Source organism: Bradyrhizobium sp. LjRoot220, from assembly GCF_964252915.1.
Taxonomy (GTDB): domain Bacteria; phylum Pseudomonadota; class Alphaproteobacteria; order Rhizobiales; family Xanthobacteraceae; genus Bradyrhizobium.
The window spans coordinates 1-114,849 of the sequence record NZ_CAXUPS020000001.1 but is presented as its reverse complement, the minus strand read 5'-3'; the positions used below and the strand labels follow the sequence as shown (position 1 = coordinate 114,849).

102 protein-coding genes (1 of these 102 only partly in view) are annotated in these 114,849 nt (G+C 62.9%); 54 read left to right on the top strand and 48 right to left on the bottom strand.

Translation table 11 applies throughout. The features are described 5' to 3' along the window. From ACSQ84_RS00510 to ACSQ84_RS00500, 3 genes are all read left to right on the top strand, one after another. Window positions 1-1,401: the 3' portion of an ABC transporter substrate-binding protein gene (locus ACSQ84_RS00510; RefSeq protein ID WP_436209692.1), read on the top strand. 111 nt of this gene lie to the left of the window's left edge; 1,401 of the gene's 1,512 nt are visible here — the last part of the coding sequence; the start codon falls outside the window, past its left edge; the stop codon is at window positions 1,399-1,401. A gap of 148 nt (window positions 1,402-1,549) precedes the next feature. After that, complete coding sequence (locus ACSQ84_RS00505; RefSeq protein ID WP_436209691.1) at window positions 1,550-2,491, top strand: ABC transporter permease; 942 nt, start codon at window positions 1,550-1,552, stop codon at window positions 2,489-2,491. 3 nt (window positions 2,492-2,494) lie between these two features. Then, entirely contained in the window at window positions 2,495-3,382 is an 888-nt protein-coding gene (locus ACSQ84_RS00500) for an ABC transporter permease (RefSeq protein ID WP_436209690.1), read from the top strand. Between the two features lie 195 nt (window positions 3,383-3,577). Here ACSQ84_RS00500 and cnbZ read toward each other — a convergent pair whose 3' ends face one another. From cnbZ to ACSQ84_RS00480, 4 genes are all read right to left on the bottom strand, one after another. After that, on the bottom strand, window positions 3,578-4,321 hold the full coding sequence (gene cnbZ, locus ACSQ84_RS00495; protein WP_436209689.1) for a 2-amino-5-chloromuconate deaminase CnbZ: 744 nt from the start codon (window positions 4,319-4,321) through the stop codon (window positions 3,578-3,580). Between the two features lie 159 nt (window positions 4,322-4,480). Then, window positions 4,481-7,576, bottom strand: a complete 3,096-nt coding sequence (locus ACSQ84_RS00490) for an efflux RND transporter permease subunit (RefSeq protein WP_436209688.1) — start codon at window positions 7,574-7,576, stop codon at window positions 4,481-4,483. A gap of 97 nt (window positions 7,577-7,673) precedes the next feature. After that, a complete protein-coding gene (locus ACSQ84_RS00485) occupies window positions 7,674-8,867 on the bottom strand; it encodes an efflux RND transporter periplasmic adaptor subunit (protein ID WP_436209687.1) in 1,194 nt (397 codons plus the stop codon). 1 nt (window position 8,868) lies between these two features. Beyond that, window positions 8,869-9,570, bottom strand: a complete 702-nt coding sequence (locus ACSQ84_RS00480; protein ID WP_436209686.1) for a TetR/AcrR family transcriptional regulator — start codon at window positions 9,568-9,570, stop codon at window positions 8,869-8,871. 198 nt (window positions 9,571-9,768) lie between these two features. Between ACSQ84_RS00480 and ACSQ84_RS00475 the strand changes: the two genes are divergently transcribed. Continuing rightward, the gene (locus ACSQ84_RS00475) at window positions 9,769-11,007 is read left to right on the top strand and encodes a cytochrome P450 (protein ID WP_436209685.1); all 1,239 of its coding nucleotides are present in this window, start codon (window positions 9,769-9,771) and stop codon (window positions 11,005-11,007) included. Between the two features lie 12 nt (window positions 11,008-11,019). Here ACSQ84_RS00475 and ACSQ84_RS00470 read toward each other — a convergent pair whose 3' ends face one another. Further along, a complete protein-coding gene (locus ACSQ84_RS00470; protein ID WP_436209684.1) occupies window positions 11,020-11,211 on the bottom strand; it encodes a hypothetical protein in 192 nt (63 codons plus the stop codon). Window positions 11,212-11,404: 193 nt separating this feature from the next. On the opposite strand from ACSQ84_RS00470, the gene ACSQ84_RS00465 reads away from it, so the two are divergent. Continuing rightward, window positions 11,405-11,542: a hypothetical protein gene (locus tag ACSQ84_RS00465; protein WP_436209683.1), complete on the top strand. Its 138-nt coding sequence runs from the start codon at window positions 11,405-11,407 to the stop codon at window positions 11,540-11,542. 302 nt (window positions 11,543-11,844) lie between these two features. Beyond that, complete coding sequence (locus ACSQ84_RS00460; RefSeq protein WP_436209682.1) at window positions 11,845-12,261, top strand: hypothetical protein; 417 nt, start codon at window positions 11,845-11,847, stop codon at window positions 12,259-12,261. A gap of 159 nt (window positions 12,262-12,420) precedes the next feature. Here ACSQ84_RS00460 and ACSQ84_RS00455 read toward each other — a convergent pair whose 3' ends face one another. From ACSQ84_RS00455 to ACSQ84_RS00390, 14 genes are all read right to left on the bottom strand, one after another. Then, the gene (locus tag ACSQ84_RS00455) at window positions 12,421-13,284 is read right to left on the bottom strand and encodes a sugar phosphate isomerase/epimerase family protein (protein ID WP_436209681.1); all 864 of its coding nucleotides are present in this window, start codon (window positions 13,282-13,284) and stop codon (window positions 12,421-12,423) included. Next, window positions 13,284-14,477: a dihydrodipicolinate synthase family protein gene (locus tag ACSQ84_RS00450; RefSeq protein ID WP_436209680.1), complete on the bottom strand. Its 1,194-nt coding sequence runs from the start codon at window positions 14,475-14,477 to the stop codon at window positions 13,284-13,286. The genes ACSQ84_RS00455 and ACSQ84_RS00450 overlap by 1 nt, the downstream gene beginning before the upstream one ends. A 9-nt stretch (window positions 14,478-14,486) precedes the next feature. Continuing rightward, complete coding sequence (locus ACSQ84_RS00445; RefSeq protein WP_436209679.1) at window positions 14,487-15,638, bottom strand: Gfo/Idh/MocA family protein; 1,152 nt, start codon at window positions 15,636-15,638, stop codon at window positions 14,487-14,489. Beyond that, window positions 15,635-17,038: a hypothetical protein gene (locus ACSQ84_RS00440; RefSeq protein WP_436209678.1), complete on the bottom strand. Its 1,404-nt coding sequence runs from the start codon at window positions 17,036-17,038 to the stop codon at window positions 15,635-15,637. The genes ACSQ84_RS00445 and ACSQ84_RS00440 overlap by 4 nt, the downstream gene beginning before the upstream one ends. Window positions 17,039-17,046: 8 nt before the next feature. Further along, a complete protein-coding gene (locus tag ACSQ84_RS00435; protein WP_436209677.1) occupies window positions 17,047-17,895 on the bottom strand; it encodes an ABC transporter ATP-binding protein in 849 nt (282 codons plus the stop codon). A 380-nt stretch (window positions 17,896-18,275) separates the two neighbouring features. Beyond that, complete coding sequence (locus ACSQ84_RS00430; RefSeq protein WP_436209676.1) at window positions 18,276-19,271, bottom strand: ABC transporter substrate-binding protein; 996 nt, start codon at window positions 19,269-19,271, stop codon at window positions 18,276-18,278. Between the two features lie 64 nt (window positions 19,272-19,335). After that, a complete protein-coding gene (locus ACSQ84_RS00425; protein WP_212268505.1) occupies window positions 19,336-20,145 on the bottom strand; it encodes an ABC transporter permease in 810 nt (269 codons plus the stop codon). Window positions 20,146-20,571: 426 nt separating this feature from the next. Next, window positions 20,572-20,733 carry a hypothetical protein gene (locus ACSQ84_RS00420; RefSeq protein ID WP_436209675.1) on the bottom strand — a complete coding sequence of 54 codons (162 nt, stop codon included), beginning with the start codon at window positions 20,731-20,733 and terminating at the stop codon, window positions 20,572-20,574. A 344-nt stretch (window positions 20,734-21,077) separates the two neighbouring features. Further along, on the bottom strand, window positions 21,078-21,419 hold the full coding sequence (locus ACSQ84_RS00415) for a type ISP restriction/modification enzyme (protein WP_436209674.1): 342 nt from the start codon (window positions 21,417-21,419) through the stop codon (window positions 21,078-21,080). 104 nt (window positions 21,420-21,523) lie between these two features. Next, a complete protein-coding gene (locus ACSQ84_RS00410; RefSeq protein ID WP_436209673.1) occupies window positions 21,524-21,802 on the bottom strand; it encodes a type ISP restriction/modification enzyme in 279 nt (92 codons plus the stop codon). A 402-nt stretch (window positions 21,803-22,204) separates the two neighbouring features. After that, window positions 22,205-22,648 carry a hypothetical protein gene (locus tag ACSQ84_RS00405; protein ID WP_436209672.1) on the bottom strand — a complete coding sequence of 148 codons (444 nt, stop codon included), beginning with the start codon at window positions 22,646-22,648 and terminating at the stop codon, window positions 22,205-22,207. Window positions 22,649-23,788: 1,140 nt separating this feature from the next. After that, window positions 23,789-24,118 carry a hypothetical protein gene (locus tag ACSQ84_RS00400; protein WP_436209671.1) on the bottom strand — a complete coding sequence of 110 codons (330 nt, stop codon included), beginning with the start codon at window positions 24,116-24,118 and terminating at the stop codon, window positions 23,789-23,791. Between the two features lie 924 nt (window positions 24,119-25,042). Further along, window positions 25,043-25,750, bottom strand: a complete 708-nt coding sequence (locus ACSQ84_RS00395) for a TetR family transcriptional regulator (RefSeq protein ID WP_436209670.1) — start codon at window positions 25,748-25,750, stop codon at window positions 25,043-25,045. Between the two features lie 159 nt (window positions 25,751-25,909). Next, window positions 25,910-26,764 (bottom strand): VOC family protein, encoded by an 855-nt coding sequence (locus ACSQ84_RS00390; RefSeq protein WP_436209669.1) that lies wholly within the window; start codon window positions 26,762-26,764, stop codon window positions 25,910-25,912. Between the two features lie 243 nt (window positions 26,765-27,007). Here ACSQ84_RS00390 and ACSQ84_RS00385 point away from each other — a divergent pair, with 243 nt between their 5' ends. Both ACSQ84_RS00385 and ACSQ84_RS00380 read left to right on the top strand, forming a co-directional pair. Beyond that, window positions 27,008-27,901 (top strand): sugar kinase, encoded by an 894-nt coding sequence (locus tag ACSQ84_RS00385; protein ID WP_436209668.1) that lies wholly within the window; start codon window positions 27,008-27,010, stop codon window positions 27,899-27,901. A 21-nt stretch (window positions 27,902-27,922) separates the two neighbouring features. After that, complete coding sequence (locus ACSQ84_RS00380; protein WP_436209667.1) at window positions 27,923-28,831, top strand: ribokinase; 909 nt, start codon at window positions 27,923-27,925, stop codon at window positions 28,829-28,831. 35 nt (window positions 28,832-28,866) lie between these two features. Here ACSQ84_RS00380 and ACSQ84_RS00375 read toward each other — a convergent pair whose 3' ends face one another. Together ACSQ84_RS00375 and ACSQ84_RS00370 are read right to left on the bottom strand one after the other, a co-directional pair. Then, window positions 28,867-29,853, bottom strand: a complete 987-nt coding sequence (locus ACSQ84_RS00375) for a sialic acid TRAP transporter substrate-binding protein SiaP (RefSeq protein WP_436209666.1) — start codon at window positions 29,851-29,853, stop codon at window positions 28,867-28,869. Between the two features lie 100 nt (window positions 29,854-29,953). Then, window positions 29,954-31,189, bottom strand: a complete 1,236-nt coding sequence (locus ACSQ84_RS00370) for an NAD(P)/FAD-dependent oxidoreductase (protein ID WP_436209665.1) — start codon at window positions 31,187-31,189, stop codon at window positions 29,954-29,956. Window positions 31,190-31,429: 240 nt separating this feature from the next. Between ACSQ84_RS00370 and ACSQ84_RS00365 the strand changes: the two genes are divergently transcribed. Beyond that, window positions 31,430-32,233 (top strand): enoyl-CoA hydratase/isomerase family protein, encoded by an 804-nt coding sequence (locus ACSQ84_RS00365; protein WP_436209664.1) that lies wholly within the window; start codon window positions 31,430-31,432, stop codon window positions 32,231-32,233. Between the two features lie 139 nt (window positions 32,234-32,372). On the opposite strand, the gene ACSQ84_RS00360 is transcribed toward ACSQ84_RS00365, so the two are convergent. Continuing rightward, entirely contained in the window at window positions 32,373-34,082 is a 1,710-nt protein-coding gene (locus ACSQ84_RS00360) for an IlvD/Edd family dehydratase (protein WP_436209663.1), read from the bottom strand. Between the two features lie 171 nt (window positions 34,083-34,253). Between ACSQ84_RS00360 and ACSQ84_RS00355 the strand changes: the two genes are divergently transcribed. Together ACSQ84_RS00355 and ACSQ84_RS00350 are read left to right on the top strand one after the other, a co-directional pair. Next, the gene (locus ACSQ84_RS00355) at window positions 34,254-35,261 is read left to right on the top strand and encodes a Gfo/Idh/MocA family protein (RefSeq protein WP_436209662.1); all 1,008 of its coding nucleotides are present in this window, start codon (window positions 34,254-34,256) and stop codon (window positions 35,259-35,261) included. Beyond that, window positions 35,258-35,950 carry a GntR family transcriptional regulator gene (locus ACSQ84_RS00350; RefSeq protein ID WP_436209661.1) on the top strand — a complete coding sequence of 231 codons (693 nt, stop codon included), beginning with the start codon at window positions 35,258-35,260 and terminating at the stop codon, window positions 35,948-35,950. The genes ACSQ84_RS00355 and ACSQ84_RS00350 overlap by 4 nt, the downstream gene beginning before the upstream one ends. 139 nt (window positions 35,951-36,089) lie before the next feature. On the opposite strand, the gene ACSQ84_RS00345 is transcribed toward ACSQ84_RS00350, so the two are convergent. Further along, window positions 36,090-36,908, bottom strand: coding sequence for an NAD-dependent epimerase/dehydratase family protein (locus ACSQ84_RS00345; RefSeq protein WP_436209660.1), 819 nt, complete (start codon window positions 36,906-36,908; stop codon window positions 36,090-36,092). A 96-nt stretch (window positions 36,909-37,004) separates the two neighbouring features. Between ACSQ84_RS00345 and ACSQ84_RS00340 the strand changes: the two genes are divergently transcribed. Then, window positions 37,005-37,970, top strand: coding sequence for an SMP-30/gluconolactonase/LRE family protein (locus ACSQ84_RS00340; protein ID WP_436209659.1), 966 nt, complete (start codon window positions 37,005-37,007; stop codon window positions 37,968-37,970). Between the two features lie 23 nt (window positions 37,971-37,993). On the opposite strand, the gene bla is transcribed toward ACSQ84_RS00340, so the two are convergent. The 3 genes from bla to ACSQ84_RS00325 all read right to left on the bottom strand — a co-directional run bounded on the left by bla (window position 37,994) and on the right by ACSQ84_RS00325 (window position 43,168). Further along, window positions 37,994-38,884, bottom strand: a complete 891-nt coding sequence (gene bla, locus ACSQ84_RS00335; protein WP_436209658.1) for a subclass B3 metallo-beta-lactamase — start codon at window positions 38,882-38,884, stop codon at window positions 37,994-37,996. A 151-nt stretch (window positions 38,885-39,035) separates the two neighbouring features. Continuing rightward, on the bottom strand, window positions 39,036-40,466 hold the full coding sequence (locus ACSQ84_RS00330; protein ID WP_436209657.1) for an aldehyde dehydrogenase family protein: 1,431 nt from the start codon (window positions 40,464-40,466) through the stop codon (window positions 39,036-39,038). Window positions 40,467-40,801: 335 nt separating this feature from the next. Beyond that, window positions 40,802-43,168 (bottom strand): transketolase, encoded by a 2,367-nt coding sequence (locus ACSQ84_RS00325; protein WP_436209656.1) that lies wholly within the window; start codon window positions 43,166-43,168, stop codon window positions 40,802-40,804. 141 nt (window positions 43,169-43,309) lie between these two features. On the opposite strand from ACSQ84_RS00325, the gene ACSQ84_RS00320 reads away from it, so the two are divergent. Beyond that, window positions 43,310-43,771 (top strand): Lrp/AsnC family transcriptional regulator, encoded by a 462-nt coding sequence (locus tag ACSQ84_RS00320; RefSeq protein ID WP_436209655.1) that lies wholly within the window; start codon window positions 43,310-43,312, stop codon window positions 43,769-43,771. Between the two features lie 953 nt (window positions 43,772-44,724). On the opposite strand, the gene ACSQ84_RS00315 is transcribed toward ACSQ84_RS00320, so the two are convergent. The 6 genes from ACSQ84_RS00315 to ACSQ84_RS00290 all read right to left on the bottom strand — a co-directional run bounded on the left by ACSQ84_RS00315 (window position 44,725) and on the right by ACSQ84_RS00290 (window position 50,151). Beyond that, window positions 44,725-45,513 carry an ABC transporter ATP-binding protein gene (locus tag ACSQ84_RS00315; RefSeq protein ID WP_436209654.1) on the bottom strand — a complete coding sequence of 263 codons (789 nt, stop codon included), beginning with the start codon at window positions 45,511-45,513 and terminating at the stop codon, window positions 44,725-44,727. Beyond that, window positions 45,501-46,556, bottom strand: coding sequence for a dihydrodipicolinate synthase family protein (locus ACSQ84_RS00310; protein WP_436209653.1), 1,056 nt, complete (start codon window positions 46,554-46,556; stop codon window positions 45,501-45,503). Before ACSQ84_RS00310 ends, ACSQ84_RS00315 begins: the two co-directional genes overlap by 13 nt. Before the next feature lie 8 nt (window positions 46,557-46,564). After that, window positions 46,565-47,389, bottom strand: coding sequence for a GNAT family N-acetyltransferase (locus ACSQ84_RS00305; protein ID WP_436209652.1), 825 nt, complete (start codon window positions 47,387-47,389; stop codon window positions 46,565-46,567). Beyond that, a complete protein-coding gene (locus ACSQ84_RS00300; RefSeq protein WP_436209651.1) occupies window positions 47,376-48,413 on the bottom strand; it encodes an NAD-dependent epimerase/dehydratase family protein in 1,038 nt (345 codons plus the stop codon). Before ACSQ84_RS00300 ends, ACSQ84_RS00305 begins: the two co-directional genes overlap by 14 nt. Window positions 48,414-48,432: 19 nt before the next feature. After that, window positions 48,433-49,203, bottom strand: coding sequence for an ABC transporter permease (locus ACSQ84_RS00295; RefSeq protein WP_436209650.1), 771 nt, complete (start codon window positions 49,201-49,203; stop codon window positions 48,433-48,435). Between the two features lie 300 nt (window positions 49,204-49,503). Continuing rightward, window positions 49,504-50,151 (bottom strand): TetR family transcriptional regulator, encoded by a 648-nt coding sequence (locus ACSQ84_RS00290; protein ID WP_436209649.1) that lies wholly within the window; start codon window positions 50,149-50,151, stop codon window positions 49,504-49,506. A gap of 132 nt (window positions 50,152-50,283) precedes the next feature. On the opposite strand from ACSQ84_RS00290, the gene ACSQ84_RS00285 reads away from it, so the two are divergent. Next, a complete protein-coding gene (locus ACSQ84_RS00285) occupies window positions 50,284-51,288 on the top strand; it encodes an ABC transporter substrate-binding protein (RefSeq protein ID WP_436209648.1) in 1,005 nt (334 codons plus the stop codon). Between the two features lie 136 nt (window positions 51,289-51,424). Here the strand turns inward: ACSQ84_RS00285 and ACSQ84_RS00280 are convergent, their stop codons facing one another. Next, the gene (locus tag ACSQ84_RS00280; RefSeq protein ID WP_436209647.1) at window positions 51,425-51,907 is read right to left on the bottom strand and encodes a MarR family winged helix-turn-helix transcriptional regulator; all 483 of its coding nucleotides are present in this window, start codon (window positions 51,905-51,907) and stop codon (window positions 51,425-51,427) included. Between the two features lie 53 nt (window positions 51,908-51,960). On the opposite strand from ACSQ84_RS00280, the gene ACSQ84_RS00275 reads away from it, so the two are divergent. From ACSQ84_RS00275 to ACSQ84_RS00265, 3 genes are all read left to right on the top strand, one after another. Next, a complete protein-coding gene (locus ACSQ84_RS00275; RefSeq protein ID WP_436209646.1) occupies window positions 51,961-52,389 on the top strand; it encodes a DUF1772 domain-containing protein in 429 nt (142 codons plus the stop codon). A 92-nt stretch (window positions 52,390-52,481) separates the two neighbouring features. After that, window positions 52,482-54,302: a flavin-containing monooxygenase gene (locus tag ACSQ84_RS00270; RefSeq protein WP_436209645.1), complete on the top strand. Its 1,821-nt coding sequence runs from the start codon at window positions 52,482-52,484 to the stop codon at window positions 54,300-54,302. A 55-nt stretch (window positions 54,303-54,357) separates the two neighbouring features. After that, a complete protein-coding gene (locus ACSQ84_RS00265) occupies window positions 54,358-56,304 on the top strand; it encodes an alkyl/aryl-sulfatase (RefSeq protein ID WP_436209644.1) in 1,947 nt (648 codons plus the stop codon). A gap of 97 nt (window positions 56,305-56,401) precedes the next feature. Here the strand turns inward: ACSQ84_RS00265 and ACSQ84_RS00260 are convergent, their stop codons facing one another. Both ACSQ84_RS00260 and glgA read right to left on the bottom strand, forming a co-directional pair. After that, complete coding sequence (locus ACSQ84_RS00260; protein ID WP_436209643.1) at window positions 56,402-56,680, bottom strand: hypothetical protein; 279 nt, start codon at window positions 56,678-56,680, stop codon at window positions 56,402-56,404. 243 nt (window positions 56,681-56,923) lie between these two features. Further along, window positions 56,924-58,351, bottom strand: a complete 1,428-nt coding sequence (glgA, locus tag ACSQ84_RS00255) for a glycogen synthase GlgA (RefSeq protein WP_436209642.1) — start codon at window positions 58,349-58,351, stop codon at window positions 56,924-56,926. A 211-nt stretch (window positions 58,352-58,562) separates the two neighbouring features. Between glgA and ACSQ84_RS00250 the strand changes: the two genes are divergently transcribed. The 8 genes from ACSQ84_RS00250 to ACSQ84_RS00215 all read left to right on the top strand — a co-directional run bounded on the left by ACSQ84_RS00250 (window position 58,563) and on the right by ACSQ84_RS00215 (window position 67,663). Next, the gene (locus tag ACSQ84_RS00250; protein WP_436209641.1) at window positions 58,563-59,768 is read left to right on the top strand and encodes a CaiB/BaiF CoA transferase family protein; all 1,206 of its coding nucleotides are present in this window, start codon (window positions 58,563-58,565) and stop codon (window positions 59,766-59,768) included. 134 nt (window positions 59,769-59,902) lie between these two features. Continuing rightward, window positions 59,903-61,447, top strand: coding sequence for an ABC transporter substrate-binding protein (locus ACSQ84_RS00245; RefSeq protein WP_436209640.1), 1,545 nt, complete (start codon window positions 59,903-59,905; stop codon window positions 61,445-61,447). A 6-nt stretch (window positions 61,448-61,453) separates the two neighbouring features. Then, entirely contained in the window at window positions 61,454-62,404 is a 951-nt protein-coding gene (locus tag ACSQ84_RS00240) for an ABC transporter permease (RefSeq protein ID WP_436209639.1), read from the top strand. Further along, on the top strand, window positions 62,391-63,263 hold the full coding sequence (locus ACSQ84_RS00235) for an ABC transporter permease (RefSeq protein ID WP_436209638.1): 873 nt from the start codon (window positions 62,391-62,393) through the stop codon (window positions 63,261-63,263). Before ACSQ84_RS00240 ends, ACSQ84_RS00235 begins: the two co-directional genes overlap by 14 nt. After that, window positions 63,260-64,255: an ABC transporter ATP-binding protein gene (locus tag ACSQ84_RS00230; RefSeq protein WP_436209637.1), complete on the top strand. Its 996-nt coding sequence runs from the start codon at window positions 63,260-63,262 to the stop codon at window positions 64,253-64,255. Before ACSQ84_RS00235 ends, ACSQ84_RS00230 begins: the two co-directional genes overlap by 4 nt. Next, complete coding sequence (locus tag ACSQ84_RS00225) at window positions 64,252-65,232, top strand: ABC transporter ATP-binding protein (RefSeq protein WP_436209636.1); 981 nt, start codon at window positions 64,252-64,254, stop codon at window positions 65,230-65,232. The genes ACSQ84_RS00230 and ACSQ84_RS00225 overlap by 4 nt, the downstream gene beginning before the upstream one ends. Before the next feature lie 154 nt (window positions 65,233-65,386). Next, entirely contained in the window at window positions 65,387-66,454 is a 1,068-nt protein-coding gene (locus ACSQ84_RS00220; RefSeq protein ID WP_436209635.1) for an alcohol dehydrogenase, read from the top strand. 126 nt (window positions 66,455-66,580) lie between these two features. Then, entirely contained in the window at window positions 66,581-67,663 is a 1,083-nt protein-coding gene (locus ACSQ84_RS00215) for an isocitrate/isopropylmalate dehydrogenase family protein (protein ID WP_436209634.1), read from the top strand. Window positions 67,664-67,840: 177 nt separating this feature from the next. Here ACSQ84_RS00215 and ACSQ84_RS00210 read toward each other — a convergent pair whose 3' ends face one another. Together ACSQ84_RS00210 and ACSQ84_RS00205 are read right to left on the bottom strand one after the other, a co-directional pair. Beyond that, the gene (locus tag ACSQ84_RS00210; RefSeq protein ID WP_436209633.1) at window positions 67,841-68,662 is read right to left on the bottom strand and encodes an enoyl-CoA hydratase; all 822 of its coding nucleotides are present in this window, start codon (window positions 68,660-68,662) and stop codon (window positions 67,841-67,843) included. Between the two features lie 605 nt (window positions 68,663-69,267). Beyond that, the gene (locus ACSQ84_RS00205) at window positions 69,268-69,663 is read right to left on the bottom strand and encodes a helix-turn-helix domain-containing protein (protein ID WP_192734827.1); all 396 of its coding nucleotides are present in this window, start codon (window positions 69,661-69,663) and stop codon (window positions 69,268-69,270) included. A gap of 644 nt (window positions 69,664-70,307) precedes the next feature. Between ACSQ84_RS00205 and ACSQ84_RS00200 the strand changes: the two genes are divergently transcribed. Beyond that, entirely contained in the window at window positions 70,308-70,574 is a 267-nt protein-coding gene (locus ACSQ84_RS00200; RefSeq protein WP_436209632.1) for a hypothetical protein, read from the top strand. Between the two features lie 201 nt (window positions 70,575-70,775). On the opposite strand, the gene ACSQ84_RS00195 is transcribed toward ACSQ84_RS00200, so the two are convergent. Further along, window positions 70,776-72,284 (bottom strand): sensor histidine kinase, encoded by a 1,509-nt coding sequence (locus ACSQ84_RS00195; protein WP_436209631.1) that lies wholly within the window; start codon window positions 72,282-72,284, stop codon window positions 70,776-70,778. A 276-nt stretch (window positions 72,285-72,560) separates the two neighbouring features. Here ACSQ84_RS00195 and ACSQ84_RS00190 point away from each other — a divergent pair, with 276 nt between their 5' ends. From ACSQ84_RS00190 to ACSQ84_RS00180, 3 genes are all read left to right on the top strand, one after another. Further along, the gene (locus ACSQ84_RS00190; RefSeq protein ID WP_436209630.1) at window positions 72,561-73,559 is read left to right on the top strand and encodes a TRAP transporter substrate-binding protein; all 999 of its coding nucleotides are present in this window, start codon (window positions 72,561-72,563) and stop codon (window positions 73,557-73,559) included. 79 nt (window positions 73,560-73,638) lie between these two features. Further along, window positions 73,639-74,154: a TRAP transporter small permease gene (locus tag ACSQ84_RS00185; RefSeq protein ID WP_436209629.1), complete on the top strand. Its 516-nt coding sequence runs from the start codon at window positions 73,639-73,641 to the stop codon at window positions 74,152-74,154. Continuing rightward, window positions 74,151-75,470, top strand: a complete 1,320-nt coding sequence (locus ACSQ84_RS00180) for a TRAP transporter large permease (RefSeq protein ID WP_436209628.1) — start codon at window positions 74,151-74,153, stop codon at window positions 75,468-75,470. Before ACSQ84_RS00185 ends, ACSQ84_RS00180 begins: the two co-directional genes overlap by 4 nt. Window positions 75,471-75,518: 48 nt before the next feature. Here ACSQ84_RS00180 and ACSQ84_RS00175 read toward each other — a convergent pair whose 3' ends face one another. Further along, window positions 75,519-76,793, bottom strand: coding sequence for a serine hydrolase domain-containing protein (locus ACSQ84_RS00175; protein WP_436209627.1), 1,275 nt, complete (start codon window positions 76,791-76,793; stop codon window positions 75,519-75,521). A 137-nt stretch (window positions 76,794-76,930) separates the two neighbouring features. Here ACSQ84_RS00175 and ACSQ84_RS00170 point away from each other — a divergent pair, with 137 nt between their 5' ends. From ACSQ84_RS00170 to ACSQ84_RS00135, 8 genes are all read left to right on the top strand, one after another. Continuing rightward, window positions 76,931-77,869 (top strand): dioxygenase, encoded by a 939-nt coding sequence (locus ACSQ84_RS00170; protein ID WP_436209626.1) that lies wholly within the window; start codon window positions 76,931-76,933, stop codon window positions 77,867-77,869. 321 nt (window positions 77,870-78,190) lie between these two features. Further along, window positions 78,191-79,507, top strand: a complete 1,317-nt coding sequence (locus ACSQ84_RS00165) for a CmpA/NrtA family ABC transporter substrate-binding protein (protein WP_436209625.1) — start codon at window positions 78,191-78,193, stop codon at window positions 79,505-79,507. A gap of 59 nt (window positions 79,508-79,566) precedes the next feature. Beyond that, the gene (gene ntrB, locus ACSQ84_RS00160; RefSeq protein ID WP_436209624.1) at window positions 79,567-80,475 is read left to right on the top strand and encodes a nitrate ABC transporter permease; all 909 of its coding nucleotides are present in this window, start codon (window positions 79,567-79,569) and stop codon (window positions 80,473-80,475) included. Window positions 80,476-80,487: 12 nt separating this feature from the next. Next, window positions 80,488-81,282 (top strand): ABC transporter ATP-binding protein, encoded by a 795-nt coding sequence (locus ACSQ84_RS00155; RefSeq protein WP_436209623.1) that lies wholly within the window; start codon window positions 80,488-80,490, stop codon window positions 81,280-81,282. Between the two features lie 100 nt (window positions 81,283-81,382). Further along, window positions 81,383-81,808 carry a globin family protein gene (locus ACSQ84_RS00150; RefSeq protein WP_436209622.1) on the top strand — a complete coding sequence of 142 codons (426 nt, stop codon included), beginning with the start codon at window positions 81,383-81,385 and terminating at the stop codon, window positions 81,806-81,808. Between the two features lie 21 nt (window positions 81,809-81,829). Next, window positions 81,830-83,047 carry an NAD(P)/FAD-dependent oxidoreductase gene (locus tag ACSQ84_RS00145; RefSeq protein ID WP_436209621.1) on the top strand — a complete coding sequence of 406 codons (1,218 nt, stop codon included), beginning with the start codon at window positions 81,830-81,832 and terminating at the stop codon, window positions 83,045-83,047. A 13-nt stretch (window positions 83,048-83,060) separates the two neighbouring features. Continuing rightward, window positions 83,061-85,763 carry a nitrate reductase gene (locus tag ACSQ84_RS00140; RefSeq protein WP_436209620.1) on the top strand — a complete coding sequence of 901 codons (2,703 nt, stop codon included), beginning with the start codon at window positions 83,061-83,063 and terminating at the stop codon, window positions 85,761-85,763. Between the two features lie 118 nt (window positions 85,764-85,881). Continuing rightward, complete coding sequence (locus ACSQ84_RS00135; protein ID WP_436209619.1) at window positions 85,882-86,760, top strand: hypothetical protein; 879 nt, start codon at window positions 85,882-85,884, stop codon at window positions 86,758-86,760. Between the two features lie 32 nt (window positions 86,761-86,792). Here the strand turns inward: ACSQ84_RS00135 and ACSQ84_RS00130 are convergent, their stop codons facing one another. The 3 genes from ACSQ84_RS00130 to ACSQ84_RS00120 all read right to left on the bottom strand — a co-directional run bounded on the left by ACSQ84_RS00130 (window position 86,793) and on the right by ACSQ84_RS00120 (window position 88,875). Next, window positions 86,793-87,488, bottom strand: a complete 696-nt coding sequence (locus tag ACSQ84_RS00130; protein WP_436209618.1) for an L-2-amino-thiazoline-4-carboxylic acid hydrolase — start codon at window positions 87,486-87,488, stop codon at window positions 86,793-86,795. A 132-nt stretch (window positions 87,489-87,620) separates the two neighbouring features. Continuing rightward, on the bottom strand, window positions 87,621-88,007 hold the full coding sequence (locus ACSQ84_RS00125) for a RidA family protein (RefSeq protein WP_436209617.1): 387 nt from the start codon (window positions 88,005-88,007) through the stop codon (window positions 87,621-87,623). 1 nt (window position 88,008) lies between these two features. Further along, complete coding sequence (locus ACSQ84_RS00120; RefSeq protein ID WP_436209616.1) at window positions 88,009-88,875, bottom strand: VOC family protein; 867 nt, start codon at window positions 88,873-88,875, stop codon at window positions 88,009-88,011. Window positions 88,876-89,005: 130 nt separating this feature from the next. Here ACSQ84_RS00120 and ACSQ84_RS00115 point away from each other — a divergent pair, with 130 nt between their 5' ends. From ACSQ84_RS00115 to ACSQ84_RS00085, 7 genes are all read left to right on the top strand, one after another. Beyond that, a complete protein-coding gene (locus ACSQ84_RS00115) occupies window positions 89,006-89,635 on the top strand; it encodes a LysR family transcriptional regulator (protein WP_436209615.1) in 630 nt (209 codons plus the stop codon). A gap of 7 nt (window positions 89,636-89,642) precedes the next feature. Further along, window positions 89,643-90,485, top strand: coding sequence for an aldo/keto reductase (locus ACSQ84_RS00110; RefSeq protein ID WP_436209614.1), 843 nt, complete (start codon window positions 89,643-89,645; stop codon window positions 90,483-90,485). Window positions 90,486-90,812: 327 nt separating this feature from the next. Then, a complete protein-coding gene (locus ACSQ84_RS00105) occupies window positions 90,813-91,757 on the top strand; it encodes a DMT family transporter (protein WP_436211132.1) in 945 nt (314 codons plus the stop codon). Window positions 91,758-91,957: 200 nt separating this feature from the next. Beyond that, window positions 91,958-95,857 carry an autotransporter outer membrane beta-barrel domain-containing protein gene (locus ACSQ84_RS00100; RefSeq protein ID WP_436209613.1) on the top strand — a complete coding sequence of 1,300 codons (3,900 nt, stop codon included), beginning with the start codon at window positions 91,958-91,960 and terminating at the stop codon, window positions 95,855-95,857. 94 nt (window positions 95,858-95,951) lie between these two features. Continuing rightward, window positions 95,952-97,034, top strand: coding sequence for a zinc-binding dehydrogenase (locus ACSQ84_RS00095; protein ID WP_436209612.1), 1,083 nt, complete (start codon window positions 95,952-95,954; stop codon window positions 97,032-97,034). Window positions 97,035-97,197: 163 nt separating this feature from the next. After that, a complete protein-coding gene (locus ACSQ84_RS00090) occupies window positions 97,198-98,709 on the top strand; it encodes a hypothetical protein (protein WP_436209611.1) in 1,512 nt (503 codons plus the stop codon). 59 nt (window positions 98,710-98,768) lie between these two features. Further along, window positions 98,769-99,941, top strand: a complete 1,173-nt coding sequence (locus tag ACSQ84_RS00085) for a fumarylacetoacetate hydrolase family protein (RefSeq protein ID WP_436209610.1) — start codon at window positions 98,769-98,771, stop codon at window positions 99,939-99,941. Between the two features lie 209 nt (window positions 99,942-100,150). On the opposite strand, the gene ACSQ84_RS00080 is transcribed toward ACSQ84_RS00085, so the two are convergent. Further along, entirely contained in the window at window positions 100,151-100,387 is a 237-nt protein-coding gene (locus ACSQ84_RS00080) for a hypothetical protein (protein ID WP_436209609.1), read from the bottom strand. A gap of 177 nt (window positions 100,388-100,564) precedes the next feature. Then, complete coding sequence (locus ACSQ84_RS00075) at window positions 100,565-102,628, bottom strand: ATP-dependent helicase (RefSeq protein WP_436209608.1); 2,064 nt, start codon at window positions 102,626-102,628, stop codon at window positions 100,565-100,567. A 206-nt stretch (window positions 102,629-102,834) separates the two neighbouring features. On the opposite strand from ACSQ84_RS00075, the gene ACSQ84_RS00070 reads away from it, so the two are divergent. The 4 genes from ACSQ84_RS00070 (at window position 102,835) to ACSQ84_RS00055 (ending at window position 106,965) form a co-directional block, all read left to right on the top strand. Continuing rightward, window positions 102,835-104,868 (top strand): VTT domain-containing protein, encoded by a 2,034-nt coding sequence (locus ACSQ84_RS00070; RefSeq protein WP_436209607.1) that lies wholly within the window; start codon window positions 102,835-102,837, stop codon window positions 104,866-104,868. Between the two features lie 17 nt (window positions 104,869-104,885). Next, entirely contained in the window at window positions 104,886-105,545 is a 660-nt protein-coding gene (locus ACSQ84_RS00065; protein ID WP_436209606.1) for an endonuclease/exonuclease/phosphatase family protein, read from the top strand. A 51-nt stretch (window positions 105,546-105,596) separates the two neighbouring features. Beyond that, window positions 105,597-106,502 carry a GNAT family N-acetyltransferase gene (locus tag ACSQ84_RS00060; protein ID WP_436209605.1) on the top strand — a complete coding sequence of 302 codons (906 nt, stop codon included), beginning with the start codon at window positions 105,597-105,599 and terminating at the stop codon, window positions 106,500-106,502. Window positions 106,503-106,572: 70 nt separating this feature from the next. Further along, the gene (locus tag ACSQ84_RS00055; RefSeq protein WP_436209604.1) at window positions 106,573-106,965 is read left to right on the top strand and encodes a VOC family protein; all 393 of its coding nucleotides are present in this window, start codon (window positions 106,573-106,575) and stop codon (window positions 106,963-106,965) included. A 111-nt stretch (window positions 106,966-107,076) separates the two neighbouring features. Here ACSQ84_RS00055 and ACSQ84_RS00050 read toward each other — a convergent pair whose 3' ends face one another. Next, window positions 107,077-108,030, bottom strand: coding sequence for a cyclase family protein (locus ACSQ84_RS00050; RefSeq protein ID WP_436209603.1), 954 nt, complete (start codon window positions 108,028-108,030; stop codon window positions 107,077-107,079). Window positions 108,031-108,334: 304 nt separating this feature from the next. Between ACSQ84_RS00050 and ACSQ84_RS00045 the strand changes: the two genes are divergently transcribed. The 4 genes from ACSQ84_RS00045 to ACSQ84_RS00030 all read left to right on the top strand — a co-directional run bounded on the left by ACSQ84_RS00045 (window position 108,335) and on the right by ACSQ84_RS00030 (window position 110,042). Then, on the top strand, window positions 108,335-108,580 hold the full coding sequence (locus tag ACSQ84_RS00045; RefSeq protein WP_436209602.1) for a hypothetical protein: 246 nt from the start codon (window positions 108,335-108,337) through the stop codon (window positions 108,578-108,580). A gap of 39 nt (window positions 108,581-108,619) precedes the next feature. Beyond that, a complete protein-coding gene (locus tag ACSQ84_RS00040; protein WP_436209601.1) occupies window positions 108,620-108,961 on the top strand; it encodes a hypothetical protein in 342 nt (113 codons plus the stop codon). A gap of 124 nt (window positions 108,962-109,085) precedes the next feature. After that, complete coding sequence (locus tag ACSQ84_RS00035) at window positions 109,086-109,340, top strand: hypothetical protein (RefSeq protein WP_436209600.1); 255 nt, start codon at window positions 109,086-109,088, stop codon at window positions 109,338-109,340. Window positions 109,341-109,511: 171 nt separating this feature from the next. Next, window positions 109,512-110,042 (top strand): hypothetical protein, encoded by a 531-nt coding sequence (locus tag ACSQ84_RS00030; RefSeq protein WP_436209599.1) that lies wholly within the window; start codon window positions 109,512-109,514, stop codon window positions 110,040-110,042. A gap of 41 nt (window positions 110,043-110,083) precedes the next feature. Here the strand turns inward: ACSQ84_RS00030 and ACSQ84_RS00025 are convergent, their stop codons facing one another. The 3 genes from ACSQ84_RS00025 to ACSQ84_RS00015 are packed head-to-tail and all read right to left on the bottom strand — an operon-like array spanning window position 110,084 to window position 111,895. Next, window positions 110,084-110,278: a hypothetical protein gene (locus tag ACSQ84_RS00025; RefSeq protein WP_436209598.1), complete on the bottom strand. Its 195-nt coding sequence runs from the start codon at window positions 110,276-110,278 to the stop codon at window positions 110,084-110,086. A 31-nt stretch (window positions 110,279-110,309) separates the two neighbouring features. After that, window positions 110,310-110,978 carry a DUF6064 family protein gene (locus ACSQ84_RS00020; protein ID WP_436209597.1) on the bottom strand — a complete coding sequence of 223 codons (669 nt, stop codon included), beginning with the start codon at window positions 110,976-110,978 and terminating at the stop codon, window positions 110,310-110,312. Continuing rightward, window positions 110,978-111,895 carry an aldo/keto reductase gene (locus ACSQ84_RS00015; protein WP_436209596.1) on the bottom strand — a complete coding sequence of 306 codons (918 nt, stop codon included), beginning with the start codon at window positions 111,893-111,895 and terminating at the stop codon, window positions 110,978-110,980. Before ACSQ84_RS00015 ends, ACSQ84_RS00020 begins: the two co-directional genes overlap by 1 nt. Before the next feature lie 296 nt (window positions 111,896-112,191). Here ACSQ84_RS00015 and msrA point away from each other — a divergent pair, with 296 nt between their 5' ends. Beyond that, window positions 112,192-112,731: a peptide-methionine (S)-S-oxide reductase MsrA gene (msrA, locus tag ACSQ84_RS00010; RefSeq protein WP_436209595.1), complete on the top strand. Its 540-nt coding sequence runs from the start codon at window positions 112,192-112,194 to the stop codon at window positions 112,729-112,731. Continuing rightward, window positions 112,728-114,368 carry an acetolactate synthase large subunit gene (locus ACSQ84_RS00005; protein WP_436209594.1) on the top strand — a complete coding sequence of 547 codons (1,641 nt, stop codon included), beginning with the start codon at window positions 112,728-112,730 and terminating at the stop codon, window positions 114,366-114,368. Before msrA ends, ACSQ84_RS00005 begins: the two co-directional genes overlap by 4 nt. Window positions 114,369-114,849 lie beyond the last annotated feature (481 nt).

The following is a 114,849-nucleotide window of genomic DNA, read 5'->3' as shown; positions in this document are numbered from 1 at the left end:
CTCGATCCGACGCTCGGGCGCACCTATGTCGGCCGCATCGTGTTCGCATCATTGTGCGACAAGCTGTTCGACATCGACGAGAAGATCAACATCGTGCCGCAGCTCGCGCTGTCGCACCAGACTTCGGCCGACGGCAAGGAAGTCATCATCAAGCTGCGGCCGGGCGTGAAATTCCACGACGGCGAACCGCTGGACGCCGAGGCCGCGAAATTCTCGCTGGATCGCCATCTGACGATGCCGACCTCGTTCCGCAAACCGGAACTGGCCCAGCTCGACCGTGTCGACATCGTCGATCCCCTCACCATCAAGCTGGTCTTGAAGACGCCGTTCTCGCCGCTGATAGCCCAGCTCACCGACCGCGCCGGCATGATGGTTTCGCCGAAAGCCGCAAAGGCCGAAGGCGACAAGTTCGGCTTGAAGCCGGTCTGCGCGGGTCCCTACAAATTCGTCGAGCGCGTGCAGCAGGACCGCATTGTGTTCGAGAAATTCGCCGACTACTGGAACAAGGACGCGGTCAAGATCGACCGCATCGTCTATCTGCCGCTGGTCGACGCCACCGTACGCCTCGCCAATTTGAAATCCGGCGGCCTCGATTTGATCGAACGCCTGCTGGCCACCGACATCAAGGCGGTGCAGAGCGACCCGAAACTGAAATTATCCAGCGCCATCGAGCTCGGCTATCAGGGCGTAACGCTGAACGTCGGCAAGGACAAGGCCAAGGGGCCGCTCAGCCAGTCGGCGAAAGTGCGCCAGGCGCTCGATCTTTCGCTCGATCGCGAGGCCATCAATCAGGTGGTGTTCAACGGCGAATTCAAGACCGGCAACCAATGGGTCAATCCCGATCATCCTTATTACCAAAAAGCTTTCCCGGTCCGCGGACGCGACGTCGCCAAGGCCAAGGCGCTGCTGAAGGAAGCCGGCGTCACCCCGCCGGTCAGCGTCGACTTCATGGTGCCGAAGGGCGCGGAAACCGAAGCCGTGGCGCAGGTGATCCAGTCGATGGCCTCGGAAGCGGGTTTCGACATGAAGATCCGCGTCACGGAATTTGCGACCTCGCTGAAGCTGGCCGAATCAGGTGAATATCAGGCCTTCATGCTGGCCTGGAGCGGACGGATCGATCCCGACGGCAATTCCTACGTGTTCCAGAAATCCAACGCGCCGCAGAACTACAGCGGCTGGTCCAATCCCGAAGCCGACAAGGCGCTCGACGACGGCCGTCTCGTCACCGATCAGGCGCAGCGCAAGGCGATCTATGAGAAGCTGGCGAAGATCGTGCTGGAAGAAGATCCGCTGCTCTACATCTATCACCGCAAGATCCTGATCGCACATTCCACCAGGCTGGAAGGCTACAAGCAGATGCCGGACGGGCTGGTGCGCGTGACCGGGCTGACGCTGAAGTGAGGGGCCGACCGATGCACTCGCGTCCCGGACGTGGTGCAGCGCGCTTGCGCTGCGCCGCAGAGCCGGGACCCACCCCGCGGCCAAACTGGGTCCCGGTTCAGCAGCGCAACATTGCATGTTGCGCAGCGCCCGGGACACGAGACGAACCATGCTGAACTTCCTCGGCCAGCGCATCCTGCAGCTGATCCCGACGCTGTTCTTCGTGTCGGTACTGATCTTCTCGCTGCAACATCTGTTGCCGGGCGATCCGGCGCTGGTCATGGCCGGCGAGGAGCGCGACCCCGAAGTGATCGCGCAAATCCGCGCGCAATACCGGCTCGATCAGCCGATCCCGATCCAGTACGTCTATTGGGTCAAGGGCGTGCTGTCGGGCGATTTCGGCGAGTCGCTGCGCATCAAGGTGCCGGTGCTCAGCCTGATCGCGCAGAAGCTGCCGGTGACGATCCAGCTCGGCTCGATGGCGATCGTGATCGCGTTCCTGATCGGCATTCCCGCCGGCATCGTTTCCGCTGTCAAGAAAGGCACGGCGTGGGACTACGGCGCCAATTTGTTTGCGCTATGGGGCATCTCGACGCCGAATTTCTGGCTCGGCATCATGCTAATCTTCCTGTTCTCGATCGAACTCGGCTGGCTTCCCGCGTCCGGCTATGTGCCATTGTCGGAAAACTGGCGCGCCAGCATCGCCTCTACCATCATGCCCGCTTTCGTGCTCGGCAATGCGATTGCCGCGATCCTGATGCGGCATACCCGCAGCGCCATGCTGCAGGTACTGGAAAGCGACTACGTCCGCACCGCGCGCGCCAAGGGCCTTTCCGAACGCTCGGTGATCCTCAAGCACGCGATGCGCAACGCACTGACGCCGGTGATCACGCTCGGCGCGCTCGAACTCGGCACGCTGCTGTCGGGCGCGGTGCTGACCGAGCAGATTTTTTCGATTCCGGGCTTTGGCAAGCTGATCGTCGACGCCGTGTTCAACCGCGATTATGCGGTCGTGCAAGGCGTCGTGCTGACGACCGCGACGATCTACATCACGCTCAATCTGGTCGCCGATATCGCCTATGTCCTCGTCAACCCGCGGCTGAGGGCCTGACGAATGACCGATGTAATCCTCGGCACGATTCCAAAAATCGTCTCCGATGAACTGGAGAGCCCGACCCGGCGCGCGCTGCGGCGGCTGTTCAAGCGCAAGGGCGCCGTGGCCGGCCTGATCATCATCGCGCTGTTCGTGCTGCTGTCGCTGTTCGCGCCGCTGATCATACCCTATGACCCGATCGCAACCAGCTGGTCGCTGGTGCGCAAGCCGCCGACGTGGCAGCACTGGTTCGGCACTGACGATCTCGGCCGCGATATCCTGGCCCGCGTCGTCTACGGCGCCCGGGCTTCCCTGATGGCCGGCGCGATCTCGGTCGGGATTGCGCTCGGCATCGGCGTGCCGCTCGGCCTCTTGTCGGGCTATCGCGGCGGCTTCATCGACGGCCTGATCAGCCGCATCACGGATGCGATGCTGGCCTGCCCATTCCTGATCCTCGCCATCGCGCTGGCAGCGTTTCTCGGACCGAGCCTCGGCAATGCCATGATCGCGATCGGCATCTCGGCGACGCCGATCTTCGTGCGGTTGACCCGCGGCCAGGTGATGGCCGTCAAGGTCGAGGATTATATCGAGGCCGCACGCGCGATGGGCAATCCGCGCTGGCGCATCGCGCTATTTCACATCCTGCCGAACATCATGCCGGCGCTGCTGGTGCAGGCGACGCTGTCGATTGCGGCCGCCATCATCGCCGAAGCCGCGCTGTCGTTCCTCGGCCTCGGCCAGCAGCCGCCCTCACCGTCCTGGGGCAGCATGCTCAACGCCGCGCAGCGTTTCCTCACCAACGCGCCCTGGATGGCGATCTGGCCGGGACTGGCGATCTTCCTCGTGGTGCTGTCGTTCAACCTGGTCGGCGACGGCCTGCGCGACGCGCTCGACCCAAGGGAGCGGTAGGCGCTTGCTTACCTTCCCCCGCTTGCGAGGAGAGGTCGGATCGCCTCGGCGATGCGAAGCATCGTCCGGCGCGATCCGGGTGAGGGGGTACCGGCCCACCCTCGAATTCAGTGCTGGCAGATAGAAGGCCCCTCACCCTACCCTCTCCCCGCAAGAGCGGGGCGAGGGAGGAAACACCCCTCTACGCGCCACGCCTCAAATCACCAACTCCCGCAAAACCCTTCTGCAATCCATTTCGTACTCGAGGTCGATCACCGGCGGCCGCGCGAAATGCCAGGTCAGGCCCGAGCGCGCGGCGCCACGGCGGACCAGCTGTTCGGCGAACACCGGATAGAAGTCGTGCACGGTGTAGGTCTGCGCCGCCGTCGCATCTTTCCAGCCGAAGCCGAACTCGCCCATGCGGCGCTCCATGGCGCCGACCACGTAGCTGACTTTCTCCTTGATTCCCTCCGGGCTGAGGTCGCGATAGCGCACGGTGCGCTCGGCATAGGTGGCACCGCCGTCGACCGATTCGCCGCTGCCGGATATCACGAAGCTCGGCGCCATGTTCCCGCTCGGGCGCGTGAACGAGAAGGCGTAGAACGACGGCTCGGTCGGCGGGTCGATCTCGGGACAGACATTGCTGCGCGCCACCGGGTTGGCAGTGCCGTCGTAGATCTCCCACTCGGCGAGCGTCTTGACGTAGTGCAGGTTGAATTTGCGAAAGCCTTCATCGGTGAACGCCGCTGGCGAGCGCAGCTCGCAGGCGCAGAAGGAGGTCAGTGGCCTGCCCGCGGCCTGAATATATTTGGCGATCTCGGCAAAACCTTCCGCCAGCGCCACCGGTTTGTCGAAGCGCACCCGCTCGATCTCGAAACCGGGGTTGGCCGCAGCCCCAGCCGAATACTGAAACACCGCCGGGATGAACCGGTAGTTGCCCGCCACGAAGTCGGTCGTCATGTCTCTTCTCCGTTTCTTGTTTTCCCGGCGCGCTTGCCACCGCTGAGTGGCGCCGCGCCTGTCCGGCGCGCCCGCGGGACAGGCTATCACGAGACACGAAAAAGGCGGCAACGGTGAGAACCGTTGCCGCCTGGTCTTTGCAGGAATGATCTCAGGCTATCACGTCGGCTTGAGTCCCGGCGTTGCCAAATCGAAATCCGCGATCTCCTTGGTCCGCCGCGAACCAGCCTTGGCCTGGTGGTCGGTGGCCATCCAGACATAGACCGCTGGCAGCACGAACAGCGTGAACAGCGTGCCGATCGACATGCCGGACACCACGACGAGACCGATCGAGAAGCGGCTCGCCGCACCGGCGCCCGTCGCGGTCAGCAGCGGGATCAGGCCGGTGACCATCGCCGCCGTCGTCATCAGGATCGGACGCAGTCGGATCCGGGCCGCCATTTCGATCGCCGAACGCTTGTCGAGACCTTCCTTGAGTTGCAATTCGTTGGCGAACTCCACCATCAGGATGCCGTGCTTGGTGATCAGGCCGACCAGCGTCAGCAATCCGACCTGCGTGTAGATGTTGATCGTCGCTACGCCGAAGAACAGCGGGATCAGCGCGCCGACGATCGCCATGGGAACGCTGATCATGATCACCAGGGGATCGCGCAGGCTTTCGAACTGCGCCGCCAGCACCAGGAAGATGATGATCAGCGCGAAGCCGAAAGTGATCGCGAGCTGGTTGCCTTCCTGCACATACTGCCGGGAATCGGCCAGATAGTCGTGACCAAAGCCGGCAGGCAGCTTCTTGGCTTCGCCTTCCAGGAAGTCCACCGCCTGCCCGACCGTCACGCCCGGCATCGGCACCGCCGAGAAGGTCGAGGAGTTGAGCTGGTTGTAATGCGTCAGCGCGTTCGGGTCGGTCGCGGTCTCGATCGACACGATGGTCGACAGCGGCACCAATTGCCCGGTGTTGGTCGGGACATAGTAACCGCCGAGCGATTCCGGCGACAGCCGCATGCCGCGAGGCACTTGCGGGATCACCTGATACGACCGTCCCTCAAGGTTGAAGCGGTTGACGTAATTGCCACCCAGCAGCGTCTGCAGCGTGGCGCCGACCTGCGCCATGTTGATGCCGAGGTCGCTTGCCTTGGAACGGTTGATGTCGATCCGCACCACCGGCTGATTGAAATCGAGATCGCTGTCGGAGACGATGAACAGGCCGCTCTTGCGCGCCGCGTCCTTGAGCTTGTTCATCTCCTCATAGACGGCCTGGAAGCCCGCGGTCGAATTGATCACCATCTGAATCGGCAACCCACCTGGCCCGCCCGGGAGCGGCGGCAGGTTGAACGCAAACGCCTGGACGCCTTCGATCTTGCTGATCTCCGCCTGCACCAGCGGCTTCAGCTTGATCGAGGAACGTTCGCGCTCGTCCCACGGCTTGAGCAGCATGCCGGCAATGCCGCCCTGCGGTCCATTGATGCCGTTGAGGACGAAGCGCAGATCGGTTTCGGAAAATTTGGCAAACGCCTTGTCGAGCTTTTCGCCGTAGAAATCGACATAGTCGATATTGGCGTATTTCGGCGCCTTGGTCACCGAGAACACGATGCCCTGGTCCTCTTCGGGCGCGAGTTCCTTGGCCGTGTTCATATACAGGAAGCCGACCAGGCCGAGGATCGTCAGCGCGAACACGCCGGTGATCGGGCGATAGTCGAGCGAGCGATCGAGTTGCCTGCCGTACCAGCGGGTCATCGCGCCGAACACCCGGTTGACGATCCTGGCGAAACGCCCCTCTTCGGCGCTCTTGAGCAGGACCGAGCACATCATCGGCGACAGCGTCAGCGCAATGACGCCGGACACGATCACCGAACCGGCGAGCGTGAAGGCAAACTCGCGGAACAGCGAGCCGGTCAAACCGCCGAGGAAGCCGATCGGCGCATACACGGCCGCCAGCGTGATCGTCATCGAGATCACGGGGCCGACAATTTCGCGCGCGCCCTGCAATGACGCCTGTACTGGCGTTTTCCCCTCTTCCAGATGGCGATGGATGTTCTCGACCACCACGATAGCGTCGTCGACCACAAGCCCGATGGCGAGCACCATCGCCAGCAGCGTCAGCAGGTTGAAGCTGAAGCCCAGCGCCAGCATCAGGCTGCAGACGCCGATCAGCGACAGGGGAATCGTGACGACGGGAATGATCACCGAGCGGAACGATGCCAGGAACAGGAAGATCACGACCACGACGATCAGCATCGCCTCGATCAGCGTGTTCTGCACCTCGTCGATCGACGACTGAATGAACTTGGTGGAGTCGTAGGCCACCTTCATCTTCATCGAAGGTGGCAAATTGCGTTCGAGCTCCGGGAACAGTGCGCGGACCCCCTTGACCAGCGTCAGCGGGTTGCCTTGCGGGGTCGCCTGCACGCCGATGAAGATGGCGCGTTCGCCGCTGAACGCCACACTCGCGTCGGTGCTTTGCGCCGCCAGTTCGACGGTCGCGATATCCTCGACCCGCACGAAGCCGCCGTCCCTGGATTTCACGATCATGCGTTTGAACTGGTCGAGGTTCCGCAAGTCGGTGTTGGTCGTAATGTTGGAGACGATGAGGTAGCCTTTGGCCTGGCCGGCGGCGGCCTGAAAGTTGTTGGCCTGGATCGCCGCCTGGACGTCGCTCGGCGATACGCCGCGCCCGGCCATCTTGACCGGATCAAGCCACAGCCGCATCGCGAATGTCTGTCCGCCCAGAATGTCGGCCGACGCCACACCGTCAACGGTCGACAGCACCGGCTGAACCACGCGCGTCAGATAGTCCGAGATCGCCGACCCGGACAACTCGTCGCTGGAGAAGCCGAGATACATCACGGCCGTGGTCTGACCGGTCGTCTTGGTCACGATCGGATCGTTGGATTCTCTCGGGATCAGATATTTGACCGAGTTCACCTTGGCGAGAACTTCAGTCAGCGCCTGGTTCGGGTCGAAATTCAACTTGATGTAGACCTGGATCGTGCTGGTGCCCTGCACGGACGACGAGGTGATGTAGTCGACACCTTCGGCCGAGGCGATCGCCTGCTCGATCGGCGTGGAGATGAAGCCTTGAATCAGATTCGCGGACGCGCCCGGATAGACCGTGGTGACGTTGATCACCGTGTTCGACAGCTTGGGATATTGCCGGATCGGCAAGACGCTGGCGGCCCTCAGGCCGATCAACAGAATCAGCAGGCTGACGACGACCGACAAAACCGGACGCTTGATGAAAATATCAGTTAAGGCCATCGCTGGTTATCCAGTTCAAATATTTGGGCACGGCCTCTCCACAAGACCGGCGCCTGAATCTTGATGATGCGAACGCGGCCCTACGGCCGCGGCGCGTTCAGTAGCGCGGCGGCTTTGCCGGAATCGGCGGTGCCGGATCGGCCGAGATCGTCACGGCCGCGCCCGATTGCAGCTTGAGCTGCCCTACCGAGACGACGCGGTCGCCCGCCTTCAGCCCCTTCAGGATCTCCGCGCGCCCGTGGATGCGGTTGCCGGTCTGCACGAAAGTGCGCGTCACCGTCAGGCTGGTCTTGCCGTCATCCTCTTTCTTCTCGGTGAGGAGATAGACGGAGTCGCCATACAGCGTGTAATCGACCGCGGTTTCGGGGATGGTGATGACCGGCGGCTTGTCCGGCAGCACCACCGTGGTGGTCGTGAACATGCCGGGCTTGAGGATGCGCTCCGGATTTTCGATCGTCGCCTGGACGCGAATGTTGCGCGTGTCGGTCGCGATCTGCGGCTCGATGGTCGTGATCTTGCCCTCGAAGGGGCGGCCTGGATAGGCGTCGACTGCAATACGAACGGTCTGCCCGACCTTGAGCGCGCCTGAGTCCTTCTCCGTCACGGTGAAGTTGGCGTAGAGCCGCGACAGGTCAGTCAACGAAACGATCTGCGTTCCCGCCGTGAGGTACTGACCGACCTCAACCCTGCGAACGCCGAGATCGCCGTCGAACGGCGCCCGCACCAGCTTCTGCGAGATAACCGCCTGGGTCCTGGCGATGCCGGCATTGGCCTGGTCGAACGCCGACTGGGCCTGATCGACGGTCGCCTGCGGCCCGAATTGACGGCTGGCCAGTGCCTTGGCGCGCTCGAGCGTGATCTGTGCCACGGTCGCCTGCGCCTTGAAGCTGTTGAGGTCGGCCTGCTCAGGACCATCGAACAATTGCACCAGTGGGGTGCCTTCCTTTACGGTGGCACCCGCGGTGAACATGATCTCGGTGATACGGCCGTTCACATCCGAGGTGACATTGACCTGATGCACGGCGGCGAGATCGCCGACCGCGGTCAGCAGGTTCGGAATGGTTTCGGACTTCGCCTCGGCAACGGTGACGCTGGCCGCCGGCGGTTTGTTGTTGGCGAAAAACTGCGCGATCATCTTGCCGCGGAAGTAGTTGAACCAGACCAGGCCGCCGACCAGCAAGCTCAGCAACAGCCCGACAACGATGAACCAGCGCACCATCCGCACCGGACGTTTGCGCGCCTTGTCGCCAATCGGCTGACCCTTAAGATGGCTTTCGGTTACGATATTCATTTCATGCACTTTCTGCAGCTACCGATTGTCCCGAATTCGGCGACAGCTCGTGGTCCAAATGCGTAGCAATTGCGGCTTCGTTAAGTCCGATACCGCGGAGGATGAATTGACAAAGCTGCCGTTCGAGATCGGTAGCGTTTCCGTAGGTGAGAACAGGCACCACCGGAAGCCGCGAGAGCGCGGCCATCAACACGGTGTGATGGGCAAACCAAAACAGGTTGAGCGGCTCGTTGCCGATCTTGGACGCGTCGCCGGCCGCTACCGCACTTTCGAGCGATGCGGTGAAGACGGTGCCGATCAAATCGCTGACCTTGGTATAAAGCAGCCGCGCGAATTCGCCGTCGTCGAGATGGCTCGTCGTCATCAGCCGCAGCCGCTGGGCCTCCTGCTCGTCGGGGCCGTCAGAGATCTGCACGAAGTGACCGACCATGCCCTTGATCAGTTCGACCAGCGTCGCGGTCGACGGCGCCTGGCCAAGCAGATGCACCAGATCCGGATCGGCCTCGCACTCCTCGGCCAGGATTTCGGCATAAAGCGCGGCCTTGGACGGAAAATGCTTGAACAGCAGCCCTTCCGAAATGGCCGCGGCCGCCGCCACGCTCTTGGTCGTGGTGCCGGCAAAGCCGTTGCGGGCGAAGCACCGCTTGGCGGCGCTCAAAATCAATTGACGCCGTAAATCACTGGTCATGCGAAGGCTGGACATGGATCGTGTGAGTAATCACTCACCTTGACCAAGTCAAGGATATATTGCAGCGCAACCGGCGTTTCGGCCTGAATTCGGTCCAGTTTGAATTGACCCGGGCCGGGGACGGCGTTTAATTTAGTTGCAATTGCGACTAATCCTCCCGTGCGACCTGCGTCGGTATTCGCACTTGCCCGCTTCGCAAAGAGTAAACGAGCCATGAATCTGGATGCGCGGAAGCTGTCGGCGGATTTCGACCTGGAGAAACTGACGCCGGAATTCTATGCCAACCCTTATCCGACCTATCGAGCATTGCGGGAGAACGAGCCAGTCAAGCGGCTGCCGAACGGGTCCTATTTCCTGACCCGCTATGACGATTTGGTCACCGCCTACAAGGCGACCAAGGTGTTCTCTTCCGACAAGAAAAAGGAGTTTGCGCCGAAATACGGCGACAGCCTGCTCTATGAGCACCACACCACCAGCCTTGTCTTCAACGATCCCCCCGCCCACACCAGGGTGCGGCGGCTGATCATGGGCGCGCTGTCACCGCGCGCGATTGCGGCCATGGAAACCGACCTGATCGAGCTGGTCGACGGGCTGCTCGATGGCCTCGCCACAAAGGAAAAGGTCGACCTGATCGACGACTTTGCCGCCGCCATCCCGATTGAAGTGATCGGCAATTTGCTCGACGTCCCCCATGAGGAGCGGGCGCCGCTGCGCGACTGGTCGCTCGCCATTCTGGGCGCGCTCGAGCCCGTAATCAGTCCGGAGGTGTTCGCGCGCGGCAACAAGGCGGTGAAGGATTTCCTCGGCTATCTCGAAATCCTGGTCGAGCGGCGTCGCGCAAAACCCGGCAACCCCGAGCGTGACGTGCTGACGCGCCTCATTCAGGGCGAGGAAAATGGCGAGCGGCTGACCTCGAAGGAACTGCTGCACAACTGCATTTTCCTGCTCAATGCCGGCCATGAGACCACCACCAATCTGATCGGCAACGGGCTGGTGGCGCTGTCGCGCTATCCGCACCAGAAGGCGCGGCTGATCGCAAATCCCGCGATGATCAAGACCGCAATCGAGGAGATGCTGCGGTTCGAAAGCTCCAACCAGCTCGGCAACCGGATGACGGTCGAGCCGGTCGAACTCGGCGGCGTCGCCATGCCGGCGGGTACGCCGGTGACGCTGTGCATCGGCGCCGCCAACCGCGATCCGCAGCAGTTCGCCGACCCTGAAAACCTCGATATCGGCCGCACGCCGAACCGGCATCTCGCCTTCGGCACCGGCGCGCATCAATGCGCCGGAATGGCGCTGGCGCGGCTCGAAGGCGCGATCGCGATCTCGCGATTCCTGGCGCGGTTTCCGGACTATGCGCTCAAGGGCGAGCCGGTGCGCGGCGGCCGGGTCCGGTTTCGCGGATTTTTGAGCGTGCCCTGCCAGGTCGGCGCAAGCACCGGGGCGTCGTAGGCGGCAACCTGCTTACGCCGTCGCCGGCTCGCCTGCGATGGCGCGATCGATCGCATCGATCAAGAGCTGCATCTCCACGAATTTGGTGCGCGCGCGCTCGGCCTTGTCGCGATCGAACGGCGCCGCCAGAACCTTGGCGTGCGCATCGCGCTCTTCGAGCATGCGACCTCTCGCCTTCTTCAGATTGTCCAGTCGTTCGCTCATGCGGACTCGCTTTGCTGTTGGCTATGTCGGGCTCTGCCGGGGAATCGCCGCGCGACCATAGGGCATGGCAAGGCCGATCGGCCGAAATTAAATCGGCTTTCGCCCGATCGCCCTGTATCTATCCTTCGCCAAGTTGCTACCTTTGCCCGGCACACGATGCTTTCGAAGCAATCAACTCCAGGGAGAGACCGTCATGGCCAAGGGTGAGCAACGCAGCAATCGGGAAACCAAGAAGCCCAAGAAGGAAAAGATCAAAACCATCGCCGCGGCACCGAGCCAGAAGGGCGTCGGCAACCTGCAGTCGGGTTTTGGCTCGGGCAAGAAGAAATAGTCAGCTAGACTGTCCGACAGGCCTTTGAGTTGAACCGATCCGCCTCGCCCGTACGGGCGCCGGCTTGGATGTGCGCCGTCGCGATCGGGCGCGATTCCGGCCTCTGCCGTCTCTCTGCTCTGGGTCGTTAATTAACCCGCGGTTTACCATGTTTGCGTACCTTTTTCGGGACCGGCGTTTCGAAAAGGGCCTCCCGTATGGCGTACCGCGCAAATCAGCAGCTTCGTGAGGATATCTGGGATTACCGCTACGCCTCTGCGCCCAGTACCCCGCCTGGTTCTCCGCTTGGTTCCTTTGGTTCCTTGCCCGACGAAGAAGAGAAAGTCGTCAGCTTTGCCCGGCAGCCCGCCAAGGCGCACGGCGCGACCGCGCTGAGCCTGATGCAGCAGGCCGCCGAAATGTTCGAGGGCATGGAAAGTCAGGCGCGCGAGACCGAAGCCCGCGCCCAGTCCCTGTGCAAGAGCGCGACCGAACGGCTGCGGCTGGCCGAAAAGCAGCGCGACGCTTCCGAGCGCGCCCGCCGCGACCTCATCAATGATTTCAACGCGCGACTCGAGGAAATGGCGAAAGCCATGCAGCGGGCCGAAAAACGCATCGTAGCTGCGGAAGATCACGCGCTCGCCGCCGAATTTCGCGCGCAGGCCGCCGAGGCCCAGCTGCACAAAGCCAATCGCGAACTCGCCGCGATCGAGGACATGATCCGCAAGCGGCTCATCTGAGCGATTGGGATTGTGTTGCTGTCGTCCCTGCGAACGCAGGACCCATAACCACAGGCTCCCGTGGTTAAACCAAGCTGGTGCTCCAGCTCTTTCAACAATCAATTACGGTGGTTATGGGTCCCGGCTCAAGGCCGGGACGACGTGGATAGAGGTCGCCTCTCAAACCACCAACCGGTGCCGTTCGATGCAGGTCCGCAAGACCTCGTCCATCGGCTTGGCCCACCAATCCTCCGAAAAAATCTCGATTTCGGAATACCCTTCGAAGCCCTGCGCTTCGACGGCCGCGCGCACCGATTTGATGTCGATGATGCCGTCGCCCATCATGCCGCGGTCGTTGAGGATATCGTTGGTAGGCACCAGCCAGTCGCAGACGTGAAACGCCAACAGGCGATCCTTTCCGGCGCGCGCGATCTGCGGCAGCAGTTCCGGGTCCCACCAGACGTGATAGACGTCGAGCGCGACCCCGAGCGCGCCTGATCGTTGCGGATCGAGTACATCGCAAAGGTCCAGCGCCTGTTTTGTCGTGTTGACGCAGGCGCGATCGCCGGCATAGGCCGGATGCAGCGGCTCGATCGCCAGCGGCATATTTGCGCCCTTGGCGTATTCCATTATCTCGGCGATGCCGTCGTGCACCTGGCTGCGGGCCTCCATGATGTCCTTTGAGGCCGCGCTGCCCGGCCGCGAATATTGCGGCAGTCCGCCCACGACAAGCACGATGCAGGGCGCGCCCAGCGCCTTGGCCTCGTCAATGGCGCGGCGGTTGTCGTCGCGCGCCTGGGTGCGATGCGCGGCGTCCGATGTGAACATGCCGCCACGGCAATACCCCGTGAGTTCCATCCCGGCATCACGCACCGCGCGCGCGGCGCGGTCGAGACCGACGGCGGCGACCTGATCGCGCCAGGGATCGATGGCACGGATGCCATGCCGCGCGCAGGCCTCGATGATCGCAATAAGGTCGCCCTGCTTGCGGACGGTCGCCGTGTTCAGCGACAGCCAGCGATGATCTTGCGAAAAATCCCGCATCAGGACTCAATGCCGCGTGTCGCCAGCACGGCCTTCATCCGCCGTGTCGCCAGTTCCGGATTGGCGAGCAGGCCCGCCTGGTCGGCCAGCCGGAACAGTTCGGCCAGGTGCAGCGTCGAGCGCGTGCTCTCCTGCCCGCCCACCATGGTGAAATGATCCTGGTGGCCGTTGAGATAGGCCATGAACACGATTCCGGTTTTGTAGAACCGCGTCGGCGCCTTGAAGATGTGGCGCGACAGCGGCACCGTCGGCCCCAGCACGTCGTGGAAGCCGGCCTCGTCGCCCGCTGCCAGCCGCGACAGCGCGTAGGACGCGGCCGGCGCAATCGCATCGAAGATGCCGAGCAGCGCGTGGGAAAAGCCCTGGTCGTCGCCGGCGATCAGTTCGGCATAGTTGAAATCGTCGCCGGTATACACTTTTACACGTTGATCGAGCCGGCGCCGCATGTCGATCTCGCGCTGCTTGTCGAGCAGCGAGACCTTGACGCCGTCGACCTTGGCGGCGTTGGCGTTGATGATGCCGACCGCGATGTCCATGGCTTCGTCGAGGCTGGACGTGCCCCAGTAATTCGCCAGCGCCGGATCGAACATGTCGCCGAGCCAGTGGATGATCACGGGCTCGCGGACCTGCGACAGCACGCGGTTGTAGACTTTTGCGTAATCGTCGGCGCTGCGGCCGATTTTTGCGAGTGCGCGCGACGCCATCAGGATGATGCGCCCGCCGGCCTTCTCGACCGCCGCGATCTGTTCCTCATAGGCCCGGATCACGTCGTCGATGTTTTTGGCATCCTCGACCGCGAGGTGATCGGTGCCGGCGCCGGAAAACACCAGCGCATCGCCTCTTGCTTTTGCAGCTTTCACCGAGCGCTGGATCAATTCCAGCGAAGTGGGCCAGTCCAGCCCCATGCCGCGCTGCGCGGTATCCATCGCTTCGGCGACGCCGAGGCCGAGGTCCCAGATATGTTCGCGAAAGGCGATGGTCTTGTCCCAATCGATCGCTGATGTCAGCCAAGGATCGTTGTCGGCAAGGGGATCGGCCACCACATGCGCCGCCGAGAACGCGACGCGGTTCAGCGTGCCTTCGAGCCGCGCCGGAAAAACCCGCGACGCCGCCAGCCGATAGGTTTCGATGGAACGGTTCGCAGTCGGCAGCTTCAGCGACAGCGAAGAGACAGGCAATACCGGCTTGTTCATGGCCTCACCTCACACCTTGATCGGGGCGACGTCGATCCAGCGCCGTTCGCGCCAGCTCTGCAAGGCGCATTCCGCGAGTTGCACGCCCTTGGCGCCTTCCAGCAGCGTATATTTATACGGCGCGTCCTCGCAGACATGGCGAATGAACATTGCCCACTGCTCCTTGAAGCCGTTGTCATACACGACGTTTTCGGGGAGCCTCTGCCAGTCGGCATAGAAATCATGGGTGCGCTTCTCGTCCGGATTCCACACCGGGCGCGGCGTCGCCTGCCGCGCCTGGATCACGCAATCGGTGAGCCCGGCCACCGCCGAGCCATGGGTACCATCGACCTGGAAGGTGACGAGGTCGTCGCGATAGACCCGCGTCACCCAGGACATATTGATGTGCGCGATCACGCCGCCCTTGAGACGAAAGGTGGCGTAGGCGGAGTCATCCGCGGTCGCCTTGTACTGCTTGCCCTTCTCGTCGAAACGTTCAGGAATATCCGTGGTGCCGAGGCAGCTCACGCTTTCGACTTCGCCGAAGAGATTGTCGAGCACGTAACGCCAGTGGCAGACCATGTCCAGGATGATGCCGCCGCCATCCTCGCTGCGGTAATTCCAGGACGGCCGCTGCGCCTCCTGCCAGGCGCCTTCGAACACCCAATAGCCGAACTCGCCGCGCACCGAGAGCATGCGGCCGAAGAAGCCGGAATCGCGCAGGAAGGCGAGCTTCTTCAGGCCCGGCAGGAACAACTTGTCCTGCACGGTGCCGTGCTTGACGCCTTTTGCAGCAGCGAGGCGCAGCACTGCCACCGCTTCCTCCAGATTGGTCGCGATCGGCTTCTCGCAATAGACATGCTTGCCGGCATTGATCGCCTTGGTCAGCAGCGAGGGCCGCGCCTGCGTGGTCGCGGCATCGAAGAAGATGCTGTCGTTCTTGTCCGCCAGTGCCTTGTCGAGGTCGGTCGACCAGCGCTCGATGTTGAAGCGTTTTGCAAGCCGCTCCACTTTATCCGCGTCGCGGCCGATCAGGATCGGGTCCGGCATCATGCGGTCGCCGTTCTCAAGCACCACGCCGCCCTGGTCGCGGATCGCGACGATGGAGCGGACCAGATGCTGGTTGAGCCCCATGCGGCCGGTCACACCGTTCATGATCAGGCCGAGGCGTTTGGTCGTCATCGTGTTTGCTCCGTTGGAATTCGTGGCTTTGGCCGCTGCAGCGGTGACATCGCGGACCACACAGGATGCACGGTTGTGGCAAAGCCCGCTGTCGTCAGCGATCCCGTCAGGAGATCGCCGTCATGAATCGCGAGGCGGACTTTCTTGCCGTCGCGCGTATAGAGATCGGGATGGGCGGTGAGAAACGCTTCCGCCTCGGCGGCCGGCGTGTCACCGAAACCATCGACGTAATGATGGCCATTGCGCTCGGCATGGGTGACGCCGATCAGCGCGCCGAGCGCCAGATCCTGCTGCACGGCAAGGCCGGCCTGACAGGTCAGATCCTCGCCGGCGATGAAGGCCCTGTCGCCTGCCGCGCTCCACTTGGCGGCGCGGGCGGCGTTGATCACCGACTTGTAGATGCCCTTGCAGGATTTCGAGGAGATGCCGCGATAGCCCAGCGCGCGCGCCGCGGGGAACGCGTCGTAGGAATCATCGGCCTCGTCGACGATAAAGTCGCGGCCGGCAAGCGCGCCGAGCGGCGATTGCCGCGTGATGTCGCGCGGCATCGGCTGCTCGATATAGAGCAGCTTTGTTGCAATCGGCTTCAGCGCACTATCGCGGTCGAGCTGCTCCACCAGCGCCCCCAGCGCGTTGAGGTCGGCATATTGCTCGTTGGCATCCAGCGTGACGCTGTAATCATGCGGCAGCGTGGCGAGCTCGCGGCCGATACGGATCAGGCGCTCCGCATCGTGGACGGGATCGCCATTGAGCTTGAGCTTGAAGTAGCGCGCGCCGGAGTTTTCGTGTGCGTCGGCAACACCGCCCTCGCCTTCTATCTTGTCGTCCATGCCAACCGTGTGGCGGATCGCGACGCGCGCCAGCCGCTGACGGCTGGAAAGGAAGCGCGCAACATCCTCATCGCCGAGATCGCGCGACAGCCGCGCGTCGATGCCGGCGATATTATCAGCCATACCGTCAAAGAAGTTGACGCCGGTCGCACGCAGCAGCGCGTCCAGGACTGCCTTGTCGATTTCGGCCGGACCATAGGCTGCGGCAAGCGGCGGGATGTCTTCTGTGGTGCAAGCTGCGATCTGCGCGCCGATACAGGCCGCATGCAGGCTGAACGCGGTTTCGTAGCCGGAAGTCGCCAGATAGAGTTCGCGCGCGATCAGGAGCGAACGCCGTAGCTCCTCCACCGTTTCGTGTGGCGCTAGATGCGGCCGCTTGTCGAACCATTTTGGGACCAGGAATTCGGCGCTGGCGCCCGTCGCCTTGCCCTTGCCTTCAACCTCGATCTCGACCCGCACGAACATCTGCGGCGTCGCGTTGATGACCACGGCGCCGAACCGGAACGGCCGGGCAAATTGCACGGGCCGTTCAAAGAAAGCGATATCTCGGACGGTCAGACGTGGCGGCATCAGCCGGCTCAATCCAGCGCGCTTTGGGTGAAGAAGTGTTTTCGGATCCGCTGCACCAGTTCGGTGAAGGCGGGATCGGCCATCGAATCCAGCGAACGCGGCCGCGGCAGCGGCACGTCATAGATCGCCGCGATCGCGCCGGGCCGCTCGGTCATAACAAGCACGCGGTCGGCCAAAAATACCGCTTCCGGTATCGAATGCGTGATCAGCAGCACCGTCTTTCCGGTCTCGCGCTGGATCCGCATCAGCTCGACATTCATCTTCTCGCGCGTCATGGCGTCGAGCGCGCCGAACGGTTCGTCCATCAGCATGATTTTTGGATCGTGCACCAGCGCCCGGCAGATCGAGGCGCGCTGCTGCATGCCGCCGGACAATTGCCAGGGCAGCTTCTTCTCGAACCCTTCGAGTCCGACCATCTTCAGCAGCGCCTTGGCGCGCACCAGATATTCCTCGCGCGGCAGCCGCTTCATGTCGATCGGCAACATCACATTGCCGAGGATGTTGCGCCAGGGCAGCAGCAGCGCGTTCTGGAACACAATGCCGACATTGCCGTGCGGTTTTGTCACCTGCTCGCCTTCGACCAGGATCTCTCCGGTCGAGGGCGCCAGCAGGCCCGAAATCATCTTCAGCAGCGTGGATTTGCCGCAGCCGGATGGGCCGACCACGACAAAGAACTCGCCCTCGTTGATATGAAAATCCAGCGGCTTCAGCGACGGCACGTCGCCGTCGCGCGAGCGATAGGTTTTCGACACGCCCGACAGTGTGATCCCCGGCGTGCCGGCGCCTGCGCGATCGGACACCAGGCGCAGATGCGCGCTCGGTTGATCGGGGTTGGTTGCTTTGGTCGCTGCGCTCATTCAGAGAATTCCTCTCCACCCGTCGTCCCTGCGAACGCAGGGACCCATACGCCGTGCCGTTTCGTTCGGGCACGGAGGTAGAGACCTTTTGCAACAACGCAGGCCGGTGGCTATGGGTCCCTGCGTTCGCAGGGACGACGATAGATATGACATCAGTAACTCACGACCCACCCTTCGCAGGGTGATTTTGTTTGCCGGACCCATTGGAGAACTTCCTCCAGCCGTCGTCCCTGCGAACGCAGGGATCCATACGCCGTGCCGTTTCGTTCGGGCACGGAGGTAGAGACCTTCTGCAACAACGCAGGCCGGTGGCTATGGGTCCCTGCTCCGTGCGCAACCGCGCACTCGGCAGGGACGACGATGGATGTGTCATCAATGGCTCAAGACCCGCCCTTCGGCAGATAGTCATTCGTATAAAACGCCTTTGGATTGTCCTTGGCCTTGGCTTCGAGGCCGCCGTACTCGACCATCAGGTTGACCGTGTCGGTCATGTTCTGGTCGGTCACCTCGAACGGCCGCTTGTTCTTGGTTTCGGCGGTGCGATAGAGCGGGATCGTCAGCTCAAAACCCTTCGTCAGCGTTTCGAGCTTGCCGCCCTTGGGGTTGGCGTCGAGGATCGCTTGCGCCGCGCCCTTGGGGTCCTTCTCGGCGGCTTCGACGGCCTTGGTCGTCGCCGACATGAAGCGCTTGACCAGGTCGGCATTGGCCTTGACGAACTCGGTGTTGGCGACGACGCCCGAGCAGACCATGTTGATGCCGTAGTCGGCGAACTTGATCGCGTTGACGTCCTTGCCGGTGGCGTCCTTGATCTTCATCGACTGGTCCATGACGTAGCCGAGCAGCAAGTCAGCCTGGCCGTTGATGACGGCGTTCAGCTTGGTCTGACCGTCGCCGGCCACCGTCTGGAAATCGCCTTCCTTCAGGCCGGTCTTTTTCAGGAACAGCGGCCAGATCTGGGTCATGGAATCGGCGGGCGTGATCGCCACCGTCTTGCCCTTGATGTGCTCGGGCTTCGTGATGTTCTTCTCGACGAAACCCATTGCCGACATCGGGCTGGTCTGCAGCAGCACGCCGGTGGCGACGATCGGCGCGCCCTTGACCGCTGCGCGCATCATCGTGGGCACGTCGACATAGCCGAAATTGGCGGTCTTGGCCGCAACCGCCTGCGTGGTCGCCGCCGAACCGCGGCCTTCCTGGATCTCGAGGTCGATGCCCTCGGCGGCATAGATGCCCTTGGCCTTGCCGTAATAGAACGGCGCGTGCTCGCCATAGACGTACCAGTTCAGCATCAGCACCACCTTGTCGGCGGCGGATGCGGGAACAGCCAGTGCAGCCCAGATCAGCGCGGCCGAAACCGCAGTCATCGCTCGTATCATTGTCGTCCTCCCGTTGGTGTTGGCTTGCGGTCCTTGGGTGGGCCGCTCTTTTTTGGGTTACAGTTTACGAAGCAAAGATGATGTCCTCGCGCTGGCTGACGTGCCAGGGAATGACGAGGCTTTCGATCCGGTCGACGATCCAGAACAGGATCACGCCGAGCAGCGCGAGAATCACCAGCGCGGCAAACATCGTCGGCAAATCGAAGGTGCCGATCGAGCGCTGCAGCACATAGCCGATCCCGGAATTGGAGCCGACGAATTCGCCGACCACGGCGCCGACAACGGCCAGCGTGATCGACACTTTCAGCCCCGAAAAGATCGCAGGCATCGCATGCGGCAGGTTGACGGCGCAGAACACACGGAAGCGGCTGCCCTGCATCGCGCGCGCCAGGTCGACCATATCAGGATCGACCGACTTGAATCCCTGCACCGCCGACACCACGACCGGGAAGAATCCCAATAGAAACGCCGAGATCACTTTCGGGATGATGCCGAAGCCGAACCAGACCACGAACAGCGGCGCGATCGCGATCTTCGGCACCGACTGGGAGAACACCAGCAGCGGATAGACATAGCTTTCCACGGTCTTCGATCCCGCGATCAGCATGGCGACGGGAATGCCGAACACGGCCGACAGCAGGAAGCCGCAGATGGTGGCGTAGGTGGTGGGCCAGGCCTGCCGCAGCAGTTCCGGCCAATCGGTCCACAGCACCGCGACGACGTCGCCGGGCGCCGGTATCTGATAGGCGGGAATCCGGAACACGCGGATGGTCAGGTCCCAGATCACGACGATGAAGATCAGGAACAAAAACGGCCGCACCCACGCCGCGTTAAGCGCCTTGGTCACGCCGCTGGGGCCCTTCGGTTCGGCCACGTCTCGCTCCCTGATCAGTTCTATCTGAGGAGAAATTAACCCGTTGGATAAATACTGTCCAGTGGCTTTCCTGTGACATTTTGAGCCGTCATTCCGGGGCGCGCGCAGCGCGAGCCCGGAATCCATCAGGCTGCATGCTCCGCGACTCGGTGGATTCCGGGCTCTCGCTTCGCGCGCCCTCAGATGCGCAATTGCGCATCGGGGAATGACGACGGAGGGAACTGCTCGGGGTGCGACAAATCGACCCGACGGGCAAATCACTTCTGGTTTACGGAATTCATGTCAAGCTCCGAAATAAAAAATATTTCGCTTTTACAGAATACAAAATCGGTCTATATCTTCGTCCATCCCGTCCCGCCAGAGGGAACCAGTTTGTCATCTGCGGAAAAATAGTCCGGTAAAGGAGGAGAACCGTCCTCGGCTCCTCTACGGCAGCTTCTGCGCAGCACGAGCTTCTGCGAGAATTTTGTAGAGTTCCGCGCGCACCGAGTCAGGATCGGCCCGATATTCCGGCGTAGGTGCATTCTCGCCGAACAGGCCGGATTGCTCGTCCTGCTGGAAAAGGTCACTTTGTCTGGAAGAAGCCATGTGTCACGCGATTGGATGCCGAATTCGCATGAATCATGCGCGATCTAGCCGAGCCGCGCGAGCTATTTGGCTGACTTTTCCCCGCACCCCACCGACAACCAATTAGCTCTTGCTTTGCTCTTAGGCTCGGCGAGGCCGCCTCCGGCATTGTGAACGCTCCTGGCCGCTCTGAGTTCGTCGGCGCCTGCAATGGTCCGGCACAGATGCGGTTAAGCAGGCTAACTTGCGCGGGTTCCAATGCGATCAGTCGGCCGAGAACATGCAAAAGATCGAGCAGATCGGTGGTGTACTCCGGCAACCAACCTTCGGGCTGGATCCTTTCAAGTGGTGAAGGCGGTCGCTTATCACCAATTACTGGCGTACAGGTCGCGGCGGCGGTAGCTGAACCACTGCGACAAAATCTGCTTCCCCGAGACTTCGTAGCGCCACATCTCTATTGTGACGTTCTCGACATACCCTTTACTGATTTTCAGCCGCTGTGTCGTCGGATCATAATCCATCGAATCAGGCAGCGGTTCAGGTGTGGACGGAATCATACCTCTAACAGAATGTGGGTGCGGTCTCTTTTGAAGGCGCGGCGCCTGTTTCGGCCGGTTTGCTGATGGGTCAGTAAAACGCTCACTATAACAATGCAGTGCCAAATCACTTCGCTGCCTATTGCAACGGCTTCGCAAACAACTTTGCATCAGCTGTGACGGAACGGCAACATCAGGGGTTGACGAGATCGACTGAATCGTGCAGTGAAAGCCGCGCCATTACAGCGGCAAAATAAGCCATCACGTCCTCGGCTTCACCGGCTGGCCGTGTTTTCGCCAAATTGAGTCGTAACAGAGGCTTGATGTTGGGTTGCGTCGCGGTTCGATCGCTCCAAAGCGGCCGCACTCGGCCAGCAACGACTTTTATAGTGATCGTGATTCGGGATATGTCCAGCGAAAGTGATCGCCGGCCCAGATGTTGGAGAATGCCGTTCAAGTCCGATTAGATAAACCTGCCGTGCTGAATAGCTGTTCCACAGTGTGGGATCTGGCCTATTGATGAGGCGCGGATCAGGCGATCCATTGACGATCAAAAGATCGGAAGCTGTAACGAGTCGGCGTGATTGCGGCTCTGCAGATCATTTACTGACCCAGCGCGATGCTCGTGGCCTACAAGACCCGTCGTTGATTTTTTCGAGACTGTCTTATCTCCGCCTTCATGCGGATGGAAAAGCACGTCCTTCTCTCCACATCCTTCTCGCCGATAAGTTTTGCTCCGGGGCGCGCTAGCGACCCTGCATCAGGCGCAATTACTCCAAGTTCGACCGGGCATAACACCCGAACCGTCGTAGGCAAAGAGGTCGCTAAGAGGAGGGAGTGCCGCCCAAATGCCGGTCGCTTCTGGCAAGAAAGGATCGCGCCATCCCGAAGGGCAATCGATCCATCCCGAATCATCAAGTGAAAAAGCATTCAGGGCTACAAACTTCTCACTCCGATTACCCTTCGGTAACTCCCGGAAAAGCACTTCCGGCCGCTCCTGCGTAGATTCTGGCCAGTTTGCGGGCAGCAAGCACGATGCAAATAGGTTGTTGCACCCCCTGGAAGATGCGTGTCGCAACTTCCGGCTGCGTCCTCTGGCGAGCAATCGACGATCCATATCTTGAGCAAGTCCGTCGAAGATCGTCACGCATCTTTTCAAAGCCAGGACCGTTCAAAAACCCTGCCACGGTGATGAAGCAGACAATTCTTCGTCTTTGTCCACCAAGCCGGTCGATGCAGCTAGCCCAGAACCGAAAAACTTTCCACGTCGCCCAACGCCAGAAATAGACGTATAAATTCTTCAGGTGTTTTGTGTGCGCCCACACCCCATTCGCGCGGCGGTCTCCAGCGATCGAGGGCGCTTCGCGCCCCTTCGTGCCGGTTTCAATCCAACCGCCCATACCGTCGGCCTTTTCCTTGTAGGGCGGATTTCCACGACGACCGTGATCGGCTGTGTTTTCTTAATTGTGTTTATGTCGCGGCGCGACTTTGCAATTGGCTCACAACCGGCGTCCGAGCGTTTCCTCACGAACGGATTGCCTAGAGTGTCGGTAATAAAGAGGCGGAGGTCGGGGAACAGATGGCGCAGACGCGCTCGGGAGCAGCGTTATCAGCGCCATTTCCGCGATAATGCGTAGCTGCGCGACTGCGAACGGCCCGAATTGAAGTTCAAAGCCACTACGCGTCGCCGCAGCTTCGATCGCGCCGCACAGCGCCTTGATCTTGGTCCGCCGATACCGCAGACGCGATGCGGCGAAGTACACCAAGCAGGAACGTGCCTGTTCCAACCGCCGGATCGGCTACGATCACGTCAGCAGCAGCAACTTGTGAGGCCGCTCAAAGAGCGGGCCGCGTAACGTCTGGTCAACAAGATTGACCATGGCGGAGACAACTTCTGGGGGCGTAGAAGAACCAGTCCGCTTGCGTAGCTTGTTGTCATAGACTCTCCGGCAGCACCTCGTAGAAGTAAAGCCAAGCTTCTGGCGTTATCCTTGCTGATGGTATGCCAGTTGATTCGTCCAGAACGCGTGAGCGTAGCGAGGGACGTCTTAAGAGCTTCCTGATTTGTCACGTCGTCGGTCAGCAACCTGAGCAGTCGCAATCAGCGAGTCGACTGGTTCCTGCGCAGCCTGCTCAATTCCACCCGATAAGGAGATATCCTGAGCGCGCCACCAACAGACCAAACGTTACTGCCTGCGCGTAACCATCGGCAAATTGCGCGTCGTCCGCTTGCGGAAACAGAAGCTTTCGCCAGTCCAGCAGTGGCGGTCAGTCCCGCATTACCCGCCACCATTTGCTCGACCACTTCATCACGCAGCAAGCGGCAGAGGCGAGCGCAGACCTCGGCTAGCTTTTTCGCGGTCTTTGGCGGAATCGATTCCATTGAAGAAATTCAAGATCGAGCGGAGCAAGGGTCGCAGGAAATCAGTTTGGCTCCTGATTCAACGTCTCCCTCTAGATGAACGACTTTCCGACTGCTCCACTATCTCGCCAAAGGCTGAAGGAGTTGCCATCGGTGTAAAGCAGGTTGGGAAGCGACTTCAATTTGTCCCATTGATCCTTGTCGTGCGGATCAGAAAATTTTCGTGGCCGGCGCCCTTGCCGGGCGCCTTTACTTCAATAAAGCCGACGAGGGCGTTATTGACGGTGACCGCGTAGTCCGGGCGCGTCTTGAGATGCGCAAGCGTTGTCTCGCCAACAAGGTTGATGGCCTTTGCCGGAAGTCCACCGATCTCGGCAAGGTCGTGCAGCAGAGCTTCAGAGGCCCGCGCAACGACTCCGGGCGCGCCGTTGATCGCGACGTTGCTCAGCTTTGCCTTGGCGCTTGCACCGAAGTTCGAAACTGAACCCGCGACTGTCTTCACCGCCAACTTGATCTCCGGCGCCAGTTCGTAAGGAGTGATTCCTTTTCCTTAGCAATCGCTACTCGAAAACCTGAGATAAAATCACTTCGTTCGCTTGAACGATCGCCCCCGATCTATAGTAATCGCCAAAGCTCACTCGACGGCGTTGCCCCACACTTCAATTCCAGTTGCGACAAATCAACCCGACGGGCAAATCACTTCTGGTTTACGGAATTCATGTCAAGCTCCCAAAATGAAAAATATTTCGCTTTTACAGAATCGCAAATCAGTTTATATCTTCGCCATCCCGTCCCGCCAGAGGGGCGTATCATGATCGTCACGATCGTTGGGACGGGTCGCGGTGGACGCTGGCAGCGCCGATAACGAACGGCACGAGAGCGTACGGCAAAGGCGTGTGGTCCTGACGTCGCGGTGCTGGCGTCAATGCACCTGGAGGCAATAGCTTCCAGGGCGCTACGGAGGCAAAAGAGCCGTTCTCCGGGGAGAGCACGTTATAAGCCGTAAAGCCATTGCGCAGGGAATGTCGGATGTTCTCCGCTGCCCTGTATGCTCGTGTGCACCTTTGTTTGTGCACATTGCACACGAGATCGCGGGTGCAGCGCGCATCCGGCATTCCCTGCGCCCTCTTATTGGAGGGGGCGTTGAAGTTTCCAGCAAAGCTCGGGCGTAATGCGCCGCGAGATCGCGAAACTGTATTCCCGTCATCCTGAGGTGCGAGCGCAGCGAGCCTCGAAGGATAGATCGGCCACAGACGGGCCGTCGTCCTTCGAGGCGCGCAAGAGCGCGCACCTCAGGATGACGGGATTGAGCTAACCGGGCGACCCAGTATTCCAGAGACGCCAATGATTGAACCGAGAAGCCGCGGCGTACTGGATCCCCCGCTTCCGCGGAGGATGACAGCGGCCATCGCAGGGACGACAGCGTCTCTCCTCACACCGGCTGATGTGCCGCCGACCGCAACCCGGCCGGCTTCGGCTTGCCGAAATCCGCGGTGGATTTTCCTGTCAAGGCCGCCAGCACCAGGGCGACCATGTGGGCGAGGCGCTCGTCCCTCGCCTCCTTTTTCAGGAGGTCGCGGCCGAAGATCACGCTCAGCGTCGCGCTGTTCGACAGATAGAAGAAGCACAGTGCCGCGATCGAGATATAGAGCTGGACCGGATCGACCGCGACGCGGAAGTCACCGCTCTCGACGCCGCGATTGACCACGGTGCGGATCATCTCGACGAACGGCGAATGCATCGATTTGACCTTGGTGGAGCGCTTGAGGTGACGCGCTTTCGCCAGGTTCTCGGTGTTGAGCAGCGCCAGAAATTCCGGATTGCGGATGAAGTAGTTCCAGGTGAAATCGATCAGGCGCTCGATCGCTTCCGGCGGGTCGAGATGTTCGAGGTCGAGGCCGCGCTCCTCGTTGCGGATCTGCTCATAGGCGCCTTCGAGCACCTCGAGATAGAGGTCCTCCTTGTTGCCGATGTGATAATACAGCATGCGCTTGTTGGCGCCGGCATTGGCCGCGATCCGGTCGACCCGTGCACCGGCAAGGCCGTGGGCGGCAAATTCCTGCTTGGCGGCCTCGAGAATGCGGATCCGCATCCCCTCGGGGTCGCGCTGCCATTTCAGAATGCGTTTTGCCTTGGCCAATTCAATTGCTCAATGATCCTACGGGATTCACCTGTAGCATGCGCGCCGCCGTTTGAGAATGTAGGGTGGGCAAAGCGCAAGCGTGCCCACCAACTTGCTTGCCGAAAGAATGGTGGGCACGGCGCAAGCGCGCCTTTGCCCATCCTGCGGCCGATCACCCTACGGCTTCACCGCCGGCTGCACCAGCAGCGTCGGCACGCCGCAGGTGCCGTTGCGCACGGTCATCACCCGCGTCCCCGGCTTGCGGCCGGTGCGGATTTCCGAGACGTCGACGCCGGCAGCCACGAGCCGCGCATGGGTGGCGTCGATGTCGGCGACGCGCCAGCATATGCCGCGCAGCCTGTCCTTGTCCCTGTCCTGCGCGCCCGTCGCCGGCTTGCCCGGCCGGTGCGTGACCTCGACGATGAGGTCGCCGCAGCGGAAGAACATCAGCCGGCCCCAGTCCGGATGCGAGCGGTCGAGCGCCATGTCGAGCCCGAGCCGCGCGCCATAGAGCGCGGCGGCGCGCTCGGGATCCGGCGTCGAGATCACGACATGGTCCATCGCGGTGATCGATGCCGGCCCGGTTCGCACCGACAGTGGGCGCTCCTTTGCCAGTTCGAGGAAGAACATGCGGATGCCACGCGTCGCATCGGTGGCGGCGCGGGTGCGCTTCCACGACAAAATAGCTTCCGTGACGGCGTCGCGGCTTTCGACCTCGGCGACCGGCTCCGGCTTCAGGGTCAGCCGGTCGAGCCTGCGCTGCATTTGCTCGATGTCGTTGGTGCGAAAACAAAGACTCGCCAGCCCCTCGCCTTGCGTCGCAAGCACGGTACGTATGCGGTCCGCGGCCGCGCCCTCACCGCTCGGCGCCATCAGCTCCAGCGTCATATTGTCCAGCGTGAACAACACGCGCTCGGCTCCGTCGCCGCCGCTGCGCCAGGCCGGCGTCCGCGCAAACAGCGACTGATATGCCGCCTCGCCCGCCGAAATATCGCCGGTGAGAACGACGACGTGATCGAGACCTGTAATCACGGGAAAGCCCTCCCCTTTTGTCGCACCGACCGGAACCCCGGAGCACGGTCAGCCGTTATGGCGGGCATGCTGGCAACGCCTCAAGGACGGTCCTAGTCCCCTCACATGCCCTTCTCAAGTCGCAAAGACGGCACGGTTGCGAATATTTTCAGCGAATGCATCCGATAAGCGGTGCTAATGTAACGCGCCGGGCCGGACCCACCCCTTCAGCCCAATACTCTGAAGTACAATGACGGAAAACGAATGCAGGCTCTCTTCATCGGACAGACCTATATCGACGTTACCTTCATCACCGACCACATGCCGAGCGGCGACGAAAAGCATGTGGCCTCGGCCTACGCGGTGTCGTTTGGCGGCAACGCCGTCACGGCGGCGTTCTGCTGCGCCAAGCTCGGTATCGTGCCGGACCTGATTTCGACCGTCGCCAACGACTGGCTCGGCCGCATGTTTCAGGACATGAGCGCGAAATACGGCATCTCGATCCATCCGCGCAAGGTCAACGCCTCGTCGCTGTCCTTCATCATGCCCAAGGACGGCAAGCGCGCCATCGTGCGCTGCCGCGACGACGAACACATCCATCCCTTTCCGATCCTCAACCTCAGAGGATGCCGCGCGCTGCATATCGACGGCCACCAGCCGGACGCCGCGATCCACTACGCAAAGCTGTGCCGCGAGGACGGCATTCTGACCTCGCTCGACGGCGGCGGCCTGCGCACCAATACCCATGAGCTATTGGAGTTCATCGACGTCGCCATCGTCGCCGAGCGGCTATGCGAGCAGATGGACAAGACGCCGGAAGCGATGCTGGACTATCTCAAGAGCCGCGGCTGCCGGGTCGGCGGCGTCACGCTCGGCGAAAAGGGCCTACTGTGGTACGACGAGACCGGCTCCGTTCGCAGCCTGCCGGCGCTCCCGATCCCCCGCGAGCGCGTGATCGACACCAACGGCGCCGGCGACGTTTTCCATGGTGCCTACGTCTATTCCTATCTAAGCAACCCCGGCAAAGGCTGGCATGAGCATTTCGAATTTGCGCGCGCCGCCTCGACCTTCAAGATCCAGCGGCTCGGCAACGAGGCCGGATTGCCGGCGCTTACCGACATCGAAGCGGTCAAGCAGGAGTTCGCGGTCGGGGCCTGACCGCGGCGTGTGGGGATAAAGATGGGACGCGTCTTCGTCGCCGGCAGCATCAACATGGATGTGGTGGCGACCGCCGACCGGCATCCGCAGATCGGCGAGACCGTCGCCGGCAAAGCGGTGCTGTATTTTCCCGGCGGCAAGGGCGCCAACCAGGCGGTGGCTGCGGCTAAACTCGGCGCGCCGACCACGCTGATCGGCCGGCTGGGCACCGACGCGTTCGGACAGCAATTGCGGGCGTTTCTCGCTGCGCAAGGCGTCGACCTCGCCTTCGTCAAGGACATTGCCGAGGCCCACACCGGTACGGCGCTCATCACCATCGCCAATGCCGACAACACCATCGTCGTCGTGCCCGGCGCCAACGCCCTGGTGAGTACCGAGGATATCGGCGCGCCCATTCTCGCCAAAGGCGACGTCGCAGTCAGCCAGTTCGAAATACCACAGCCGACGATCGGCGCTTTTTTCAAGCGCGCGCGGGCCGCCGGCGCGACCACCATTCTCAATCCCGCGCCCGCGGCCAAGTTCGGACGCGAGCTGCTCGATCTCGTCGACATCCTCGTTCTCAACGAGACTGAACTTGGGCTGCTCGCCGGCACTGAGCTTCGCGATACCGACGATGATACCCGCTTCATCGAAGCTGTCCGGTTGCTGCCGTCAAGTCGCGACCAGACCATCTGCGTAACGCTGGGCAGCCGCGGCGTGCTTGTCATGATCGACGGTCAGCCGTCGGTCATTCCGGGCCGCACGGTGAAAGCGGTGGACACCACCGGCGCCGGCGATTGCCTTGTCGGCGCGCTGGCGGCGCAGCTTGCCGGCGGAAAATCGATCCGCGACGCCCTCGCTTATGCCAATGCCGCGGCGTCGATCTGCGTGCAGCGGATGGGTGCAGCACCCTCGATGCCGACGGCGGCGGAAGTGGCGGCCATCATCTGACCCAGTCCCGCTACCTCCGCGTCAACGCCCAGCCGTCACTTCAGCGACTGCAATTCGTCGTACTGCGCCCGCGTCCATCCGGCGCCGGCGGCGGCGTCGTTGTGCAGCGGCACTGCGGCCTTCCGAAAAGCCTGACGATCCGGCTCGACCACGGTCATGCCGAGATTCCTGAGCTGTGTGGCCAAAACCCGCTCGGAAGCCTCGATCGCCTCTGTCGCTTTCGCGGCGGCCTCCTTCATCGTCTCCGCAAACAGCGTTCGCTGGTCCGGCGTGAGCTTGTTCCAGACATGACTGCCGACCACCGTGACCATCGATTCCGTGATGTGGCCGGTCAGCACGATGTGGCTCTGCACCTCGTAAAATTTCTTGGCCATGATCGTCGGCAGCGGATTCTCCTGACCGTCCACCAGGCCTTGCCGGAGCGCATAATAGACGTCGGAGAATGCGATCGGCGTTGCGTTGGCGCCGACCGATCTGGTGAACATCAGGACCAGCGGCGCCGGCGGCACACGCAGCTTCATGCCCTTCATGTCCTCGGGCTTGCCGATCGGCTTGTTGGCAGTGACATGACGCTGCCCGTAATAAGTCAGCGCGACGATCTTGTGCCGGGTCTTGTCTTCATAATCCTTCGAAAGATCGGCAAACAGCTTGCTGGCGCGATAGGCCTTCCAATGGTCGAAATCGCGCAGCATGAACGGCGCGCCGGTGATGCCGAGCGGCTTGTAGGTCGCCGCGACGAAGTTGATGCCGACATAGACGATATCGATGGTGCCGAGCCCAAGCCCCTCATTAAGCTGATTCTCGTTGCCGAGCCGGGACGCTGGAAACACCTCGATATCGAATTTGCCGTTGCTGCGTTTCCTGATCTCGCTCGCCGCCCACAGCGCTTCGGTGTGGTAGGGCTCGGTGATCTCATAGACATGCGCCCATCTCAGCTTGGTCTGGGCCGAAGCCGGGCCGGCCATGACCATCGCAAGGCCGACGGCGATGCTTAGCGTGAGACAGCGTATCCAGACGGACATGCCACCCTCCCCGAATGCCGGAAACCTCATTGACGGACCGCGCGGCGACAGCGTTGCTGAATCGGCGCGACGATGCAAGCGAACCGGCGGCGAACCCGACTTACGTCAGGGCACCCTTCAAATCGAAGCCAGGGTCGGCCGCCTGGGCTGGCGTAATCGAGCCGTTGGCCGCCAGCAGACGCCGCCCGAACATGTGATCCCCGGCGCGATTGACGGATTCGATGCCGACGAGATGGCCGGACTTGTAGCAGAAGGCGGAGAATGCCCCAGCCCCGCGATCGCCGCGCACCACCACCTGGTCATAGCCCGTCGTCAAACCCGCGATCTGAAGTTTGTGGGGACCCTGGTCGCTCCAGAACCACGGCAGCCCGTCATAGACTTTGGCATCGCCGGTCAGCCGCGCCGCGACGCAGCGCGCGTGATCGGTAGCGTTCTGCACGGATTCCAGCCGCAGCGATCCGCCAAAACGCGGGCTGGTATAGAGCGCGCAATCGCCGATTGCCGAGATATCAGGATCGGCCGTCAGCAGATGCTCGTCGACGATGATGCCGGCGGCTACCGGCAGGCCGGCTTCGGCCGCCAGTTCGACATTCGGCAAAACACCGACCCCGACCACCACGAGATCGGCAGGCAGATGCCGGCCATCGCTGAGGCTGACGCCGGTGACATTGCTGCCGTCGCTCTCGATGCTCGTGACTTGCACGCCGAGATGAATGCGAATGCCGGCCGCGGTGTGGCTGGTCTGAAAGAACTCGGAGATTTCCGCGGTCACCGCGCGCGCCATCACCCGGCTGGCGAGTTCGATCACGTCGACTTCGAGGCCCTTGCCCCGGGCGGTCGCCGCGAATTCAAGCCCGATGAAGCCGGCGCCGATCACGACGACGCGCTGACCGGCTCCGATCCGGTGCCGCAGCGCCTCGCTTTCGTCGAGAGTGCGCAGATAGCGCACGCCCTCCAGATTGGCATTGGGAATGTCGAGCAGGCGGTTGCGCGCCCCGGTCGCCAGCACCAGATGGCCGTAATCGAGTGAGGAACCAGAACCGAGCAACAGCTTATGTGCAGCGCGGTCGATCGACACCGCGCGGTCGGAGATCAAATCGATCTTCTGGTCGGAAAAGAATTTTTCCGGCCGGAACATCAGGCTGTCAGGCCCGCCGGTTCCCTTCAGATAGGCCTTGGACAATGGCGGCCGCTGATACGGCAGATGGCCTTCGTCGTTCAGAAGCGCGATGCGCTCGGCAAAGCCGTGCTGGCGCAGCGAGGCCGCGACCTGAAAGCCGGCGTGGCCGGCGCCGACGATTACAACAGGCCCTTGTACAACCGGTCCATGCGTCATCGGGACAACCCAATTGCTGGCGCATAGGAATTACCCATGTCGTCTCCTCTCACCGCCGATGTTGGCTTGCTCGCCTCGTGAGAGCGGCGCTCGTGTCCGCGTCCCGAACGATGGGCGGCCCCATTAGGCCTCAAGGTTTTGGATCGCGCAAGGGCATCCCTGCCCCTCCGGCCCGGGATTGTCACCTCCCGCCTTCTGCTATTTAAATGTCCTGCCCCGTCCCGAGCCGAGGATTTTCCGATGGCAACACAAGATCATACCGCTGCCCCATCCGATGAGCCGGCGCGGCTCACGATCGACGGTCCGATCGCGACCATCACGCTGAACCGCCCCGCGGCGTTCAACTCGATCGACCTGTCGATCGCCAGGAAGCTGGAACAGCTCGGCGCCGAGGTCGAGGCCAATGACGCGATAAGGGTGCTGGTGATCCAGGGCGAAGGCCGCGCCTTCAGCGCCGGCGGCGATTTGCAGACTATCGGCGCCGCGGCCGCGGCTGACACTATTGCGCCTGTGGTCGGCGAATTGCTGAAGCACTACCACGCCTTTATCGAAACTGTGCGGCGGATGCCGAAGATCGTGCTGTCGAGCGTGCACGGCTCGGCGGCCGGCGCCGGCATGGGACTCGCTTTCGTGACCGATCTCTGCATCGCCGCCGAGGATGCCCGCTTCACGCCGGCCTACGCCAAGATCGGGGTGTCGCCGGATGGCGGCAGCACCGTCGGCATGGTCGGCACCGTCGGCACCCGCCGTGCGCTGCAGCTATTTCTCGCCGAAGACAGTTTTTCGGCGCAGCAAGCCTACGATTGGGGGTTGGTCGCCCGGGTGGTTCCGGCCGCTGAGCTGAAGCTGGCGACGCAAAAGTTCGCCGAACGACTGGCACAGAATCCGCCAGCGGCGATCAGCGGCACCAAGTCACTGGTTTACCAGGCCGCGGTCACGCCGACCAAACAGCAGCTCGATGCCGAGGAGGAGAAGATTATCGCCGCGATGAACACCGACGAATTTCGGTTGGCGGTGAAGAAGTTCACCAGCAAGGGGAAATAGAGTGTCCTCGTTTGGCTGTCATCATCCGCGAAACCGGATGATCCAGTACGCCGCGGCCTCTCGGCTCAACCCACCGACGCCCGTTACTGGATGCCCCGCCTTCGCGGGCATGACGATCGAGGTGCGCTTCGATAGCCCCTCAGCCCTTGCCCTCGCCGCGCATGAAATCGAAGTCGCAGCCTTCGTCGGCCTGCAGGATGGTCTCGTTGAACAGATGCGCGTAACCGCGCTTGGCCCAATCGGGCGTCGTTGGCGGCGCCAGCGCAGCGCGGCGTTTTTCGAGTTCGGCATTGTCGACCATTAGATCGATGCTGCGTTTGGCGACGTCGAGCCGGATCATGTCGCCATTCCTCACCAGCGCCAGCGGGCCACCGACCGCGGATTCCGGCGTGATGTGCAGCACGATGGTACCGAACGCTGTCCCGCTCATGCGCGCGTCGGATATTCGCACCATGTCCTTGACACCGGCGCGGCCGAGCTTCTTCGGGATCGGCAGATAGCCCGCCTCCGGCATGCCCGGCGCGCCCTTCGGCCCGGCGTTGCGCAGCACCAGTATGTCATCGGCGTTAACGTCGAGCGCCGGATCGTCGACGCGCAGCGTCATGTCCTCGACCGATTCGAACACGACGGCGCGGCCGGTATGCTGCAACAGCCTGGGGCTCGCCGCCGAATGCTTGATCACGGCGCCGCGCGGCGCGAGGTTGCCGTGCAGCACCGCCATCGCGCCTTCCGGCTTGATCGGATTGCTGCGGGGACGGATCGCATCCTGCCCCGGCACTTCCTCCGCATTGGCCACGACATCGCGCAGCGTCGCACCGGTGATGGTTTTGGCATCGAGATCGATGAGATCGCCGAGCTGCGCCATCAGCTTCGGCAGGCCGCCGGCATGATGGAAGTGCTCCATATAATGTTCGCCCGACGGCTTCAGGTCGATCAGGACAGGCACTTCGCGCCCGAGCCTGTCAAAACCTTCGAGATCGATGCGGTGTTTGGTGCGGTTGGCGATCGCGGTCAGATGGATGAGCCCGTTGGTCGAGCCGCCGATCGCCTGCAGCACCACTTGCGCGTTCCGGAACGACGACGCGGTCAGAAACTCGCTCGGCCGCGGTCCCTTCGCCTTGGCCAACGCGGCGGCGACCTTGCCGCTCGCTTCGGCCGAACGGAAACGCTCGGCGTGCGGCGCCGGAATCGTCGCACTCATCGGCAGCGACAGGCCGAGCGCTTCGGTGATGCAGGCCATCGTGGAGGCCGTGCCCATCACCATGCAGGTGCCAACCGATGGCGCCAGCCGGCCGTTGACGGCTTCGATCTCGATATCATCGATTTCACCGGCGCGGTATTTCCCCCACAGCCGCCGGCAATCCGTGCAGGCGCCGAGCACCTCGCCCTTGTGATGCCCGACCACCATGGGTCCGACGGGAATCACGACGGTTGGCAGGTCCGCACTGACCGCGGCCATGATCTGCGCCGGCAAGGTCTTGTCGCAGCCGCCGATCACCACGATCGCGTCCATTGGCTGGGCGCGGATCATCTCCTCGGTATCCATCGCCATCAGATTGCGCAGATACATCGAGGTCGGATGCGAAAAGCTTTCGGCGATCGAGATGGTCGGAAACACCATCGGCATCGCACCGGTCAGCATCACGCCGCGCTTCACGGCCTCGATGATCTGCGGGACGTTGCCGTGGCAGGGGTTGTAATCGCTGTAGGTATTGGTGATGCCGACGATCGGGCGATTGAGCGCGTCGTCGGAATAGCCCATCGCCTTGATGAAGGCCTTACGCAGGAACAGCGAGAAGCCAGCATCGCCATAACTTGCCAGTCCCTTGCGAAGTCCATCATCAGCCATCTTGCCATTCCCTGTCGCTATGCGTTCGCACTTAAGGAGCCCGCTGGATTATTGTCAATATTGGGACATTCTGCGCTGAAACTGCGCCAGTCTCACCAATAATCATGCGATATTATTGACAATATGGCCACCGCGTGTTGATTTCCAGCGAATGACCGGAAGCGAGCATCCATGAACCAGCCGTTGCGCATTGGTCTTGTCGGCGCCGGCATGGTGAGCCGCCACCATCTGATCGCCTGGGCCAGTATAGCAGATCAGGCCCGCGTTGTTGCGGTCGCCGATCCCTCGGCCGACAATGCCGCGCGCCGTGCAACCGAATTCGAGATAACCAAGACCTACGCCAGCGCCGAAGCGATGCTGGCGGAGACCGAACTCGATGCCATCGATATCGCGGCGCCTCGCGAGATGCACGCGCCATTGGTCCGGTTCGCGGCAGCTAAGCGCCTGCCGGTGCTCTGCCAGAAGCCGCTGGCGCCGAACCTGCAGCAAGCGACCGACCTCGCCGCCGAGGTCCGCGACCTGACGCGGCTGATGGTGCACGAGAACTGGCGTTTTCGCGGATATTATCGCGACGCCGCGGCCTGGCTGCGCGAGGGCCGCATCGGCAACGTCAAGCAGGCGCAGCTCACGCTGCTGACGTCGGGTGTGCTGCCGGGAGCGGACGGTCTTTGTCCGGCGCTGGAGCGGCAGCCCTTCATGCGCCGCGAAAAACGCATGCTGGTCGCGGAGGTATTGATCCATCACCTCGATACGCTGCGCATGCTGCTCGGACCCCTGCGCGTGATGTCGGCTGCGCTTTCGCGCTCCAGCGATCAGCTCGTCGGCGAAGACGGCGCGGCGATCCAGCTCCAGACCGAGAACGGCGCCGGCGTCACGGTGTTTGCGAGTTTCGCGGCGCACGGGCATCCGGCCACCCAGATCGACCGGCTCGAAATCCTCGGCGACAAGGGCACCATCAAGCTGGATGGGCCGCAACTCAGCTGCGCGGGCGTTTCGCCGCAGGAGAGGGTTTACGATCTCGCCACCGAATATCAGGGGTCCTATAACCGGACGATTGCGCACTTCGTGCAATCGCTACGGGACAACACGCCGTTCGAGACTGCCCCGCAGGATAATCTTCAGACGTTGCGGCTGGTCGAGGATTGCTATCGGCTGTCGGGCTGGGAGGCTTTGCCATGAAGCCGCAGGCAGCATTGAGCGAGATTTCGGCGCTGACGCGCGAGGAAGAGCAGGCGGAAGTGATCCGCCGGCTCGAAGAGGACATCATCTTCGGCCGCTTCGCGCCGGGTTCACGGCTGGTCGAAGACACGCTGATGACGCGTTACCGCGCCAGCCGGCACTTCGTACGCCAGGGGCTGTTTCAGCTCGAACGCCAGGGCATCGTGCTGCGCGAGAAGAACATCGGCGCCACCGTGCGGTTCTATTCGGCCAAGGAAGTGCGGCAGATCTACGAGGTGCGGGAGATGCTGACGCGGCAGGCCGCGCTGATGATCACCCTGCCCGCACCCGCAAGCCTGATCGAGCAATTGAGCGAATTGCAACGGCAATACTGCGCCAAGGCCGACGCCCAGGATCTGCGCGGCATTCATGAGGCCAACGACGCCTTTCACGTCGCGCTGTTCTCCGCCTGCGGCAACCCCTATCTGGTGCGTTCGCTGCAGGACTACATGAACCTGACGCTGCCGATGCGCGCCAAGAATCTCGCCGACAGAGAGGGGCTCGCGCTGTCACGTCGCCAGCACGAATTCATGATCGAACTGCTGAGAGGCCGCGACAGCTGGGCGCTGGCGCAGCTCTGCGTGGATCACATGCAGTTCAGCAAGTCGGATTATCTCCGCCGCATCGCGGGGGATGGGGGCGCGGATTAACAGCTCATTCCGGGATGCGCCACTTGGCGCAGGCCTCAGATGCGCAATTGCGCATCGGGGAATCCAACAGGCCACCTGCTCTGTTGCACAATGCATTCCGGGTTCGCGCTCCGCACGCCCCGGAATGACGCCACTGGCCTCATTTCCAATCCACGATCCTGCTCTTGTCGCCATCAAACTCCAGGCCGCAGAACGTGCCGCCCTGGTAGTAGTCGCTGACCGGATCGGGCTTGAGCTTGGCCTGCTCGGCCATCGCATGCTCGCGATGATCTTCGCCGCGGCCGGTCGGGCGATAGCCGAGATCGTAGGCGCGGTGATTGTCCCACCAGGCGCGCTCGTTGTAGGAGGCGCCGTAGAAGATCTCGAAATGAATGTCGGGATGTTCGAGCCCGATCCGGCAGAGCTGCACCAGGTCTTCCGGCTTCAGCCAGATCGCGAGCCGGCGATGGTCGAGCGGCCTGTCGCCGAAATTGCCGATACGCAGGCACGTCACCCCGAGTCCGTGCTTATCGGCATAGAGCGCGCCGACCGCTTCGCCGAACACCTTGCTGACGCCATAGCGGCTGTCGGGGCGCGCGGTGACATCGGTGCCGATCCGGTGGTGGCGCGGGTAGAAGCCGACGGCGTGGTTGGATGAGGCAAACACCACGCGCTTGACGCCCTTCTTGCGCGCCGCCTCGAACAGATTGTAGCCACCGATGATGTTGGATTGCAGGATCTGGTCCCACGGGCCTTCGACCGAATAGCCGCCGAAGTGCAGGATGCCGTCGACGCCCTCGCAGATCGCCTCGACCTGCGCGGGATCGGCCAGATCAGCCGCCTTGAATTTTTCGCTCGCGCCGAGATCGGCAGGCGTCGCTAGATCGCTCAGCAGCAAATCCGGGTAGATCGGCGGCAACAGCTTGCGCAGGCTGGTGCCAATTCCTCCGGCGGCGCCGGTCATCAATATGCGTGGCATTTTCTTCCCTCTTTCTTACGACCCGATTTGCGGTCGCTGGCCGACAATGATAGCAAACCAATCTGCGAGGAAACGCAACAGCAACGAGAACAGCAAATGTCCGAGGCAACATCCCGCGCCGGCTGGCAGCCGGCGAGCTATTATCCCGATCCGGCGATCCATGCGCTCGATCCGCGTTTCGAGAAATATTGGCTGAAGCTCTCGGCGGTGGAACGGCTGACCACCGGCCTGCGCTGGGCCGAGGGCCCGGTATGGTTCGGCGACGGACGCTATTTGTTGTGCAGCGACATTCCCAATAACCGCATCGTCAAATGGGAAGAGGAGACCGGCGCCGTCAGCCACTACCGCAAGCCGTCGAATTTCGCCAACGGCCATACCCGCGACCGCCAGGGCCGGCTGATCACGTGCGAGCACGGCGGCCGCCGCGTCACCCGCACGGAATATGACGGATCGATAACGGTGCTGATCGACTCCTTCCACGGCAAGCGCCTCAACTCGCCGAACGATGTGGTCGTCAAGTCGGACGGTTCGATCTGGTTCACCGATCCGATTTTCGGCCTGCTCGGCAATTACGAGGGCTACAAGGCCGAGCCCGAACTCGACATGAATGTCTACCGCCTCGATGGTACGACCGGCAAGGCGACCATCGTTGCCGAAGGCATTTTGGGGCCGAACGGGCTTTGCTTCTCGCCGGATGAGAAGATTCTCTACGTCATCGAATCCCGGGGCGTGCCGACCCGCAAGATTCTTGCCTACGACGTCTCGCCCGGCGGCGACATGCTTTCCGACAAGCGTCTGTTCGTTGATGCCGGCCCCGGCACGCCCGACGGCATGCGATGCGACATCGACGGCAATCTGTGGTGCGGCTGGGGCATGGGCGATCCCGAACTCGACGGCGTGGTGGTGTTCGCGCCCGATGGCGTGATGATCGGCCGCATCGCGCTGCCCGAGCGCTGCGCCAATCTCTGTTTCGGCGGGCTGAAGCGCAACCGGCTGTTCATGGCCGCGAGCCAGTCGATCTACGCGCTGTATGTGAACACGCAAGGCGCGCTCGGGGGATAGTCGACGCCCTCGCCGTGCCCGCTTCAGCCCTTCTTTTCCTGCGCGGCGGCGGTTTGCTTGGCGAGGCCCTCTTCGAACGCCTTTTCCAGTGCCGCGGCATAGGCGTTGAACTCGCCGGGATTGACGAACGGATTGGGCGCGCCATCCGCGAGTTTGGCGCGCTTCTCTTGCATCTTGTACATCTCGGGATGTGGGGCGAGGAGTACATCCACCTTCATGTCCTTGGCCCGCGCGAATGTCTTGCGGTAATCGGCGACGATGCCGGGATAGGTCGGATTGGTGACGAGGCGATTCAGCGCCACGGTGCCGCTGCAGAAGATCAGGACTGAACGCGTGGCGTCGCCGTCCTTCACTGAAAATTCCCAGCTGGTGCAGCCCGGCGAATGGCCGGACGTTTCGCGTGCGATCAGCTTCACCTCGCCTGATGTAACCGTGTCGCCCTCGCGCACCGTGCGATCCACCTTGACCGGCGGAAACGCCAGCGCGGTGTCCTCGCGCGCGCCCGGATAGTAGCCGCCTTCGAGCAGCGGCTTGTCGGCCTCGCCCGCGACAAGTTGCGCACCGCTGGCCTGCTTCATTTCGGCAAGGCCGCCGGTGTGATCGATATGGGCATGGGTGTTGAGGAGGTACTTGATGTCGGTGATCTTGAAGCCGAGCTTCTCGATGTTGCCTTTGATCTGCGACGTCGCATCCGGCATGACCGTATCGACCAGGATGTGGCCCTGCGGCGACGTGATCAGATAGGATGCGAGGCCATTGGTTCCGACATAGTAGACGTTGCCGATCATCTTGAACGGCGGCGTCGGCTCGTTCCATTTCACCTTCAGCGCTGCGATCAGATCCTTCGGTGTCTGGGCCCGAGCTGCGCCGGTCAGCGGAATTAGCGCGACAAGCGCAATGACCAGTCTCCTCATGTCCGCTCTCCCTTTTATTTTTTTATCGTCGCGCCCCGCGGCGGTCGCTTGATGCGAGCTCAATTCGACGACGATGCACTCTAACGAAAATGCCGGCTGCTTTAGGGCAGCCGGCACTTTTTGGAATCGACGACGCTAGCGCCGGATCAGGTTACGCGGCGTTGTAGCCGGCGACCGCCTTCACTTCGAGGTATTCTTCCAGGCCGTACTTGCCCCACTCGCGGCCGTTGCCGGACTGCTTGTAGCCACCGAACGGCGCGGTGCGGTCGTTGGGCACGCCCTGCAGGTTGACGTTGCCGGCGCGGATCTGGCGGCCGACGCGGCGCGCGCTTTCCACGGTGTCACCGGTGACGTAACCGGCCAGACCATACGGCGTGTCGTTGGCGATCTTGACCGCTTCGGCTTCGTCCTTGGCACCGAGGATCGTGAGCACCGGCCCGAAGATTTCCTCGCGGGCGATGGTCATGTCGTTGGTGACGTCGGCGAAGATGGTCGGGCGCACGTAGAAGCCCTTGTTGACGCCCTCGGGGAGACCGGGACCGCCGGCGACCAGCGTTGCGCCCTCGTCGATGCCTTTCTTGATCAGCGCCTGGATCTTGTCCCACTGGATGCGGGACACCACAGGGCCAATGGTCGTGCCTTCGGCGCGCGGATCGCCCGCCTTGGTCTTGTCGGCAACGCTCTTCGCGATGGCGGCGACTTCCTTCATCTTCGACAGCGGCACGATCATCCGCGACGGCGCGTTGCACGATTGTCCGGAATTGTTGAACATGTGCATGACACCGCCGGTGACGGCCTTGGTGAGGTCGGCGCCTTCGAGGATCACGTTCGGCGACTTGCCGCCGAGTTCCTGGCTGACGCGCTTCACGGTCGGCGCGGCGCGCTTGGCGACATCGACGCCGGCGCGGGTCGAACCGGTGAACGAGATCATGTCGATGTCGGGATGTTCGCTCATCGCGGCCCCAACCTCGGGGCCGAGGCCGTTGACGAGGTTGAAGACGCCCTTCGGCACGCCGGCTTCATGGAGGATTTCCGCGAAGATCAATGCCGAGGTCGGGGTGAATTCCGACGGCTTCAGGATCATGGTGCAGCCGGCGGCGAGCGCCGGCGCGACCTTGCAGGCGATCTGGTTCAGCGGCCAGTTCCACGGCGTGATCATGCCGATGACGCCGACCGGCTCGCGCAGCACGGTGGCGGTGCCGACGTTTTCCTCGAAATGATAGTTTTTGAGAACTTCCAAAGTGGAAGCGATATGGCCGAGGCCGGCGCCGGCCTGCAGGCGCTCCGCCATCGGGAGCGGCGCACCCATTTCGTCGGATACGGCAGCACCAATGTCCTTCATGCGGGTCTTGTAGACTTCGATGATCTTCTCGAGTAGGACGACGCGCTCCTCGCGGCTGGTCTGCGAGAAGGTCACGAAGGCGCGCTTGGCGGCAGCGACGGCCTTGTCGAGGTCGGCCTTGGAGCCGAGCGCAACCTCATACATCGCCTCTTCGGTCGCCGGATTGACGACGGGCGTGGATTTCTTGACGGCGGGATCGACCCAGGCGCCGTCGATGTAGAATTGCAAGCGATTGACCATCGGAAACCTCGTTATTTCACAGGGCGGAAGGATAAAGGGAACGGGGGCGTTCGGCAGGCATCCTTGCACGAAAATCCCGGCAATTGAACCCGCCATATGCGGATTGCCGCGTTGCGGCGGGGCTGGATATAAGGTCAGTGGTGTAACGGATGCAAGGCGGTCGCTTCAGCATCTTCCCGTGTGGAGGGACCCCCACCCCGCCCTCCCCCGCAAGTGCGGGAGAGGGAGTGGACCGACGTTGTGGCGAACATCACTTAACCACATGCGCGCTGGGCTCCCTCTCCCGCACTTGCGGGGGAGGGTTGGGGTGGGGGTCGCGCGGCATCGGCGGTATCTCACACCGCCATTTTCCGATGCCGCACCGGCGCCCCGACCGTGAGGCTTTCCGCCGCATCGATGATGGAATTGGCGTCCATGCCATGGTGGCGGTAGAGGTCGGCGATCGTGCCGGTCTGGCCGAACTGCTCGACACCCAGCGCTTCCAGCCGGTGACCGCGCACGCTGCCGAGCCAGCCCAGCGCCGCCGGATGGCCGTCTATCACCGAGACGATGCCGCAGTCGCGCGGCAGCGGCGCCAGCAATTGCTCGATATGGCTGAGATGCGCCACACCGCGGCGGTCGCGCCGCAGTTTTCGCGCCGCGGTCCAGCCTGAATGCAGGCGGTCAGCCGATGTCACCGCCAATAGCCCGACATCCCGGTGGCTCTCGCCGATGAAGCCGACCGCCTCGATCGCCTCGGGCGCGACCGCGCCGGTATAAGCGATCACGACGTCGCAGTTCGCGCCGGGCTTGCGTAGCCAATAGGCGCCGTCAGTGATCTCGCGCTGCAGGTCCGGCGTCATGATCCGCTGCGGCTGGTCGACCGACCGCGTCGAAAGCCGCAGATACACCGACCCGCCCTCACCGGCTTCGCGCTGCATATGCCCAAAGCCCCAGCCCATGATCACGGAGAGTTCATCGACAAAGGCCGGCTCGAACGAGGCGAGGCCATCCTGTGCGATGCCGATCAGGGGCGTTGCGATCGACTGGTGCGCGCCGCCTTCCGGCGCCAGAGTGATGCCGGACGGCGTCGCCGCCACCATGAAGCGCGCGTCCTGGTAACAGGCATAGTTCATCGCATCGAGGCCGCGCTGGATGAAGGGGTCGTACAATGTACCGATCGGCAGCAGCCGCTCGCCGTTGATCTGGTGCGACAACCCAAGCGCCGAGAGCATGATGAACAGGTTCATCTCGGCAATGCCGAGTTCGAGATGCTGGCCCTTGGGCGAAAAATCCCAGTTGAAGGTCGAGGGGATTTTCTCCTGCCGGAACAGATCGTGGTTTTCGGCCTTGGCGAACAACCCGCGGCGGTTGACCCAGGCGCCGAGATTGGTCGACACCGTCACGTCGGGCGAGGTGGTGACGATGCGCGAGGCCAGTTCGGTATCGCCGCGCGCCAGTTCATTCAGCACGAGGCCAAAGCCCTGCTGCGTCGACATCTGCGCCGCCGGCTTGAAGGCGAGCCGCTCGGGCACCTCGATCACGGGCGCGGTCAGGCGACGGCGGCCCTCGGCGTTGAACGGTGCTTCCGCCAGGAACGCTTCCAGTTTCGCCGCATCCTGCGACAATCCCTCGAACTTCTCCCATTCATGACCGGGACGGATGTTCTGCGCCGCGCGCCATTTTTCCATCTGCGCCACCGTCATCAGGCCGGCATGGTTGTCCTTGTGGCCCTGCATCGGCAGCCCGACGCCCTTGATGGTGTAGGCGATGAAGCAGACCGGACGATCATGGTCGATCGCCTCGAACGCATCGATCATGCTCGACATGTCGTGGCCACCGAGATTGGACATCAGCGCCAGCAGTTCCTCGTCGCTGCGGCGGTCGATCAGTTGCGTGACCGGGCCCTGATCGCCGATATCGTCCCGCAGATGTTTGCGGAACGCGGCGCCGCCCTGGAAACACAACGCGGCATACATCTGGTTCGGGCAGGCGTCGATCCAGCGCCGCAGCGCCTCGCCGCCGGGTTCGGCGAACGCCGCCTGCATCAGCGTGCCGTACTTCACGATTCTGACGTCCCAGCCGAAATTGCGGAACATGGATTCGAATTTCTCCCAGAGCCCTTCGCGCACCACGGCGTCCAGGCTCTGGCGGTTGTAGTCGACGACCCACCAGGTGTTGCGCAGCCCGTGCTTCCAGCCCTCGAGCAGCGCCTCGAAGATATTGCCCTCGTCCATTTCGGCGTCGCCGACCAACGCGATCATCCGCCCTTCCGGCCGGTCCTTCATCCAGCCGTGCGACTTGACGTAATCCTGCACCAGCGAGGAGAACAGGGTTTGCGCGACGCCGAGGCCGACCGACCCCGTCGAGAAATCGACGTCATCGGCATCCTTGGTGCGTGACGGATAGGATTGCGCGCCCTTGAAGCCGCGGAAATTTTCCAGCTGCTCGCGGGTCTGGTGCCCGAACAGATACTGGATGGCATGGAATACCGGGCTCGCATGCGGCTTCACGGCGACGCGGTCCTGCGGCCGCAGCACCGAGAAATACAGCGCCGACATGATGTTGGCGAGCGAGGCCGAGGAAGCCTGGTGGCCGCCGACCTTCAAGCCGTCGGTGTTGGGCCGGATGTGATTGGCATGGTGGATGGTCCATGACGACAGCCAGAGCACCTTGGCGGCCAGCGCGGACAATAATTCCAGGCGTGCGGGCGCGATGGGCATGGGCGGTGCTCCGGACTTCAGGGCCAAGTCTGTCAAATTTTACCGGGCCTGAGGTTCCCAGAAATCTCAAATTTCCGCGACATACCGTCCCAGATTGGAATATCATCCCACTTCTGGCCCCATAATCCCGAGTTCGTTCCAATGCATGCCCTCGACGCCATCGACCGCAGGATTCTCAGCCTGCTGCAATCCGACAGCCGCATGACGATGCAGCAACTCGCCGACAAGGTCGGGCTCTCGGTCTCGCCCTGCCACCGCCGGGTGAAACTGCTGGAGGAACGCGGCGTCATCACCCGCTATATCGCCACCGTCGACCAGAAATCGCTCGGGCTTCATGTCAGCGTCTTCATCTCGATCAAGCTGGCGCGGCAGAAGGAGGAGGACCTCAACCGGTTTGCGAAAGCGATCTCGAAATGGGACGAGGTGCTGGAATGCTATCTGATGACGGGAAATCGCGATTACCTGCTGCGCGTCGTCGCCGCTGACCTGTCGTCCTATGAAACGTTCCTGAAAACCAAGCTGACCCGGCTCGACGGCATCGCCTCGATCGAGTCGAGTTTTGCACTGAGCCAGGTGAAATACTCGATCGCGCTGCCGGTGTGAGAATTCAGCTTCGTCATTGCGAGCGAAGCGACGCAATCCATCGCGCAACGAAAGGCAGCATGGATTGCTTCGTCGCAAGCGCTCCTCGCAATGACGGGTACGACGCCGCTCCAGAAATGCCGTCGTCCTCCGCGAAAGCGGGGGACCCAGTACGCCGCGGCTTCTCGGTTCGATCATTGACGTCTCTGGAATACTGGGTCACCCGCCTTCGCGGGTGATGACAACCGAATGTGCGCTCACGTTCTCGCGACGCGTTGCGCCCGAGGCTTGCTGGAGAAACTTCCCGCCCTCGAAAATAGAGGGCGCAGGGAAGACCGGGTGCGCGCTGCACCCGCGGTCCCGTGTGCGGTTTGTAGATAGAAAGCTGCACACGAGCATACAGGGCAGCGGAGAACACCCGGCCTTCCCTGCGCAATGGCTTTACGGCTTATAACGAGCTCTCCCCGGAGAACGGCTCTTTTGCCTCCGTAGCGCCCTGAAAACTATTGTCTCCAGGTGCGTTGACGCCAGCACCGCGACGTCAGGACCACACGTCTTCGCCGTACGCCTTTGCCGCGATCGTCCATCGCAACATCAGCGTCCACCGCAACCCGTCCAACGTCCGTGACGACGGCCGACGCCCTTCTGAGTAGGACGGGATGGCCAAGGATATACCCTGATTTGATCTTCTGTAAAAGAGAAATATTTTTTATTTCGGGACTTGACATGATTTACGGAAAACAGAACTGATTTGCCCGTCGCGCCAATTCGTCGCACTCGGCCGTCATCGGAGCGGCGGCGCGCGCATGCGGACCCAAGCCTGATGAGAAAGTAGCCAGTGACCCATCTACCGTCATTGCGAGCCAACGGGTCGCGCGAATGCGCGCCCGATGACAGGCTCCGCGAAGCAATCCTTAGTGCGGCACGCCGAGAAGTGGATTGCTTCGCTTCGCTCGCAATGACGCGGTTAGATTCTACCCACTCGGCCCCAGCCCGAGGCTCGCATAAATCCGCCGCGCATAGGCGCCGAATTCGTCGGTGGTCTTGATCGGCAGATCGCGCGGGAACGGCAGCTCGATCGGGAAGTACTCCGCCATTCGCGCCGGACCGGCGGTGAGCACCGCGCAATGCGAGGCGAGGAACACGGCTTCCTGGATGCTGTGGGTCACGAAGATGATGGTCTTGCCGCTTTCGCGCCAGATCCGCAGCATTTCCAGGTTCATCTGTTCGCGGGTCAGGGCGTCGAGCGCGCCGAACGGCTCGTCCATCAGGATCAGCTTGGGATCGTGGATGAAGGCGCGCGCGATCGCGGTGCGCTGCTGCATGCCGCCGGACAGTTGCTGCGGATATTTGTCCTCATAGCCGGCGAGGCCGACGAGATTGAGCAGATCGCGGGCGCGATCGCGTGCGGCCCTCATCGGCAGCCCGACGATTTCGGCGGGCAGCAGCACGTTGTCGAGGATGGTCCGCCATTTCAGCAGCAGCGCCTGCTGGAACACCATGCCGATGTCGCGCGCGGGGTCGAACGGCGTCTTGGCGCTGCCGATCTTGATGGTGCCGCCGTCGGCGTCATGCAGCCCGGCCAGGATCTTCAGCACCGTGGTCTTGCCGCAGCCGGACGGGCCGACCAGCGAGACCAGCTCGCCTTCGCTGACGTCCATGGTGACGTCGGAGACGGCGAGGAATTCCGTGCCTTTCGACCGGTAGACCTTGCGGACGTTGCGCAGGCTGATGAAGGGCTCCTCCGCCGTCATGCCAGCCATTTCTGCAAGTGCTCGGCGACGAAGGCGTCGTCGGAGAGATCGGCGTGCTCGCGGCAGACGCGGTCGATCTCCTGCATCTGGCCGGGGCTCAAGCCTTCGGCCGGATCGAGGCACCACAGGCCCTGCAGCAACCCCTGCCGCCGCAGGATTTCGTGGCAGCCGGCGATGCAGCCGTGGAAATTATTGGCGACGTCGAAGAACGCGCTGTTGCAATCGGTCACGCGGGCGTCGAGTGCCAAAAGGTCCGCCGGCACCGTGCCCTTGCCCCGCGCCGCCTTACACATCTCGAACTGTTTGATCGCAGCCGCCGTCCAAACCGACCAATGGCCAAGCAGGCCGCCCTTGAAGTAAGCGCGGGTGGTGACGCCGTTGTCGCGCAGGTCGAATGGCAACATGAGATCGAGCAGGATATGGTCATCATTGCCGGTATAGAGCGCGACGCGGTCGAGCGCGCCGGCCGCGGCCACGCCGCGCAGCACGTCAAGGGTGCGGTAGCGGTTGAACGGCGCGATCTTGATCGCGATGACGTTGTCGATGGTCGCAAACCGGCGCCAGAAGTCTGCATTCAGGATGACGCCGCCGACGGCGGGCTGCAGGTAGAAGCCGACCAGCGGGATCTCGCGCGCCACCGCCTCGCAATGCGCGATGATCTCGTCCTCGGAGGCCGACTTCATCGCAGCGAGGCTGAGCAGGCCGGCATGGTAGCCGATGCCGCGCGCGATCCGCGCCTCCGCAATCGCCTGCTGCGTCGGACCTGCGAGGCCGGCGACCATCGCGAGCGGCCGCCCGGTCCAGTCGGCCGCGGTCTGCGCTGCCAGTTCCAGCACCGGCTTGTAGAGCCCGGCGTCGCGGATCGCGAATTGCGTGGTGTGGACGCCGACCGCCAGCCCGCCGGCGCCGGCATCGATGTAGTAGCGCGACAGCGCGCGCTGGTGCCTGCTGTCGAGCTTGCGGCTTGCGTCCAGCGCCAGCGGATGCGCGGGGATCACCGTGCCGTCCGCGATCAGCTTTCGCACGTCGGACTTGATTTCGCTGTGGTGCATGAAAAATCCTATCCAAATTCCGGGCCGGCGACCGCGTACGGCAGTTCGGCCGCGAGCATGGTGGCGCGGCCGAAACGCATGCGCTGAAACGGCCGCTCGATGGTCCAGCCGGTATCGGTGAGCCCGCGCAGGAAATCTTCCTGCGAATGGACTGCATCGAGCAGCCAGGGGCCTTGCTCGGATCGCACGATGGCGTCGACCAGCGCAAGCGCGCGTTCGCTGGCGTCCGCAAACACCGGTCCGATATGGCGCGCGGTGCGGCCGTCGCGGACCAGCGCCAGGGCATTGCCGGATGATACCATGCGGGAACCGGCGCGCCCGCCGAACTCGGTCAGCAGCGGGCCGCGGTCGAATCCCATGGCGCTGACATCGCGCGCGATGAAATCGGCGACGCTGCAGGTCGCCAGCGATCGCGCGGCGCTCACGCCTTTCGGAGCTTCCAGCCGCAGCCGCCGCAGTTGCAGCGTCGGGGTGAAGCCGAGCGGGCCATAGACGTTGGCCCCATCAGGCGTCGCGTCGAGCCAGGTGGTGAGGCCAAGCTTTGTCGCTGACTTGAGGCAGGCGTCGACCAGTCTGGTTGCCACACCGCGGCGGCGCCAACTCGCGGTCACCAGCACCATGCTGATCCAGGCGTTGCCGGCGGAGTAGGGCAGCAGCGCCGCGGTCGCGACCAGTTGCGTACCGTCGCGCACCCCGAACACGATTCCCTTAGCCAGGAAAAACCGCCAGTCGGCCTCGTTCTGGTTCCAGTGCGCTTCGGCCGACAACAACAATCCAGCCGGCGCATCGGCGACGCCGAGTTCGATGAGTTCGAAGTGCTCAGTAGCGGCCATCGCGCACCTCATACTTGGTGGGCTTGCCGAGGCTCGGCATCGACCGCGCTACCCAGTCGGCGGTCCAGCGGATCAGTTGATCGGTATCGACAACAGGCAGGCCGAACAGTTTGACGGCTTGCGAGGTATCGGTCAGCCATGCCGTCGGCTCCTCCTTGCCGGTGATGACCGGGGCAATCCCAAACCGTTGGCCGAATTTCGCGGCGAGATCGCGCACCGCCAGAATTTCGTGGCCGCTGACATTGATCGGCGAGGTCGGCGTATCGCAATGCGCCAGGCAGCGCAGCGCCTGCGACGACGCATCGCCCTGCCAGATGAAATTGACATGGCCGAGGCTGACGTCGATCGGCTTGCCCTGCAACACCTTGCTGGCGATGTCGTGCAGCACGCCGTAGCGCATGTCGATCGCGTAGTTGAGCCGGAACAGCCGCCCCGGCGTTGAATGCTTGCGCGAGAAATATTCGAACATGCGTTCGCGCCCGACGCAGGATTGCGCGTATTCACCGGGCGGGTTCGGGGCAAGGTCCTCGTCGGCGCCTTTGCCGTTCACGGGCACGAAGGGATAGACGCAGCCGGTCGAGAACGCGACGATCCGCGAGGCGGCAAAGGCCTGCGCCACCAAAGCGGGGACGTGCGCATTCATCGCCCAGGTCAGCGACAAATCGCCTTCGGCGCCGAACTTGCGCCCGGCCATGAAGATGATGTTCGGAGCTTTAGGCAGCGCCTTGATCGCGGCCTCATCGAGCAGGTCGCAATTGATGCTCTCGACGCCGCGGGCCTGCAGCCAGTCCTTGACATCAGGCTCGCTGAAGCGGGCGACGCCGATAATCCGGCGGTCGGGCAGGGCGGCCTTGGCGAGGCCCGCCAGCGTCGGCCCCATCTTGCCGGCTACGCCCAAAACCATGATGTCGCCATCGACCTTGCGCAGGTCGTCGATCAGCGCCTGGCTCGGACGGCACAGCAGTTCGTCGAGCGCGGCGAGATCGGGAATCGTCTCCGGCAGTTGGTCGCGGGTCAGCAGCATGGTTGTTCTCTCGTTCGCTCTATTGCAGCCGGATGTCGCGAACCACGAACAGCCGTTCGAGGCCGAGCACCAGGCCGTACAGCGCCACGCCGAGCAGGGTCAGCAGAATGACGGCCATCACCATCGCCGGCGTGTCGAGCGAGGACTGCACCTGGATCATGAGATAGCCGAGCCCGCGCTCGGAAGCGATGAACTCGCCGACGATGGCGCCCGCCACCGCCAGGATGGCGCCGACCTTCATGCCTGAAAATACGTAAGGCAGCGCGCCCGGCAACTGGATTTTTCGGAACAGCGTCCAGCGCGAACCGCGCAGCGATTTGACGAGATCCAGCAGGTCAGGCTCGACCTCGCTCAGCCCCCGCGCCGTCGTGAGCAGGATCGGGAAGAAGCAGATCGAAAACGCGATCAGGATGTTCGGAAAGATGCCATAGGAGAACCAGACGATGAACAGCGGTCCCAGCGCCACCTTCGGGATCATGTTCAGCGTCACGAACAGCGGCAGCAGCAACAGGCTGATCAGAGGCGACCAGGTGAACATCACCGCCAGCATGACGCCGACCAGCGCGCCGAGGCAGAAGCCGCCGAGGATTTCCGCCCCCGTGACCCAGAGGTTGGAGAGCCAGGCGTATTTGGCCGATGTCAGCGTCGAGAGCGCGGCCAGCGGCGAGGGCAGGATGAATTTTGGAACCTGAAAGGCGTCGACCAGCACCTGCCACAGCACGATCACGGCCAAATGCACGATCAGGATGATCGCCACGGTTCTTGCCGATCGGCCTGCGTCGCCAGACACGGAATGCTCCTTCGGAAAGCGTCCGGTTCCCGGCCGCTGGGTGCAGTGTACTCCGGGGCGTTGTAGGTTTCAACCAGTTGGTTGATTAGGATCTCTCCACTGTCGTCCCGGCCTTGAGCTCAGATGCGCAATTGCGCATCGGGGGACCCATACGCCGCGGCCCATCGATTCAAAGCGCTGGCGTCAGACACCTTCTTCAACAACAACCGTCGCGGCGTATGCGTCCCGGCGTTCGCCGGGACGACGGTTGAGGCAGCATGCGTTCCTCACGACCCCGTCCTCGCAGCGGCCCCGGTGCCATCACGGCCGCAGCGACTGCATCACCAGGTCGACCACGTGCTTGCGGCGTGCCTTCCGCGCCGCCGGGCTCGACAGGTCCTTGCCGAAGATCGCCGACAGGGTCGGCGTGTTCGAGAAGTAGAAATAACTGAGCCCCGCAATCGAAATGTAGAGATGTACGGCGTTGATCCCCTTGCGGAACACGCCGGCGCGGACACCCTCGCTGAGGATGGCCGACACCATGCTGACCAGCGGCGAATGCATCGCCTCCAGCTTGCGGGAGCCGCGCACGTGGCGGGCGCCGCCGCGGTTTTCGTCGTTCAAGAGCACGATGAAGTCGGGGTGGGCGGCGAGATGGTCGAAGGAGGCTTCGATCAGCCGCTTGATGGCTTGCTGTGGCGGCAGGCCTTCGAGGTTGAGCTTGCGTTCCTGGGCGCGGATCTCCTCATAGACCCATTCCAGCACCGCCAGATACAGCGCGTCCTTGTCGCCGAAATAGTGATAGACTAACTGCTTGTTGACGCCGGCGCGCGCCGCGATCTCGTCGACCCGGGCGCCGGCGAGCCCACTATCGGCAAACTCACGGCGTGCCGCCGTCAGTAGCTTCTTGCGCGTCGCCGCCGGATCGCGCCGCTGCGGCTTTAAGTCATCAGTTCGTTTTTTGGGCATTTCCAACCAAACAGTTGACAATTCGTCTCGTCCCTTGTTGCATTGGTAGCGTCACAGGCGTGCAACGACAAGGCCGGCTTGGCCAACGAACAGCTGTTACATACCGCCAATTTGCAAACGAGGAGAGTTGCCATGAAGGGCTTGAAGGTTGCGGGACTGGTTTTCGCGCTGGCCGTTCAGGCGGCGCCCTCTTGTGCCGGCGAGGCCGTCAACCTGATCCTGAACTGGGCGCCGACCGCGGACCATTCGCCGTTCTACTACGCCAAGGCGCAGGGCTGGTACGAGAAAGCCGGCATCGATCTCACCATCGAGACCGGCAAGGGCTCCGGCGTCTCCTCGCTGAAGGTCGGCTCCGGCGGTTCACCGTTCGGCATTGCCGATCTCGCGACCATGCTGGTGGCGCGCAGCAAGGGCGCCGACGTCGTGGCACTGATGAGCATCTACGCCAATACCGGCCAGACGTTCTACTGGCTGAAGAGCTATGGCGTGAACGGCCCGAAGGATTTTCCGGGCCACAAGATCGGCAATCCGCCCGGCGACGCGTCGCGGGTGATGTGGCCGGCGTTCGCCAAGGCCGCCGGCATCGCGCCGGACGCGGTCAGCTTCGTCAATGTCGGACCGACCGCCAAGATCGCGGCGCTGAAGAGCCACACCGTCGATATCATCAGCGACTTCTACAACGAGCATGATCTCAAGGTGATCGAGTTCGGCGCCGACCTCGGCTATGTCAACTGGAAGGACATCGGGCTCAATCCCTACGGCAACTCGCTGATCGTCAACGGTGCCTATCTGGAAAAGAATCCGAAAATCGCCGACGCGTTCGTCAAGGTCAGCCAGAAGGCATTCGCCGCTTGCGTTGCCGACGTCGCCCCTTGCCTGAAGGCGCTGCTCGATGCGGCATCGGGGCTGGACAAGGAAAACCAGCAACGGCAATGGGAGCGCATCAAGTTCCTGATGACGGATGATTTCACCACCACCAGGGCGCTGGGCTGGATCGACGCCGAGCGGATGAAGAAGGACTATGAACTGGTGCAGACCTATCTCGGCATGGAAAAGCCGTTCGATGTCGGCACCGCGTTCTCGACCAAGATGCTCGATACCAGCATCAAGATGGATGCGAGCAAGGTGAAGAAGTGACGCGTTAGCGTCATCCCGGGGCGCGCGAAGCGCGAACCCGGGATCTCGAGATTCCCCGATGTGCAATTTGCACATCTGAGGTCTGGTGCTAACGCACCATCCCGGAATGACGGCGTTTGTTGTGGTGGCAGCCTTCTCAGCCACCCTCGTCAGCATCACCACTCAAGCCTAATTCCAGCCGCCCGCACAGTTCCGCAACCACCCTCTGTGTGGTCGCAAGGTCCTTCAAGCTGACGCCATCGGCGAGGTCATTGACCCACGGCACCTGAAGCCTCGTGGCAGCCTCGAACGCGTCCGTCCCCCGCTTGGTCAGCACGACCAGATGCGCGCGGCGGTGGTGCGGATTGGGCTGCAGCTCGAGCAGGCCCTCATCGCGCATTTCGTTGACGATGCGCTGAACCCCCTGGCGATTGAGTCCCATGTTGCGCGCCAGCCACGCCACGGGCTGCGGCCGCTCGGCCAGCGCAATGGCGCCCAGCACCTGCCAGCGCGCGCTGGTCAGATCGAGGCCGGCGACCAGCCGGTCGCCGGCCAGCAGCAGCCGTCCGTTGAGCCGGAATATCGCGAGGATCAGGCTGGTCAAGGCCTGTCCGGCTTGCGTATGCCGCTTGCTTCTCATTGGCAATGGATATACGAAATGACAATATGTTGTCAATATCGGAGTGCGTCATTATGCTGATCGGACAACTGGCCACCATCGTCGCCGCCGCCTTCACCGGCGCGGCGTTCTTCATCAACTTCGCCGAACAGCCGGCGCGTCTGCTTCTCGATGACCGGAGCCTGCTGACGCAATGGAAGCCCAGCTATGCCCGCGGCTTTGCGATGCAGGCGAGCTGCGCGGTGATTTCTGGCGTTTTGGGATTGATCGCCGCATGGCAGAGCGGCGATTGGCGCTGGACGATCGGCGCCGTTCTGATATTTGCCAACTGGCCCTACACGCTGTTCGGCATCATGCCGACCAACCGCAGGCTGAATGCCATCGCCCCCGCCGATGCGGGCCCGGAATCGCGCCGCCTGATCGTGCATTGGGGAGGGCTGCACGCCGTGCGAACCGTGCTCGGGTTCGCAGCGACCGCAGCCTATCTCTGGGCGCAGCACTGACGCCTTGATCGCCGGTTGATCTTTTCGCCGTGAGGACGCTTACTGCGTATCGGCTACGGGGTATATCTGCGGCAGATCAGAGGCAATTTCGGATGACGATCACGGAGGAACCGCAATACCTGCGCAGCCATGCGTTCGACAAGGAGAAGTTGCGCCAGAAGTATATGGAGGAGCGCAACAAGCGGCTCCGCGCCGACGGCAACGACCAGTACATCGAAGTCAAGGGACAGCTCGCGCATTACCTCGACGATCCTTATACGCCCATCACGCCGCGCGATCCCAAGACCGACCACGTCACCTTCGCCTTCATCGGCGGCGGCTTCGCGGGCTTGGCCACCGCGGCGCGGCTGACCGAAGCCGGGATCAACGATGTCCGCATCATCGAGAAGGGCGGGGATTTCGGCGGCACCTGGTACTGGAACCGCTATCCCGGCGCGCAATGCGATACGGCCTCGATGGTCTATATGCCCTTGCTCGAAGAGACCGGGCACATGCCGTCGGAGAAATACGCGCACGCGCCGGAAATCCTCGCGCATTGCCGGCGTATCGGCATGCAATATGGGCTCGACGACAACGCGCTGTTTCATACAGAGGTCACTGATCTGAAATGGGACGAGGCGCAGTCGCGCTGGATCATCACCACCAACCGCGACGACGTCTTCACCGCGCAGTTCATCGGCATGGGCACGGGACCGCTGCACGTGCCGAAACTGCCGGGCATTTCAGGTATCGAATCCTTCAAGGGACATTCGTTCCACACCAGCCGGTGGGATTACGAATACACCGGTGGTGACCCCTCGGGCACGCCGCTGGACAAGCTCGCCGACAAACGCATCGGCATCATCGGCACCGGGGCGACGTCCGTGCAGTGCGTACCGCATCTGGCGCGTGCCGCCAGGGAACTCTACGTTTTCCAACGCACGCCGTCTTCCGTCGATGTCCGCGCCAACGCGCCGATCGATCCCAAATGGTTTTCGGGGATTGCCACGCCTGGCTGGCAGCAGCGCTGGCTGGAGAACTTTACGGCGAACCAGGCCGGCGGCAACGCCGAGGAAGATCTGGTTCAGGACGGCTGGACCGACCTGTCGCGGCGGATCCGAGCCAGGATCGTGCAGCTGCCGCGCGAGGAGCGAATTCCGGCCAAGATGCTGGCCGCGTTTGAGGACTCCGACTTCGAAAAGATGGAGGAGATCCGATCGAGGATCGATGCGATCGTGGGCGACCGCGAGACCGCAGCAAAACTCAAGGCCTGGTATCGCCAACTCTGCAAGCGTCCATGCTTCCACGACGAGTATCTGCAGGCATTCAACACGCCAGGCACGCATCTGGTCGACACCGATGGCAAGGGCGTCGAGAAGATTACCGAGAAGGGCGTCGTCGTCGCGGGCAAGGAATATCAGCTCGACTGCATCATCTACGCGTCAGGTTTTGAGGTCGGCACCGAATATAAGCGGCGAGCCGGATTCGACATGACGGGCCGGGGCGGCGTCAAGCTGTCGGAGCATTGGGCCGAGGGGATGCGATCCAAACACGGCGTCCACGTCCACGGTTTTCCGAACGCCTTCTTCGTGCAGCCGACGCAGGGCGCCAACCTGATCTCCAACGTGCCGCATAATCTGACCGAGGCCGCAAGGACCATCGCGGTCATGGTCAAGCACGCGCAACACAACGGCTTCAGGCAGATCGAGGTGACAAAAGAGGCTGAGGACCAATGGGTCGAGTTGTTATTGACCGGCGCCGGACGAATGATCGGCGCGCCGGACTGCACCCCCGGCTATTACAACAATGAGGGACACGAGCCCGGTCCCGCGGCCAGGCTGAATGTCGGCCATCCCGCGGGCGCGCTGGCCTACTTCAAATATATCGACGCGTGGCGCAGCAATGGCGCATTCGAAGGGCTGCAGTTCCGCTGAAGCGAGGCGTCGGTCGCGACTTAAGCGCTTTTCAGACGTCAGGGAGTGAACGAGCATGACCCAAACAACAAGTGCGGAAGCACCGAAAGAATCTCCCAAGCAAGCTTCCGCGCCTGTCATTGCGCAACACGCAGCGACGTTGAAGGCGCTGCCGTTTTCGGACACGCGCGATTTCGACGACGCGGCGCGGGGTTTTCTCGGCACCATCGAAAACGCGAAGGTGACCTCGCCGCAGGGCCGGGTGGTCTGGAGCCTCGAGCCCTATGGCTTCCTCTCGGCCGAAGAAGCGCCGGCAACGGTCGACCCGAGCCTGTGGCGGCAGTCTCGCCTCAACATGCATCACGGCCTGTTCGAGGTGGTCCCCGGCGTCTATCAGGTGCGCGGGCTCGACATCGCCAACATGACGCTGATGGAGGGCGACAGCGGCGTGATCGTGGTGGATACACTGACCTCGATCGAGGGCGCCCGCGCCGCGATCGAATTGTACTTCCAGCATCGGGGCATACGGCCGGTCGTCGCCGTGATCTTCACCCACACCCACACCGACCATTGGGGCGGCGCGCGCGGCGTGCTCGACGACGAAACGCTGTCGAGCGGCCGGGTGCCGATCATCGCGCCGAATTTCTTCATGGAGCACGCGGTCTCCGAAAACATCATCGCCGGGCCGGCGATGTTGCGTCGGGCGCAATATCAGTTCGGGCCGCTGCTGGCCAAGGGCGTGCGCGGGCAGGTCGATTGCGGCCTCGGCAAGTCGATGGCGGCGGGCTCGGTCGCGCTGCTGCGGCCGACCGACCTGATCATGGCAACCGGCGACAAGCGCACCGTCGACGGCCTCGAGTTTGAATTCCAGATGGCGCCGAACTCGGAAGCGCCGGCGGAGATGCATTTCTTCATCCCGCGCTACAAGCTCTTGAATCTGGCTGAGAACTGCACGCATAATTTCCACAATCTGCTGCCGTTCCGCGGCGCCGACGTTCGTGATGCGCTCGCGTGGTCGAAATATCTTGGCGAGGCGCTGCAGATGTGGGGCGGCAAGGCGGACGCGATGTGCGGCCAGCACCATTGGCCGGTGTGGGGCCATGAGCGGATCGACACCATGATCCGCCAGCAGCGCGATCTCTATAAGTTCGCGCATGACCAGACCATCCGCTTGATGAACCACGGCCTTACCGCGACCGAAATCGCCGAAACAATCCGTCTGCCGGCGAGCCTCGAAGGCGCCTGGCACGGCCGCGGCTACTACGGCCACATCAGGCACAATGTGAAGGCGATCTACCAGAAATATCTCGGCTGGTACGACGCCAATCCCGTCAATCTCGATCCGCTGCCGCCGGTCGAATCCGGCAAAAAATATGTCGAGTATATGGGCGGCGCGGAGGCGATCCTCGCGCGGGCCGCAAAAGACTTCGCCAAGGGCGAATTCCGCTTCGTGGCGCAAGCTGTCAGCCATCTCGTGTTCGCCGATCCCGACAATCAGGCGGCACGCGCGTTGCTCGCCGATACGTTCGAGCAGCTCGGCTACGCCTCGGAAAGTGCGACCTGGCGCAACGCCTATCTGTTCGGCGCACAGGAGTTGCGGCTCGGCATGCCGAAAGTGCCGGCACGCGCGCCGATGCCGCGCGAAACATTGGCTGCGCTGCGCACCGAGCAGCTGTGGGACGTGCTCGGCGTGCGCCTCAACGGCCCCAAGGCCGAAGGCAAGCGCATCGTGCTGAACTGGAATTTCACCGACACTAACGAAACGTTTGTGCTCAATTTGGAAAATTCCGCGCTGACTTACGTAGCGGGCGCACAGGCGGCCGATGCCGATGCGACGTTCACGCTGACGCGCAGCGTGCTCGATGAAGTCATCGCCAGGCTGACGACGTTTCCTGAAGCGGTCGGCAGCGGCAAGATCGTAGCCAGCGGCAATCCGATGCGGCTCGGCGAACTGATGATGCTAATGGATGAATTCCCGCGGATGTTCGAGATCGTCGAACCGAAACGGACCGCGGTGAGCTGAGCTCAAAGGCCCGCCTTCGGGCGGCGTTGGCTCCGGCATGGACGCGCCGCCGGGTTACCCCGGCGGCGACTTACTCAACCTGGAAGGTCAGTGCAAATTATCGGCCACCGCCGCCACCACCACCGCCGCCGCCGCCACCACCGCCCGCATTGAGCATGGCATCTTCGCGGCTACCGTAGGTATGGTGACGCGGGGGAGTCGGCTGCCGCTTGTTGCGTCCCTCTTCCTGGTAGACCCAGGTACTGCCGCAACCCAGCTTCGATCCCGTTTCATCGCAAACCCGGAGCGAAAAAGCGCTGGCGCTGGTGGTTGCCAGGGCGCTCATCGCAACGAGGCCAGCCAGAGCAGCCAATGATAATTTCGACTTCATCGACATTTAAAACTCTCCATTTCTCGGTTCGGCGAAACCGGAATGGTTCGCACATGAGTTCGACGATGCCGGATGGAAAGCGGTTCGAGCGTGTCACAAAAAATCGGTTTGAACCGGTTGAGCACCCGGCGCGACATCGTCGCCGGGTCTGCTCCGGGAAACCGGCGTGGACAGGGTATAACGCCGGGGGCCATTATCGGTGGTCGGGCTGACCCGTATGGTCAAAGGCGCTGGCAGCAGCAATCGCGCTCACGCGCCGACTTGCGACCCCACCGTCTTGCGATAGAGCGCGTTATACAGCGACGCCGAAAGGCCCCAGCTGAAGGACCGAGCCATGGCGCTGCGGCGCATCAGGTCGAGGCGGTCTTTCGCGATGAAGGCATCGAACGCGCGGCGCACGCCGCCGAGGAAGGACTCCGCCGACGGCTGCGAGAACAGGAAGCCGGTCTCGCCGTCCTCGATGGTCTCCGCCAGCCCGCCGGTCTGGTGACCGATCGGCAGCGATCCGAACCGCTGCGCATACATCTGGCTCAGACCGCACGGTTCGAACCGCGAAGGCATCAGCGTGAAATCGCTGCCGGCGAAAATTCGCCGCGCCTGTCCGTCGTTGAAGCCGATGACGACGCCGATCGCGTCCGGCCTGCGCCGATGCGCATCGATCAGCGCCCGTTCGATATGCGGCTCGCCGCTGCCGGTGACGACAATTTGGCCGCCGGCCTCGACGATCTCGTCGGCGGCGGACAGCACGAGGTCGATGCCCTTCTGATGCACGAGGCGGGCGACCAGACCGAAGATCGGTCCACGCGATACGGCGAGGCCAAACTGCTTGCGGACGTAATCGGCGTTGGCCTGCTTGCCTTGCCAATCGCCGGCGCCAAAGGGCTGCGCCAGCTGCGCGCAGGCGCGCGGATCCCAGCTTTCGTCGATGCCGTTGAGGATGCCGGTCAGTTCCGAAGCGTCCGAGCGCTGCCGCAGCAGGCCCTCGAGCCCGCAGCCGAGTTCGGGTGTCGTAATCTCTTTGGCGTAGGTCGCGCTGACCGTGGTCAGATGCGAGGCGTAGACGATGCCGCCCTTCAGAAACGACATCTGATCGTAGAATTCGAGCCCGTCGATGTGGAAGGAAGCCTCCGGCGCGCCGATCCGGCGCATCGACTCCCGCGGAAACAAACCCTGATAGGCCAGGTTGTGAATGGTCAGGATCGAGGGGACCTTGACGCCCTTCCAGGCGAGGTAGGCCGGAGTCAATGCAGCCTGCCAGTCATTGGCGTGGACCAGGTCCGCTGCCCAATTCTTGTCCAGACTGCCTGCGGCAAGCTCGGCCGCAGCGGACGCAAATCGTGCGAAACGGACGTCGTTGTCGGGCCAGTCGCGCCCGGATTCATCGCCGTAGGGGTTACCCGGCCGGTCGTAGAGTTGTGGGCACAACAGCACATAGACCGGCAGGCCGTCTCGCGTCGACGCCCGGCCGAGCGAGCAGGCGGGCATCTCGGCCAAAGACGTGCATTGTCCAACGATTTCAATGTGGGTGAACTGTTCGATGATGTCCCGGTAGCCGGGCAGCATGATCCGGACGTCGCTCCACGGGCGCAGTGCCCGGGGCAGGGCGGCGGAAACGGCAGCAAGACCGCCCACCCGGACGAAGTCATCCATTTCCGTGGTTACGAACAAGACCTTCAAGGAATGCCCCTCGTACCAGCCCTGACTATGACTCCAGCCTTGACTATGACTTATGCAAGAAAAGGTCCAATTTTCACCTACGCAATGCGCGACGTGGCCCGTGGTTCCTAGGGAAACGCTTCCATGCAGCGCCCGCGCAATTTAGTGTCATGCCGCGCCAGGAAAACGAAAACGCGAACGAGAAGCCGCAAGGCCGAAGGAGCTCCACGGAATGACGATAGATACTAACGATGAGGGGAATTTGACAGGGAGCTTCGCCGGGCTGCGCGTCCTCGATTTCTCGACCACGATCGCCGGCCCTCACTGCACACGGATGCTCGCCGACATGGGCGCCGAGGTCATCAAGATCGAAACCGCCGAAGGCGAGACGATGCGGACCCGCCCGCCGCTGCGAAACCATTGCAGCACCGCGTTCGGGCAGCTCAATGTCGGCAAGAACAGCCTGGTGCTCGATCTGAAATCGCCCGAGGGGGTGGAGGCCGTGCGCCGGCTGGTCGCGGCCGCGGACGTGCTGGTCGAGAATTTCCGCCCCGGGGTGATGCGGCGCCTGAAGCTCGACTACGCTTCACTGCGCGCGCTCAATCCGAAACTGGTCTACTGCTCGATCTCCGGCTACGGCCAGACCGGCCCGTCGGCGGAGCTGCCGGCCTATGCGCCGGTGATCCATGCGGCCTCCGGCTATGAGATGGCGCATCTGGCCTATCAGCCCGGACGCACCCGGCCGGATTATTGCGGCATCTATCATGCCGACGTGCTTACCGGCGTCTATGCGTTTGGCGCCATCTCGGCGGCGCTGTATCAGCGCGCCCACAGCGGGAAGGGCCAGCACATCGACGTCTCGATGCTGGAATCGATGCTGAGCCTGACACTGAACGAATTGCAGTGGTCGCAATTCGAGGTGAAGGCGACGCAGCGGCCGATGTTCGGCCCGATCGAAACCCTGGATGGCTATGTCATGGTCGCGATCGCCAGCGAAAAGACCTTCCAGAGCCTGATGCAGGTGATCGGTCATCCCGAATGGGTCAGCGATCCCCGGTTTGCGAAATATTCCGACCGCCGTGAAAACTGGGGCAGCCTGATGGAGGGCGTCGAGGCGTGGTCGCGCTCGGTGACGACGCAACACTGTCTCGTCGCGCTTGGCGAGCACGGCGTGCCCTCATCGGCCTATCGCACGGTGAGCGAGGCGCTGAGGGACCCGCAGATTACCCATCGCGGCGCGCTGGCCGAGGTCCAGGATGACGGCGGCAGCTTCAAGGTGCTCAATCTGCCGTTCCGCATGTCGGGCGCCAAGGTCTCGGCGGCGAAGCGGATGTCGACGCTGGGCGAGCATACGCGGGCCTATCTGAAGGAGACCGGCCTGTCGGAAGGTGAAATCGCGGCCTTTGCCGGCAAATCGCCGAAGGCGGCGCACGGCTGAAGCAAGCCGCGCTTCGGTGGCTTTTCATCCCGCCTTGCGAACGGCCTTGCCCGCGACTGCGATTCCAGACAATCTTGCCGTCAGCCATCGACGATCCGGAACACCGGACGGACGACATTTTGGAGGGAGCATCCATGACAGCTGCGGTCCGTTCGGGCGCACTTGCGCGCGCATTTCTTGTGGCGGGATTTGCGCTCTCGCTGTGTGCCGTTCCCGCCAACGCCCAGAAGAAGGGCGGCAGCGTCACGATGGGTCTCGAACTCGACATTCCCGGTTTCGATCCGCTGAAGGTTGGCGTTTACGACACGGCGGCATTGACGGCGTCATCGGCCCTCTTCGATACGCTCACCTATCTCGACGCCAGCGGTAAGCCGCAGCCCAAGCTCGCATTATCCTGGTCTCATTCGGACGATTTCAAGACCTGGACCTTCAAGCTGAGACCGGGCGTCAAATTTCACGACGGCACGCCGTTCAATGCCGAAGCCTACAAGGCCAATTTCGACCGGCAGAAGGATCCTGCGAACAAGTGTCGTTGCGCCTTCTATATCTCCAACGTCAAAAACGTTCAGGCGCCCGACGAACTGACGTTGGTCTATAATCTCAACGACCCTTCGGTGAACTTCCCTTCGCTCATTGTTTCTTATGCGAACCAGAACGGCGCAGTTCATTCTCCCACGGCGTGGAAGACCAAGGGCGATGACTACAACCGCAATCCCGTCGGCACCGGACCTTTTGTCCTGAAGTCATGGACCGCAGGAGACCGGATGGTCCTGGAACGGAATCCGGATTATTGGGACAAGGACCGCATCTATCTCGATCGCATCACGCTGAAGCCGCTTCCGGATGCGCAGTCGCGCTTCGCCAGCCTGCAATCGGGCGAGGCCGATTTCATCTGGGACGACGAAGCCGACGCCGACAATATTCAGAAAGCCCAGAAGGATCCGAAGCTCACGGTACATACCTATGCCGGCTCCGGCGCCGCGGTCGCCGCGTTCAACACCAAGGTCCCGCCATTCGACGACGTCCGCGTGCGCCAGGCGCTGGTGATGGCGCTCGATCGCAAGAAGATGTCGCAGGCGCTCACCAACGGTCTCGCAAGGCCGGCGACCAATCCCTACGGCGACGGCTCCTGGGTGAAGTGCAAGGATGACGGCGCACTGCCCGAAGACCTCGAGAAGGCCAAGGCGCTGATCAAGGAATACGGCAAGCCGGTTGAGTTCAAGATGCTGGTCACGGCGACACCACGTGGGCGCGCCACCGGTCAGGTGCTGCAACAATTATGGAAGCGGGCCGGCGCCAACATGGAAATCGAGCAGGTCGACCAGGCCACGATTCCGCCGCGCGCCTTCATGCGGCAGTTCCAAGTGACGCCGTGGCGGATCGTCGACTTTGCCGATCCCGATACGCAGATGTACTCCAATTTCCGTTCGGGCAGCCCGGTCGCACTTGCCAATTATTCGAATCCGGAACTCGATCAACTGCTGGAGCGCGCGCGGGCCACCCCCGACCAGGAAAAGCGCAACGAGGATTACTGCGCCATCAGCCGGCTGATCAACAAGGAAGCGATCTGGTACTGGACCTTCCAGAACACCTATTACGCAATGTCGAGCGCCAAGGTGAAGGGATTGCCGAAGATGTACAGTGGCGTTATCGACCTGTCCCGCGTCTGGCTGGAATAATCCTGCATGCTGACCTTTGTCGCGCGAAGGCTGCTGTATCTCGTGCCGGTGCTGATCGCGGTCTCGCTGCTGACGTTCCTGATCGCGTCGCTGCTGCCGGGCGATCTCGCCTACACCATCCTCGGCGACCAGGCGACGCCGGAAAAGGTGGCGGCGCTAAGAGCCGACATGGGACTGGATCAGCCGATCTACATTCGTTACTTCGGCTGGCTCGGCAACGTCCTGCAGGGCGACTTCGGGCGCTCGTTCCGCACCGGGCAAACCGTGTTGCAGGCGGTGACCGAACGGCTGCCGATCTCGCTGGAACTGATGCTCCTGGCCCAGGTCATGGCGCTTGCGATCGGCGTTCCCCTGGCGATCATCTGCGCCGCGCGGAGCGGCGGTCCGTTCGACCGCTTCATGACCGGCACCGCCTTCGGCATGCTTTCGGTGCCCACCTTCCTGTCGGCGATCCTGCTGATCTATCTGTTCGCGGTGGAGCTGCGCTGGCTGCCGGCGACCGGTTACGTGCCGTTCGGCGAAGATCCGGCCAGGAACTTGCGGTTCATGGTGCTGCCCGCATTGACGCTGGCGCTGGCCGAATGGCCCGGGATCATGCGCGTGCTTCGCTCCGACATGATCGCGACCCTGCAGGAGGATTATATTGCGCTGGCCAAGGCCAAAGGCCTGAAGGCATCGCGCATCCTGTTCGTGCATGCACTCAAGCCTTCATCGCTCACGCTGGTTACGATCACCGGAATCAATATCGGGCGATTGATCGGCGGCGCCGTCATCGTCGAGACGGTGTTTGCGCTGCCGGGAATTGGCCGGCTCCTGGTCGGCGCGATCACCACGCGCGACCTCGTCATCCTGCAGGGCGTGGTGTTGCTGGTCGGCGCCGGCTTCGTGTTGATCAACTTCATCGTCGATATGCTCTACGCCATGCTCGACCCAAGGATCCGTCATGGCCACGCTTGACCTCGGCATCGAAGCAAGTGTTGCGGAAGCCCCGGCGCGGCGGGGCCGCCGGCTCGGATTGCTGTTCTGGATGGCGATCGTCTGGATGATCTTTGTGTTTGCGGTCGCGATCTTCGCCGACGTGCTGCCGCTGCCGAGCCCGACCGACATGGACATGCTGGAGAAGCGCGCGCCGTTTTCGGCGCAGCACTGGCTTGGCACCGACGGCCTCGGCCGCGATGAACTCGCCCGGGTGATCTACGGCGCGCGGATATCGCTGATTGTGGGGCTGTGCGCGCCGATCATCGGGCTCACCTTCGGCGGCGCGCTCGGCTTGCTGGCAGGCTATTTCCGCGGCCGGTTCGAGTCGGTGGTGGTCGGCAGCATGGATGTGCTGCTGGCGTTTCCGCCGCTGATCCTGGCGCTCGCGGTAACCGCCTATCTCGGGCAATCGATCCTGCATCTGACGCTTATTCTCGGCCTGCTCGGCGTTCCCGCCTTCATGCGGGTGGCGCGGGCGGCGACGCTGACCTTGGCGCGCCGTGAATTCGTGATCGCCGCGCAGGCGCTTGGCGCCACGCATGCGCGCATCCTGCTGCGCGAGCTGCTGCCCAACGTGATACTGCCGTTGTTTGCTTTCTTCCTGCTCGCCGTCGCCGTTACCATCGTGGCCGAAGGCTCCCTTTCGTTCCTTGGCCTCGGCGTGCCGCCGCCGATATCGAGCTGGGGCAGCATGATCGGGGAGGGGCGCGAGAGTCTGGAGATGGCGCCAAGACTTGCCTTTATTCCCGCAATCGCGATGTTCCTGACCGTGTTGTCCTTTAACCTGGTCGGCGACACGCTCCGGGCACTCACCGATCCCCGTCAGGGCGCGCTGTGACCGAAGATACGCTGCTTTTCGTTGAGGACGTCTCCGTCGATTTGCCGACGCCGCGCGGCAATCTGCGCGCGGTGGACCATGTCGACCTCACGGTCGGCGCCGGTCGGACGCTCGGCGTGGTCGGGGAATCCGGTTGCGGCAAGACCATGCTGTCGCGCGCGATCCTGCAATTGCTGCCGAAGAAGGCAAAGCTTTCCGGCCGCGTGATGTTCGACGGGCAGGACCTGCTGCAGCTGTCGCCGGAGAAATTGCGCAAGCTCCGCGGACGCTCGCTGGCGGTCGTGTTCCAGGACCCGATGACCTCGCTCAATCCGGTGTTGACCATCGGCACCCAGCTGATCGAGACGCTGCAAGAGCATCTCGAGCTCGACATGGCAGCGGCGACCAGACGCAGCATCGAGCTGCTCGCCGCGGTCGGCATTCCCGCACCGGAGCAGCGGTTGATGCAGTATCCGCATCAGCTGTCGGGCGGTATGCGGCAGCGCGTGGCGATCGCGATCGCGCTGTCGTGCGAACCAAAACTGCTGATTGCGGACGAGCCGACCACCGCGCTCGATGTGACGATCCAGGCGCAAATTCTTGACTTGCTGGCGCGCGAGCAGCGCCGCCGGCATATGGCGATGATCCTGATCACCCATGACCTCGGCGTCGTCGCCGGCCGCACCGACGAAGTCGCGGTGATGTATGCCGGCCGCGTGGTGGAGCGGGCGCCGACGCCGGCCTTGTTCAAGAAAATGCGGATGCCCTATACCGAGGCGCTGCTGGCCGCGCTTCCCAGGATCGACGCCGCGCCGCATACGCCGCTGCCGGCGATCTCGGGCCGGCCGCCCGATCCGACCCGGCCGCTGAAAGGCTGTTCGTTCTCGCCGCGCTGCCGTTATGCGGCCGGCCAGTGCCACACCGAAAAGCCTGGTCTTGCGGAGGCGGAATCCCCTGATCACCAATACGCCTGCTTCCATCCGATCGAAACCTGCGCCGGGGCCCGCGCATGATGCAGCAAGCTTCGCCCGCCGCTTCGACCGATCCGCTGCTCGACGTCGACAAACTCGTCGTTGAGTATCCGGTCGGCAACAAGATCGTGCATGCGGTGTCCGGCGTGTCCCTGCAGATCGCGCGCGGCGAAACGCTGGGGCTGGTGGGCGAATCCGGCTGCGGCAAGTCGACGCTCGGCCGCGCGGTGCTGCAGTTGCGCCGGCCGGTATCGGGCCGCGTGCTGTTCGACGGCCACGACCTCACGGCGATGCATGGCGATACGCTGCGCCTGATGCGCCAGCGCGTGCAATTGATCTTCCAGGATCCGATCGCGTCGCTCAACCCACGGCGGCGGATCGGCGATATCATCGCCGAGCCGCTGATCATTTCGGGCGTCAAGGATCCGGCCAAACGCCAGCAGTTGGTCGACGAAGCACTCAGCGCCGTCGGGCTTGATCCGGCGCTTGTCGCCGGACGGCTGCCGCACGAATTCTCCGGCGGGCAATGCCAGCGCATCTGCATTGCGCGCGCGCTGGTGCTCAATCCGGAATTTATCGTCTGCGACGAGCCGGTCTCCGCGCTCGACGTTTCGATCCGGGCGCAGATCCTCAATCTGCTGGAAGAGATGAAGGCGCGCTATGGCCTGACGCTGCTGTTCATCGCGCATGATCTCGCGGTGGTGAAGGCGGTGAGCGACCGCGTCGCGGTGATGTATCTCGGGCGGCTGTGCGAGGTCGGCCCTTCCGAGCAGTTGTTCGCCAAACCGGCGCATCCCTATACCGCGCTGCTGATCGAGGCTATCCCGGTGCCCGATCCGGACGTGCGCCCGGCCGAGACCGTGCCGGTTGGCGAGCCGCCGTCGCCGATTTCGCCACCTTCCGGCTGCCGTTTCCGGACCCGCTGTCCGCGCGCGGATCAGCGATGCAGCGACGAGGTGCCGGAACTTCGCGCTGTGGCGCCGGGGCAGTTCGTGGCTTGCCATCATCCGCTGATCTGAATATCGGATGGTATTTTTTTGACGCGTTTTCTTCACGCTAACCGGTATCCACTTCGCTTGAAAACGCTATCTCCGCGTTTGTCTCGACTGGACAGACGTGGCAATGTTGGCCCGAAAATGCCTGCTCAAGAACAAGAATGACGGGAGAGAACCGATGAAAAGTTTCCAGGTCGCCGAGTTCAACGCCCCCCTGAAAGAAGTCGATCATCCGACGCCGGAGCCCACGGGATCGCAGGTGTTGCTGAAGGTGAAGGCAGCCGGCGTCTGCCACAGTGATCTGCACATCTGGGAAGGCGGCTACGATCTCGGCCATGGCCGCAAGCCGCTGTCGCTCAGAGATCGCGGCGTCTCGCTGCCGCGCACGATGGGCCATGAGACTGTCGGCGAGATCGTAGCCTTCGGGCCCGATGCCAAGGCCGCGACCGGCGGGCTCAAGGTCGGCGACGTCACGCTGGTCTATCCCTGGCTCGGCTGCGGCAAATGCGAGACCTGTGTCGGCGGCGACGAGAACATGTGCATCGTCAAGCCGAACTCGCTCGGCGTCTATTGCGACGGCGGCTATGCCGATTACATGACGGTGCCGAATCCGAAGTACCTGCTGAACCTGAACGGGCTCGATCCCGTCACCGCGGCGCCCTATGCGTGCTCCGGGGTCACCACCTACAGCGCGCTCAAGAAGGTCGAGAACGTCCTGCATACGCCGATCGTGATCTTCGGCGCCGGCGGCCTCGGCCTGATGGCGCTGTCGCTGCTGAAGGCGATGGGCGGCAAGGGTGCCATCATGGTCGACATCGACGCGCGCAAACGCGAAGCGGCGGAAGCGGCCGGCGCGCTTGCGAGCGTCGACGGCAAGGCGGCGGATGCGCTGGAGCAGTTGCAGCAGAAGGCCGGCGGGCCGATCCGTGCGGTGATCGATCTGGTCGGCAACGCCCAGACCACGCAGCTCGGCTTCGACTGCCTGACCAAGGGCGGCAAGCTCGTGATCGTCGGCCTGTTCGGCGGCGGCGCCACCTTCGCGCTGCCGCTGATTCCGATCAAGGCGATCACGATCCAGGGCAGCTATGTCGGGAATCTGCGCGAAACCCAGGAATTGCTCGATCTGGTCCGGAGCAAGAAGATCGCGCCGATCCCGGTGACGACCATGCCGCTCGCGAAAGCCAACGAAGCGCTGACCGATTTGCAGAAGGGCAAGCTGGTTGGCCGCGCGGTGCTGACGCCGTAGAAGTCCTGCCTCCGTCATGCCCGGCCTTGTGCCGGGCATCCACGTCTTGCTTCTAGCAAGGGAAGTCGTGGATGGCCGGGACAAGCCCGGCCATGACGAAATATCAATCGTCGTGGAAGGAACCCCATGTCCGCCAATAACGCATTCCACATCGCCGTGCTCGGCGGCGATGGCATCGGGCCTGAAGTGATGGCGCCCGCGCTCGAGGTTCTGCGAAAGATCGAGAGCACGTCGGACCTGAAATTTCGCTTCACCGACGCGCCGGCCGGCGCCAACAATTATCTCGCCACGGGAAAATCGATGCCGGAAAGCACGGTGCGGCTGTGCGAGGAAGCGGACGCGATCCTGCTCGGCGCCTGTGGTCTGCCGTCGGTGCGCTATCCCGACAACACCGAGATCGCGCCGCAGATCGAACTGCGCATGCATTTCGATCTCTATGCCGGCGTGCGCCCGGCGCGGCTGATCCCGGGGGTACCGAGCCCGATCGTGGGCGCCGACCGGAAGGGCATCGATTTCGTCCTGATCCGGGAATCCACCGAGGGCCTGTTCGCGTCGATGGGCAAGGGGGTGGTGACCGACACCGAGGCGCGCGAGACGCTGGTCATCACGCGCAGGACTTCGGAGCGGCTGTTCGAGTTTTCGTTCCGCCTCGCCGAACGCCGCAAGGCGCGGGGACGGGCGAACGGCAGCCTGACCTGCGTCGACAAGGCAAATGTGTTCCGGGCGTTCGCGTTCTTCCGCGGCATGTTCGATGAGGCCGCCAGCCGTCACCCTGACGTCAAGACCGAACGGGTCTATGTCGATGCCTGCTCGCTGATGATGGTGAAGCGGCCCTGGGATTTCGACGTCATGGTGACGGAGAACATGTTCGGCGATATTCTTTCCGATCTCGCCGCCGGGCTGATCGGCGGCCTCGGCATGGCGCCGTCGGCCGATATCGGCGACCGCTATGCGGTGTTCCAGCCCTGCCACGGCACGGCGCCCGATATCATGGGGCAGGGCAAGGCCAACCCGACGGCCATGATGCTGTCGGCGGCGATGATGCTGGACTGGCTCGCCGACAAGCACGGGCTCGAGAACGCGGCCGAAGCCGCCGAGCGCATCGAGCGCGCGGTCGACACCGCCTATGCCGACGGCATCAAGCCGATGGAGTTCGGCGGCGGCAACGGTACGGCTGACATCACCAGGGCGGTGCTGGCGGCGATTTAGGGCCGGGTCGAAGGATCAATCTCATCGTCGTCCCTGCGAACGCAGGGACCCATAACCACCGGCGCCAGTTGTTGCGGAAGGTGACTACTCCATCGCTCAGTCGATGGGCCGCGGCGTATCGGTCCCTGCGTTCGCAGGGACGACGCGGAGTATGTGGAAGCTGCTTGCCAGCGCTATCTATCTACCCTTGAACTGCGGCTTGCGCTTTTCCATGAACGCGGTGCGGCCCTCGCGAAAATCCTCAGAGTCCATGCAGGCGGTGCCAACAGCCTTGATCGCAGCGATGTCGCGATGGCTTTCGTCTTTCAGCACCTCGGCGATGGTGATCTTGGCGGCCTTGATTGCCAGCGGCGCGTTGCCGGAAATCGTGCGCGCGATCTCCATGGTCGCGTCCCACAAATCAGGCCCGGGCAACACGCGGTCGACGAGTCCGATCCGCACCGCTTCGGCGGCATCGATCCGCATGCCCGTGTACATGATCAGCCGCGCCCAGGACGGTCCGACCAGCGACACCAGATGCTTGAGCCCGTCATAGCCATAGGCGATGCCGAGTTTGGCGGCGGGAATGCCGAACTGGCTGTTGTCGGCCGCGAGACGGATGTCCGCCAGCATCGCGACCTGCATGCCGCCGCCGAGGCAGAAGCCCCGGATGCAGGCAATCGTCGGCTTCGGATAATCCGCCAGCAGCGCCCGCTGCGCCGCGCTGCGTCTGGAATACGCTTCCGACGCTTGCGCGTTGTGGCGGGTCTTTTCGAACTGGCTGATGTCGGCGCCCGAGACGAACGCCTTGTCGCCGGCACCGGCCATGATGACGACGCGGATGTCGGGATTGTCGCGCAGCTCGATCAGCGCGCTGCCGAGCCCTTCCCACATCTCGAGCGACATGGCGTTGCGCTTCTCGGGATTGTTGAAGGTGATGACCCCGACGCCGTCGCTGATGCGCTGCAGGATCTTGCCGTCGGCGTAGGATTTTTCGGTGTTGTTGGGAACATCTAGCATCGATCGGGTTCCAGTCCGGGTTCAGAAATGGGCGCGCGCATAGGCTGGCCGCACCTGTAGTTTAATCCACCAATCGCGGCCGCGGGGATGTTTCTTCGCGGCCGCTTCGTCCGGCGCCAATCGCGTTTTCGCCGTGGTGCTATGCCGGCGAACGACAGTTCAAGAAAGCGACAGTGCACGAAATCCACCCGGCGCATTCCGCCAAACACGCTACCGCATAGCTCATCTCGCCTGCGTCGTCGTTCCCGATCGTCCGGGTCACGTCACCCGTAGGGTTCTCTTTAACCCGCCATCTCGCCATCGAGCGGCGGGTTAAAGAGAACCCGCCCTACGAAGCTACGAAGCTCTGTCGGCGGTGGAATGGAAGAGCGGAAGCCATAGGCGGATCGTTGATGTGGTGGCGTTTGCGCCCTCTGATTTCGAGGGCGAAAAGTAATCAGCAAAACTCGCGCGCAACGCGCCGCGGGATCGCGACGTCGCGTTCTCTGCTGTTTGAAAATTTCAATCGGAAAGGACCGTTCGGGTCTGATGCAATCAGAACCGGATTTGGCATATTTCTTCGCGCGAACCGGCCCCCGGTTCGCGCGAAAACACCGGGCAATCGATCAGTCTTCGTTCGCTGCGATCGATTCCATCAAGGACACCAGCTGGCGTTGTACCGTCTGGTCCTTGATCTTGCTGTAGGCTCGCAACAACCGCAGGCTGAAGGCGCTGTCGAGGAACAAGAGGCTCTCGACCTCACGCGCCTTGCCGTCGCCGTCATAGAAGAAGGTGACGGGCACATCGAGCGCGGTGGCGATCTGCTGAAGACGAGCTGCGCCGACACGGTTGACGCCCTTCTCATACTTCTGGACCTGCTGGAAGCTGACGCCAAGCTTATCGCCTAGCTCCGCTTGCGAGATCTTCTGCTCCACACGCCGCAAGCGAATCCGCTTGCCCAATTCAATGTCGGGTTTGCCGGCACTGCGCTGCTTCATCTTCTTTGCTGCTGATGTTTTCATTCTGGTTTTACCGTCCTTCCATCGGGAAACCCTGAGCGATTAGGTCAGGGATTCATCCGCATTTACCGCGTTAAGTTCGTCAGGATCGTGGATTCGTCGTTAGAACCACGGGATATCGAGCGATTGCGGGATGGTAGCCAAACGCATTTGCGCGTTGGAAGCACCCGGATACCGGCGCCGTCGGCTACCTTCAGCCATTGGCGCCCGGGATAATGTAGCAAAACCCCGTATCCCTACATTTGGCAAACTATTCGACAAACCACAACCACCGCGAGTTCACAGGCCACAGTTTTTGAGAGCATACTTACTATGTAACGCTTGTGTACCGGGTACTTCTACGGATGTTTGTGGCGGGTTGTGGGCCGTTAAAATACCCCTACAGGTCTACTTGAAGGCCTCCCGTGGCTTGTATCGTGGGCAGACCTCAACCGTGATATTTAGGAAAATACAGCAGCGTCGATACGATTTTCAAATCGATAGCGCGCTGGACAATCGAGCAAAAGTTCTGGATCATCATGGTCAGGCTCTCACACGATCGATTGCGTGACGGCGGCCGAATTATTTAATGCCTTTTCGTGGAGAGGCCTATGAAGCGACGATCCGGACCGCCTCTGATCTACCTTGCAAGCTCGGGAACTGACAAAATGCCGGTGGCTCATTCAGAAGAACGTCTGTTGTCGCTCCTCGCAACGCTGGAAGAGTGCCGGGCAGTTTTGACGGATAAGGGCAGCCCGGAGACGGCAAGATTGCTGTCGCTGGCGATTCTCGAGCTTCGAATGGAACTCCATCGGGTGACGGATTCCGAACTCAAGGCATTGTGCGACCTGATGGTGACGGATGATCAGTCCGCGCAAAGCGCCAAGCGTGATCAGGGCCGGCGGCTGCCGCCGTATCTGAAGCTCGTCAAATAGCGCTGCGTTCGGGCCGGCAAGTCCTGCGCAAAACCTCCTCGCGCGCCGAATGGCACTGCGCCCTGGCCGGTGCGACTCGTTGTCGCCCCGGTTGCCGGCGACCGATCCAGGCACTGGCCGGCGGCGAGATTCGGCAATTCCCCGGTTCGAGCCCGCGCCGCGCCTAGTCGCCGTCGACAAGTCGCCATCGAGTTGGCCCGCTCACGTCACGTGATCGAGCGCCGCGGTTACCGTGCAGACGACGCCGCGGGGCAGGAAGTCGACGGTGGCTTCGCCGCCGAGCTGGTCGCGTGCGCTGCGTTCGATCAGGCGCGAGCCGAAACCGCGCTGCACCGGCGCCGTGACCTGCGGCCCGCCGGTTTCGGTCCAGATCATCCGAAGCTTGCGGCCGTCGCTCTCCTCGAGGATCTCCCAATCCACCGTGACGGTGCCATTGTCGTTCGACAGCGCGCCGTATTTTGCGGCATTGGTCGCGATCTCGTGCACGATCATCGACAGCACCACGGCAAGCCGCGGCGATAGCGGCACCTTCGGTCCGAACATCCGCACCCGCTCCGGATTGTTGAGCAGATAGGGCTTGAGCACCCGTGCGATGACGTCCTGCAGCTCGGAGCCCTGCCACTTCTCCTGGCTGAGCAGATTATGCGCTTCGGCGAGTGCGCCGAGCCGGCCCTCGAATTTCTCGCGCTCGGCGCGGCTGGCGCTGCGAAAGGTCTGCGTGGCGATCGACTGCAGGATCGCGAGCGTGTTCTTGACGCGGTGGTTGAGCTCGTCGATCAGCAGATCGTGCAGCATCTCACCGCGGGCAATCGCCGTCGCCATCCGCACCGCAAAGGCTAGGCCGACCAGCAGCAGCACGCCTCCGATCAGGCTGGTGATCGCCAGACTGCGCCATAAAGGGGCAACCAGCGAGCTTTCCGCAATCCCGGCGGCGACCGTCCAGCCGGTGAGCGGGGAGCGTGCCACGCCGGTGATCAGCGGCACGCCCTCGAGCGACACGGTCGCAAACGTTCCCTCGGGCTTGCGGAACAGCTCGGCATAGAGCGACGGCGATGCACGCTGGCCGATCGTATTCTGCGGATTCGGCACGCGCGCGAAATTGGTGCCTTCGCCGTCGAAGATCGAAATCGTCCAGTCCTTGCCTGGACTTTGCTGTTCGATCATGGCCTGGAAGATCTCGAGCGGCGGGCTGAACGAGATGTCGTAGAGCACCTCGCCGTCGCGAATGACCGGCACTTCGACCGTCATGATCAGCTTCTTCTTGACCACGCCGGTGAACAGATTCGAGTAGTGCGGACGCTTGGTCGCGAAGATCTTCTCTACAAGGTCGAGGTTGTTGCGCAGCGGAAGGTTGCCGGTGTCGGTCGTGAGCGAGGAAAACAACTGGCGGCCTTCGCGGTCCGCCACCAGCACGACGCCGTCCCGGCCGTATTGTTCGAGAAAGCCGCTGGCGATGCGGCGGAAGCCTTCGAAGTCGCGGTCCGGCAGCGCGTTGGTGAGTGACAGCACCTGGAGCCCGCCCGTCATGCGCTGCATTTCGGCGTCGAGCACGAGGCGGATGCCGCGCACGGTTTCCAGCACGCGCTGCGTCGCGTTCTTACGGTCCTGCGCGTAATTATTGTAAACGATGCCGGCCGCGAAAATGATCAGCGGCAGCGTGGTTCCCGCCACCAGAAGGGCGAGACGCATCGGCAATGAGGGTTTTGGCAACGCTAATCCCGGATCGGTGCCCAACTGCCACGACCATAGGAGAAGCGGCCGATATCCGCCAAGGATTTTAGTCCGATATCGGACAGCGCCGGGCTTCGCGATGACTTGTTTGTGCGCCGCATCATGGCACGTGTCGTGGCCGAACCCTGCTCAATCCCTGCAGTTGAAATTAGCTTTCAAAGCAGCGCCCTTTTGCATACGCTTGGAATTCACAGCCGCATTTTCGGCACAGCCCACGACCCGGTACAGGGGCGGGGCACAGGGAGGGGAAAACCTATGCAGCGCAGAACAGTATTGGCCGGACTAGGTGCGACCGCGGCCGCGGGTGTCCTTGGAATGCCATCGATCCTGAAGGCGCAGGCGCCCGTCACGCTCAACGGCGCGGTGCAGTTCAACGATGATCACGCGTTCACCAAGGCACTGGTTCGGTTCGAGGAGCTGGTGAAGAAATATTACGGCAAGCCGGTCAATTTCACGCTGCACAAGAACTCGTCGCTCGGTCTCGAGAAGCAGTATTTCGAATACATGTCGCAAGGCAAGGCGGTCGATTACGGCATCGTTTCTCCGGCCCACATGTCGACCTTCGCCAAGGCAGCGCCGTTCATCGACGCCCCGTTTGTGTTCAAGGGCATCGACCACATGAACAAGGTGGTCCAAGCCAACATCCTGGCGCCGGTCGCCGACGAAGTCGCGGCCAAGGCCGAAGTGGTGCTGATCGGCTACGCCGGCGGCGGCATTCGCAACATCTTCGCCAACAAGCCGCTGAAGAACCTGGCCGACATCAAGGGTCTCAAGGTGCGGGTGCAGGGCGCGCCGATCTGGTCGAAGACGTTTGCCGCCGCCGGAATGTCGCCGACGGTGATCGCCTATAACGAGGTCTACAACGCCATCCAGAATGGCGTGATCTCCGCCGGCGAAAACGAGGCGGCCGGCGTCGAGGCGATGAAGTTCTACGAGGTCGCACCTCACCTCAACCTGACCCAGCACGCGGTCTCGATCCGCCCGATCTGCTTCTCGGTGAAAACGTTCAAGACCCTGCCAAAGGACTTGCAGGACGCCATCATGAAAGCAGGCAAGGAGGCCGGCGATTTCGGCCGGCAGCTCGAGTCGAGCGAGGAAGTCATCAAGCTTGATACCTTGGAGAAGGCCGGCAAGCTCAAGCGGGTCCCGTTCGAGGAACGCGATGCCATGAAGAAGCTCGCCGATCCCGTGATGGCGACCTATGCCAAGGAAATTGGCGCCGAAGCCATCTTTGAAAAGATCAACGCCACCTAAAGCCAGAAATGCTTGAGTAAAATTCCGGGGCAAGCCTCGCGGCTTGCCCCGCTCGATGACTGTGACTGCGCGGGGGCCAATGACCGAAGTACCGATGCCATCCAACACGTCGCTGTGGCGCCGCGTGACGGCCGCCTATGGCAAATTGCTGGAAATCCTGCTGGCGGCCTGCGTCGGCATCTTGGTCATTCCCGTCACGCTGCAGATCATCTCGCGCTACACGCCCTTTATCCCGTCCTACATCTGGACCGAGGAGATGGCGCGGTTCCTGTTCATCTGGACCATCATGATCGGGGCAATGGTCGGCGTCAGGGAGGCGCAGCATTTCGAAGTCGATGTGTGGCCCAATCTGTCGCGGCGATCGGAGGCCGCAGTGCGGATCATGGGACGGCTCGGGATATTGGCGCTGGCGCTGGTGTTCGTGCTGGCCGGCCTCGAGTTCACGCGGTTCGCCTGGAATCGGACCTCGGAGCTTGCCGACTTGCCGCTCTGGCTGATCCATGTCGCGTGGCCGGTGGCGGGCTTCACGTGGATCGTGTTTGCGGGCGAACAAATCGTCGATGAGGCGCGGATTTTGCTCGGGGTGGCGCGATGAGCGGCAGCGTTCTTTCCGCCGGGCAGGCCGCGATGGTCCTGTTCGGCGTTTTCGTCGGCCTGCTCATCCTGCGCGTGCCGGTCGCCTTCGCGCTCGGGCTCGCCTGTCTGCCGATCCTGCTGATCGAGCCGCGGCTGTCGATGATGATGCTCGCGCAGGAAACCTTCAACGCCTACAATTCCTTCATCCTGCTGTCGGTGCCGTTTTTCCTGCTGACGGCGAACCTGATGAGCATCGGCGGCATCACCGACCGGCTGGTGGCGCTGTCGCGCGCGATGGTCGGGCACTGGCCGGGGTCGCTGGCGCAGATCAACGTGGTGCTGTCGGTGTTCTTCGCCGGCATCTCCGGCTCCTCGACGGCGGATGCGGCGAGCCAGTCCAAGATCTTCATCGATGCCCAGACCAAGGAGGGCTACGACCTCTCGTTCTCGATCGCCATCACTGCGGTGTCGGCGGTGCTCGCGGTCATCATACCGCCGTCGATCCTGATGATCGTGTGGGGTGGGCTGATCTCGACGTCGATCGCCGCGATGTACCTGGCCGGCATCGTGCCGGGATTGCTGATCGCGGGCGCGCAGATGGCAACCGTGCATATCTATGCGGTCCGGCGCGGTTATCCGACCTATCCAAAATCGAGCTGGGTCGAGATGCGCTGCTCGCTGTGGCGCTCGATTCCGGCGCTGATCACGCCGTTCATCATCGTCGGCGGCATTCTGCTCGGCTGGTTCACGGCGACCGAGTCCGCCTGCGTCGCGGTGCTGTATTCGGCGGCGCTGTCGACGTTCTTTTACCGGGAGACCGGCTTGAAGCAGCTCTACAAGGCCTTGCTCGACACCGGGCGGCTGGCCGGGGTCGCGCTGTTCTGCATCGGCACCGCCAGCGCATTCGGCTGGCTCTTGGCCTATTACAAGATCCCGCAGGAACTGCTGGCCAACGTTTCGACCTGGGGCATGGGTCCGATCGCGGCGGGCTTCTTCATCTCGTTCTGTTTTCTGGTGGTCGGCTGCTTCCTCGACGCCATTCCGGCCATCGTGATCGTCGGCACCGTGCTGGAGCCGCTGGCGCGGGCGGTCGATCTGCATCCGGTGCAGTTCGCGATCATCTCGATCGTCTCGTTGGCGTTCGGGCTGGTGACGCCGCCCTACGGGCTATGTCTGATGATCGCGTGCTCGATCGCCGGGGTGCGGCTGCGCTATGCGCTCAAGGACACGGTGATCATGCTGATACCGATGCTGCTGGTATTGGCGGCGCTGATCATCTGGCCCAGCGTGTCGCTGTTCCTGCCGCGCCTGATCGTGCCGGAGATGCTGAAGTAGTCAGGAGCCTGCCGTCCCGCAGTGGCGCCGTGGGACCGGGCTGCGCCCTCAAAGATTGCTGTCGGTGATCGCCGAATACACCAGGGTGCGCAGCTCGCGCCGCAGCGGATAGGCGCTCGACGGCAGCACCTGAGTCATGAAGATCGTGATCAGCTCTTCGGCGGGATCGATGAAGAACGACGTCGTCGCCGCACCGCCCCAGTTGTATTCACCGGGGCTGCCGGGAATCAGCGTCTGCGCCGGATGCATCGTGACGGCAAAGCCGAGACCAAAGCCGATGCCGTTATAGGCGGCCTCACTGAACAGTGAGCGCGACATCGCCGGCAGATCGACACCGCCGGGCAGATGGTTCGAGGTCATCAACTTCAGCGTCTTTGGCCCGATCAGCCTGACGCCGCCAAGCTCGCCGCCACCCAGCAGCGCCCGGCAGAAGGTGAGATAGTCGGCCGCGGTCGAGCACAGTCCGCCGCCGCCGGAGATAAGCGAGGGGGGCGACAGGAACGAACTCGTCGCCGGATCGTCCTGCAGTGTCAGTTCGCCCTTGCGGTCGGCGGCGAGCGGGTTGAAGCCGCCTTGCGGATCGGCGGAATAGCACGCCGCGAAGCGATGCGCCTTGTCTGCCGGCACGAAGAAGTCGGTGTCGTTCATGCCGAGCGGATCGAAGATGCGATCTTTCAGGAACTGCTCGAACGGCATGCCGCTGATCTTGCCGACGAGATAGCCGACCACATCGGTGGCGACCGAATAGTTCCAGCCGTCGCCCGGCGAAAATTCCAGCGGGATCTTGGCGAGGTCCTCGATCATGCTTTGCAGTGTGCCGGCCTTGATGACCTCGCCGATCTTCTTCTCGCGATAGGCGGCATCGACATTGGAGCGCTGCTGGAAGCCGTAAGTGAGGCCGGAAGTGTGCCGCAACAGGTCCACGATCAGCATCGGCCGCGACGGCGGCCTGGTCAGGAACGCCGGGAAGGTGCCGGCTTGGAACACGCCAAGATTCTTCCATTCCGGAATGTATTTATGGACGGGCTCGTCGAGTGCGACGCGGCCCTCCTCGAGCAGCATCATGAAGGCCACGCTCGTGATCGGCTTGGTCATCGAATAGATGCGGAAGATGGTGTCGTCCTTGACCGGGACCTTGCGCTCGAGGTCGGCAAAGCCCTGCACGGCCGAATGGACCACCTTGCCGCGGCGGTAGATCAAAACCTGTGTTCCCGGGAAGCGGCCGGCGTCGATGTAGCGCTGCTTCAGATGGTTTTCGAGACGGTCGAGCGCCGACTTCGACATGCCGGCGGATTCGGGCGAGGCGGGGGTGGGGGCTAGCATCGGGCTGATCTCCGGCTGACGAGAGAGGGCCTTGATAGCCGAAAAGTGTGCTCCGTTCCAACCGCCCGCGCTTACCCCGGCCGGGACGCTGGTGTAGGCTTACGCCTGCCATCGCGCACTTCGCAGGACAGCCAAAAATGCCCCAATTCAACGAGACCGAACTCACCGCCGCCGTGATCCGCAGCTTTGAAGACACGCCGGATCCGCGGGCGAAATTCCTGCTGCAGGAGCTGGTGAAATCGCTGCACGATTTTGTCTCCAGGACCGATCTCACCTTCGAGGAATGGGAATACGCGATCGATTTCCTGACCCGGACCGGTCAGAAGTGCACCCCGATCCGCCAGGAATTCATCCTGCTCTCCGACGTGCTGGGCGTTTCGATGCTGGTCGATGCCGTCAATCACCGGGAACGCGAGGGCGCCACCGAGACCACCGTGCTCGGGCCGTTCTATGTCGGTGAGCACCGGGTGACGCCGCACGGCACCGATGTTTCGGCCAATTTGCCGGGCGAGCGGATGTTCGTGCAGAGCCGCGTCACCGACCTCAAGGGCAAGCCGCTGGCGAACGTTCCGGTCGATATCTGGCACGCCGACGATGAGGGCTATTACGATTCACAGAAGGCGTCTTACGCCACGGAGGGACCCTCGTCGCGGGCGCGCTTCGTCACCGACGCCGATGGCGGGTTCTTCTTCCGCACCATTTTGCCGTGCAGCTATCCGATCCCGACCGACGGTCCGGTCGGCGAAATGATCATCCAGACCCGGCGTCACGCGATGCGGCCGGCGCATGTGCACTTCCTGGTCGATGCGCCCGGCTATCAGCCGCTGATCACGCATGTGTTCATGGAGGGCGACAAATATCTGGATTCCGACGTCGTGTTCGGCGTCAAGGACGAACTGGTGGCGAAGATCGAAAAGCGCAGCGATCCGGTGATGCCGGATGGCAAGCCGGCGGCTGCGCCATGGCACCTGATGACCTACGAATTCAGGATGAAGCCGGGCGCTGGCGCTGCGCCAAAGCCGATGATGGCCAAGGCCTCTGACAAGACGACCGACAAGGCTTCCGAGGAAGCCTGAACACAGCGTTTTTGCGCCTGCTCAATTCTTGTGCGTCGCACAATTATTAAGCGAATCGCAAATTTCGAATGCGGCCGCCTGTCCTTGCGCGCCGTGGTTCCAGACCTGCAATTTATTGAAATAGCTATATTTTTTGCGCTGAGAAGGGCTTGGCACGAAGCTTGAATAGCTTGTGCCGACGCCATTGATGCCGTCCCTTGAGACCACTCATCCGAATTGTACCGCCACCATTCCGGGGCCTCCCCGGAACGCGCCTTTTTGCGCCTCGCGCGGCGGCACCAGTCGGACGGCCCATTCACACGCAAAGGAGCGCGATACCCCATGACGAAGCCCACCCATCCGACCTCACGCGGCCTCAGCCGCCGCCAGCTTCTGAAAGCGACCGCCGGCACGGCGGCACTGCTCGCGGCGGCCAAGCTGAATTTCCCGGCCGGCGCCTTCGCGCAAGGGGCCGGTCCGGAAGTGACCAAGGCAACGCTCGGGTTCATCGCGTTGAGCGACGCCGGGCCGTTGTTCGTCGCCAAGGACAAGGGCTTCTTCGCCAAATATGGCATGCCTGACGTCGAGGTCGCCAAGCAGGCTTCGTGGGGCACCACCCGCGACAACCTCGTGCTGGGCTCGGAAGGCAACGGCATCGACGGCGCGCATATCCTGACCCCGATGCCGTATCTGATCTCGGCCGGAAAGGTGACGCAGAACAATCAGCCGACGCCGATGTACATCCTGGCGCGGCTCAATCTCGACAGCCAGTGCATTTCCGTTTCCAACGAATATGCCGATCTCAAGCTCGGCGTCGACACTGCGCCGTTCAAGGTCGCGCTGGAAAAGAAGAAAGCTGCCGGCAAATCCGTCAAGGCTGCGATGACGTTCCCGGGCGGCACGCACGATCTGTGGATCCGCTACTGGCTCGCCGCCGGCGGCATCGATCCCGACAAGGACATCGAGACCATCGTGGTGCCGCCGCCGCAAATGGTCGCCAACATGAAGGTTGGCACCATGGATTGCTTCTGCGTCGGTGAGCCGTGGAACCTGCAGCTGATCAATCAGAAGATCGGCTACACCGCGGTCAACACCGGTGAAATCTGGGCCAAGCATCCAGAGAAGTCATTGGGCATGCGCGCGGCCTGGGTCGACAAATATCCGAAGGCCGCCCAGGCGATCCTGATGGCGGTGATGGATGCGCAGCAATGGGCCGACAAGGCCGAGAACAAGAAAGAGCTGGCGACCATCATGGGTAAGCGGCAGTGGATGAACTGCCCGGTCGATGACGTCTACGACCGCTCGGCAGGCAAGTTCGACTACGGCATTCCCGGTAAGGTCGTCGAGAACTCGCCGCACATCATGAAATACTGGCGCGATCATGCTTCCTATCCTTTCCAGAGCCACGATCTCTGGTTCCTCACCGAGGACATCCGCTGGGGCAAGTTTGACGCGGGCTTGGACACCAAGGCGCTGATCGCCAAGGTCAACCGCGAGGATCTCTGGAGAGAGGCCGCCAAGACCATGGGTGTTGCCGCTGCCGACATCCCGGCCTCCAAGTCGCGCGGCAAGGAAACCTTCTTCGACGGCAAGGTGTTCGATCCGGAAAATCCTTCCGCGTACCTGAAGTCCCTGTCGATCAAGCGTGTTGAAGTCTGATCCAGCAGGACCGCCCGCAAGCGGGCGGTCCGCCTCGTGAAAACGGAGACGCATTTCCAATGAATATGCCTGCGATCAAGACCGAACCCGCCACCGCGATTGTTGCGCCCGCGGCAGCCCCGGTTGCCACCCCGGTCGTGACGATGACGCCGAACCGTCCGCCGCGTGCCGAAAAATACCTCAAGATGGCGAAGGAGACCGCGGTGCGCGTCGTGCCGCCGCTGATCGTGATCGCGCTCCTGATGCTGTTCTGGGAGCTGGTCTGCCGTCGCACCGGTTCGGCCCTGCCGCCGCCGTCGAAAGTTTTCAATGACACCAAGGAATTGATCTTCGATCCGTTCTTCGATCGCGGCGGTATCGACAAGGGACTGTTCTGGCATCTGTCCGCCAGCTTGCAGCGCGTGGCGCTCGGCTACTCGATTGCCGCGGTCGTCGGCGTGGCGCTTGGCACATTGGTCGGACAATCGGTTTGGGCGATGCGCGGCCTCGATCCGCTGTTCCAGGTGCTGCGCACCATTCCGCCGCTGGCCTGGTTGCCGCTGGCGCTGGCCGCCTTCCGTGACGGTCAGCCCTCGGCGATCTTCGTGATTTTCATCACCTCGATCTGGCCGATCATCATCAACACCGCGGTCGGCATCCGCAATATTCCGCAGGACTATCGCAACGTCGCGGCGGTAGTTCAGCTCAATCCGCTGGAGTTCTTCGGCAAGATCATGATCCCGGCCGCGGCGCCCTACATCTTCACCGGCCTGCGCATCGGCATCGGCCTGTCCTGGCTCGCCATCATCGCGGCAGAGATGCTGATCGGCGGCGTCGGCATCGGCTTCTTCATCTGGGACGCCTGGAATTCCTCGCACATCAGCGAAATCATCCTGGCGCTGTTCTATGTCGGCATCATCGGCTTCGTGCTCGATCGGTTGATCGCAGGACTGGGCAAGATCGTGACCCGCGGCACCTCCGCAGGCTGAAGGAAACATATCATGCAGGCCTATCTGAAGCTCGATCACATCGACAAGACCTTCACCCGCGGCAACGCCACGACCGAGGTGCTGAAGGACATCAGCCTGACGATCAACAAGGGCGAATACGTCTCGATTATCGGCCATTCCGGTTGCGGCAAGTCCACGCTGCTCAACATCGTGGCCGGTCTGACCGACTGCACCAATGGCTGCGTGCTGCTGGAAAACCGCGAAGTCAATTCACCAGGACCCGATCGCGCAGTGGTGTTCCAGAACCACAGCCTGCTGCCCTGGCTCACCGTCTACGAAAACGTCCGGCTCGGCGTCGACAAGGTATTCGCCTCGAGCAAGACCCGCAGCGAACGCGACGCCTGGGTGATGCACAATCTCAACCTCGTGCAGATGGCCCATGCCAAGGACAAGCGCCCGTCGGAAATCTCCGGCGGCATGAAGCAGCGCGTCGGGATCGCACGGGCGCTGGCGATGGAACCGAAGGTGCTGCTGCTCGACGAGCCCTTTGGCGCGCTCGATGCGCTGACCCGTGCCCATCTGCAGGATTCGGTGATGGCGCTGCACCAGAAGCTCGGCAACACCATCCTGATGATCACCCACGACGTCGACGAAGCCGTGCTGCTGTCGGACCGCATCGTGATGATGACCAACGGGCCGAGCGCGCGGATCGGCGAGGTGCTGGAAGTGCCGCTGGCGCGTCCGCGCAAGCGGCTCGAGCTCGCAACCAACCCCGGTTACCTGAAGTGCCGGCAGCGCGTGCTCGAATTCCTCTACGAGCGGCACCGCTTCGTCGAAGCGGCGTAGTTCTTGCTTTGCACCCAGGGGGTGAACAATTTCGCTGCCGCCGGGGCGAACAATTTCGCTCCCGATCCGGGCAAGGCTTTGGAAGAGGCAGGAGAACGACATGACACCAGAGCAGGTCAAACTCGTGCAGCAAAGTTTCACCAAGGTCGCGCCGATCTCGGAGCAGGCAGCGGTTTTGTTCTACGGCCGCCTCTTTGAAGTGGCACCCGCGGTCCGGGCGATGTTTCCGGACAACATGACCGAGCAGCGCAAGAAACTCATGGCGACGCTTGCCGTCGTCGTGGGCGGGCTGACCAACCTCGAAGCCGTGCTGCCGGCCGCGAGCGCACTCGCCAAGCGCCATGTCGGCTATGGCGCAAAGGCCGAACACTATCCCGTCGTTGGCGGCGCCTTGTTGTGGACCCTGGAGCAAGGGCTCGGCGACGCCTGGACGCCGGAGACCGCATCCGCCTGGTCCGCGGCCTACGGCACGCTGTCCGGCTACATGATTTCGGAAGCCTACGGCAGCGCCCAAGCCGCCGAGTGAGGATACGCCAAAGGATAAGTCATGAGCGAACCCTTGGTCATTGTCGGCAACGGAATGGCGGCCGCGCGTCTGGTCGACGAACTGGCCAAGGTTGCGCTCGGGCGCTACGCTATAGCCGTGATCGGCGACGAGCCGCGGCTTGCCTATAACCGCGTGCTGCTGTCGTCGGTTCTCGCCGGCGAGACCGCCTCGCATGATATCGAGCTAAGACCTGCTTCATGGTGGCGCGACCGCGGCGTCACCCTCAAATATGGCTGCCGGGCCACCGAGGTCGATGTCGGGCGGCGCGAAGTCAAGATCGAGAACGAGGAGAGCATCCCGTTCTCGAAGCTGGTCCTGACCACGGGGTCGTCGGCGTTGCGGCTGAACGTGCCCGGCGCCGATCTCGCCGGCGTGCATACGTTTCGCGACAGCCGCGACGTCGACCTTCTGCTGACACTGGCCGCGCAGAAGAAGCGCGTGGTGGTGGTCGGTGGCGGACTTTTGGGACTGGAAGCGGCCTACGGGCTCGCCAAGGCCGGTGCGCCGGTGACGCTGGTTCATCTGATGGACCGGCTGATGGAGCGCCAGCTCGATGCGCCCGCCGCGGAACTGTTGAAATCGCTGGTCGAAAGCAAGGGCATCGAAATCCTGCTCAACGCCAACACCGCGCGGATCCATGGCGAGACGCGGGTCGAGGGCGTCGAACTTAGCGATGGCCGCCGCATCGACGCCGATGCGGTGATCTTTGCGGCAGGCATCCGCCCGAACATTGCGCTGGCAAAGGAAGCCGGCATCGCCGTCAACCGCGGCATCGTCGTCGATGACGTCATGCAAACCGGTGCTGCGGACATCTTTGCGATCGGCGAATGCGCCGAGCACCGCGGCATCTGTTACGGCCTGGTCGAGCCGGCCTATGAGCAGGCGCGGGTGCTGGCGCGGCATCTTGCAGGCACCGACGCCTGCTATGGCGGCAGCATCGTGGCGACCAACCTGAAGGTCTCCGGCGTCAGCGTGTTCTCCGCGGGCGATTTCGCAGGCGCCGACGGTTCCGAGACCATCGTGCTCAGCGATCTCAATTGCGGCACCTACAAAAAACTCGTGATAGCGGACGGACGGCTGACCGGCGCGGTTCTGATCGGCGACGTCAGCGACGCGCTCTGGTATCTCGAACTGATCCGCAACCGTCAATCTACCGCGCGAATTCGCGCCGACATGATGTTCGGCCGCTCGCTCGCGATCCGTTCAGAGGCGGCATGAGCCGGTTGCCTGCATGACCGCCGTCGATCCCGATCTGCGTGCCACCAAGACCACCTGCGCTTATTGCGGCGTCGGCTGCGGCGTTCTGGCGACGCCGGACGGAAGGGGCGGCGCGGCAATCTCCGGCGATCCCGAACACCCGGCGAATTTCGGCCGGCTGTGCTCGAAGGGATCGGCGCTCGGCGAAACGCTCGGTCTTGAAAACCGGCTGCTGCATCCGATGATCCGCTGCGACAAGGGGACCATGGAGCGCGTGGCCTGGAGCGACGCGCTCGACCACGTCGCGCACCGGTTTCAGCACATTATCGCGCGCGACGGCCCCGGCGCGGTCGCGTTCTATCTCTCCGGCCAGTTGCTGACGGAGGACTATTACGTCGCCAACAAGCTGATGAAGGGATTTGTCGGCAGCGCCAATGTCGACACTAATTCGCGGCTGTGCATGGCTTCCTCCGTCGCCGGCCACCGACGCGCCTTCGGCGCCGACACCGTGCCCGGCTGTTACGAGGATCTCGACGAAGCCGATCTCCTGGTGCTGGTCGGCTCCAATGCGGCCTGGTGCCATCCGGTGCTGTACCAGCGCATGCTGGTCAACAAACAGAGCCGCGGCGCCCGCATCGCGGTGATCGATCCCCGCCGCACCGATACGGTCGGCGATGATGATCTGTTTCTGGGCCTGAAGCCCGGCACCGACACGGCGCTGTTCAGCGGCTTGCTGGTGCATCTTGCCGACAATGGCGCGCTCGACCACGATTACATCGAACGCCACACGTCGGGTTTCGACGACGCGATGGCGCGGGCGCGCAGCATGGCCGGCAGCCTCAGTGCGACTGCGCTGGCGACCGGCCTGTCCGAGCCGGACGTCGCGGCGTTCTTCCAGATGTTTGCGAGCACGCCGCGCGTGGTCACGATGTATTCGCAAGGCGTCAACCAGTCGGCGCAGGGCACCGACAAGGTCAACGCCATCCTCAACTGCCATCTTGCGACGGGCCGGATCGGCAAGGTGGGCGCGTCGCCGTTCTCGCTGACCGGACAGCCCAATGCGATGGGCGGCCGCGAGGTCGGCGGGCTCGCCAACCAGCTCGCGGCCCATATGGGTTTTTCGCCACCGGACATCGACCGCGTGCGCCGGTTCTGGAAGGCCTCCCGCATCGCCACCCATGAAGGGCTCAAGGCGGTCCAGATGTTCGAAGCGATCGCGCGCGGCGAGATCAAGGCGCTGTGGGTGATCGGTACCAATCCGGCGGTGTCGCTGCCCAATGCCGACGCCGTCCGCAAGGCGCTGAAGAAACTCGAACTGTTCGTGGTCTCCGAGAATGTGACCTCCAACGACACCGTCGATGCCGGCGTGCATGTGCTGTTCCCGGCGCAGGCCTGGGGCGAGAAATCCGGCACCGTGACCAATTCGGAACGGCGCATCTCGAGGCAACGCGCATTTCTGTCCTCGCCGGGGGAGGCGCGGCCCGATTGGTGGATCATCGGCGAGATCGCAAAACGGCTCGGATTTGGCACGGCGTTCAATTTTGCATCGGCCGCCGACATCTTTCGCGAGCACGCCGCGCTTTCGGCGTTCGAGAACGAAGGGGGCCGCGATTTCGACATCGGCGGGTTGAAGGCACTGTCGGACGAGGCGTTCGATACAATGGGGCCGGTGCAATGGCCGATCCGCCAAAATGCGCAGCCGCAGGCGCGCTTCTTTGCCGAGGGCGGATTCTTTGCCAGCGAACAGAAGGCGCGTTTTATCGCACCGGAGATTCCGGCGCTGCGCACCGAGACCACGGCTGCGCGTCCGCTGCGGCTCAACACCGGGCGCGTCCGCGACCAATGGCACACCATGACCCGTACCGGGATGAGCCCGCGGCTGGGCCAGCATTTGCCGGAGCCGTTCGTCGAGGTGCACCCGGAGGACGCCGCCAGGCACGGCGTCGCCGACGGCGATTTTGCGCGGGTCACGACGGATTACGGACAATGCACGCTGCGGGTCGTCGTCAGCGAGCGCCAGCAGCGCGGCATGCTGTTCGCGCCGATCCACTGGAGCGCGGTCACCGCGACCGGAGCGCGGGTGGGATCGCTGGTCGCGCCGATCACCGATCCGTTCTCGGGGCAGCCGGAGAACAAGGCGACGCCGGCGTCGATCACGCCTTACGAATATGTGTTCCGCGGCTTTGCATTGTCGCGCACGCCGCTCGAATTGCCCGATCATGCCTGGTGGGCGCGCGTCGCCGTCAATGGCGGCTATGGCTATCTGCTTGCCGACAATGCCGATCTCCGAGACTGGCAGTCCTGGCTCGGATCGATCGCGGGCGATGATCTCGCCGAATACAAGGATTTTGGCGGTGGTGTCTATCGCGCGGCGTCCTTTGCCGCTGACCGTATCGAGACCTGCCTGTTCATCGGGCCGGCACGGGACGCCGGCGACTGGAATGTGGTCAAGGGGCTGTTTGCCGCCGATACGCTCAGCAACGATCAGCGCCGCATGCTGTTGTCGGGTAAATCGATTGACGGCCTCGCCAATGCCGGCCCGATCGTCTGCGCCTGCTTTGGCGTCGGCCGCACCACCATCTGCGATGCGATCGCGGGCGGTGCGCGTTCCGCCGCCGACATCGGCGCCAAGCTGAAGGCCGGCACCAATTGCGGTTCCTGCATTCCGGAAATGAAGCGGCTGATCGCGCAGACCGCCGCCGCACCCGAGCCACGCCAACTCGCCACGGCTCAATAGTCGCTTCAGCCGATTCGCAAGTGGAACCTGGTCTTCGAGCTGTCACATTTTGATGTGAGGGAACACGAAAGATCGTCAGGCGTTGCGCCGACAGGTTGTCCAATTTCCGGAGATCGCCATGATCATCGGTCGCAGAGCCCTGTTAGTCGCCGCGGGATGCGTGTTGGTTTCGCGTCAGGTGCGCGGGGCGGATGAGCAGATTGCCTTGTACTGGACGGTGACCCCGCCCGGTCGCCAGAGCGCGGTGCTGTTTGGCTACGATCGAGTTGCGGCGGCGCTCACGCCGGAGATTATCAAGGACGGAATCGCGCTGGTTGACGGCTGTCAACGCGTTGTTCTCGACATGCCGCAGGACGTCAAATTTCCGACCGTCGATCTCGACCGCGACCAGATCAAGCCGATTCTGCAGGTCGTCGCACCTCGGACCGCGGAGCGGCTCCGAAAACTGCTGGCGAACTCGCCGTTGGCTTCCCTCGCCGACAAGCTCTCCGGTCTCGAAGCGATGATGTCGCTTGCGGGAGAAGGGCGCTACAATGCCGACATCACAGCTGGCGGCACCATCGTCGATCACGCCCGGGCGAAGCAGAAGCTTATCGATCAACTGTTGTCGGAACCGGAGGTGCAATCAACCTGGCAGCCGCCGGACCTGGTGACATTGAATGCCGGCATCGGTGATGAGAGCATCTCCTATCTCCTCGACCTTCGCGACCGCGTCGGCCCGATTGGAGGTTATCTGCAACAGCTTTATCGCCAGCGCAGAGGGCACGAGATCGAGCGGTTCACAGCCGACATGATGCGCCACGGTGTTATCACGTCGTCGCAGTTTCACCAGAGCGACCGGCTGCGAAACCTTGCATTCGAACGTGCGTTCGATTTGATGACGAAGCAGGCCGATGAGCAACGCTTCTTTCTGTTTCCGCTCGGTGTTCTCACCGGTACATCGGGAATTCTCGCGGCGCTTAGGGCAAAGGGAGCAGCCGTGGTACCTCGCGCCTAGCCGCCATCGACGTCGGCCGAGAACAGTCTCCTCTATGGTGCGCCCGCTTCATCCTGCTCCGACGGGAGCCGCGAGAAGCGGAAATTGCAGTGGCTCGCGCCGCCGGCCAGGGTTTGTGTCCTATCCAGGTGGATTCCTCGCGTTGCATAGGCGTCGAAATCAAGCCCACAAATGTGCGGCAAGATTTCTTGATCGCCATGACGAGCCGCGAATTTGCAAAAGCCGCAAGCTTTGTAGTCGATGCCGAATTCAAAGTTGTCGCCTGAGCCCGGCTCGACGAAATCGTAGACGAAATCTTCCGGAAACTCTTCCTGATGGCTTCTTGTAGCCTGCTCGCGCAGCAAAGTCTGATTCTCCGGCGACATGAATTGACGCCCCGAGGCGAGACGTTCGGCTTCGGGCATGGTCAGCAATTGCGTCTTGTAGGTTTCTCGCTCGATTTCGCCGATCACGGCCAGCGACACGCAGTGTCGCCGGAGCACCCGGCTGATGGCCATAAAGCCCATCAGACGCATGAAGAAATCGCTCATGCGACTGGCTGCGCCGCCGACATAGGGCATCTGGGTGAGCACGATTTCGAATTCGTCCATCACCTGCTGCCTGATCCGATCGATATCGGATAGCTGCGCGCGCTCGCGCAACATCGCTTCGGCAAGGTCGAGGCGGTGGCGCATCGCGGCCTCCATTGCACCGCGATGCGACTCGTAGAAGGGGTGAATCTCAGCCATGGGATACTCTGTCTCGGTTTCGTAGGGTGGGCAAAGCGAAGCGTGCCCACCATTTCGAACGTCGTTCTGGATGGATGGTGGGCACGGCGCAAACGCGCCTTTGCCCACCCTACGACACCGTTCGAATGGTGCTCATTCAGCTGCAATCGCTTCGATCTCCAGCAGCCATTTGCCGTCGACGGTCTCTGCGATCATGACCGTGGATGCGGGTTCGTTTCCTTGCAGCATCTTGCGGCGAATGGCGCGGTTGGCGACCACCTGGCTTTTGTCGGTCAGGAACGTGTTGATCTTGACCAGATGCTCGACGCCGAGACCGGCGGAGCTGAGCACCTCGATGATATTGCGCCAGGACTGCTCGCATTGCGCCTCGAACCCATCGGGCACGCGGCCGTCGGATTTTTCCGGCACCTGGCCGCTGACGAACAGCAGCCGGCAGTGCTGACTGATTTCCAATCCCATGCTGTAGCCGCTGGAAGGCGAATGGACCGATGCGGGGTTGTGACGGGTGAGATGAGCCATGTCAGATCTCCTGTTCGACGAATTCCAGAGCCAGGCCATGCGATGCGGCGGGCGGGATCAACAGTGCATTGTCGATCACCTCGAACGTGACGCCGTTATTCTTCAGGACCCGCATGGTCGCATCGAGATCGGTGACCGCCAGCCGCGCCGCGCAGAACCGCGGCGAACCATTGGCGGTGACACAAGGCAGCCGGCGCGCGATCTCGGACGGGCCGAGCACGGTGATCCGGTCGCCGCGCTCGCCGACCGTCAATCGCGCGGGCACCAGTTCGGCTGCACCCTCCGTGAGGCGCTCGAGGAACGCGCGGTGCTGCGCCGGCTCCGGCGCCGACATCACGACCTCGACCACGCGCAAGGCGCCGTTGGCGTGATGCTGGTATTCCGCCTTCCAGAACAGTTCCGGCGGATGGCGTTGCTGGCAGGTGAAAAAGGCGATGTCGGGCATCGCGGGGTCGGTGGCAAAGGCCAGTGAAAACCCGACGCGGGCCGTGCCTCCGCCCGGCAGCACCGCGTCCCGGCCGAAATCGAACGGCGCATAGCTGCCGATGTGGGCCGCGTTGAAGCGCGCCGCTTCGGCATGGGAGTCGGTGCTGTGCAAGGCCAGCATCGACATTCCTTCGCTGCTTCGAAGGAAATCTTGGTTATGCGCCGCGAAGCTGAAATGGCCGGGCGTCGCCTTTGGCACCGCCGCGGCATCGGTAACGGCCAGCAGTTCCAAAAAATTGTTCCCGAACATCGCCAGGCGGTTGCTGGTTCCAAAGGGATGGACGCCGGTCGGCGTGAGGCTAAAACCGAGCGCTTGCCAGACCGGCGCGGCCTTTGCCAAATCGTGAACACAAATAACGAGATGATCCAGTCGGCGAGACATTGATATTCTCCTGACGCTGCGGGCCGACCGTAGCCGCGGTCATCAATCCTGCGCAAAGCATTGTTACTTCGGTCACGCACAAGAAAATCTATTGCAAGGCCACGGCCTATCAGTGACAAACTGCAGCGCAATGACCTACACCCTGCCACCCCTCAATGCGCTCCGCGCGTTTGAAGCCGCCGCGCGGCATCTCAGCTTCAAACTGGCCGCGCATGAACTGCATGTGACACCTGCCGCCGTGGGGCAGCAGGTCAAAGCACTGGAAGTGCGCCTCGGCGTACGCCTGTTCGAGCGGCTGCATAAGCAGCTGATCCTGACCACGGCCGGCCAAGCCTATCTGCCCGAGATATCCGACGGCTTTCGCGTGATTGCAGACGCGACCGCACGGCTGAAGCCGGCGGGCGCGGTGCTGCTGCAGCTCGGGGTCCACGGCAGTCTCGACCTGCGCCGGCTGGAGTTGGCGGAGTTTCGAGCGGCCCATGCGGAAATCGGCTTGCGGGTGCTGCAGCCTGCCGGCCTGCACGAGCTGGTCGAGGGCAAAGTCGATCTGCTGATCGCGCGCAGTCTCGGCCATCACCCCGGCTATCGCTGCGACCGTGTCAACGAAGGATCCGGTCTCGGCGATTGGCTGATTGCGCCAGAAGGCACGGCGGATTGTCCGGAGATCAAGAGCTTCCGCGATTGGCTGCGCGCCCTGCCGGCCGAGAACCCGCTCGAAGTCCATCGCCGCCCTCGGCTGGTCGGCATCACCAGAAGTTGAGGCGAGCGTGAAGCAGAAAAAATTCGGCGTCAAAGGCCCGGAAGTGTCTGTCATCGGGCAGGGCACCTGGTACATCGATCGCGGCGACCGCAGAAGCGCGGTTGCAGCGCTATGCCGCGGCATCGAACTCGGCATGACCCATATCGACACAGCCGAAATGTATGGCGATGCGGAACTCGTGATCGCGGAGGCGATGGCGGCAGGCAAGCGCGATGATCTTTATCTGGTCTCCAAGGTGCTGCCGAGCAACGCGTCGCGGCGCGGCACCATTGCCGCCTGCGAACGGTCGCTGAAGCGGCTGAAGACCGACCATCTTGATTGCTATCTGCTGCACTGGCGCGGGTCATATCCGCTCGAGGAAACGGTGGCGGCATTCGATCAACTGGTCGCCGCCGGGAAAATCCGCTCCTGGGGCGTCAGCAATTTCGACTCCGACGATCTCAATGAATTGCTGGCGGTCGCGGGTGAGGGCAGGATTGCCTGCAATCAGGTGCTCTATCATTTGCAGGAGCGCGCGATCGAGCACGCGGTGATCCCGTGGTGCGAGCGGCATGGCGTCGCCGTCGTCGCCTATTCGCCGTTCGGCCACAACGATTTTCCCTCGCCGCACAGCAAGGCCGGTGAGGTGCTGCAGGCGATCGCCAGTGCGCGCCGCGTCAACGCGCGGCAAATCGCGCTCGCGTTCCTGACACGCATACAAGCGGTGTTCGCCATTCCGAAAGCCGCGAGCGCGGAGCACGCCGCTGATAACGCGGCGGCGGGGAAGTTGACGCTGAGCGCAAGCGAAATCGAGGCGCTCGACAGCGCCTTTCCGCGCGGCCCGAAGCCGCGCGGTTTGCCGATGCTGTAGTGCGTGCTCCTCATGGTGAGGAGGCGCTTCTTCAGCGCCGTCTCGAACCATGAGAGCCCGTGGCCCATCCTTCGAGACGCGGCGAAGACGCCGCTCCTCCAGCGACAACGGCGAAGCCGTTGCGCGGGGATGAGGGCTGCGGCAGACGCTGTTTCTTAACAAACTATTGCCATCGGGCGCATCGCGCATATCCGCATCCCGTTATCGGACCTTGTTGTTCCCGCGCAAATAGCGTTTTTTGGAGCCTCGCCCGATTCGATCATTATTGCCTTCGAGATTGCCGTGACACCGCCCCCCGCCGCAGCCGCCAGGCTGGACAGCGCGCCATTGCCGTTGCCCGAGAAGAAGTATTCCACCCCCACAGCGCCAGCCCGCGCCGATCGCCCGTTCAAGGGCATCGCGCTGATCCTGGCGTCGACGATCTTCCTCGGCATCTCCGACGTGACGGCGAAATATCTGTCCGCGACGCTGCCGTCGATCGAGATCGCGTGGATCCGGTTCGTGGTGTTCGCCATGATCATGACCCCGGCGATGCTGCCGGGCTCGCCGCTGTTTGCGCTGCCGACCATGCGGCCCGGCCTGCAGCTGATGCGCGGCGTGACGGTGCTGGCCTCGTCGCTGTTCTTCATCTCCGGCCTGCGCTACCTGCCGATCGCGGAAGCCTCCGCCACCGGCTTCGTCGCACCATTGCTCGTCACGGCATTGTCGATCGTGTTCCTGAACGAGAAGGTCGGCCTGCGGCGCTGGATCGCGACCGGCGTCGGCCTGATCGGCGTCATCATCATCCTGCGCCCGGGCACCGGAGCGTTTCAACCCGCCGCGTTCTTTCCGCTGGTCTCGGCGCTGGCCTGGGCCTGCACGCTGATCATGACGCGAATGATGAGCGGCACCGAGCGCGCCATCACCGTGATGACCTATTCGTCGATCGCGGGCGTCTGCATCCTCTCCGCGCTGGTGCCGTTCGTCTGGGTGACGCCGACCTGGCACGACATCGCCTTCGGCCTCTTCATCGGCGTCGCCTCGACCGCCGGCCAGTGGATCGTGGTGCTGGCGTTCCGTTATGCCGACGCTTCGGTGCTGGCGCCGTTCTCCTACACGCAATTGCTGTGGGTCAGCATCCTCGGTTTCCTGGTGTTCGGCGAGGTGCCCGACGTCTACACGGTGAGCGGCGCCGGCTTCATCGTTGCCAGCGGCCTCTACACCGCGCATCGCGAACGGGTGCGGCGCTCGCAGCTGCTGACGGTCGCCGCCGAATCGTCTCCGAACGCCTGATCCTTCTCCGGCAATAATCTTGCGCTGGATGAGAAGGCCGTGCTTCAAGCGTTGCCCGGGTACCACAGGTGCGCCGGAAAACGCCCGTTTCCGATGTCAGAACAACGGGATTCCCGCCAAACCGTAATTGCACTTGGGAACCCCATGCTAGGTTGCGTCCGGACAGCGCCAGAGAGCGCTGCGGGCAACGGGGTTTGGGCGTGGTTTTTCGATCGGCATCGGGCGTGGAAAAACGGCTGCGGCAGCGCTTGGCCGCGCTGCTGGTTGGCGTGGGTCTGTTGGTCGCGGCGGTGCCGGCGGCTCATGCCCAATCGACCTGGGGCGGCACCACGAACACGGGCGATTACAACACCAACACCGAATGGACCCCGGCCACCGCGCCGGTTGCGGCCGGCCAGTCGGCCATTTTCGACGCCGCGGGACCGGACACCATCAATGTAAGCGCCGGGATCGCACCCGATTCCTGGACCTTCAACGCCAACGCGCAATCGTTTTCGATCGGCGGTGCGAACGTCACTTTCAGTGCGGGCGGCATCATCAACAACGCCAGTGCCGGTCAGTTCATCGGCATTTCCAACGATATCGCGGGAGCGGGCGCTGGGGTGCAGCAATCCGGACCGAGCACGCTGATCCTGGCCGGCAACAACAGCTATACCGGCGGCACGTTCATCTCGGCCGGCACGGTGCAGGTCAGCAACGCCAATTCGGTCGGCACTGGCCTCGTGGTATTGAACGGCGGCGCCTTCCAGAGCAACGGTGCAGGCAACCTGACCTTCACCAATAGTTATGGCGTCACCGGTGCGGGCGGCACGATCGACGTCAACGGCACGGTCCTCACACTCTCCGGCGTCATCACCAATTTTGCCGTCGGCGCCGTTTTGAACATCACCGATTCTTCCGGGAGTTTTGGTACCGCGGTGCTTTCCGGCATCAACACTTATTCCGCCGCACTGAATGTCACCGGCGCGAGGGTGAATGCGACTAACGCCAGTTCGATCGGCAACGCGACGGTGACGCTCGACAATGGTGCGTTCCAGGCCGGTGCCGCGGGTCTGACCTTCTTCAATGACTTCCGGATCAATACCGGCGGCGGCATCATCGATTCCAACGGTAACACGCTGTTCATGGCTGGCACCATCAGCAATGGCAACGGCCCCGGCGTGCTGCAAATCGTCGACACCGCCGGCGGCGGTGGCGTCACGAGTCTGGCCGGCACCAATACCTATACCGGCGGAACGATCGTGACCGACACCACGCTGCAGGTCACCAACAGCAGTTCGGTGGGCACCGGAACGGTGACGCTCGATAACGCAACGTTCCAGGCCGACGGTCTCGGCAACATCACCTTCACCAATAATTTCAGGATCAACAGCTCCGGCGCAGGCGGTACGATCGACGCCAACGGCGTCATACTGACCATTGCCGGCAACATCTCCGACGGTGCCGGCGCGGGCAAGCTGACGGTGGACAGCGCGGGCGGCGGCACCGTCGTGCTGCTCGGCAACAACACCTATACCGGCGGCACGGAAATCTGCAATTGCGTGACATTGCAGCTCGGCGATGCGACCCATACGGCGTCGCTCGTCGGCAATATCACCAATTTCGGTCGTCTTGATGTCGTCAACGCCAATACCTCCGGCATCACTTCGCTGACCAATGACGGCGCCACGGCGAATTTTCTCAATGCTAGCTCAGCCGGCAGCATGGCCATCAACAACATCAATACCGGCCAGCTCACCTTTGGCGTTTTCGGCGGCACCGATACGGCCACCGCGGGTAGTGCAACCATCATCAACGATGGCAGCAGCGCGGTCGGCTTCTTCGCCAACACCAACGCCGGCACTGCGACGATCACCAATCAGAACGCTGCCGTGCTCTTTTTCGCCGACCGGGCCTCCGCCGGGTCCGCGACCATCGTCAACGACAACTTCGGCATGACGTCGTTCGGCCAGGCCTTCGGAACGGATACCCCGACTGCCGGCAGCGCCACGATCACCAACAATAATTTCGGGTTCACCGAGTTCAACGCATCGTCCACCGCCGCCAATGCGACCATCATCACCAACAATGGCGGCGGTACCACTTTCTTCGACAACAGCACCGCCGGCAACGCCAGGATCGTGACCAATGACGGCGGCACCACCGCCTTCCTCGACAATGCGAACGGCGGCACCGCGCAGTTCATCACCAATGGCACCGGCTCGGTCGACTTCGGCGGCAGCGCTGGCCCGAACAATGATGGACGCATCACGGTGGGCTCGCTTGCCGGTTCCGGCAATTACTATATCGGCGGCGGCAATACCCTGGTCGTCGGTGGCAACAACCTTACCACCGAGGTGACCGGCGTGATTGCCGATGATTGCGGCTGCTTTCCGGGTCCCGGTTCGCTGGAGAAGGTCGGCGGCGGAAACCTGATCCTGTCCGGCATCAACGCCTACACCGGCAGCACGACGGTGAACGGCGGCATACTCACCGTCAACGGTTCGATCCTCTCGTCGAGCGGCGTGACTGTCAACGCCGGCGGCACGCTCGGCGGCAACGGCATCGTCGGCAACACCACGATCAACGGCGGCGCGCTGGCGCCCGGCAATTCGATCGGTGTGCTCACCGTGCAGGGCAGTCTCGCGTTCACCGCGGCGGCCAGTTACATGGTGGAAGTCTCGCCCACCACTTCCGACCGCACCAACGTTACCGGGGTTGCGACGCTCGGCGGCGCCACCGTCCATGCCAGCTTCGCGCCCGGCAATTACGTGGCGAAGCAATACACCATCCTCAACGCCGCCGGCGGCGTCAACGGCACGTTCAACCCGCTGGTGAGCAGCCCTGCGCCGAATTTCAAGAGCAGCCTGAGCTACGATGCCAGCAATGTTTATCTCAATCTCGCACTGAGTTTTGGCCCCGGTCTCACCCCCAACCAGCAGAACGTCGCCAACGTGCTGGCGAATGCCTTCAATGCGGGTAGCGGCGTGCCGGTGGCGGTCGGTTCGCTGACGCCGGCGGGCCTGACGCAGATTTCGGGCGAAGTGGCGACCGGGTCGCAGCAGTCCACCTTTGATGCGATGAACATCTTCCTCGGGCTGTTGACCGATCCCTTTATCGCCGGCCGCAATGGCGGCGCTGGAGTCGGCGGCGGCAGCGCTGTGCCGTTCACCGAAGAGAGCGGTTCGTACGCCTATGCGGCCCGGAGCAAGGGGTCCGCGCGCGACGCCTTGGCCAAATTCCCGACCAAGGCCGATGTCGCGCGCAACGACATGTTCGACCAGCGCTGGAGCGTCTGGGGCTCGGCGTTTGGCGGCGGCAGCAACAGCGACGGCAACGCCAGTCTCGGATCGAACAACGCCGCGGTGCGCGCGTTCGGTCTCGCCGCCGGCGCGGACTACCGGATCTCGCCGTCGACGCTGGTCGGCTTCGCGGTGTCCGGCGGCGGCACCAATTTCAGCGTCAATGGTTCGGGCCATGGGCGCTCCGACCTGTTCCAGGCCGGCGCCTTCGTGCGCCACAATGTCGGCGCGGCCTATGTCACTGCCGCGGCCGTGTATGGCTGGCAGGACGTCACCACCGATCGCACCGTCACCGTGGCCGGCGTCGACCGCCTGCGCGCCGAGTTCAACGCCAACGCGTATTCCGGGCGCGTCGAAGGCGGCTACCGCTACGTCACGCCATGGATGGGCGTCACGCCCTATGCCGCCGGACAGTTCACCACCTATCAACTGCCTGCCTATGCCGAACAGGTGCTGTCGGGTTCGAACGCCTTTGCACTGAACTATGCGGCAAAGGACGTCACCACGGGGCGCAGCGAACTCGGCGTCCGGCTCGACCGCTCCTTTGCGATGCCGAACGCGGTCCTGACGCTGCGCGGCCGCGCCGCCTGGGCGCATAATTTCAACACCGACCGCAGCATCACGGCGCTGTTCCAGTCGGTGCCCGGCGCCACCTTCCTTGTCAGCGGCGCGGCGCAGGCGCCGAACACCGCGCTGACCACGGCCTCCGCCGAGGTGAAGTGGCTGAACGGCTGGTCCGCCGCCGCCACCTTCGAGGGCGAGTTCTCGGATATCACCCGGTCCTACGCCGGCAAGGGCGTCGTCCGCTACAGCTGGTGACTCGTCCTCAAGGATGAGCCGCCGCCTGCTTTCGTTCTTTCTTTCCGCAGCCAGCTGTGGGAGAGGAAACATAACGAACAACAGGAGGACGCCGATGCGCGCAGCAATCTTCCGGAGCGGCGAAATCATCGTCGATCAGTTGCCCGAGCCCAAGCCGGGCCCCGGCATGGTGCTGGTCAAGTCACTGGCCTGCGGCATTTGTGGTTCCGACTTGCACGCGCGCAAGCACGCCCACCGCATGGTTGAACTTGCAAAACATTTTCCGGGCCGCAAGCCGATGGACCTTTCGCGCGACGTGGTATTCGGCCACGAATTCTGCTGCGAGATTCTCGATTACGGTCCCGGCACCACGCGCAAGTTCAAGGCCGGCACGAGAGTGTGTTCGCTGCCGGCGCTGCTGACCGCGGAGGGCCCGCAGGGCATCGGCTATTCCAACGACAATGTCGGCGCCTATGCCGAGCGCATGCTGCTCAGTGAGGCGTTACTGCTCGAAGTCCCGAACGGCTTGGCGGCCGAGCATGCGGCCCTGACCGAGCCGCTCGCGGTCGGCGTTCACGCGGTCGCGAAAGCCAACATCAGTGGCAACGAAGTGCCGCTGGTGATCGGCTGCGGCCCGGTGGGCCTCGCCGTGATTGCGGCGCTCAAGATCAAGGGGCTGCATCCGATCGTCGCGGCGGACTATTCGCCGGCGCGCCGTGCGCTCGCCGAAAAACTCGGCGCCGACGTCGTCGTCGACCCCGCGCGCACCCAGCCTTACGCGACCTGGGCCGAGCATGCCGCGATGTCGCCGGAGGAAAAGGCCGCGCGGCCGCCGCTGCAGGCCCTGCTGCCGGCGCTCAAGCCCGCGCTGATCTTCGAATGCGTCGGCATTCCCGGATTGATCCAGCAGGTGTTCGAGGGCGCGCCGCGCGATGCGCGCATCGTCGTGGTCGGCGTCTGCATGGAGACCGACCGCTCCGAGCCGATGCTCGGCATCATGAAAGAGCTCAACGTCCAGTATGTGCTCGGCTACACGCCCGATGAATTCGCCTGGTCCCTCCGTCTGATCGCGGAAGGCGAGGTCGATGCGGCCTCGCTGGTGACCGCCAGCGTCGGCATCGACGGCGTCGCGCAGGCGTTTGCGGATCTCGCTAATCCGGAACGGCACACCAAGATCATCGTGGAGCCGTGGCGGTGATCACGGTAGATGGTTGTCGTCCCTGCGAACGCAGGGACCCATACGCCGCGGCCGTAGTTGTTTTGCAAGGTGGTTGACGGCTTTGTTTGATAACTGCTCCCTGTGGTTATGGGTCCCTGCGTTCGCAGGGACGACAACGTGGGCCATGTGCTAGGCATGGTCGATGAACATTCCACTAGCCGCAACAAAGCCCTCCGTCGCTGCCGTCGCCGCCGCCATCATCCTCAGCGTCGTCATTCTCCTGCTGTGGGGCCTGCAATTGGTAACCCTGGCCGGCCTCGGACGGAGCGATGCGGCGGGCAATGGCCTCGCGCAGGCCTATGCCGCGATCCTGATGGTCGTGCTGTGGCTGCTGCTGATGGTCCTGACGATTCTCGCCGGCGTGAACGGCGCAGCACCCCGCGCTGCGACAATTGCCGCGCTCGTCATCGTTCCGGCGTCGGGCCTGGTGACGTCGGCAGCCGCCGGTCTGCTTTCTCGCCCATCCATCTCGCCGTTTTTGTGGCCTATCGTTATTCCGGCGTTGGTTCCGCCGCTGATCGTTGCGTGGTGTTTGTTCGCGTTGTTGGGCGCGCGGCTGTACGCAGGGACTATCAAAGTCGTGGCCGGCGTCCTGCTGGCGGCGATGGTTGCTGTCTGCGTTTCGATCTGGCCGCTGTCGCAAATGCGCAACGGCGTCGACGATCAGGAGGCTGCCCGGCTGCAGAAATACGACGCCGATCTCGCCCGCATGGCGGCCGACGCACCGCTGTGGGACTGGACGCCTTTCCTCGATACGCGGGACGGGACCAAGCAGCAGAGGGTGATCGAGAGCATTCGCAAGCTCGACCGGCGTCAGGCGCAGGCCGAGGCGATGCTCGACCGCGGTGACTTTCCGCTTCGCTACCTCGGATTCTTCAATCTCGATCCGACAGCGGCGCTATGTGCGAAAGCGCGTGCGCTGCTCGGCAAGCGCGTTGAACCGCTTGTGCTCAACAACGCAAAGCCACAACCCTATGCAGTGATCTCCGATCAGGTATCCGGTGCGCTCGCCGCAATGGGCTGGCTGGTCGGATATGGCTGCTCCTGCGATGCGGAATCGAAGGCGTGGGAAGCCATGGCGAAGGCGTATGCCGACCCCAGCTACGACGTCCATCGCTTCGCCGAGCTTCGCGATCCGAAACAGTTGGGGCGAATTTTGCGGGAGCGCCCGGAGCGCTTCGCGATGTTGAACGCGCAGTCGCATCTGCGGGGATGGTTGAAGTTCATCGACGATCCGGGCCTGCAGGCGCAAGCGCTAGCCGGCGCCCGTCAGACCGGCAGCCGCACCGCCGACGCCGTCGAAATCCTGCGCGACAAATACGACGAGGAAAGCCGCTGGAAGCTGCAGCGCTTCCTCGTCAGGCTCGACCTCGAGGCGACGCAACCCTTGTGCGCTAGTTTGCTGAGCGAGCTGCACGCCCAGTTTGCGAAAATCTACCGCCCGGCGCCGGCCGATGAGCCGCGGCCTTATTCCGAACTGCTGCAACGGCTCGGAACCAGCGAGCAACTGCCCAATCTGATATGGCTGGCCCGGCATGGCTGCGCCGCCGGTGCCGAACTGGATGACGCCATCGCGCTGGTCAACGCCTATCGGGACTCGGCCGATCGGGCCAAAATGCTGGCGACGCTGACCGCGCTTCGATCGGCACGTTAGCGCCTTGGACCGCGCGCGTGTAGAGTGATAAAAAATCAGTCGCAAGGGGAGATGACAAAATGATCACGCTGACCGCAAAAGACGTCCTGCCGGAAGACGGCGCCAATGGCACGCTGGTGGGACGGGTCTGGGTGCCTGACCTCGCAGGTCCGGCCGTGGTCGCCGTTCGCAACGACGGCGTCTTCGACGTCAGCGCGCGGTTTTCCACCGTCAGTGCGCTCTGCGAAGAGGCCAACCCGGCCGACGCGCTGCGTGGCACCGCGGGAGCGCGCCTCGGCGATCTCGAAAGCATCGTCGCCAATACGCCGCCCGATCGGCGCGACCGCACCAAACCCTGGCTGCTGGCGCCGCTCGACCTTCAAGTCCTGAAAGCCGCAGGCGTCACTTTTGCGATCTCGATGCTGGAGCGCGTCATCGAGGAGCGGGCGCGCGGCAATCCGACTTCCGCGGAGGCGATCCGCAGGGAAGTGGTGCGGCTGGTCGGCGACGACCTTTCAAAACTCAAGCCCGGCTCGCCGGAAGCGATGAAGCTGAAGTCGGTGCTGATCGAGCAGAACGCCTGGAGCCAGTATCTGGAAGTCGGCATTGGTCCCGACGCCGAAGTGTTCACCAAGGCGCCGACGATGTCTTCCGTCGGCACGGGCATGGATGCCGGCCTGCATCCGAAATCGACCTGGAACAATCCGGAGCCGGAAGTCGTGCTTGTGGTGTCGAGCCGCGGCGCGATCGTCGGTGCGATGCTCGGTAACGACGTCAATTTGCGCGACTTCGAGGGCCGCTCGGCGCTGCTGTTGTCCAAGGCCAAGGACAACAACGCCTCCTGCGCCGTCGGCCCGCTGCTGCGGCTGTTCGACAGCGGTTTTTCGCTCGACCATGTGCGCCAAATGGACGTCGGCCTGACCGTGAAGGGGCAGGACGGTTTTGTGCTCGACGGTCATTCGTCGATCAGCAAGATCAGCCGCGATGCCACCGACCTCGTCGCCCAGACCATCGGGCCGGTGCATCAATATCCCGACGGTTTTGCGTTGTTCCTCGGCACCATGTTCGCACCCGTCAAGGACCGCGACGCGCCGGGCGAGGGCTTTACCCACAAGCGCGACGACATCGTCACGATCTCCGCGCCGCAGCTCGGCAAACTCGTCAATCGCATGCGCACCAGCGATCAGTGCGAGCCCTGGACGTTCGGCATCGGTGAGCTGATGCGAAACCTGGCCAAGCGGAAGGTGCTCTGACGTTGCTTCGCAGGGTGGGCAAAGCGTCAGCGTGCCCACCATCTCGCATCGCACCGGTGATGGTGGGCACGGCGCAAGGGCGCCTTTGCCCACCCTACGATTCACTAGCTTCGTAGGGTGGGTTAGCGAAGCGTAACCCACCTCTTTTGTCGCCACGGTCACGGTGGTTACGGCTTCGCCTAACCCACCCTACGATCCGTCGCCTGCGGTTACGGCATCACGAGCGTCATGATGACACCATCCTCGACGACCTCGCCGTTGATGCCGTCGCGGGCCATCGACTCGATGACAGGCCATTTCTCCCGAAACAGAGCCGACGCCTCGTGCATGCTTGGCGCGTCCACCTTGACGCAACAGGCCCGCCGTTCACCGTCGCTCGCGATTTGAAAGAAGAAGCTGTAGCCAGCCGATTGCCCACCATTCATCGAGGTTTGTTGTTGTCGCATTCAGTGTCCCCTGATTTGCGTCCACGCGATCAGGTTGCGTTTTCAATTTTGATTTTCATGCGGCGCGATTGTGACGCTGAAAATTTTCGCGGCGAGTGTTGCAAACATCAGACAAATGGAACAATCGCGGCTGCGAATTGCCCATCTAATTGGCAGATGCGCTTGGGTTTCTGCGGATTAGCGCCACATCCCGCGCATGCGAGCACCGACGTCAATACGCGGACCGTTGCTCGCGGGCCGAGCCGCCGCACCGGCCACCGCGCGCGGCCACATTGTTTTGTCAAACAAGGCGAGCAGACGATCGGGAATGAAACGGGTTCTCGACGCATAGACGTGGCGGTCGCCTTGCGCGCGCTGGCCGTGGGTGAAAAAGCGTTGCGGGACGACAAGATGCAGATCGTCTTTGGCTCGGGTCATCGCCACGTAAAGCAGCCGGCGTTCTTCCTCGATCTCGGCCGTCGTTCCGGTGCCGAGGTCCGAGGGCATGCAGCCATCGACCACGTTGAGCACGAACACCGACTTCCACTCCTGGCCCTTGGCAGAGTGGATCGTCGAGAGGATCAAATAGTCCTCGTCGAGCAGGGGAACACCTGCCTGATCGCTGGTGGCGTCCGGCGGATCCAGCGTCAACTCGGTGAGGAAGCGTTCACGCGAACCGTATCCGCTCGCGATCTGTTCGAGCTGGATGAGGTCAGCGCGGCGGGTTTCGGCGTCCTCGTGAATTCGGTCCAGATGCGGGTCGTACCACAAACGGGCGCGCTCGAGATCGGCCGGCCAGGTTGAATGACGCAGGTCGGCAATAACAGCCGTGAAGCTCTTCCAGTCCGCGCCGGCGCGGGGCGGGATTGGCGCCCGGGCGAGCGCTGCAAGCGGATCGGGCTCGCTAGCCATGTGGTCCAGCACGCGCTGCGCCGAGGCGGGGCCGACGCCCGGGATCAGGTGCAGCAGCCGAAAGCCGGCCACTCGGTCTCGCGGGTTCTCGACGAAACGCAGCAGCGCCAGCATGTCCTTGACGTGAGCCGCGTCGAGGAACTTGAGCCCGCCAAACTTGACGAACGGAATGTTGCGCCGGGTCAACTCGACTTCCAGCGGACCGCTATGGCTGGACGTCCGGAACAGAACCGCCTGTTCCTTCAGGCGCGCGCCGGACTCCCGGTTCTCCAGGACGCGCTCGATGATACAGCGCGCCTGGTCGGCTTCGTCGCGCACGGTGACAAGCTGAGGCTTCGTGCCTGAGTTGCGGTCGGTCCAGAGGTTCTTGGTGAAACGCTCGCGGGCCAGATCGATCACGCCGTTGGCCGCGGCCAGAATGGCTTGTGTCGAGCGATAGTTGCGATCGAGCGTGATGATGCTGGCCGGCGGCGAGAACTGGACCGGGAAGTCGAGGATATTGCGCACGGTCGCAGCGCGGAACGAATAGATCGCCTGCGCATCGTCGCCGACGACCGTGAGCCCGTGGCCGCCGGGCTTCAGCGCCAACAGGATCGAGGACTGCAGCCGGTTGGTGTCCTGATATTCATCGACCAGAACATGGTCGAAGCGGCCGCCGATATCGTCGGCGATTTCAGGCTCGTTCATGGTCTGCGCCCAGTAGAGCAGCAGGTCATCATAGTCCAGCACGTTCTGGCGCTGTTTGGCTTCGACATAGCCGGCGAACAATTCCTTCAGTTCGGACGCCCATCCGGCGCACCAGGGAAATGCAGCCCCCAAAACCTGCTCGATCGGCGCCTCGGCGTTGACGCATCGCGAGTAGATCGCAAGGCAGGTGCTCTTGGTGGGGAAACGGCTTTCGGTCCTGGAGAAGCCGAGGTCGTGCCGGACCAGGTTCATGAGGTCGGCGGAATCCTCGCGGTCGTGGATCGTGAAGGCCGGGTTCAGGCCGACCTGGTCGGCGTACTCGCGAAGCAGACGGGCGCCGATGCCGTGGAAGGTGCCTGCCCAGGCCAAGGCATCGGTCATCACGCCGGCGTTGTCGCCCATGATCTTGCGGGCGATCCGTTCGACGCGCTTGGTCATTTCGGAGGCGGCGCGGCGTGAAAAGGTCATGAGTAGAATGCGCCGGGGGTCGGCACCGCTGACGATCAGGTGGGCAACGCGGTGCGCAAGCGTGTTGGTCTTGCCGGATCCAGCTCCGGCAATCACCAGCAACGGCGCTGAAGGGCCCGGTCCGATGGCGCCATGCTCGACCGCACGGCGCTGTTCCGGATTGAGATTGTCGAGATAGGCGGCGGCAGTTGACACGAATGATTCGTCCCCAGGGTCGAATCGACGGTCACTGATTCTCGCTTTGTTCGCAATGATCCTCAAATGCCAACGAGGGAACTCGATAAGTTCCGCGGCGTTTGAACTAGATGATGGCTCTCATTGCGCAGAGGTGACTACTGCTTCAACGCTCATCCATCCTCGTCCCCGGCCAGACCGTCTGGAAAAAGGGCGAAGCGAGCCGGGTGGCGATTCTGAACGACGCCGCCGAATACTTCGCGGCTTTGCGCGACGTGCTGCTTGCTGCGGAGCGGCAAGTCTACATTATTGGCTGGGATATTCACAGCGAAACGGACCTGGTGGGACCATCAGGCCGTGTCGAAGATGGATTCCCGGTCAAGCTCGGCGCGTTCCTGAAGGCGTTGCTGCAGATCAAGCCGGCGTTGCAGATCAGCATTCTGACCTGGGATTTTGCGGCGCTGTATGCCTCGGAGCGGGAATGGAATTCCGCCAAAAAATTCACCGCGGGATGTGACGGACGGGTCCGGTTCTGTATGGATGGCTGTTTGCCGCTGGGCTCGGCCCAACATCAGAAGATCGTCGTGGTCGACAATAAAATCGCATTCGTCGGCGGCCTCGACCTCACGATCCGCAGGTGGGACACCAGCGAGCACCGCCTCGATCATCCGTTGCGCCGCGATCCCGACGGCAAACCTTACCCGCCGTTCCACGACGTCCAGTGCATGGTCGAGGGCCCGGCTGCAGCGGCGCTCGGCGAGATCGCGACGGCGCGGTGGACGGCGGCAGGCTGCACCAGCGAACCCTTTCCGGCCGTCGAAGGCGATCACTGGCCGGCATCCGTACCGGCGCAGGCGCGGGCCATCACAGCCGGCATCGCGCGAACCGAGCCGCCAACCGAGACCCGGGAGGAAACAGACGAAGTCGCCCGGTTGTTCGAGGCCTCGATCAACGCGGCGAGCCGTTTCATCTATATCGAGAACCAGTTCACCAGCGCGAACGAGATCGCGCGCTCGCTGGCACGGCGGATGGTGGACGTTCCCACGCTGCGCGTTCTGATCGTGACCCCGAAGGCGCATTCGTCATGGTTCGAATCCCAGGCGATGCAGGGCGGCCGGGGCGGCTTCATCGATCCGTTCGTTGCCGCCGGTGTTGTCGATCGTCTTCGCGTGCTTCATCCCTTGGTCAGCGATGCGGCATCATCCTCGGCGGTGATGGTGCACAGCAAAGTCATGATCGTCGACGACGGTTTTCTCCGCGTCGGCTCCGCCAACATCAACAACCGCTCCATGGGGGCGGATACCGAGTGCGACCTGGCGTTCGAGGCGAGCTGCGGACGTCACCGTGATTTCATCCGCAGCCTGCGGCGCCGGCTGATCGGGCATTTTTGCGGGCTCGACGAGGCTGTCATCGCGGACAACGAGGACGACCTGTTCGGACTTATCGATCGCCATGCGGCGAGTGGTGCGGGCAGGGTGCTGGTGCCGATCGATTTTGAACACCCACCGGCGCTGATCGACATCGTCCAGCCGTTCGCGGATCCAAGGCGTCCGCTCGACCTTCAGCGCACCGCGCGGCGGATGTGGAACGGGCGTACCGTGATGGCGACGGCCGGCACCGCCGCCGCGCTGGCGGGGCTGGCCCTTGCCTGGCGCTACACGCCGCTGAGCGGCTACACCGATCTCGGATACGTCTCCTCTTTCATTTCGCAGCATGCGCAATCGACATTGGCGCCGCTGTATGCGGTGGCGCTGTTCGTGCTGGGCGGGCTGGTGGTGTTTCCGGTGGTCGTGCTGATTGCCGCGACGGCGGCGGCACTGGGGCCGTGGATCGGCGCCTTGAGCGCGACGGCTGGGGTCCTTCTGAGCGCACTTGTGCTGTTCATGATCGGCCGTCTGCTGGGTCACAAGCGCCTTCAGGCCGTGCTCGGCGCCCGCGCCTTGCGCGTCCAGAAGCGCATTGTCGGCCGTGGGGTAGTCGCGGTGGCGATGATCCGGATGGTTCCGATCGCGCCCTTTACGCTGGTCAACGTTCTGGCCGGCGCGAGCCAGCTGCGCTTGAGCGACTTTCTGATCGGAACCCTGCTCGGCATGGCGCCGGGCATCATCACGATGGCGGCGCTGGGCGCCCAGATTGCCGACTTCGCCAGGCAGGCTTCCTGGTCGAACGCGCTGCCGCTCGGCCTCACCATCGTGCTGTGGATAGCGGTTTGTCTCGCGGTCCAGTTTCTGGTGACCTGGCTGAGTGGTCGGCGCCCGTGACGGAAATCCTGCGCGTCATGACATGGAATGTGCATGGCACGTTCAATCTCAATCGCGATTTCGACCTCGATGGCGTCTGTTCGGTGATTGAAAAATGGTCGCCCGATGTCGTGGCGCTACAGGAGGTCGACTCGCGCGGGCGCTCCGACGATGTGTTCGGACGGCTGGCGGACGCCGTCGGCGAGCACCGTGTGGAAGCCCGTTCCATCGTCACGCAGGACGGTCACTATGGTCAGGCCCTGCTGAGCCGATGGCCGTTCGCCTGCGAGCCCGAAGTGACCGACGTCTCCTACCAGGAACGGGAACCGCGCCGGGCGATTTCCGCGCGCATCCTTGCACCGATCGGCGAGGTGACTGTGGTGGCGACCCATCTTGGCCTCAGCATGCACGAGCGCTACGCGCAGGCGCAGGCGCTCGCCGCGCTGGTGAAGGCGCCCCGAACCATCGTCCTCGGCGACTTCAACGACTGGTTCTGGTTCAAGTCCGTGCGCCGGGCCTTGGCAGCGCGATGTCCGGTTCGAACGCGCCTGCGGACGTTTCCGTCGCGACTTCCCATCCTGCGGCTCGACCGCATTTACGCCACGCCGAGCGGGACGATCGTAAAAGCCTGGACCGATCGCGAGGCGAGAAGTTGTTCAGATCATCTGCCGGTTATTGCGGACATCGCGTTTTCATAACGTTGTCAGCTGTGGTATCGGTTCATCAGTCCATCTGTGCGATCGCCCGCCATGAATGATCTGCGCATCCGGCCGATGCGGCCGGACGAAATCTCGATAGCCGTCGATTGGGCGGCGGCCGAAGGCTGGAACCCGGGCTTCGCCGACGACGCCTGCTTCGCCACCGTTGATCCGGAGGGCTTCTTGATCGGCGAAGTCGACGGGGCTCCGGCCGCGACCGTTTCCTGCGTCAACTACGGTGCGAGTTTTGCCTTCCTCGGTTTCTATATCGTGCGCGCGGATCTGCGCGGCCGCGGCTACGGACTGCGAATCTGGAACGCGGCCATCGCGCACGCGGGCGCGCGCGTGATCGGGCTCGACGGCGTGGCGGCGCAGCAGCAAAACTATCGGCGCTCCGGGTTCGAACTGGCGTATGCCAACATCCGCTACGGCGGCACGGTCGCGGCTCCGGCAGCGCCGCAGGCTAGAGCGTTTTCCAGCGAAGTGGATACCGGTTCGCGTCAAGAAAATGCGTCAAATCAAAAACCTACGATTGTCGCGCTGACCGAAATCCCGTTGGCGGCGGTGGAGGCCTACGACGCGAGCGTGTTTCCGGCGCCGCGCACGGCCTTCCTGCGCTGCTGGATCGGTTCGCCCGGACATCGCGGTCGCGCGCTAGTGCGCGATGGATCGCTTGCCGGATGGGGCGTGATCCGTCCATGCCGGAACGGCCACAAGATCGGCCCACTGGTCGCCGACGACCGCGCCGCGGCCGAGGCGGTTCTGTCGACCTTGCTGGCCAGCGTCGGCGGCGGCGAGATATTCCTCGACGTTCCCGCCATCAACCGTGACGCCGTCGCGTTGGCGCAGGATCTGGGGCTGGCGCCGGTGTTCGAGACGGCGCGGATGTATACCGGCGCAATTCCGCCAATGCTGCTGCAACGCGTGTTCGGCATCACGACCTTTGAGCTGGGCTAGCGGTCGGGAACGATCGGCCATATCGGCGGTTTATCGGTAAATAACCCCGACTGCTTTCGGGAGGCGCGAGATGGCCATCCATTTCAACCACACGATCTTGTCGGCCCGCGACAGCAAGGCCTCGGCTGATTTCCTCGCCGAGATGTTGAATCTGCCGCCGCCGACGCGCTGGGGACCATTCCAGATGGTCGTCACCGAAAACGGCGCCAATCTGGATTACATGGAGACCGACGGCGAAATCACCCCGCAGCACTACGCCTTTCTGGTCAGCGAGGCCGAATTCGACGAGATTTTCGGCCGGATCAAGGACCGAAAGCTGTCTTACTGGGCTGATCCCGGACGCAAGCATTCAGGCGAGATCAACCGTCACGACGGCGGACGCGGTGTCTATTTCGAAGACCCGAACGGCCACCTGCTTGAACTTATCACGCGTCCGTATGGCAGCGGCGGGTGGAATCCCTGAGGCCCGGCAGGCGCGACGTCCGCTCCGCTTTTCGGAGCAGACATCGCGCGGCGCTCGGGCACGATCGCGGTTCGTCGGAGCGCCGGGCCTTTCGGCAATCGACCGCCGCCGCTACCTCACCGCGACCGGCGACACCGTGGAGCCCGAGCCGCCCTGAATCTTGAGCGGCTGCATCACGAAGGCGAATTCGCCGACGCCCTTCTGCACGAGTTCGTCGAGTTTCATGTTCTCCAGCAGGTGGATGCCGTTCACGACAAGCGCGATCTGGTGCACCGGAAGCGACAATTGCTTGTCCGGGTTGGGCGAGACTTCGACCGGCCAGTTGTCGGCGCCGAGCAGCATCGGGTCTTTCGCGGCAAGCCATAGCGCGGCCGGCACGCCGATGCCGGGGCAGGACTTCACGTAGCGCGGATTGTCCTTGCCGTAGAGCTTGCCCCAGCCGGTGTGGATGACCACCGCGTCGCCGGGCTGCAGCGTCAGATTCTGCTTCTTCAGCGCGCCCTCGAGGTCCTCCACGGTGATTTCGTAATTGTCGCCCAGCATCTCGACGCCCTTGAAGCCCGCGACGTCGATCAGGACGCCGCGCGTGAACAGCGTGCCCACATTATGGATGCCGAACTTCTTGAAGCCGGTGCGATCGACGTTCTCGTCGACCTTCTGGCAATTGTACCAGCTGTTGAGATGGGTCTGGTGCGCAAAGCCGTCGAACTGCGTGCCGACCTGGCCGAGCTCGGTGATGATGATCTCTTCGTTCGAGCCGCGCATGTTGGAGAACTGGTTCATGAACGTGCGCTTGGTATGCATGTCGAAGCGCCGCGTCCCGAAGAACGCCATGCTGGGACCGAGCACGTGCGCGAGCTCGATGACCTCGCCGCTCTTGATCAGCTTCGCGGCGCTCATCACCGCCGCGGGCTTCTGGTGATTGGCCGACCCGCGCTCGTCTGCCGCGCCCCATTTCGAAGGACAGCGCTGACTTTCCGCCGGAACGGTCCAGCTTGGCGCTTGCGCGTAGGCGGCGGCGGAAAACGCAAGCATGATCGCCGCACCCAATGTGAATGCTTTCATCCGTATTCCTCCCAAGGGTGGGTGCTCTGGAGGCGGCACCCCACGACGGATTATGCGGGCCCCGTTCAGACGGTTCAAGTCACGACGACATGCCGGGGATGATGTGCTGTCGGGGGGGGGGAGCAGCCCGTATCAATCATGTCGCCTTGGCCAGATCAATCTGTGGGTTGCCGCCCATCGACCGATCAGGCCCATCGAGAGCCGCGCGCGGAAAAATGTCCACGGCGTGTGGCCTGGTTCACATGAAAGCATTGCATCCTGGAGTAGCGTCGTCGCGGGGGCTGCTGTCATAGCGGAGTCGCTCATGAAACGTATGAAGCCTTTTCCGAACAACCCGAGTGAAGAGGACCGCCGCACCTATCGCCGCTGGACCGGCGGACTTTTCCTGGTCTACCTGGTGGCCGTCACCGTCGCCGTTGGCGTCACTTTCATGGGTCGATCTTCGGGCGACCTGAGGGCGTCGAATGAACAGCAGATGGCGCGCCTGAAGTCGGTACCGGGCACCATGGCCATCGCTCCATCAGCTCGCCCGCTCACGATGCCACAATAGCTTGTCTCAATTGAAACAATTCTTTGGGAATTCGATCAGATGATTCCTTCCTGCTTATTTCGCTTTGTGCGCCAACTCCTGATTATAGCCATTTCATTCTCGCCCAGCCTGGCACGTGCCGATCAAAACCATGTTCAGTTCTGCTGGGCGCTCGGAACGTTCGATAACACGATCTACTTCGCGGAAGTCGAAAGCCGCGAAGACCGGCAGGACAGCTTTGGACAGCTGCTCGGTATTTCGGGCATGGATCACCACCTGGTCCGCTGCTCGGTCTCGGATGCGACCTCGCACCGCCTGGGGCGCGCAAAACCCATGCAGGAATGGCGGCAATCGGAATTGGAAATCGTCAACACGACGTTCTTGTCGGATCTTGATTACTAGCGGCGGGCGGACCGTCACAGCAGGACTGCCGGGTCACGCCTGACGCCTTTCGGTTGTTGGAACAGACTTGTTGGAACAGACTCGGCCTGAGCTGGTTTCATTTGCTCAATTGGAGACCGCACAAATGAAGCCCTTGATGATGGCGTGCGCTGCTGCACTTGCAAGCAGCACTTTCGCGCTTGCTGACACCCCCGTGACGCCGGCGGAGGCCGAGAAGATCAAGGCTGCCCTGGAAGTGTTCGGCTGCACGGGTGGTAAGATGGAAAAGGAAACCGAGGGCAGCGGCTACTTCGAAGTCGATGACGCCAAGTGCAAGGACGGGCAGTACGACGTCAAGCTCGACAAGGACTTCAAGGTGATCTCGATGACCCGCGACTGAGCCTGCCCGCCGCCCGATCTTCTGGTCTCAGCGACGCAGAACATCCGGACCGGCCGTTAACCCTGTCGGCAGATGAGCCGTGCGCGGGCCGCGTTGCCAGGGCCGCCGCCGCCAGATTGCCTCATTAAATCGGACAATTTCACCGGCGCTATTAGAAGCCGGAGAAACATCATGCTGAGAATGATGTTGTTGGGTCTCCTCATACCCTTGGGTGTGGGAGTTCTTGCGGCAATGGAACTCAGAGCCCCGGCGCGGAGTGCAGCGGTGGCGGTCCAGCCCGCTGCCGAGCTCGGTGCGGGCATTTCCGAGCCACGCGTTGCCTTCGCCAAGCCTGCTCAATCTGAAACTACTGACCAATTTGACAGGACTGGCCAGCTTGAAAAGGCTGATCGACTCGACGTTGCCACCGCAAGCAGCGACGCGCCGGCGCAGCCTGCTTCCATCGACGAACGCTTTCCTCCGCCGCAAGGCATCAGCGTCGGTCCATCGGAGCCGCCGCGGGTGATCAACCGCGATCGGCGCGATCCCAAACCGAAGAAGGTCACTGCCGCCGCCGCTCCGACGTCGAAGCCAAAGAAAGCCGCCGTCAAGCAAGCCACAATCTCCGAGCGGCGAAAGCCCGCCAGCAACACCGAATCCTGCCGGCTGAGCGCGTTTGGTGGCTTGCGCAGAGCCTTGGGATTGGCCGGCTGCGAAATCTGATTCACCGAGACATAAACCATGTCGAAGCGGCTTCGATCGCTCTAACCTAATCGACCAACGGCGCAGCCGATGCCGCTCCGGGTCAAAAGCTGATTTTTTGGAACGGCCGGTTCTGATGCGAAGCGGTCATTCCGACGAACGGCATTAAAGCCGTAGCCGCGGAGCCCGGCGGTGCCGACGAGTTCGCCGATCGTGGTGTTGCCCGAGCGCTTGCGGCCGCGCTTGGCTTCGACCATCGTCGTTCGTTCCTCACGCGGCTGGAGGCGATCAGTGCTGACGGATGATCGTCCAGATGCAGGCGGCAGCGGCGAGTGTCAGCGCGGCATGAAGAGTCCACGCTTGCGGCTCTCCCATCGTCCGAAGGGTTATTCCGCTCAAGAGGCACCAGAGAACGGGGATTGGTAGGAGTAATGGCAAAAGCCTGCCGCGGGTGAGGAGCAGAAGGCCGAGCGTCGCGATCGCCGTAGGATCCGGCGCGATGCCAAAAACCTCGGACGAGGCCCAGCCTCGTCCCTGTAGCGGCGCGAGCAATGGTTGTCCGGCGAGTGCGAAGGCAAGGATGAAGTATCCGATGCAGCCGGCAAGCCCGCGCCGGTCGAAGGTGAGGCCGTCGAGCAAAGGCCCGCAGACGAGCAGCAGCACGCCTTCAACAGCGAAGGCCGGCGCGACATAGGCGGCAGCCCAGTTGATGTCAGCATAGCGGTTCCACAGGAAGGCCCATCCGACGAAGATCCAAAGAATCGCGAGGAGGAGCGCAAGCCACCGTGCAGAGCTTCTCGGCCACCATGCGACGAGCAGGATGATGATCAGGCCGGCGGCAAGCGCAAGCACTTGTAAAGGCCAGAGGGCCGCATTGTGCAATTCGAACATCCGCCAGTAGACACGCGGCGAAAACAGCAGGAAATCCTCCGGCCGGTAGGTCCACCACTCCGACATCAAAGAGCCCGCACGGTGGCCGAGATGCGCTCCCGCATGGCCGGGTCCGGCATGGCTCCGGCGGCAGCCGAGAGGTTTTCGCGCACGTGGTCGACGCGGGTGGTCGCCGGAATCGCGACGGTGACGGCTGGGTGAGAAAGGATGAATTTCAGAATGAGTTGCGCCCAGCTCGACACCCCGAATTCGGTCGCCCATTCGGGCAGCGGCTCACTCTTGAGCCGGTCCGTCAGCGCACCCTGTCGGAACGGGCGGTTGACGATCACCGCAATGCCGCGCTCCGACGCCAGCGGCAGCAGCCGCTTCTCCGCCTCGCGGTCGACGACGTTGTAGGAGAACTGCACGAAATCGATAGGCTCGTTCCGCATGATCTGTTCGAGGAGGTCATGGCGGCGCCCTTCGGACGTAGTGATTCCAACGTAGCGCACCGCGCCGGCCTTCTTCATCTCGAACAGCGTCTGCAGATGCGCCTTCCAGGCGAGGAGGTTGTGAACCTGAACGAGGTCAAACTTTGGCACGCCCCAGAAGCGACGCGATTGCTCGATCTGGGCCGGGCCTGCCGTTGCCGAGGACGTCCAGACCTTTTCAGCCGAGAATAGCGCGGAGGGTCGTCCGAGCTTTTGAAGACCGTAGCCGACCACCGGCTGCGACGAGCCATACATGGGGGAGGAATCGATCATGCGGCCGCCCGCTTCGAAGAAGGCGGCCATGACATCAGCGCATTGGTCCCTGAGCACCGGATCGCCGCCGACGTTGAAGGTGATCCAGGTCCCTAGCCCCACGATCGGCATCGCCTCGCGGGTCGAGGGTATGGGGCGGCGGGCGAGCGAGCTTTCCTGGGCATGCAGAGAGATTGGCAAGAGAGCCGCAGCGGCCGTCGCCAAGGACGCCCGTGCAAACGTTCGGCGTGTCGTCCGCATCCGATGCTCCATCATCGTGGCGGGAATTTCCCATTAAAATGCACAGGGTAATTAGGAACACTCCTGCCGGCTTTCACGCACGAAAAACCGCGCCGGCCACAGCGTAGCACCTTCTCGAGGGCACCTGACATAATCAGTATTCCGCTTAGGATCAAAAAGTCGAAATCGGGCGAAAGTCTGGTGTTGGCGCAATGCAGCGGGTCGCTGTTTGCACCTTGGCATCGTTCGGCCTCAGTATATATGATCTTGATTGCGCCCCGGGCGCGGCGCTTTATTGAACCCATGGGAGGACCGACATGACGGTTTCGACGGAACGCGCAGTCTTGGCCGGTGGCTGCTTCTGGGGTGTGCAGGATTTGCTGCGGCGCTATCCCGGTGTGATTTCTACACGCGTCGGCTACACCGGCGGCGAGGTGCCGAACGCGACCTACCGCAATCACGGCAATCACGCCGAAGGCATCGAGATCATCTTCGATCCGAACGTGATCAGTTATCGTAAGCTGCTGGAATTCTTCTTCCAGATTCACGATCCCTCGACCTTGAACCGGCAGGGCAACGACCGCGGCGCCAGTTACCGCTCGGCCATCTTCTATACTTCTGACGAGCAGAAACGGGTGGCGCTGGACACTATCGCCGATGTCGATGCTTCCGGCCTTTGGCCCGGCAAGGTCGTCACCGAAGTGGCGCCGGCCGGACCATTCTGGGAGGCGGAGCCCGAGCATCAGGATTATCTGGAGAAATATCCTGACGGTTACACCTGTCATTTCATCCGGCCGGAATGGACGCTGCCGCACCGTGCCGAGAAAGCGGATGAGGGTGCGAGGGGAGCCGCGTGAGCAAAGGCTCTGATCTGCTCGTAGCGGCCCTCGAGAACGAGGGCGTCGAATACATCTTCGCCATTCCCGGCGAGGAAAATCTCGACGTGCTGGAATCGCTGCGGCGCTCGAAGATCAGGCTGGTGCTGACCCGGCACGAGCAGGCCGCCGGCTTCATGGCGGCCACTTACGGGCGACTTACCGGACGCGCGGGTGTCTGCCTGACGACGCTCGGTCCCGGCGCGCTCAATCTGACGACGGCTGCGGCCTACGCGCATCTCGGCGCGATGCCGATGGTGATGATCACGGGACAGAAGGCGATCCGCAGCAGCCGACAGGCGCGCTTTCAGATCGTCGATATCGTCGCGACCATGCGGCCGCTGACCAAGATGGCGACGCAGATCGTGTCAGCGCAAAGTATTCCGACCCTGGTGCGCGACGCCTTCCGCGTTGCGCAGCAGGAGCGGCCGGGCCCGGTGCATCTGGAACTGCCCGAGGACATCGCGGCCGACGAAGCCGCTGCCGACATGATTCCCCCGCACCTCGTCGAGCTGCCGGTGGCGCCAGCAGCGGCGATCGATCGTGCCGCCGCCATGATCATGGCCGCCAAGAAGCCGCTCGTGATGCTGGGCGCCGCGGCGAGCCGGACGCTGCTCGCCGAGCCGCTGTCGGCCTTCGTGCGGCGCTGCAAGATTCCCTTCTTCAACACCCAGATGGGGAAGGGCGCCGTCAATGCGGGCTCCAATCTCTATATGGGCACCGCCGCGTTGTCGGAGCGGGATTGGGTGCACGAGGCCATCGACCAGGCCGACCTGATCATTTCGATCGGCCATGACACCGTCGAGAAGCCGCCGTTCCTGATGGGCCATGATGGGCCGCAGGTGATCCATGTCGGCGCCACGCCGGCGACGGTCGAGCAGGTCTACTTCCCGCAAGCCGAGATCGTCGGCGACGTCGGCGCGGGCCTGACCGCGCTTGCCGATCGTCTCGAAGGCAAGCTCCCCAACGCCGCGGCATTGCTGGGTTTGCGCGAAGGAATTCTTGCCCACCTCGCCGAGCGCGCGACCGAGGACCGATTTCCGCTGACGCCGCAGCGCATTGTGCACGACGTCCGCGGGGTGATTCCGCCTGACGGTATCGTTGCGCTCGACAACGGCATGTACAAGATCTGGTTTGCGCGCAACTACCGCACCAGCGTCGCCAACACGCTGCTGCTCGACAACGCGCTGGCGACCATGGGGGCCGGGCTGCCTTCGGCGATCGCGGCGGCATTGATTCACCCCGAGCGGCGCGTACTCGCGGTCTGCGGCGATGGCGGCTTCATGATGAATTCGCAGGAGCTGGAGACGGCGGTGCGGCTCAAGCTGAACCTCGTCGTGCTCGTGCTCGAGGATCGCGCCTACGGCATGATCCGCTGGAAACAGGAAGTCGATAAATTCCCGGACTTCGGCCTCGAGTTCGGCAATCCTGATTTCGTCGCCTATGCGAAGTCCTACGGCGCCAAGGGCGCGCGCGTCGGCAAAGTCGGGGAGCTCGCGACGATGCTGGAAACGGCGTTCAGCGACGGCGGCGTGCATCTCGTCGTGGTGCCGGTCGACTACAGCGAGAACATGCGCGTGCTGGTCGAGGAGCTGCACTCGGTGGCCCAGGCCGTGTGAAAGTGCGCTCCCTCGCGCTAAGCTGGCTGAGCTGCAATTGGCGACCGTCGTCCCGGAAGCGCGTAGCCCGCATGAGCGCAGCGACATGCGGGGCAGTGCGACACAAGACCCGGATATCGCGTTGCTCATCCGGGCTACGGACCACAACACCTAGCCCGACGGGCAAATCAGTTCTGATTTGACGAAATCGTGTCAAGCCCCGAAATAAAAAATATTTCGCTTTTCCAGAAGTAAAATCAGTGGCACATATTGGCCATCCCGTCCTACTCAGAAGGGCGTCGGCCGTCGTCACGGACGTTGGACGGGTTGCGGTGGACGCGAAGGTACCCTTGACGAAAGGTGCCGGAGCGTACGGCGAAGACGTGTGGTCCTGACGTCGCGGTGCTGGCGTCAATGCACCTGGAGGCAATTGCTTCTGAGGGCGCAACGGAGGCAAAAGAGCCGTTCTCCGGGGAGAGCTCGTTATAAGCCGTAAAGCCAT

Coding starts and splice junctions, on each gene's coding strand:
- ACSQ84_RS00505 (WP_436209691.1), top strand. CDS start 1,550: ATGCTGAACTTCCTCGGCCAGCGCATCCTGCAGCTGATCCCGACGCTG.
- ACSQ84_RS00500 (WP_436209690.1), top strand. CDS start 2,495: ATGACCGATGTAATCCTCGGCACGATTCCAAAAATCGTCTCCGATGAA.
- cnbZ (WP_436209689.1), bottom strand. CDS start 4,321: ATGACGACCGACTTCGTGGCGGGCAACTACCGGTTCATCCCGGCGGTG.
- ACSQ84_RS00490 (WP_436209688.1), bottom strand. CDS start 7,576: ATGGCCTTAACTGATATTTTCATCAAGCGTCCGGTTTTGTCGGTCGTC.
- ACSQ84_RS00485 (WP_436209687.1), bottom strand. CDS start 8,867: ATGAATATCGTAACCGAAAGCCATCTTAAGGGTCAGCCGATTGGCGAC.
- ACSQ84_RS00480 (WP_436209686.1), bottom strand. CDS start 9,570: ATGTCCAGCCTTCGCATGACCAGTGATTTACGGCGTCAATTGATTTTG.
- ACSQ84_RS00475 (WP_436209685.1), top strand. CDS start 9,769: ATGAATCTGGATGCGCGGAAGCTGTCGGCGGATTTCGACCTGGAGAAA.
- ACSQ84_RS00470 (WP_436209684.1), bottom strand. CDS start 11,211: ATGAGCGAACGACTGGACAATCTGAAGAAGGCGAGAGGTCGCATGCTC.
- ACSQ84_RS00465 (WP_436209683.1), top strand. CDS start 11,405: ATGGCCAAGGGTGAGCAACGCAGCAATCGGGAAACCAAGAAGCCCAAG.
- ACSQ84_RS00455 (WP_436209681.1), bottom strand. CDS start 13,284: ATGCGGGATTTTTCGCAAGATCATCGCTGGCTGTCGCTGAACACGGCG.
- ACSQ84_RS00450 (WP_436209680.1), bottom strand. CDS start 14,477: ATGAACAAGCCGGTATTGCCTGTCTCTTCGCTGTCGCTGAAGCTGCCG.
- ACSQ84_RS00445 (WP_436209679.1), bottom strand. CDS start 15,638: ATGACGACCAAACGCCTCGGCCTGATCATGAACGGTGTGACCGGCCGC.
- ACSQ84_RS00440 (WP_436209678.1), bottom strand. CDS start 17,038: ATGCCGCCACGTCTGACCGTCCGAGATATCGCTTTCTTTGAACGGCCC.
- ACSQ84_RS00435 (WP_436209677.1), bottom strand. CDS start 17,895: ATGAGCGCAGCGACCAAAGCAACCAACCCCGATCAACCGAGCGCGCAT.
- ACSQ84_RS00430 (WP_436209676.1), bottom strand. CDS start 19,271: ATGATACGAGCGATGACTGCGGTTTCGGCCGCGCTGATCTGGGCTGCA.
- ACSQ84_RS00420 (WP_436209675.1), bottom strand. CDS start 20,733: ATGGCTTCTTCCAGACAAAGTGACCTTTTCCAGCAGGACGAGCAATCC.
- ACSQ84_RS00415 (WP_436209674.1), bottom strand. CDS start 21,419: ATGCAAAGTTGTTTGCGAAGCCGTTGCAATAGGCAGCGAAGTGATTTG.
- ACSQ84_RS00405 (WP_436209672.1), bottom strand. CDS start 22,648: ATGGGCGGTTGGATTGAAACCGGCACGAAGGGGCGCGAAGCGCCCTCG.
- ACSQ84_RS00385 (WP_436209668.1), top strand. CDS start 27,008: ATGCAGGCTCTCTTCATCGGACAGACCTATATCGACGTTACCTTCATC.
- ACSQ84_RS00380 (WP_436209667.1), top strand. CDS start 27,923: ATGGGACGCGTCTTCGTCGCCGGCAGCATCAACATGGATGTGGTGGCG.
- ACSQ84_RS00375 (WP_436209666.1), bottom strand. CDS start 29,853: ATGTCCGTCTGGATACGCTGTCTCACGCTAAGCATCGCCGTCGGCCTT.
- ACSQ84_RS00370 (WP_436209665.1), bottom strand. CDS start 31,189: ATGACGCATGGACCGGTTGTACAAGGGCCTGTTGTAATCGTCGGCGCC.
- ACSQ84_RS00365 (WP_436209664.1), top strand. CDS start 31,430: ATGGCAACACAAGATCATACCGCTGCCCCATCCGATGAGCCGGCGCGG.
- ACSQ84_RS00360 (WP_436209663.1), bottom strand. CDS start 34,082: ATGGCTGATGATGGACTTCGCAAGGGACTGGCAAGTTATGGCGATGCT.
- ACSQ84_RS00355 (WP_436209662.1), top strand. CDS start 34,254: ATGAACCAGCCGTTGCGCATTGGTCTTGTCGGCGCCGGCATGGTGAGC.
- ACSQ84_RS00350 (WP_436209661.1), top strand. CDS start 35,258: ATGAAGCCGCAGGCAGCATTGAGCGAGATTTCGGCGCTGACGCGCGAG.
- ACSQ84_RS00345 (WP_436209660.1), bottom strand. CDS start 36,908: ATGCCACGCATATTGATGACCGGCGCCGCCGGAGGAATTGGCACCAGC.
- ACSQ84_RS00340 (WP_436209659.1), top strand. CDS start 37,005: ATGTCCGAGGCAACATCCCGCGCCGGCTGGCAGCCGGCGAGCTATTAT.
- bla (WP_436209658.1), bottom strand. CDS start 38,884: ATGAGGAGACTGGTCATTGCGCTTGTCGCGCTAATTCCGCTGACCGGC.
- ACSQ84_RS00330 (WP_436209657.1), bottom strand. CDS start 40,466: ATGGTCAATCGCTTGCAATTCTACATCGACGGCGCCTGGGTCGATCCC.
- ACSQ84_RS00325 (WP_436209656.1), bottom strand. CDS start 43,168: ATGCCCATCGCGCCCGCACGCCTGGAATTATTGTCCGCGCTGGCCGCC.
- ACSQ84_RS00320 (WP_436209655.1), top strand. CDS start 43,310: ATGCATGCCCTCGACGCCATCGACCGCAGGATTCTCAGCCTGCTGCAA.
- ACSQ84_RS00315 (WP_436209654.1), bottom strand. CDS start 45,513: ATGGCTGGCATGACGGCGGAGGAGCCCTTCATCAGCCTGCGCAACGTC.
- ACSQ84_RS00310 (WP_436209653.1), bottom strand. CDS start 46,556: ATGCACCACAGCGAAATCAAGTCCGACGTGCGAAAGCTGATCGCGGAC.
- ACSQ84_RS00305 (WP_436209652.1), bottom strand. CDS start 47,389: ATGGCCGCTACTGAGCACTTCGAACTCATCGAACTCGGCGTCGCCGAT.
- ACSQ84_RS00300 (WP_436209651.1), bottom strand. CDS start 48,413: ATGCTGCTGACCCGCGACCAACTGCCGGAGACGATTCCCGATCTCGCC.
- ACSQ84_RS00290 (WP_436209649.1), bottom strand. CDS start 50,151: ATGCCCAAAAAACGAACTGATGACTTAAAGCCGCAGCGGCGCGATCCG.
- ACSQ84_RS00285 (WP_436209648.1), top strand. CDS start 50,284: ATGAAGGGCTTGAAGGTTGCGGGACTGGTTTTCGCGCTGGCCGTTCAG.
- ACSQ84_RS00280 (WP_436209647.1), bottom strand. CDS start 51,907: ATGAGAAGCAAGCGGCATACGCAAGCCGGACAGGCCTTGACCAGCCTG.
- ACSQ84_RS00275 (WP_436209646.1), top strand. CDS start 51,961: ATGCTGATCGGACAACTGGCCACCATCGTCGCCGCCGCCTTCACCGGC.
- ACSQ84_RS00270 (WP_436209645.1), top strand. CDS start 52,482: ATGACGATCACGGAGGAACCGCAATACCTGCGCAGCCATGCGTTCGAC.
- ACSQ84_RS00265 (WP_436209644.1), top strand. CDS start 54,358: ATGACCCAAACAACAAGTGCGGAAGCACCGAAAGAATCTCCCAAGCAA.
- ACSQ84_RS00260 (WP_436209643.1), bottom strand. CDS start 56,680: ATGTCGATGAAGTCGAAATTATCATTGGCTGCTCTGGCTGGCCTCGTT.
- ACSQ84_RS00250 (WP_436209641.1), top strand. CDS start 58,563: ATGACGATAGATACTAACGATGAGGGGAATTTGACAGGGAGCTTCGCC.
- ACSQ84_RS00245 (WP_436209640.1), top strand. CDS start 59,903: ATGACAGCTGCGGTCCGTTCGGGCGCACTTGCGCGCGCATTTCTTGTG.
- ACSQ84_RS00240 (WP_436209639.1), top strand. CDS start 61,454: ATGCTGACCTTTGTCGCGCGAAGGCTGCTGTATCTCGTGCCGGTGCTG.
- ACSQ84_RS00235 (WP_436209638.1), top strand. CDS start 62,391: ATGGCCACGCTTGACCTCGGCATCGAAGCAAGTGTTGCGGAAGCCCCG.
- ACSQ84_RS00225 (WP_436209636.1), top strand. CDS start 64,252: ATGATGCAGCAAGCTTCGCCCGCCGCTTCGACCGATCCGCTGCTCGAC.
- ACSQ84_RS00220 (WP_436209635.1), top strand. CDS start 65,387: ATGAAAAGTTTCCAGGTCGCCGAGTTCAACGCCCCCCTGAAAGAAGTC.
- ACSQ84_RS00215 (WP_436209634.1), top strand. CDS start 66,581: ATGTCCGCCAATAACGCATTCCACATCGCCGTGCTCGGCGGCGATGGC.
- ACSQ84_RS00210 (WP_436209633.1), bottom strand. CDS start 68,662: ATGCTAGATGTTCCCAACAACACCGAAAAATCCTACGCCGACGGCAAG.
- ACSQ84_RS00205 (WP_192734827.1), bottom strand. CDS start 69,663: ATGAAAACATCAGCAGCAAAGAAGATGAAGCAGCGCAGTGCCGGCAAA.
- ACSQ84_RS00200 (WP_436209632.1), top strand. CDS start 70,308: ATGCCGGTGGCTCATTCAGAAGAACGTCTGTTGTCGCTCCTCGCAACG.
- ACSQ84_RS00190 (WP_436209630.1), top strand. CDS start 72,561: ATGCAGCGCAGAACAGTATTGGCCGGACTAGGTGCGACCGCGGCCGCG.
- ACSQ84_RS00185 (WP_436209629.1), top strand. CDS start 73,639: ATGACCGAAGTACCGATGCCATCCAACACGTCGCTGTGGCGCCGCGTG.
- ACSQ84_RS00180 (WP_436209628.1), top strand. CDS start 74,151: ATGAGCGGCAGCGTTCTTTCCGCCGGGCAGGCCGCGATGGTCCTGTTC.
- ACSQ84_RS00175 (WP_436209627.1), bottom strand. CDS start 76,793: ATGCTAGCCCCCACCCCCGCCTCGCCCGAATCCGCCGGCATGTCGAAG.
- ACSQ84_RS00170 (WP_436209626.1), top strand. CDS start 76,931: ATGCCCCAATTCAACGAGACCGAACTCACCGCCGCCGTGATCCGCAGC.
- ACSQ84_RS00165 (WP_436209625.1), top strand. CDS start 78,191: ATGACGAAGCCCACCCATCCGACCTCACGCGGCCTCAGCCGCCGCCAG.
- ntrB (WP_436209624.1), top strand. CDS start 79,567: ATGAATATGCCTGCGATCAAGACCGAACCCGCCACCGCGATTGTTGCG.
- ACSQ84_RS00155 (WP_436209623.1), top strand. CDS start 80,488: ATGCAGGCCTATCTGAAGCTCGATCACATCGACAAGACCTTCACCCGC.
- ACSQ84_RS00150 (WP_436209622.1), top strand. CDS start 81,383: ATGACACCAGAGCAGGTCAAACTCGTGCAGCAAAGTTTCACCAAGGTC.
- ACSQ84_RS00145 (WP_436209621.1), top strand. CDS start 81,830: ATGAGCGAACCCTTGGTCATTGTCGGCAACGGAATGGCGGCCGCGCGT.
- ACSQ84_RS00140 (WP_436209620.1), top strand. CDS start 83,061: ATGACCGCCGTCGATCCCGATCTGCGTGCCACCAAGACCACCTGCGCT.
- ACSQ84_RS00135 (WP_436209619.1), top strand. CDS start 85,882: ATGATCATCGGTCGCAGAGCCCTGTTAGTCGCCGCGGGATGCGTGTTG.
- ACSQ84_RS00130 (WP_436209618.1), bottom strand. CDS start 87,488: ATGGCTGAGATTCACCCCTTCTACGAGTCGCATCGCGGTGCAATGGAG.
- ACSQ84_RS00125 (WP_436209617.1), bottom strand. CDS start 88,007: ATGGCTCATCTCACCCGTCACAACCCCGCATCGGTCCATTCGCCTTCC.
- ACSQ84_RS00120 (WP_436209616.1), bottom strand. CDS start 88,875: ATGTCTCGCCGACTGGATCATCTCGTTATTTGTGTTCACGATTTGGCA.
- ACSQ84_RS00115 (WP_436209615.1), top strand. CDS start 89,006: ATGACCTACACCCTGCCACCCCTCAATGCGCTCCGCGCGTTTGAAGCC.
- ACSQ84_RS00095 (WP_436209612.1), top strand. CDS start 95,952: ATGCGCGCAGCAATCTTCCGGAGCGGCGAAATCATCGTCGATCAGTTG.
- ACSQ84_RS00090 (WP_436209611.1), top strand. CDS start 97,198: ATGAACATTCCACTAGCCGCAACAAAGCCCTCCGTCGCTGCCGTCGCC.
- ACSQ84_RS00085 (WP_436209610.1), top strand. CDS start 98,769: ATGATCACGCTGACCGCAAAAGACGTCCTGCCGGAAGACGGCGCCAAT.
- ACSQ84_RS00080 (WP_436209609.1), bottom strand. CDS start 100,387: ATGCGACAACAACAAACCTCGATGAATGGTGGGCAATCGGCTGGCTAC.
- ACSQ84_RS00065 (WP_436209606.1), top strand. CDS start 104,886: ATGACATGGAATGTGCATGGCACGTTCAATCTCAATCGCGATTTCGAC.
- ACSQ84_RS00060 (WP_436209605.1), top strand. CDS start 105,597: ATGAATGATCTGCGCATCCGGCCGATGCGGCCGGACGAAATCTCGATA.
- ACSQ84_RS00055 (WP_436209604.1), top strand. CDS start 106,573: ATGGCCATCCATTTCAACCACACGATCTTGTCGGCCCGCGACAGCAAG.
- ACSQ84_RS00050 (WP_436209603.1), bottom strand. CDS start 108,030: ATGAAAGCATTCACATTGGGTGCGGCGATCATGCTTGCGTTTTCCGCC.
- ACSQ84_RS00045 (WP_436209602.1), top strand. CDS start 108,335: ATGAAACGTATGAAGCCTTTTCCGAACAACCCGAGTGAAGAGGACCGC.
- ACSQ84_RS00040 (WP_436209601.1), top strand. CDS start 108,620: ATGATTCCTTCCTGCTTATTTCGCTTTGTGCGCCAACTCCTGATTATA.
- ACSQ84_RS00035 (WP_436209600.1), top strand. CDS start 109,086: ATGAAGCCCTTGATGATGGCGTGCGCTGCTGCACTTGCAAGCAGCACT.
- ACSQ84_RS00030 (WP_436209599.1), top strand. CDS start 109,512: ATGCTGAGAATGATGTTGTTGGGTCTCCTCATACCCTTGGGTGTGGGA.
- ACSQ84_RS00025 (WP_436209598.1), bottom strand. CDS start 110,278: ATGGTCGAAGCCAAGCGCGGCCGCAAGCGCTCGGGCAACACCACGATC.
- ACSQ84_RS00020 (WP_436209597.1), bottom strand. CDS start 110,978: ATGTCGGAGTGGTGGACCTACCGGCCGGAGGATTTCCTGCTGTTTTCG.
- ACSQ84_RS00015 (WP_436209596.1), bottom strand. CDS start 111,895: ATGCGGACGACACGCCGAACGTTTGCACGGGCGTCCTTGGCGACGGCC.
- msrA (WP_436209595.1), top strand. CDS start 112,192: ATGACGGTTTCGACGGAACGCGCAGTCTTGGCCGGTGGCTGCTTCTGG.